We start from the raw sequence: 115343 nt of genomic DNA on the forward strand, positions 1-115343 counted from the left end.
ATGGTCGACCCGACGGTGGACGGCGAGTGGGACGGGCTGCGCCGCGTGCTGGACGCGGCGGGCCTCAACCCGCCGGTCCTGCACGGGGACTACCTCACCGCCGCGTCCCTGGTCGCGGTCGGCGAGGCGGTCGCCCCGTGCCAGCCGACGTCGGGTCCGCGCGACGACATGGCCATCCGTCCGCTGGTGGGTGACCCGCTCGCCGTACAGCTGCTGCTGTTCTCCCGTCCGGGGGCGTGCACCGAGTTGTACGAGCCAGTGTACGAGGCGCTGGAGGCGGCGTACCGGGAGGCTGCGCTGCGTCAGGCGGCGTACCGGCAGTGGCTGATGAGACACAAGAGCCCGCTGCTGCACACGCCCGCGGCCTGAGGCCGGGAACACCTGCCCGCCACCGTCGGGCAGGTCGAGGCGGTCTCGTACGCAGTCGCCGGCGGCAGGCTCCCGCGGTCAGCGGGCCGCAAGGAGGAGGCGTGCCTGTTCCCGCGCGGCATGGAGGGGGGTGGGGAAGACGTTCAGGCCGTGCGCCACGAGTGCCCCCTCGTGCAGCAGCATGAGCGCGCGGCCGAGCGTCTCCGCTCGGGCGCGGTCGGCTTCCGGCTCCGGGTCGGCTTCCGGCCATGGGCCGGCTTCCAGGTCCGGGTCTGCTTCCGGCTCCGGGTCTTCCGGCCTCGGGGCGGGGTCGGCTTCCCCTTCCGGGGCGCCCTCGCGCACCAGGTCGGTGAAGAGCCCGAGCATCCAGGCCTTCTGGCCGGTGATGATCGCGTATGCCGGGTGGTGCGGGTCGCTGATCTCGGCATGGGCGTTGACCATGCTGCAGCCTCTGGTGCTGTGCTCGTCGGCCCAGTCGCGGGATGCGTCGAAGACCGCGAGGACGCGCTCGGCCGCCGACGGTCCCGCCGTATCGAGGCGCTCGGCGAGAAAGGCGCGCCAGCCCTCGTCGCGGGCGGCGAGGTACTCCACGACCAGCTGCTCCTTGGAGCCGAACCGGTCGTAGAGGGTCTTCTTGGTGACCCCCGCCTCGGCGGCGATCAGGTCCACCCCGACAGCGTGGATCCCCCGCTCGTAGAAGAGCCGCGAGGCGGCCTCCAGGGCGCGGCGGGCGCCGGGGGTCATCGCGATCCGGTGCGGAGCTGCTGGACTGCCCATGGCATCGAGTATACCGATCTGTATAGTGGACATCGGTAGACAGATCTATATACCCGGACTCCGGACCAGGACCAGGACCAGGACCAGTTTCTAAGCGGGTGGTGACCGGCCATGAACGTCCTTCTCTCCGCCGCCTTCGTGGTGTGCTGGAGTTCCGGATTCATCGGGGCCAAGCTCGGCGCGGGAAGCGCCGACACCGTCACCATCCTGATGTGGCGGTTCCTGCCGCTGGCCGCTGTCCTGGCCCTCGTCGCCGCCACGCTCGCCAGGGCCTCCTGGCACGGACTGACCGCGCGGGACGTGCTGCGCCAGGCCGTGATCGGCACACTGTCGCAGAGCGGCTATCTGCTCACCGTGTACGCAGCGATCCAGCTCGGTGTCTCCAGCGGCACCACGGCCCTGATCGACGGCACCCAGCCGCTCGTCGCGGGGGCGCTGGCCGGACCGCTGCTGGGGCAGTACGTCTCCGGCCGGCAGTGGCTCGGTCTCGGCCTGGGGGTGTCGGGCGTCGCCGTCGTCACGCTCGCCGACGCCACGGCGACCGAAGGCGTCGCACCCTGGGCCTACCTCATACCGTTCCTCGGCATGCTCTCGTTGGTCGCGGCGACGTTCCTGGAGAGCCGTACACGCACCCGGATCGCGCCGTCGGTCTCCATGACGGTCCACTGCGTCACCAGCGCCGTCGTCTTCACCGTCCTCGCCGCGGCGTACGGGTCCGTGGCGCCGCCCGCCGAGGCCTCGTTCTGGGTGGCGATCGGCTGGCTCGTGGCCCTGGCCACGTTCGGCGGATACGGACTGTACTGGCTGATCCTGCGCCGCTCCGGGGTGACCAAGGTCAACACGCTCATGTTCCTGATGGCGCCGGTGACCGCGATCTGGGGAGCCGCGATGTTCGACGAGCCCTTCGGTGTGCAGACGGTCCTCGGGCTCGCTCTCGGGCTGGCGGCAGTGGTGATCGTCCACCGGGGCGGTGCGCCGGCGGCCGGGAGCGTGCGGTCGAGCGGGCGGGGCGCACGGCCGGCTCCCGCAGACGAGCGAACAGTTCAGGGGAGCCACTGACACCGCTCGCGCTCCGCGCCGTCTTCCGGACCCTGGCCGGGTCGGTTACCCGGCCCCGGGGAGTGTCAGTGGTGGCCTGCATCATGGCCGGATGACCGACCTTGTGCAGCCTCCGCTCCCACCGCGGGTACGCCACGCGCTCCCGGCCGACCTGCCGCGCGTCGCCGAACTGGCCGCGGAGCACGCCGACTACGAGCGGGCCGTACCACCCGCCCGCCTCCTGATGGACGCCGTCACGGCGGAGGCGCTCGCCCTCGGGCTCGACGAGGTGCAGTGGCAGACGCCCTCGTGGAACGAAGGCGCGATCACCTTCTACGACCGCCTGGGGGCGAGTTCGAAGGAGAGGCTGCGCTTCACGCTGCGCCCCGGGACAGGCTCGGCCGGCTGATGGCGTCGAGACACGCTCGATGGTCAGCAGTGGCGCTGGTCGCCCTTTCGGCCGCCGGCTGCGCGCTCGGCTCCACGCCGGGCTCACCGGGGTTCGCCGACGGGGTGAAGGTGCCTGTCGTGAACACCGAGGAGGAGATACCCGAACTCCCCCTGGCCCGGTACGCGTTCAGCGACAGCGACTTCGACCGGTTGAAGCAGGCGCAAGGCCGTCTGCAACAACGGTGCATGGCGGACTTCGGCTTCACCGACTTCCCCCTGGATCCGAAGAACCCGTCGGCCGGGATGGCGGCGATCGTGACGGTGCTGGTGTCATCGGGCCCCTTCGGCGCACTCGATCTCGCCCTGGCTCGCCGCTGGGGCTACGGCTGGGACCCCAGGAACCGGGGCGGCTGGGAACCGAAGGACCGCACGATGACCCAGGAGGAGTACGAGGTCCTGCACGGCCCCGGCCTCGGCGGCGCGAGCACGGTGCGTGGCCGGAAGGTCCCCGAGAACGGCTGCCACGGCGCGGCGAGTGAACAACTGGACAGAGGCGTCAAGGACTCCACACGGATGTGGTCCTACGTCTCCGGCCGCGAAGCGGAGCTGATCAAGACGGAGCCGAAGGACGACCGGATACGCCGGGCGTGGGACACCTGGGCGCGGTGTGTCGAGGACAGGGGCTTCGGACAGTACGACAACCCGGACAAGGCGTTCGGGGACAAGACCTGGGGCCGGGACCAGGGCGGCAACACGACCCGTACGGCCCGCGAAGTGGGCACAGCCGTCGCCGATGTCGAGTGCAAGCGGCAGTACAACACCGTGGGCGTGTGGTGGGCGGTCCGCGCAGAGCGTCAGCGCGCCGACATCGACCGGAACAGGGCCGCGTACGAGGCGATACGCGGTGATCTGGACGTGGTGAGGGGCAACATCGCGCGAGCGCTCGGTGAAGGCTGAGATCCGGCCGGCCGGTCGGGCCAACGGAGCGGCCTGTGGCCGGCGTTCCTGCTGCCTGCCGAGAGCGACCGGTGCCCGGTTCCGCCGACGACGAATAACCTGATTCGGCCATGACATCGTCTGTATCCTTCCGCGCGGAGTCGACCGAACCGAGTGGGCTCCGGAGGGGGAGGGATTGTGGCGACAGGTAGAGAAAGATCCCGGATGATAGCCACCGAGGACGGCCACCGGGTAACGCCCGCCGAGCTGTTCTTCGACCTGGTGTTCGTCTACGCCATCACACAGGTGACCGCTCTGATGGCGGCCGACCCGACGCCACTGCGGCTGGTCGGCGCGGCGGTGGTGCTCGCCCTGCTGTGGTGGTGCTGGTGCTGTTTCGCCTGGCTGGGCAATGTGGTGCGAGCCGACTCCGGTGCGCTGTTCACCGTGCTGGTCGCGGTGATGGCGGTGTTGCTGGCCGTCTCACTGACCGTGCCCGAGGTCTACGCCGACGAGCCCGGCGGCTTGCCCGCGCCGCTCGTGTTCGTACTCTGCTACGGCGCCGTCCGGCTCCTGCACCTGGTCTCGTACTGGATCTCCAGCCCCGGTGACAAGGCGCTGCATGCCTCGGTGCGCCGGACCGCGCTGCTGTCCGTGGCTCCGCCGTTCGTACTGCTTCTCGTGGGCAGCGCCCTCACCGGCGTCACGCAGATACTGGTGTGGTTCGGCGCGGTGCTGATCGACTACTGCGGCGTCTACGTCACCGGATCGTCGGGCTGGCGCGTCACCTCGCCCGGCCACTTCGCCGAGCGGCACAGCCTGATCGTCATCATCGCCCTGGGCGAGTCGATCGTCGCGATCGGTGTGGGGGTGTCCGGTCTTCCCGTCTCCGCGCCGGTGCTCGCCGCGGCCGGCGCGGGCCTGCTGGTCGTCGCCGGACTGTGGCGGCTGTACTTCCGGCAGCTCGGCGAGAGCGCCGAACACCGGCTGGCCACCTTGACCGGCGACGACCGCACCCGGCTGGCGCGTGACGTCTACACGTTCCTGCACCTGCCGCTCGTCGCCGGAGTCGTACTCACCGCACTGGGCATGAAGAAGGCGCTCCACCAGATCGCCGACAGCGGGCACTACGACCTGTCCGAGCCGCTGCACGGGGTGGTGGCGTGGGCGCTCGCCGGGGGTGTGGGCGTGTTCCTGCTGGCGGCGGCGGCCATCCTGCTGCGCACGGACGGGCAGAGGTCCGGCGTCCTCATCACCGGGGGGATCGGCTGCCTGTGCGCGGGCGCCGTGGTGGTCCTGATCCCCGCGCTGCTCGCGCTGGTGCTGCTGGCTGCGGCGGTGACCGGACTGGCGGTCCTGCACGGCCGGAAAGCCGGGGCCGCGGGAGCCGGCCATGGCGAACAGGCGCCCGAGCCGTTCACCGAGGTGTGAGGCCGCGAGAGTGATCTAGGGGGTGTCGGCCCCGCACAGCACACCGCACCCGGTCCCCAGGACCGCCGGGAAACGGCGATTCGCGGGGACCGGGTGCGGATGATGACACGGGGGGCTTGCCGCCCCGGCCGGGTCAAGCCTTCTTGGTCTCCCAGAAGATCTTGTCGATCTGGGCGATGTAGTCCAGCGCCTTCTGGCCCGTCGCCGGGTCCGTCGACGCCTTCGCAGCCGACAGCGCCTTCAGGGTGTCGTTGACCAGCTGGTTCAGCTCCGGGTACTTCTCGAAGTGCGGCGGCTTGAAGTAGTCACTCCACAGCACCGAGACATGGTGCTTGGCGAGCTCCGCGCGCTGCTCCTTGATGACAATGGCGCGGGTCCGGAAGTCCGCGTCGTCGTTGGCCTGGTACTTCTCCTGGACGGCCTTGACCGACTCGGCCTCGATACGGGCCTGGGCCGGGTCGTACACACCGCACGGCAGGTCGCAGTGGGCGCTGACCTTCACCTTGGGGGCAAACAGGCGGGAAAGCATTGAGCTGTCCTTCCTCGTGATCGTCTTCTCAGGTGGGACATTACTCCGTGAGAGACGTGTTTTCGCGGGTGCCCCCTAGGGCTTAGGACAAAAGTCCAGGGTCAGTATGGGACCGGTGGCCGAACGTACCGTGGGACTCGGAGGTGGCTGATGACTGAGCCGGGGCGGGAGCCGAGAGCGCCGTTCGGGGTCGCCGAAGTGACGGGTCCGTCCATGTACCCGACGCTGAAACACGGCGACCAGCTGCTGGTGCACTACGGCGCCGAGGTGAAGGCCGGCGACGTCGCCGTGCTGCGTCATCCGCTGCAGCAGGATCTGCTCATCGTCAAGCGCCTGGCCGAGCGGCGCGGCGAGGGCTGGTGGGTGCTCGGGGACAACCCGGGGGCCGAGGGGGACAGCCGGCTCTTCGGCACGGTCCCCCCGGAGTTGCTGCTGGGGCGGGTACGCGGCAGATACCGGCCGTTCGCCGATGATCAGCGATCGGTCCGCGGGGCCGTGTCCTGGGCGTTCTCGGCCGTACGGCCGGTGCTCTCCGACCGCTCCGTCTCGAGGCGTTTGCGGGCGCGGTAGGCGGCCACATTGGCGCGGGTCGCACAGCGGTCCGAGCAGTAGCGGCGGGAGCGGTTGGTCGAGGTGTCGAGGTAGGCGTTGCGGCACGGCGATGCCTGGCACAGCCCGAGCCGGTCCACGCCGTACTCCGTGAGATGGAACGCCAGACCCATCGCGGCGATCGCGGCGTACCCCGCCGTCGCGTTGGAGGGGTGGTCGGCGAGGTGCATGTGCCACTTGGGGCGGCCGTCCTCGTCACGCAGGTCGTGCCCCGAGATCTGCGGGCTGACCGGGAACTCCAGCAGCAGCGAGTTGAGCAGGTCGACAGCCTGGGTCTCGTCGCCGGAGTCGGCTGCGGTGAAGACCGCGCGAAGGCGGGCCCGTACGGACCGGAAGCGTGTGACGTCCGTGTCGGTGGCGCGGCGCGCGACCTGGGAGGACGCGCCGAAGAGTTCGCGGATGACCTCGACCGAGGTGAGGGAGTCCTTGTTGCGAGCCGGCTCCTCGGTGTTGACCAGACGCACGGCGTAGTCCGAGTAATAGGCCAGTTCCACTTGTAGTCCTTACCGCGGCGGTCTAATGTGCTGTAACAGCTGATGATGCTTCGAGGGTATTACGGACGGGAGGCTTCCGGTGGCGGAGTCGGATACGGATACACGCACGGAGGCGGTCATGGGTGCCGACTGGCGGGCCTGGCAGGAGAGCTGGGACCGGCAGCAGGAGTGGTACATGCCCGACCGCGAGGAGCGGTTCCGGGTGATGCTGGACATGGTCGAGGCCCTGGTGGGACCCGAGCCGAGGGTGCTGGATCTCGCGTGCGGTACGGGAAGTATTACGGACCGGCTCTTCGCGCGGTTCCCGAAGGCCACCAGTACGGGGGTCGATCTGGATCCCGCGCTGCTGACCATCGCCGAGGGTTACTTCGCCGGCGACGAGCGGGTCACCTTCGTCACGGCCGACCTGAAGGACCCCGAGTGGGTACAGAAGCTGCCGTACGACTCGTACGACGCCGTGCTCACCGCCACCGCCCTGCACTGGCTGCACAGCGGTCCGCTGGCCACGCTCTACGGCCAGATCGGCGGCCTGGTCCACGACGGCGGTGTCTTCATGAACGCCGACCACATGATCGACGGGGACACCCCGCGCATCAACGCCGCCGAGCGGGCCCACCGCCATGCGCGGATGGACCGGGCCAAGGCCACAGGCGTGCTCGACTGGGCCGACTGGTGGGCCCTTGCGGCCAAGGACCCCGTCCTCGCCGGGCCGACCGCCCAGCGCTACGAGATCTACGGCGAGCACGCCGACGGTGACACGCCGTCCGTACGGTGGCATGCGGAGACACTGCGCGCGGCCGGGTTCGGAGAGGCGCGGACCGTGTGGGCCTCGCCCTCCGACGCGCTGCTCCTCGCCCTCAGGTAGGCCGAAGACGCAAAGAAGAGGGCGGTACGGACACCGGATCCGTACCGCCCTCTTCCGCAACCGCAGAACTCAGCCGCAGAACTACAGCACCTTGGACAGGAATGCCTTGGTGCGGTCGTGCTGGGGGTTGGTGAGGACGTCGCGGGGGTTGCCCGCTTCGACCACGACGCCGTCGTCCATGAAGACGAGGGCGTCGCCGACCTCGCGGGCGAAGCCCATCTCGTGGGTGACGACGATCATGGTCATGCCGTCCTCGGCGAGGCCGCGCATGACGTCGAGGACGTCACCGACGAGCTCGGGGTCGAGCGCGGAGGTGGGCTCGTCGAAGAGCATCAGCTTGGGTTCCATCGCCAGTGCGCGGGCGATGGCGACACGCTGCTGCTGGCCGCCGGAGAGCTGGGACGGGTAGTTGCGGGCCTTGTCGGCCAGGCCGACGCGGTCCAGCAGTCGCTCGGCTCGCTCGCGGGCCACCGCCTTGGTTTCGCCCTTGACCTGGATCGGGGCTTCCATGACGTTGGCCAGCGCGGTCATGTGGGGGAACAGGTTGAAGCGCTGGAAAACCATGCCGATGTCCCGGCGCTGGGCAGCGACCTCGCTGTCCTTGAGCTCGTAGAGCTTGTCGCCCTTTTGGCGGTAGCCCACCAGGTTGCCGTCGACGGAGAGCCGGCCGGCGTTGATCTGTTCCAGGTGGTTGATGCACCGCAGGAAGGTGGACTTGCCGGAGCCGGACGGGCCGACCAGGCAGAACACCTCGCGCGGGGCGACCTCGAGGTCAATGCCCTTGAGGATGTGCGCTGCGCCGTAGGACTTGTGGACGCCCTCGGCCTTCACCATGGGGTTCATGCAACACCACCCCGGGGGCTGTTGAGGGAGAGCATGTTTGCCTTGACCTTCTGCCACGGTGTCTTGGGCAGCTGCCGCAGAGATCCGCGGGCGTAGTACCGCTCGACGTAGTACTGGCCGACGCTGAAGACGCTGGTCAGGGCCAGGTACCAGACCGAGGCGACCAGCAGCATCTCCATCACCGCGAACGAGGTGGAGCCGATGTTCGTGGCCGCTCGCAGCAGATCGGTGTACTGCACTGCGGAGACCAGGGAGGAGGTCTTGAGCAGGTTGATGAACTCGTTGCCGGTGGGCGGCACGATGACCCGCATCGCCTGGGGGAGCACGACGCGACGCATGGTCTTGCTGTTGGGCATACCCAGGGCGTGGGAGGCCTCGGTCTGGCCCTCGTCGACCGACTGGATGCCGGCCCGGACGATTTCGGCCATGTAGGCGCCCTCGTTCAGGCCCAGGCCCAGCAGGGCGACCATGAACGGCGTCATGACGTCGACCATCTCGTCCTTGTAGAACCCGAGGTTCAGGACGGGGAAGATCAGCGCGAGGTTGAACCACAGCAGCAGCTGGACGTAGACCGGGGTGCCGCGGAAGAACCAGATGTACAGCCAGGACACCGCCCCGGTGACCGGGTTCTTCGACAGTCGCATGACCGCGAGGACGATGCCCAGCACCAGACCGATGAGCATCGAGAGCACGCTGATCAGCAGCGTACGGCCGGCGCCGGCCACGATCCGCTCGTCGAAGATGTAGCTCCCGACCGTGTCCCAGTTGACGTCGCCCTGGGAGAACGAATACACCAGCGTGCCCAGCAGGGCCACCACAACCACACCGGAGACCCAGCGGCCCCAGTGTCGGACGGGAATGGCCTTGATCTGCTCGGGAGGTGTGGCCACCTTGGTGACCGCCGAGTCGGCTGGTGGCTCGTCGGCGGGTGTCTTGTCGAACTTGTCAGTCACAGTGACTGCCCTTCAGTGAAACGCTTGAGGCGAGAACGCCGGAGATCACTTGCCGGCGTTGATGGTCGCCTCGGTCACGGCGCTGTCCTTGACGTCCCACTTTTCCAGGACCTTCTCGTACTCGCCGTTCTTGATGATCGCGTTCAGGGCGTCCTTGAGCGCGTCGCGCAGCTGGGCGTTGTCCTTGTCGACGGCGATGCCGAAGGGGCCGGCGCCGGTCTGGTCACCCACGACCTCGAAGTCGTTGCCACCGCCCGCGGTCTTGGCGATGTGCGCGGCGACCGGGTAGTCGTTGAGGTCGGCGACGGCGCCACCGGACTTCACCCGGGTCTGGGCCTCGGCGTCGGTGTCGAAGGCCTCGATGGTGAGCTTGCCCTTGCCGTCCTTCTCACACTTGGCGGCCTGGGTCTTGAAGGTGTCCTCGTAGGTCGTACCGCGCTGCACGGCGACCTTCTTGCCACACAGGTCGTCGAGCGAGTCGATCTTGTTCGGGTTGCCCTTCTTGACCAGGAGCGAGACGCCGGAGTTGAAGTAGTCGACGAAGTCGACGCCCTTACCGGTCTTCTTGCCCTTGTCGTCCAGACCCTCCTGGCGGGCCTTGGTGTCGCTCATGGCAGACATGACAAGGTCCTGGCGGCCGGTGTTCAGCGACGAGATCAAGCCGTCGAAGGTGCCGCTGGTGAACGTGAACTCCACGCCGAGTTCCTTGCCGAGTGCCGCGGCGATGTCGGGGTCGATACCGACGATCTTGCCGCCCTCCTCGTACTCCATCGGAGCGTACGCGGCGTCCGTACCGACCTTGATCACGCCGGCGTCCTGGTACTTCTTCGGGAGCTTCTTGAAGAGCGGGGCGCTGCTCGACGTGCCTCCGTCGGTCTCCTTGGTGCCCGAGCCGGAGCTCGTCTGGTCACCACAGGCGGTGAGCATCAGCGCGCCGGCGACCGCGATCGCGCCGACTGCGGCGATCCGGGACCTGGCGGCAGTCGTACGACGGGTGGTGCTTGCGGTCATGAGCGGGGTCCTCCGGCGGGTGAGGGAGCTACCAGTGGGTCGTTGTACTCATCTTCGAGTGTCGCGACCTTGTGTGTTTTCGGCATCTTGCCATTCGGACTAGCCCATTCAGGGGGCTCGGCATGTCAAAATCGGGTAACGGGACACCCCCGGACCCCAGAAGGCCGGTACATCAAGGCCGGACCTTTCACTGGAATACCTTCTTCCGGCCGGAAGATCTCCTGCTCGACGTGCGTCGTGGCCAGGTTTCATGCCGCATAGCGGGCTTGTCCGGATATTCGCCCATGAGTCACATCACCAGACTGATACTGACTCGTCGGCGGTGCGGTCGGTCGGGTAAGAAGGACGTTTACACCCCTCATCCGGGGCTCAGGGCGCGTGTGCGGCGCGCCCGCGCGTACGTATTCACCCCTGTCAGGCGGGCCAACCGCTGAGGCAGGGAACGGACGCGGTGCCCGCCCACCCCTCCTCAACCAGGAGTGGCCACCCTCAACTGATGAAGACCAAAGGGGTCAACCAAATGGCAGCGGAGATCGTCAATCCACGCAGCGACAGCGCTACGGACAGTGTTCCCGGAGACTCCGGCGAGCCCTTCGATCCGGCCTTCGCGCTGCATCGCGGCGGCAAGATGGCCATCCAGGCCACTGTGCCGGTGCGTGACAAGGACGACCTGTCCCTCGCGTACACACCCGGTGTCGCCAAGGTGTGCAGCGCGATCGCCGAGCAACCCGATCTCGTCCACGACTACACCTGGAAGTCCCAGGTTGTCGCTGTCGTGACGGACGGGACCGCGGTGCTCGGTCTTGGCGACATCGGGCCGGAGGCATCGCTTCCGGTCATGGAGGGGAAAGCCATCCTCTTCAAGCAGTTCGGCGGCGTGGACGCGGTCCCGATCGCGCTCGCCACGACGGACACCGACGAGATCATCGAGACCGTCGTGCGGCTCGCGCCGTCGTTCGGTGGAGTCAACCTCGAGGACATCTCGGCGCCGCGCTGCTTCGAGATCGAGCGCAGGCTCCAGGAGCGCCTCGACATTCCCGTCTTCCACGACGACCAGCACGGCACGGCCGTGGTGACCCTCGCCGCGCTGCGCAACGCCGCGAAGCTGACCGGTCGCGGTCTCGGTGACCTGCGCGCCGTCATCTCCGGCGCCGGCGCGGCGGGCGTGGCCATCGCGAAGTTCCTGCTGGAGGCGGGCATCGGCGATGTGGCGGTGGCCGACCGCAAGGGCGTCGTCAGCCGGGACCGCGAGGACCTCACGTCCGTCAAGCGGGAGCTAGCCGAGATCACCAACCGGGCGGGGCTGAGCGGCTCGCTGGAGACGGCTCTGGCCGGCGCGGACGTCTTCATCGGCGTCTCCGGCGGCACGGTGGCGGAGACGGCGGTCGCGTCGATGGCGAAGGGTGCGTTCGTCTTCGCCATGGCCAACCCGAACCCCGAGGTCCACCCCGACGTCGCGCACCGGTACGCGGCGGTCGTGGCCACGGGGCGCAGCGACTACCCGAACCAGATCAACAACGTCCTGGCCTTCCCGGGGATCTTCGCGGGCGCGCTGCAGGTCCGGGCGTCGCGGATCACCGAGGGCATGAAGATCGCCGCGGCGAACGCGCTGGCGGACGTGGTGGGCGACGCGCTGGCGGCCGACTACGTGATCCCCTCGCCGTTCGACGAGCGGGTCGCCCCTGCCGTCACGGCGGCGGTCGCGGCGGCAGCCCGCGCGGAGGGCGTCGCCCGCCGCTGACGGGACGCGGTTCCACACGTTCTGTGCGGGCGTGAGGAAGCTGTACGACGACGGGCCGCGTCGCACCCCTTGGCAGGGGTGCGACGCGGCCCGTCCGCGTACGCGGTGGGCGGATGGAACGCTCTGCCGGCCCTCCGGCCCGTTGTGGCGGATGGTCCGAATGGGCCACGGGCCGGTCGGCTTCCGGCGATTCGGCTGATCGGGTGGCGCGGCGGTGCGGGTGGTGCGGGGGTGCGGGTGGCTCGGTGGTTACGGGCCTGCTTCCGAGCCCGCTTCCCGGTCCGGTTCCGAGCCCGCTTCCGAACCCACTTCGTGTCATGCCGTCGTGGGCGAGGGCTTTCTGATCGACCTCGTCACGCTCGCGATGCCGTCCGCGCCGTGGCCCGCCGCGCTCGCGGCTGCCAGGAGGTTTCCCCTGAGCAGAGCCGGGACGACCGCGCCGATGCCCGAGGACGTGTTCGTGCCCACCAGAGCCCCTCGCTGCCGCATGGACCTCCACCGTGCCGCCCGGCGCCTGCGGCCAACGGACGGTCGAAAACCGGTCACTTGCCGGTCCGCGGGCGGCCCGCCGCAAGAGCTCCCGTGCGCTGTTCCGTCCGAAGCCTTCCAAGGTTCACCTCGCACTGCTGTGATGCACCGCGCCACCCCCGTCAGCACAGGAGGCGTTAGTGAACCTGGTCGTCAACGGCGACGCCGAGAGCGGGCCCGGAGGGTCCGCCGAACCGGTCGGCACAGTGACCGGATGGGTCATCGGGCAGGGCGCGCCCGCGCTCATCGCCTACAGCCTGGGCGGTGGGTACCCGACCCCCGCCGATCCCGGGCCCGTCCAGCGCGGCAGCCGCTTCTTCAGCGGCGGGAACACGCCCCGCACCACCCTCGTACAGGACATCGTGCTGCCCGCCGCCGGAGCGACCGGGCGCGCCGCCGTCGACGCCGGCCGGGTGCGGTACGCCGTCGGCGCCTGGCTCGGCGGCTACGCGGCCCAGGAGGACGGCGCGCGTCTGTCCGTGGAGTTCCGCGACACCCGGGGAACGCCCGTCGCGCTGAGCGTGCTCGGCCCGGTGACCGCCGCCGAACGCGGTGCACGCACCGGCCTCGTGGAGCGCACCGCGGCGGCCGCCGTACCGCCCGGGGCCCGCAGCGCGCGCGTCCTGCTGGTCTTCACCCGTACCGGCGGCGGGACGTCGAACGACGGCTACGCGGACGGGATCTCGCTCACCCTGACGGCTACGGGAGGCCGGTCGTGACGCTCAACCGCCGTGATCTGCTCAAGGCGGCCGGTGCCGCGGGCGCGCTCAACCTCGCCTGGCCGCTGAGCGCGGGCCTCTCGCCTGCGCAGGCCCGCGAGGCCGCCGAGGCGCTGGGCGCCGACTACGACCCGGCGCCGTTCACGCTGGGTGTCGCCTCCGGGGACCCGCAGCCGACGAGCGTCGTGCTGTGGACCCGCCTCGCGCCCGAACCCCTCGCTCCCGAGCAGAAGCTGCCCGAGATCGTCGAGGTCGAATGGGTCGTCGCCCAGGACTCCGCCCTGCGGCGGGTCGTGGCCCGCGGCAAGGCCCCGGCCTCCGCCACGCTCGGGCACAGCGTGCACATACCCGTCGGCGGGCTGCGGGCGAACACCCGCTACTGGTACGCCTTCACGGCGCTCGGAAAGACCAGCCGGGTCGGCCGCACCAGGACCGCACCTGCCGGCCCCGTCGCCAAGGTCCGTTTCGCCGCGGCCAACTGCCAGGCCTTCCACGACGGTTACTACGCCGCCCATCGCGGCATCGCCCGCGAGAACGTGGACTTCGTCGTCCACCTCGGCGACTACATCTACGAGCACGGCCCCGTCGGCGGCGACCATGTGCGCGACCATGACACCGCCGAGATCCTCACCCTCGCCGACTACCGGCGCCGGCACGCCCTCTACAAGGGCGACGCCTCCCTGCGCGAGGCTCACGCCGCCCACCCCTGGTTCCTCACCTGGGACGACCACGAGGTCGTCAACGACTACAGCGGTACGGGCGGCGGCGCGCCGTTCCTGCGGCGCCGGGCAGCCGCGTACCAGGCCTGGTACGAGAACATGCCCCACCGCGACAGCGGGAACTCGGCGCTGCCCGACCCCGAGATCCACCGGGTCCGCCGCTGGGGCGACCTGCTGGAACTGACCGTCCTCGATCTGCGTTCGTACCGCTCCGCGCAGAATCTCGCGGACGGCACGATCCTCGGCGCCGATCAGAAGTCCTGGCTCAAGCAGGGCATCACGCGGGCCCCCGATGCCTGGCACGTCTGGGCCAACTCGATCATGCTCAGCCAGCTCCGGGGCAGGCCCGGCGGCCCGTACATGTTCACCGACCAGTGGGACGGCTTCCTTGCCGAGCGCAAGGAAGTGCTGAACCATGTCCGCACCAGCGGCCTCGAGGACCTCGTCGTGATCACCGGCGACTGGCACTCCGCCTTCGTCGACGACATCAGGACCGACTTCGACGACACCTCCTCGCCCGTCGTCGGCACGGAGTTCACCGCACACTCGGTCACCTCGGGGGCGTACTCCGCGGAGTGGAACAAGACCAACGGCCCGGTCATGGGCCGGGCCAACCCGCATCTGAAGTACTTCGAGGGCAACCGCTACGGCTATGACGTCTACGAGGTCACGCCGGAGCGCTTCAGCGCCCATATGCGGGTGATCGCCGACCGGCGCGACCCGGTCTCGCCCGTCACCACCCTCACCACGTTCCATGTGGACCGCGGCACGGCAGGCTCGTACGAGGACCCGGCGACGAAGAACTCCCCGGCCCAGTACAGAAGGGACTGAACGCGAGCGGGACGCGTGTCACAGCCGTACATGGTTCCGCCGCGTCCCGCCCCCGCCCTACCCTCAAGGTCATGTTCGCCGCCTACGCCGCCCGCATCGATCGCGACCAGCCCCTCAACGGCCTCGAACTGGGCGAACGCCCGGCTCCCGAGGCACGCCCCGGCTGGACCACCGTCACTGTCAAGGCCGCCTCCCTCAACCACCATGACCTCTGGTCGCTGCGGGGCGTCGGCCTCGCCGAGGACAAGCTGCCGATGATCCTCGGCTGCGATGCCGCCGGCATCGACGAGGACGGCAACGAGGTGGTGATCCACTCCGTCATCGGCCAGACCGGGCACGGGGTCGGCCCGAACGAGCCCCGCTCCATCCTCACCGAGCGCTACCAGGGCACCTTCGCCGAGCAGGTCACCGTCCCCGCCTGGAATGTGCTGGCCAAGCCGGCCGAGCTCTCCTTCGAGCAGGCCGCCTGCCTGCCGACCGCCTGGCTCACCGCGTACCGGATGCTCTTCACCAACGCCGGGGTGCGGCCCGGCGACTCGGTCCTCGTGCAGGGCGCCGGGGGAGGTGTCGCGACCGCCGCGATTGTCCTCGGGAAGGCGGCAGGCCTGCGCATGTACGCCACCAGCCGCGACGAGGCCAAGCGCAAGCGGGCCCTGGAGCTGGGCGCGGAGGAGGCGTACGAACCGGGGGCGCGGCTGCCCCGGCGCGTGGACGCCGTCATCGAGACGGTCGGCGCCGCGACCTGGTCGCACTCGGTCAAGTCGCTGCGGCCCGGCGGCACCCTGGTGATCTCCGGCGCCACCAGCGGCGACCGTCCCTCGCACGCCGAGCTGACCCGGATCTTCTTCCTGGAGCTCAAGGTCGTCGGCTCGACGATGGGCTCGAAGGACGAACTGGAGGATCTCCTCTCCTTCTGTGCGGCGACGGGCGTACGGCCGGTGATCGACGAGGTGCTGCCGCTGGACCGGGCCAGGGACGGTTTCGAACGGATGGCCGGCGGCGACCTTTTCGGAAAGATCGTGCTGACGGCCTCTTGATGGACCGTCAGGTGTACTGATGGGATCCGCCCCATGCGTACGCGCCGAACGATCCCGATACTGCTCGGCTGCTCTCTCCTTCTGGCGGCAGGGGCCCCGGCTCCTGCCGCCCACGCCGCGCGGGCTGCCCGCGCCGCCCCGGCCGCCTCGGCGTCCCCCGCGGACCCGGGCGGCATCCCCCGCCTGACGGACGACCGCGGCCGGACCCTCACCCTGCGCGGCTGGAACGTCGAGGACAAGGCGAACCGCGGCGAGCAGGCCCTGTCCGCCATCACCGAGAAGCACTTCCGCGACCTGCGCGCCAAGGGCTTCAACTTCGCCAGGCTGCTGGTCTTCTGGGACGACCTCGAACCCCGGCAGGGCCAGTACAGCCAGGCGTATCTGCGCACGATCGAACAGGTCCTGAACTGGGCCGACAAGCATGGCATCCATGTGCTCATCGACGCCCACCAGGATGTCTTCGGCCCGGCCTTCGGGCACCGCGGCATCCCGGAGTGGGCCACCAGGACCGACGGGCTGCCCTTCACCCCGCACCCGGACGACTGGTTCTCCGAGTACTTCGAGCCGGCCGTGCAGCGCGCCTTCACCCACCTCTACGAGGACGAGGACCTGCGGCGCGCCCAGGCACGGATGTGGCGGGTCCTCGCCGACCGCTTCGAGGACCATCCGGCCGTTCTCGGCTACGACCTGATCAACGAGCCGATGGGCGAACTGCGGGAGGGCGAGGACCTGCCCACGGCCGCCCGCCGGATCGAGCGCGACCAGCTCACGCCGATGTACAACCGCCTTGCGGACGCGGTCCGCAGGGCCGACGACGACACCTGGCTCTTCGTCGAGCCCACCCCGATCGTCGGCGAGGGCGTCCCCACGGGCCTCGGGAGGATCAAGGACCCGAAGGTCGTCTACGCCCCGCACTTCTACAACGCGGCGATGGAGGCGGGCGCGGACTACGACCCCTCGGCGGGATGGATCGAGTCGTACGAGGCGGCCGTCACCGCATACCCGAAGGAGCAGCGGATCCCGGTCGTGGTGGGGGAGTGGGGGCCGCTGAACAACTCCCTCCCGAACATGTCCCGCTTCTACCGCGAGGCGCTCTCCTCTCTGAACCGCTACAGCTCCGGGTGGGCGGGCTATGTCTGGTGCTACGGGGGCGGGTACTGCGCGGTCGACGACCGGGGCCGCTTCCGTACGAACAAGGAGCAGACCGCCGCGCCGTACGCCCCGGCCGTGGCGGGACGGGTGGGCACGGATGCGTACGACCCGGCGAACGGGACCTACCGCCTTCAGTACCGGGCGTCCCTGCGGCCGGGCACGACGGATATCTCGCTGCCGCCGGGCCCGGCCGGCTGGCGTATCGCGCTGGATGGCCCGGCCTGGACGAGCACCCGGACGGTGTCGGCCGGCAGGGCGGGCGAGGTGCGGGTGCATGCCTGGCCCGGGGCGCGGATCACGGTCACCGTCACTCCTCGTACACCACGATGAAGTCCCCGCACGGGCCCTCGTGCACGGCGAGGGCGCTGCGCAGCCGTCTCAGATGCGCGGTCGTCAGCTGGAGCGGGGGCTCGTCCGGCTGATGGGTGGTGCCGCGGGGATAGTCCTTGTCCCGGGTGGTCGTCATCTCGATGTGGCAGCCGAGGATATGCGTCACCGGGGTGTTCGCGCAGAAGGCGAGCAGCCGGTCGACGGTGGCGGTGAAGGCGGCGGTGTCCTGCACATACAGCCGTCCGGGGTAGAGGGAGTCGCCGGTCAGCAGCAGGCCGGTGTGCCGGTCGTGGAACACGATCGCGGCCTCCTGGTGTCCGGGCCCCGGCAGCAGATCGAGCACCCGCCCGCCGAGGTCCAGCTCGGCGGGTCCGTCCGGCCAGTCGCCGAACCCGAAGAAGCTCCTCACCTCCTCCGGTGAAGCCCCGACGACCTCGGTGCGCAGCCGGTCCGCGAACTGCCGGTCGCCCGCTATGTGATCGCTGTGGCCGTGGGTGTGCGCCACCACCAGTCCGTACTCCGCACGGGGATGCCTGGCGAGCCACCGCTCCATCAGCATGTCGACGGTGGTGCGCAGCGGGAAGTGCGCGGGGTCGGCCGTGGCTCCGGTGTCCAGCAGCAGCGCTCGTTCGTTCCCGAACAGCAGGAAGAGGAACGGGGCTTCATAGTGCACGGACTTGTTCTGCCGCAGGATCACGGTGTGCTCGGAGTACGCGTGCACCTGGATCTCCGGTGCGGGGTCGTGCTTGGGGGAGGGCCAGCCGGCATGCCACTGGACGTCGAGGCTGCCCGCCACGGGTGCGTTCGTACGGAAATCGATCACAGGACTCACGGTACGCGGGATGGCGTCAACCGGGGTTGACTGTGGACAACTGTCAATGTAGGTTGACAGTCATGACCGAAGCAACCGATCTCGCCGAGCGGGCGGGCGACCGCGACCCCCGGGTCGGGCTGCGGGCCGTCGCCGCGCTGCGGCGGCTCCTGGAGCAGCTCGAAGCCGTGCAGGTGCGCAGTGCCCGTAACCAGGGCTGGTCGTGGCAGGAGATCGCGGCCGAGCTGGGCGTCAGCCGGCAGGCCGTACACAAGAAGTACGGGAGGCAGTGATGTTCGAGCGTTTCACCCAGGATGCGCGGGATGTCGTGACGGGGTGCGTAGAACACTCGGAACGGGCGGGCGCGGACTCCATCACCGAGGAGCACGTCCTGCTGGCGATGCTCGACCAGGAGGGGACACGGGCGGCGTTCGCCTTCGCGGCGCTGGGGATCACCCACCGGCGCGCGTCGGTCGAGAAGGCGCTGGCGGACGCGCGGCGGCGCGGGGGCCTTTCGAAGGCGGACTCGGATGCGCTGGCCGGGCTCGGTATCGATCTGGCGGAGGTCGTCTCGAAGATCGAGGAGACGCATGGGCAGGGTGCGATGCAGGTGGGCAGGAAGTCGAAGCGGTGGTGGTCGGGGCACCGTTCGTTCACCCCGGAGGCGAAGAGTGTCCTCGAGAAGTCGCTCCGCATCGCGCTGGGGCGCGGCGACCGGGAGATCGGCGGCGAGCATGTGCTGCTGGCGCTGACGGCGCGGCCGGGGGTGGTGGCGGACGTGCTGGCGGAGCACGGGGCGACGTACGAGACGGTGGAGAGGGCGATGTTCGGGGGTGGCGCGGCGAAGGCGGGGTGAGGGGTGGGGGTGGGGTGTCGCCGGTGCGGGTGCCCCCGGAGTGCGGGCGGGTTGTCTCCCCCACCCCGCCCCTTCCCGGAACTGGGGGCTGCGCCCCCACACCCCCGCGGCAGCTTCGCGCCGCGGTTCGACGCGGCAGTCCGGTGTCGGGGCTCCGGAGGCGGTTGGTGTCTCCGCCTCTGCGCCGGCCGGTGCCGCTTGTCCGGGCGCGGGTGGCTGGCAGGCGTGCTGGGACGTTCGTACGCCTAGCCAGGCTGGGCTGGGCCAGGCTGGGCGTCCGAGGTTGCAGGGCCGGTCCCGGGCCGGGGCACCGGAGATGGCTGCGCGTCCCCGCCCCTGGGCCCGCCGGTGCCGTTTGTCCGGGCGCGGGCGCGGGTGGCTGGCAGGCGTGCTGGGTCGTCCGTACGCCTAGCCAGGCTGGGCTGGGCCAGGCTGGGCGTCCGAGGCTGCAGGGCCGGTCCCGGGCCGGGGCACCGGAGGCGGTTGGCGTCCCGCCCTTGTGCCGGCCGGCGCCGGCTGTCCGTGCGCCGTGGCCGGAGACTCGGAGACAGCTGCGCGTCCCCGCCCCCGGGCCGCCCCGCGCCACTTGTCCGGGCGGCCCAGGGGGTGGGGAGGCGCAACCGTCCCCTGGAAGCAGACCGCGCCCCCGGTGGCGCGGCGGGCTAGGGCCTTGGCCGGTGGAGGAGTGCTCCGATGTGGGCCGCCGCCGTGGACAGGTGGCGCCGGGTTTCGGACAGTTGTTCCTTCGTGACGCCGTGGTCGCGCGCCGCGTCGCGGATGTCGTCGCGGAAGCGGTCAAGCAGCCTGTCCAGGTCCCGTGCCGGGTCGTCCGAGTCCGTCGTCGTGTCCTTCGCCCACTCCGGGGCGGATTCGGCCTCCGCCGGTTCCGGCTTGACGAAGGGCGGCCACGCCGTACCCCGCGCCAGGCCCCCCAGCTGCGTACTGAGCTCCGACAGCCCTTCCCGTACGCCCTTCGGCCAGTCGCCCCGTGCGAAGTGGTCCTGCACCGTGTCCTGGACCTGCTTGGCGATGCGCTGCAGCTCCTCGCGGGCCGTCTCCTGCGCCTCCTTGGCCTGGCGCTGCGCCTGCTGCGCGTCCTCGCGGGCCCGGCGCGACTCGTCCTTCGCCCGCCGCGCCTGCTCCTTCCACTCCTGCTTGGCCTTGCGCAGCTCCTCCTTCGCCGTGTGCCACGCCTCCTTGTCGCCGAAGGCGGACTCCCAGTCGGACGTGTCGGAGCCGCCGCGGCGCGTTTCCGACGCCGCCGCGCGCATCTCGCTGCGCAGCTTGCCCGCCGCGCCGCGCACGTCGTCGCGGATCTCCGCGGCCAGTTCGGAGACCGACTCGCGGATCTCCAGTTCGAGGTCGGCCAGCTCGCCGCTGCGCCCGGCCAGTTCCTCGCGGCCGGCGGCGGTGATCGAGTAGACCTTGCGGCCACCTTCCGTGGCGTGCGTGACCAGGCCCTCGGCCTCCAGCTTGGCCAGCCGCGGGTACACCGTGCCGGCGCTCGGCGCGTACAGGCCCTGGAAGCGCTCCTCCAGCAGCCGGATCACCTCGTAGCCGTGGCGCGGGGCCTCGTCCAGGAGCTTGAGCAGATAGAGACGCAGACGGCCGTGGGCGAAGACGGGTGGCATGTCAGAGCACCTTTCCGGTGGGGGCGGCGTCGTACGGCGCGTCCTCCGCGGCCGGCCGGCGCAGCAGCGCGATGGAGCCGGAGACCGTCGTCGCCCTGAGCGTGCCGGTGCCCGCGCCCAGTGTGCCGGTGATCTTCTTCGCGCCCCACTGGCCGCTGACCCGCAGGTCCTCGAAGGCATTGGAGACCGCGCCGCTCGCGGTGTTGGCCTCGACCTGGGCGTCCGTCGGGTGCGGCAGCCGGATGGCGACCTCGCCCGAGACGGTGTTCAGCCGGATGTCCGTGGGCTTCCCGGTTCCTTCCTCGTCCGGCACCGTCAGATCGATGACCATGTCACCGCTGACCGAGTCGGCCCGTACGGAGGAGCCCGCGCCCTCGATGACCGTCAGGTCGCCGGAGACCGAGTTGTAGCGCAGGTCGCCGGTGACGGACTGGGCCTCCAGGTTCCCGGAGACGGTATCGGCGCGGACCGTTCCGGAAATCCTGACGAGGGTGGTGTCGCCGCTTATGCCGCGTACTGCCGTGGGTCCCTGGATGCCGGAGACGACCGCCCCCGCGCCGACGACACCGACCTCGACGGCCGCGCCGGCCGGGACGGCGAGGGAGACGACCGCGTTTCGGTGCCAGCCCTTGCGGTCGAGCAACTTGAGGAAGCCCTTCCAGGGGAGGTCGGCGTAGGCCACGGTGAGGGTGGAGCCCTGCTGGGTCACGATCAGCGGGGGGCCCTCGACATGGGAGACCTCCAGTCGGGCGGAACCTTCCTCCGTGCCCACGACGTTGACCGTTCCGTTGACGATGCGCACATTGAGTGCCGTCACCGGATCGTCGAAGGTGAGCTTCTTCGGCTCAGCGACTTCCCACGTCGACTCTGCCATGGTGCTGACCTCCTAGGCCGGCCGTGACGCAATATATCGCGTCTAATGCTGAACACGATATATCGCGGCCTGGTGATGTCAAGCCTGACTGCCGGCCCTCGCGTGGATATCGAGCGTCGCATCGGGGGTATCGAGCGCCATACACGGACAAAGGGGCCTGGCGTGCGCAGGCCTGGCCCCTCCGTCGGGCCTCACCCGGGCCCCACCCCGGGTGAACCCGCCGACCGGCTGTGGTCGGTTGCGTATGCGCGGGGCGTGGCGCCGGTGGCTCCGGTGCAGGGGGCGGCGCGGCGCGACGCGGCGCGAGGCGGTACGTGCCGGGTCCGACGTGGTCCAGGACGGCCCCTCGGTCCCCTGGCTCCGCGGCCGAAGGCCCATCCTGGGCGCAGTCGGCTCGCGACGGGGGTCCCGTTGGCGGTGTGGGGCGCGCGGAGCGGCAGCGGGGCGGAAAGGCCGCGCGTCCGGTGCCGACCGCGCACGGCGGGCGCGGTGGGCCCGGTCCACGGCAGGCTGCGGGGCCGCGGGTCGTAGGGGGAGGTTGCCCCTGAGGCCCCGCCCCGGTCTTCCCGCGAACCGGGCCCGGACCCCCGCTCGGGCCCCGGCTACCCCTGTCTCAACGACTCCGCGATGTCGTACCGGGCCGGGTCGTCGTCGAGGCCGAACGTGAAGCGGTGGGCGAGGCCGTACGCCGGCCCGCCCGGATCACTCGTCCTCGTCCTCGTCGTCCAGGCGCGCCAGCCAGGTGGCCAGACGCTCGACCGGGACCTCGAAGTCCGGGTTGAGGTCGACGAAGGTACGCAGCTGCTCGGCGAGCCACTCGAAAGTGACCTCCTGCTCGCCGCGCCGCTTCTCCAGCTCCTCGATGCCGCGATCGGTGAAGTACAAGACATGCTCCTGGTAGGACGGGATCTACCTCTTCAGATTACGGCGACTTCCGGCTCTCCCCCTCAACGGTGCAGGCCAGTGAGATGGTCGCGTACGCCGCTGCGGCCAACTGCGATGTCACGGGGACGAGTTGGCCGCGTACGCCGAAAGGCCCGGCCCCGCACGAACGCGGGACCGGGCCTTCCGTCTGATCCGTACTGCTCAGGCCTCGAAGACCTCGTTGAGCAGCTGCTGCTGCTCCGCCTGGTGGCGCTTGGCCGAGCCGACAGCCGGGGACGAGCCGTGCGGGCGCGAGATGCGCCGCAGGCGCTCGCCGTGCGGGACGTCCGCACCGACCGCCAGGTCGAGGTGGTCGATCAGGTTGAGCGCGATGAACGGCCACGCACCCTGGTTCGCCGGCTCCTCCTGCGTCCAGAGGTACTTCTCGGCGTTCGGGAACTTGGCGATCTCCGCCTGGAGCTCGGCACCCGGCAGCGGGTAGAGGCGCTCGAGACGGATGATCGCCGTGTCCGTGTTGCCGCGCTTGACCCGCTCGGCCTCCAGGTCGTAGTAGACCTTGCCGGTGCAGAAGACGACCTTGCGGACCGCGTTCGGGTCCACGGTGTCGTCGCCGATCACCGGGCGGAAGCCGCCGTTGATGAACTCCTCCGCCTTCGACGCCGCGGCCTTCAGGCGCAGCATCGACTTCGGGGTGAAGACGATGAGCGGCTTGTGGTGCGGGTTGTGGACCTGCCAGCGCAGCAGGTGGAAGTAGTTCGACGGGAGGGTCGGCATCGCGACCGTCATGTTGTTCTGCGCGCACATCTGCAGGAAGCGCTCAGGACGGGCGGACGAGTGGTCCGGGCCCTGGCCCTCGTAGCCGTGCGGCAGCAGCAGCGTGACGCCGGAGGTCTGGCCCCACTTCTGCTCGGCCGAGGAGATGAACTCGTCGACGACGGTCTGCGCGCCGTTGACGAAGTCACCGAACTGCGCCTCCCACATGACCAGCGCCTCGGAACGGGCGAGGGAGTAGCCGTACTCGAAGCCCATCGCCGCGTACTCGCTCAGCAGCGAGTCGTAGACGTTGTAGCGGGCCTGGTCCTCGGAGAGGTACTGCAGCGGGGTGTAGTCCTCGCCGGTCTCCTGGTCCACCAGCACCGCGTGGCGCTGGCCGAACGTACCGCGGCGGGTGTCCTGGCCGGAGAGACGGACCGGGGTGCCCTCCATCAGCAGCGAGCCGATGGCGAGCGTCTCGCCCATGCCCCAGTCGATCGTGCCGTCCTCCACCGAGGCCGCACGGCGCTGCATCTGCGGCATCAGACGCGGGTGGACCTTGATCCGGTCGGGGATGCTGACCTGGGACTCGGCGATCCGCTTCACGACCTCCTGGGAGACCGCGGTGGTGACGGCCACCGGGAACTCGGCCTGGGCGTCCGGGACATGCGCCGGGGCCGGGTGGCTGGTGGCCTCGCGGACCTCCGCGAAGACCTTCTCCAGCTGGCCCTGGAAGTCCTGGAGCGCCTGCTCCGCCTCTTCCAGCGTGATGTCGCCGCGACCGATCAGCGACTCGGTGTAGAGCTTGCGCACCGAGCGCTTCTTGTCGATCAGGTTGTACATCTGCGGGTTGGTGAACTGCGGGTTGTCGCCCTCGTTGTGACCGCGGCGGCGGTAGCAGATGAGGTCGATCACGACATCCTTGTTGAACGTCTGGCGGAACTCGAAGGCCAGACGGGCCACGCGGACCACGGCCTCCGGGTCGTCGCCGTTCACATGGAAGATCGGCGCCTCGATCATGCGGGCCACATCGGTCGCGTACATCGACGAACGCGACGACTCCGGGGCGGCGGTGAAGCCGACCTGGTTGTTGATGACGATGTGGACCGTGCCGCCGGTGCGGTAGCCGCGCAGCTGGGACATGTTCAGCGTCTCGGCGACGACACCCTGGCCGGCGAAGGCCGCGTCACCGTGCAGGGCGACGGGCAGGACGGTGAAGTCGGTGCCGCCCTTGTTGATGACGTCCTGCTTGGCGCGGGCGACACCCTCCAGGACCGGGTCGACGGCCTCCAGGTGGGAGGGGTTGGCGACCAGCGAGACCTTGATCTGCTCGCCGTCCAGACCGGTGAAGGTGCCCTCGGCGCCGAGGTGGTACTTCACGTCGCCGGAGCCGTGCATCGACTTCGGGTCGAGGTTGCCCTCGAACTCCCGGAAGATCTGCGCGTACGACTTGCCGACGATGTTGGCGAGGACGTTGAGCCGGCCGCGGTGGGCCATGCCGATGACGACCTCGTCCAGGCGCGACTCGGCGGCCGAGTCGATGACCGCGTCGAGCAGCGGGATGACGGACTCGCCGCCCTCCAGCGAGAACCGCTTCTGGCCGACGTACTTGGTCTGCAGGAACGTCTCGAAGGCCTCGGCGGCGTTCAGACGGCGCAGGATGCGCAGCTGCTCCTCGCGCTCGGGCTTGGTGTGCCCGCGCTCGATGCGGTCCTGGATCCACTTGCGCTGCTTCGGGTCCTGGATGTGCATGAACTCGACGCCGGTGGTGCGGCAGTACGAGTCGCGCAGCACGCCGAGGATGTCGCGCAGCTTCATCATCGACTTGCCGGAGAAGCCGCCGACCGCGAACTCGCGCTCCAGGTCCCACAGGGTGAGGCCGTGCTCGATGATGTCCAGGTCGGGGTGCTTGCGCTGCTTGTACTCCAGCGGGTCGGTGTCGGCCATGACATGGCCGCGGACCCGGTAGGAGTGGATCAGCTCGAAGACGCGCGCCGCCTTGGTGACGTCGTCGTCGTGGGAGACGTCGATGTCCTTGAGCCAGCGGACCGGCTCGTAGGGGATGCGCAGCGACTCGAAGATCTCGTCGTAGAAGCCGGTCTCGCCGAGCAGCAGGTTGGAGACGACCCGCAGGAACTCGCCGGAGGCGGCGCCCTGGATGACCCGGTGGTCGTACGTCGAGGTCAGCGTCATGACCTTGGAGATGCCCAGCTTGTTCAGGGTGTCCTGCGAGGTGCCCTGGAACTCGGCCGGGTAGTCCATCGCGCCGACGCCCATGATGAGGCCCTGTCCGGGCATCAGGCGGGGCACCGAGTGAACGGTGCCGATGCCGCCGGGGTTGGTCAGCGAGGCGGTGACGCCGGTGAAGTCGTCCATGCCGAGCTTGCCGTTGCGGGCGCGGCGGACGATGTCCTCGTACGCCTGCCAGAACTCGAAGAAGTTGAGCGTCTCGGCCTTCTTGATGGCCGCGACGACGAGCTGGCGGTCGCCGTTGGGCTTGACCAGGTCGATGGCCAGGCCCAGGTTGACGTGCTCGGGCTTGACCAGCGTCGGCTTGCCGTCCTTCTCGGCGAAGGAGTTGTTCATCGTCGGCATGGCCTTGAGGGCCTGAACCATCGCGTACCCGATGAGGTGGGTGAAGGAGACCTTCCCACCGCGGGCGCGCTTGAGGTGGTTGTTGATGACGATGCGGTTGTCGAAGAGCAGCTTCACCGGGACGGCGCGCACGGACGTGGCCGTGGGCAGCTCCAGCGAGGCGTTCATGTTCTTCGCGACAGCGGCGGACGGGCCGCGCAGCGTCACGTACTCGGGGCCTGCGGGGGCCTCGGCGGCGGGCTCCGCCGCGGCCGCGGCCGGCTTGGCCGGGGCGGCCGGGGCAGCCTTTGCGGGCGCCGGAGCGGCAGCCGCGGGCTTCGCCGCAGCAGCGGGAGCAGCGGGAGCCGCTCCTGCGGTACCGGTGCCTGCACCGGGCGGTGGGGCGGGCGCGGCGGCGGCAGGGGCCGGAGCGGCCGGTGCCGGGGTCGCGGGCTGCGCCGGAGCTGTGGCCGGTGCGGGGGGAGTGGTCACCGCAGCCCCCGCGGCTGCGGCACCCTCGGGCTTGTCCGCCGTACCGGACGCGGACGCCCCCGGCTTGTAGTCGGCGAAGAAGTCCCACCAGGCACGGTCGACCGAATTCGGGTCCTGGAGGTACTGCTGGTAGATCTCGTCGACGAGCCACTCATTGGGACCGAACGCGGCGGCAGGGTTCTTACCCTGCCCGCCTTGGTCTGTTGAGGTGCTCGAGTTACTGGGGGACTGAGACGACACGGCGGCAACCGCCCTCTTCCGCTTCACAAGGTGATGGACAGCGGAAATAAAGGCTACGCCTCCCTGGCCGAGAGGTGCAGGCGGGGCGGGTCATCGTCGCGCAAGTCACACCGGAAGGCGGGTTTCGGGGCTGTGAATGGCGGGAAACAAGCGTGGTTCCGCTTCCCCGCGGGTACGCGACACCGCGGCTGCGGCCCCATGGCCCGCACCCCTGACGACGTCTGGCCGGTTACCGACCGCGTCGTGAACACGTTCTGACTGTCTCCACGCAGAATGTGCTCTTCCGGTTCGAACCCTACGTCAACCGCGCGCCGACGGGATTCCCGGAAGGGTGACCTGGATCCGGCAGCCCCGGGACGATTCGGCCACCCCGATGCGCCCACCGTGCAGATCCACCGCCCAGCGCGCGATCGCCAGCCCCAGCCCCGTACCTCCGTCGCTGCCGGGACCGTGCGGGGAGATGACGCTGCCGCGGTTGAAGCGCTCGAAGACCCGGTAACGCTCCTGCTCGGGGATGCCAGGACCCTCGTCGACCACTTCCAGGTCGAGGGACTCCGGCTGCGGCCCGCGCCGGGCCCGTACCGTCACCCGGCCGTGCGGCGGCGAATGCTTGACCGCGTTGTCGATCAGATTGGCGACCACCTGGTGCAGCCGCTCCGCGTCCGCGTGCGCGGTCAGCTCGGGCGGCGAGACATCCAGGTGCAGATGGACGTCGGTACGGGTGTGGTTGCCGGATCCGGAGGACAGGCTGCGCTGCGCGGCGGCCAGATTGGCCTCCTTCAGCACACCGGAGAGGTAGGGCCACACCTCGAAGCGGCGGGCCTTGAGGGGGAGGACCCCGTTGTCGAGCCGGGACAGATCGAGGAGCGTCTCGACGAGGCGGCCCAGGCGCTCGGTCTGCTTGAGCGCGGTGCGCATCGTCTCCGGGTCGGCGGCGGAGATCCCGTCGACGACGTTCTCCAGAACGGCGCGCAGCGCGGCGATCGGAGTGCGCAGCTCGTGCGAGACATTGGCGACCAGCTCCTTGCGGTGCTGGTCCACGGCCTCCAGGTCGTCGGCCATGCGGTTGATGGTGGAGGCGAGGTCGCCGAGCTCGTCGCGGCGGTCGGCGCCGCGCACCCGGCGGGTGTAGTCGCCGTGCGATATGCCCTTGGCGACGGTGTTCATCTCGTCCAGCGGGGCGGTCAGACCGTGCGCCACGAACTGGGTGATCAGGAGAGTCGCTATCACCGAGAACACCGTGATGAAACGGAGCTCGGTCTCGGTGCGCAGGGCGACCAGCAGCAGGCCGGTGGTGATGAAGACCGAGACGACGACGAGCGTGCCGAGCTTGGTCTTGATCGAGACCGCGATGGATGCGGAGCCCAGCCGGGCCCGCCAGTTCCGCACTCTCTCCCGGGGCGGCCGCCGTCTCATGGAGCCGGCGTCTCCAGTGCGTAGCCGACGCCGTGGACCGTACGGATCCGCTCGGCACCGATCTTGCGGCGCAACGCCTTGATGTGGCTGTCGACGGTACGGGTGCCGGAGGCGTCCGCCCAGTCCCACACCTCCGCGAGCAGCTGCTCGCGGGAGAGGACCGCACGCGGCGTGTTCGCCAGGCAGACCAGCAGGTCGAACTCGGTCGGCGTCAGGTGCACGTCCTCGCTGCGCACCCGGACGCGGCGCTGGGCGTGGTCGATCTCCAGCTCGCCCAGCCGCAGAATCCCGCTGCGCGGCGTCACGGCGGCGAGCGCGGCCCGCTCCACCCGCCGCAGCAGCACATGCACCCGGGCGGCGAGTTCCCGCATCGAGAACGGCTTGGTCATGTAGTCGTCCGCGCCGACGCCCAGGCCGACCAGCATGTCGGTCTCGTCGTCCCGTGCGGTGAGCATCAGTACCGGGACGGGCCGCTGCGCCTGAACGCGACGGCAGACCTCGAGGCCGTCGAATCCCGGGAGCATCACGTCCAGAACCATCAGATCGGGCTGCCAGGCCTCGGCGGCGTCAACGGCGGCCGGGCCGTCGGTGGCCGTCTGGACCAGGAAGCCCTCGGCCCGCAGTCGGGCGGCGATGGCGTCGACGATCGTTGTGTCGTCCTCGACGACCAGCACCCGGCGTTGGGCGCCGGGTGTGGCCGCGACGCCGTTGTGCGTGGTGTGTGTCTGCTCCATCGCCCCGCCCCTGTACGCGTTCTCGCGAGTTGCATGCAGTAGTAGATCCGGTATGTAAGGGAGCAGCGTAAGGGCAGTGAAGGTGTCCCGGCTACGCAGGGCGAACGGCGAGGTGGACCACGTCCGGTACGCCTCGGGCAACCCGGATCTCTTCGGTCTTTACCCCGCTGAATCCGGCATTCCGCAACGCATCCTCAAAGATGGGGGAGGGCTGCGCGGACCATACGGCGAGGATTCCGCCCGGCTCCAACACGCCCTGGCAGGCGGCGAGTCCGGCCGGTGAGTAGAGGTTCTCGTTGTCGTCCGTGACGGTCCAGCCGGGCCCGTTGTCGATGTCCAGACAGAGGGCGTCGTAGCGGTCTGTAGTGGTGCGGAGATGGGCGATCAGGTCCGTGTGCAGGATCACGCTGCGCGGGTCGGCAAGGGCCTGGCCGGAGATCGCGGCGAGGGGACCCGCGCGGTGCCAGTCGATGATCGCCTGCTCGCGTTCGACGACGGCGATGCGTCTCCAGCCGGGGTTGGCGGCGGCGTGGGCGAGGGAGAAGCCGACGCCGAGGCCGCCGATGAGAACGCAGGGGTGCTCGCGGCCCGCGGCGGCCAGGGCGTCGTATGCGGCGTCGACGAGCAGGCGCTCGGACCGGCCGTCGGAGGTGTCCATCAGGAAGCACCCATTGACGATGATCTCGTGGTGCACTCCGCGCTGCCGCAGGACGACCTCTCCGTAGGGCCCCTCACGCCGGTCGAGGGTGACAGGAACTTCTTCGGGAACAGGAACAGAAACCGGCACGGCGATGCCTCCGGGCTGAGGTTTCCCCGTGGAAGGCAGGGAAGGGTCGGACGTGGGCAGACGGCCATCCTTGCGGGACGGGGATGACCGGACAATCGGTTTCGGGACGAGACGGCGCTGTACGCCGCCTGACGTCCCGAATTGTCCGCCTCCTCCCGGCCGCTTGCCTTCCTCCCGGCCGCTCGCCTTCCTCCGGCCGTGGGTCTCCTTCCTCCGGGCGCTGGTCGCCTCCCTCCGGCCGTGGGCCCCCTCCCGGCCGTTCGTCCGAGTGGCGTTCTGCGATGGCCGGGCATCCGGCGCCGGTGCAGCGTGGCCCCATGACACAGACCTCGGCGGAGGCCGGCCTGCGAGGGACCGAGTCCGGGCCCGGCACAGGTCGGTCGACCGGGCGCGACCTCAGATGGCTGGCCGCAGTCGCCGGGGCGTACACCCTCCTCCAGCTGGTGCTCGTCGTGCCTGGTTCGGGGCTCGGATGGGACGAGACGGTGTACGTCAGCCAGGTCAGCCCGGACGCCGAGGCCGCGTTTTTCAGCGCGCCACGGGCCCGGGGCATCACCTTCCTCGTTGCGCCGGTGACCGCGCTGACCTCGTCCGTCGAGGCGCTTCGTGTCTGTCTGGCGCTGCTGTCGGGCGCCGGTCTCTTCCTCGCGCTGCGGGTGTGGCGGCGGCTGCTCCCCGGCCCCGTACTCGCGCTCGCCGGCGCGCTGTTCGCCGGGCTGTGGATCACCGTGCTCTACGGCCCGCAGGCCATGCCCAACCTCTGGGTCGCCCTCGGGTCGCTGGCCACGGTCGGCTGTTTTCTGCGGGCCGCGCGGGACCGGTCCGACCTCGCCGCGCTCGCGGGCCTCGGCGCCGGCGTGGCGTTCGTCGCGCTGATGCGGCCCTCCGACGCCCTCTGGCTCGCACTGCCGCTGGCCGCTGCCGCGCTTCTCGTCAGGGCGTGGCGGCGCCCGGTTCTGCTTCTGGTACTGGGAGCGGGTGCGGCCCTCGGCTGCGCGGAGTGGGTGATCGAGGCGTACGCCGGCTACGACGGGCTCGTGGCGCGGCTGCGGCGCGCGAGTGAGATCCAGGGGCACCTGGACTGGCAGCTCGCCTTCGGCGACCAGATGCGCGCCCTGGACGGGCGCTCGCTCTGCCGCCCCTGCGACATCCCGTGGCGACGGCCGGTCACCGCGGTGTGGTGGTTCGCACTGCCGCTGCTCGCCGTGGCCGGGCTGCTCGTCGGGGTCCGCCTCCGGCGGCTGACCGTCGTTCTGGTGCCGACGCTGGCCGGTCTGTCGCTCGCGGTGCCGTATCTGCTTCTGATCGGCTATGCCGCCCCCCGCTTCCTGCTGCCCACGTACGCCCTGCTGGCACTTCCGGTGGCGCTGTGCCTGACCAGGATCGGGAGGACGGCCCGGGCCCGCCCGCTGGTCGCGACCGGCCTTGCCCTGGTTCTGGGCGCGCATCTGGCGGTCCAGTACGCCGTTCTCGACGGTGCGGTCGCCCGCAGCCGCGCCCACCGGGCGGCGCTCGGCCGGGTGGTCGCCGAGCTGGACCGCCAGGGAGTCCGTCCGCCCTGCGTGGTCAGCGGCGAGGAGGCCGTCCGGATCGCCTTCCTCGCCGGGTGCGCGTCCCGTCAGACGGGCGGCCACGACGGCAGCATCACCCCCGCGGGGATCGCCGCCCTCGCCCGCACCCGGCCCGTTGCCCTCGTGATGACGGGGGACGGCGGGCCTCCGGCGTACGCCCGCCACTGGCGGCTCCGGCCCCTCCCGGACCTGCCGGGCGTGCCCGACTGGCGCGCCTACCTGTCACCGTCCACCCGGCCGGCCCCGCAAGCCGTCACCGAGCCGGCCCCGCCGCCCGTCACCCATGTCCCGGGACAGCACACCTAGGGCTCTTCGCGGCGAGGGCCGCGCCAGGCGTACAGCGCCGAGCCCGCGACGAACGCTGTCGCCGCCGTCGCCCACGCCCCGGCCTGGGGCCCCGGCTGCATCGGCCAGGCCCAGACCGTCGACCAGCCGCCGTGGGTGCGGGGCGCCCCCAGGTAGACGGCGCTCAGGTACCCGAACGTCGGCATCCAGCTCAGCCGCGCGCCGATCAGGGCGGCCGAGGCAGCCGTGATGCCGACCGCGCCCAGCGTGTTGCGCACCATGGCCGGGGCCCCGAACTCCGCCGCGTGCCCGAGTACCGCCAGTGCCAGTGCGGCCGCCGCGAGAGCGGTGAGGGCCAGCAGGTGGGTCAGCCGCCGCGGCCACCAGGGGCGTACGGCCGTACGGTCCAGCTCGTCGGCGTACTGATGGAAGCCGGTCCCGATCACGGCGGAGGCGAACAGCGGGGCGAGCGCCACCACCGGTACGCGCCGCTCGGGATCGATGTACGCGTCCAGTCCGTACGCCGCCCAGACGGCGAGACCGGCGGTCGCGGCGAGTACGGCGAGGGCGAGGGGGATGCCGCGGGACCGGGCGTACAGCATGCGGACGCCAGGGGCGGCGGGGCCGGTCCGGGTCACAGTGCGGGCACCTTGCCCGGGTCGCAGCTGCCGACGGTCGCGAAGTAGCGGGAGAGCCATGCGCGGCGTTCCTCGCCGCCCATGGACTTCAGCCGGGCGAGGGCTCTGCGGTCGGCCGCGACGCCGGCGAGCTCCTTGTCGGCGCCCTGCCCGCGGGCCCACTCCTCGGAGAGCCTGTCCATGTCGTCCCGCAGCGGGCCGGGGCCGAGCCACTCGGTTACGGCGTCGTCGACCCGGTACGCGCGTGGGTCGGTCAGGCGGGCCTCGCAGCGGTCCGCCCTTCCTGTCAGCGCGGCGGCGGCCTCCCAGGCGTACTGCTCCGGATCGGTCAGTTCGCCGCGCACGACGGACTGGCCGAGCGGATCCAGCATCGGCAGCCGTACCTCGTCCGGATGCGATTCCCGGGGCAGGTCGTGGAACCGGACCGGTAGGTTCTCGACGCCCTCGAGGCGGCCGGTGACACCGGAGAGGGCGTCCGAGACCTTCGGCAGCAGCCCTTTGTACAGGGCGTTCACGCAGATGCCGGGTGTGACGGAGGTGTTGCACACCTGCTGGTTCGCGAGCGGGTCGGCGCGCCACATCGCGTCGCCCGTCTGCGCCACGAGTACGCCGGCGACAGTCGCCGCGGCGAGCGGCAGCAGCGCGGTGTACCGGCGGCGGGCGGCGTACGCGAGGACCGCGGCCGCGGCCAGACCGCCCGTCCACGCCGTCGTCGCGAGCGGCTGCCACCACACCGGAAGCGAGATGCCCATGCTGTCCGCGGAGGCCGGGCTCAGATGCCGCGCCCCGGACGTCTGGTACGACGGGATGCCGAGGACGAGATACGCGCACAGGGCGAGGACGGGCGCGGCCAGTCGCCACGCGACCAGCCGTCCGACGACCTGGCCCACCAGCGCCATGGCCGCCAGGAAGGCGGCGTCCGCAGGCAGCGCGGAGAGGACCGGCCGGCCCGCCGACACATACGGCCAGGTGGCCAGCAGCGTGGCAACGGCGGTGACCGCGTACCCCGCGACCACCCACACCGCCAGCGGCAGCGACGCGACCAGGAACTGTGCGAGCGGGCCGCGGGCGGCCGTCGCACGCAGTTCCGCCGTACGGCGTCGGCGCTCCCTGCCGCCCTGCCAGCAGCCCGCGGCGGCGGCCAGTGGGCCCCCGAGCAGTGCGCTCACGATGTGCAGCGAGGACTGGGTCTCTCCCCAGCTCCCTTGCCACTGGTCGGACTTGGCCGCCATGTTCGCCAGAAGCGTGCAGACGACGGCGGCACCGGCCCAGGGCGCGAAACCGCGGAGCAGCTCGGCACGCAGCGGGTGCGCGGTGAGGGCGGCGACGGAGGCGGCGGAGGGGACGGCGGGCGGCGGCGCCGGCCGCTCCCGGGTGGTGGTCGCGTTCATCGGCGGCCTTCGGTGACGCTGACGCCGCGGCCCGGGGCGTCAGCTTTCCCGGCCCCGGCGTGCGTGGCCGCCGTGCGGTGGGCGCGCAGGGCTGCCGTGTAGCCGCGTTCGATCGCGTTGCCGGCGTTCTCCTCCAGGAAGTCCCTGCCCAACGCGGTCAGTTCCGCCGTCGTGCCCCGGTAGGCGACCCGGCCCGACTCGATCAGGGTCACCTCCGAGCAGGCCGCCGCCACGTCCTCCACCAGATGGGTGGAGACGATCACGGTGGAAGCAGCGCCCAGATCCCGCAGCAGTGCTCTGAACTCGACCCGCTGCTCCGGATCGAGACCGGCCGTCGGCTCGTCGAGCAGCAGCAGCTCCGGCTCGTTCACGATCGCCTGCGCGATGCCGACCCGCCGCACCATCCCGCCCGACAGCGTCTTCACCTTCGCGTCGATACGGTCCCCGAGGCCCACCCGCCCGACCGCGCGTTCCACCGCCCCGGGCACGGTGTCCGCCGGCATCTCCTTGAGCCACGCCACGTACGAGACGAACTCCCGCACCGTGAACCCCGGGTAGTACCCGAACTCCTGCGGCAGATAGCCCAGCCGCCGCCGTACCTCCGCGCGCTCCCGGTGCGCCGACACATCACGGCCGAGCAGTTCCACCCGCCCCCCGGTCGGTGCGGCGACCGTCGCCAGGACCCTGATCAGCGAGGTCTTGCCCGCGCCGTTGGGTCCCAGCAGGCCGTGTACGCCGGTGCCGAAAGCCAGGCCGACCGCGTCGAGCGCGACCGTCCTGCGGTGCCGGACCGTCAGCCCGGTGACCTCTACGGTGCTCACATCTTCTCCAGAAGATCGACGGAAGAGCGGCGCACGGCGAGCAGCCCCGCGCAGATCACGGCCGCGGCCGCCCAGCTGCCCTGGACCGCGGCCCCTGAGACATATCGCTCCAGATGGCCCGCCAGGTCCTGCGGCAGTGTGGCCAGGACCGGGGCGACGACGATGCCCAGCCAGCCGGCGGCCAGGCCCGCGGCGGCGGACCGGAGACCGACGTACGAGCCGAGCGCGAGTGCCGCGAGCGTCAGGGCGAGGCCCGGGAGCAGCCAGGCGGCGGCTCCCGGCACCCCGGCCGCGGCGGGCAGCAGCGCGCCGGCGGCGGTCAGCAGCGGGACGCTGACCGCCAGTACGGCCGCGGTCCGCGTCAGCAGCAGCCGCAGCCCGCCGCCCGGGGTGGCCGCGGCGACCTCGTACAGCGGGTCGGCGTGCCGCCCGTACGACAGCGCCACCCCGGCGAGCGGCAGCACCGGCGCCACGGCCAGCAGCAGCGGGCGTGCGCCGCCGAAGCCGGCCCCGAATGCCAGGGCCGGCGCGGCGGCGGCCACGAGGACGACGGCCACCAGCCAGGAGCCGCGCAACGCGGGCCCGGCGGCCCACACCACCCGCGCGAGCCGCCCGCCCCGCGCGGCGCGGAGGCCTGCGGCCCGGGCAGGCTCCGGAGCCGGCCCTGCGCCCGCCGCCCTCACGGGGTGGTGCTCCGCCCCCACGCGGTCGCGGTCTGCTCCCACGGGGTGGTGCTCCGCCCCCACGCGGTTGCCGTCCGCTGCCGCGTGCGTTCCGCCGCGCGAGAGGCCAAGACGCCTCGCCCAGGGACGCGCCGCGCCCTTCCCGTGGGCCGGTGCCGCCCGCGGTGCCGTCGCATGCGACAGCACCGCCGCCCGCACGTCCGCCAGAACGGGACCCGCGGTCCCCGACCGGACGGCCGCCGACACCCGGGTCGCGCAAGTGCCGCACGATTCCACGTGCTTCTCCAGCGACCACGCGTCCGGCTCGGTGGCCGCGCCGGACGCGTACTGTGCCGCCAGCCGCTCACTCACATGCCAGGTGCTCACGCCGTGCCTCCCAACGCATCGGTACCGGGCGCCAGTTGCCTCAGCGCGGCGCGCAGCTCGCGGCGGGCCCGCATCGCCCGGGTCTTGACCGTGCCCTCCGGTATCCCGAGCAGCCGCGCCGTCTCGCGCGTCGTCAGCCCGTCGACGACCGTGGCGCGCAGGACTTCGCGCAGCTCCGGCGAGATGCGGTCGAGCGCGGCGCCCACGTCCCCGTACTCCAGCCCGGCCAGCACCCTCTCCTCCGCGGAGGGCGCCGGCGCGGCAGGCTCGTGGACGACGCGGTCCTCTCTGGCCAGCACCCGCTGCGCGTCGATCAGCCGGCGCGCGGCGATCACCCAGAGCCAGCCGCCCGCCTCCCCGCCGCGGTGCGAGCCGGCGGACCGCCACACGGTGACGAAGGTGTCCTGCAGTACTTCTCGTACGGTCTCCGGGTCCGCGCAGCGACGCGTCAGGCGGGCGTGCAGCCAGCCGGCGTGCCGGTCGTAGAGCGCGGCGAGTGCACCCGCGTCCCCGCGCGCGACATTGCGCAGCAGGGCCGCGTCGTCGTCCCGGTCTCCCCCCGTGGGGCGCATCAGTCTCACGCACTCTCTATCGCTCGCGGGGGCGCAGCCGGTTCACGCCGGCCCGACGTGCCCACGACGCTCGGGCCGACGGGAGGGTTGCCCCGTGTGGCGCAGGTCATAGACGCGGAGGAGCATGATCGCGTTGGGTGGGGTCTGTTCGGGGGCTTGACGGGAGGGGCGTTGTGCACCGGCTCATGACACGCGACCGGGCCACGGGCCCGGAGCCGTTGAATGCTGTGCCCTGCCAGCGGTCGGCATCGGCGCACGCCCTCACGGCGCCCGCACCGGCCGTACGAAGGCCCTCCTGGCGGCGGCTCGGGCAACTCCTGCCCACGCCCACCGGAACGCCGTTCACCTTCTGCTACGCCCTCGTCCTGATCGCCACCTCCCTCTTCGCGCAGTACGGCGACCCCGCCACCGTCTCCTCCCTGCTGCACGGCTCCAGCACCGACGTCGCCCATCTGGCGGACACCCCGCTGCTCGTCCTCGTGGCGAGCGCCCTGTGGGTCGCGGGCGGCCTGTCCTCTCCGTACGCCGTCGCCTTCGTCTTCGTCATCACCGCGCTGGAGCGCCGCATCGGCGGGTGGCGCACCGCCGGAGTCTTCGTGGTCGGCCATGTGACGGCGACCCTGGCCACCGAGATCCCGGTCGGGCTCTCGGTGGCGGCCGGGCAACTGCCCGCCACCTCGCTGCACCGCCTCGACTACGGCATCAGCTTCGGTCTGATGGCGAGCATCGGCGCGCTGGCCGGACTGTTCGGTCCGGCCATGCGGAAGACCCTGCTCGGCGTCGTCTCCCTGATGCTCCTTCAGGAGCTGTTCACCTTCGCGGATCCGCTCACCAACTGGGGTCACCCGCTGGCCCTGCTGGCGGGGATCGCCTGCTGGCCCGTGGTGCGCCCCTGGGCGCGGCGGCGGAAGGCCCTCGCGCTCCGCGACCGGTGAGCCGTCACCGGACGGCTGCGGGCCGCCCTGCCGTCCTCAGGCCGACGGGTCGTAGAACAGGCTGACCAGCGGAGCCCGAGTCCGCCAGCCCAGCGCCTCGTACAGTGCCCGCCCGTCAGGCGTCGCGCCCAGCACGCCGGTGGTGGCGCCCTGTTCGACGGCGGAGTTGTGGAGCGTTCGCATCACCAGGCTGCCCAGCCCCTTGCGCCGGTGCGCGGACGAGGTCTCCACCTGGTCGACGACGGCGGTGGCGCCGGTCGCGGCGATCTGGCCGCGGGCGGCGAACGAGCCGTCGGCGGCGGCCACCAGGACGCGGGTGACGCCGCCCCGGGTCCACGTCCTGAGGCGGTAGCCGTCCGGGACGGTGGACGCGGTGCGGTGGAGTCCGGTCGTCATCAGCCAGCCGGGCTCGTCGACTCTCCACCCGGGGCCGGCCCAGGACAGGACGGACTCCGGGTCCGCGAACACCTTGAGCCAGACCGTCGGGGCCGCGACCGCCCCGGCGATCTTGCGGACCGTCGCCTCGTCGTCGGCGGTCAGGACGTGGCGGGTGGCGTGCGTGACCTGGCCGACGTCGATGGTGAATCCCCAGGGCTCGGCGACCGGGTCGGCGGCGCCGCGCGAGGCGGCCCAGCCGTGGACCCAGGCCCGCACGGTCTCGGCGGTGGACTCGAAGGACATCCGTACTCCTCGGCAGGGTGCAGGGGCGGCAAGAGACATGCTGTAAGAGGTGTTAGCGCTCTATGGTCATTACAGTCGAGTCCGGGGTGCGTCCGCGAGGGGTGATCGCTCACGGCGAACAGCCGGCGGGGAACATCTCTGCGTCCCTGTGCATTGAGTCGGTACAGCTCAACTTGAATGCCTAAGGGGAGATCATGACTTCGACGTCCACACCGCTCACTCTTCCCGTGCTGCCGCTCGACGACGAAGTCGTGCTGCCCGGAATGGTGGTGCCGCTCGACCTGTCCGACGCCGACGTACGCGCCGCGGTGGAGGCCGCCCAGGCTGCCGCCCGTTCCACCGGTGCCAGCAAGCCGCAGGTGCTTCTTGTTCCGCGGATCGACGGCGCGTACGCCGCCACCGGCGTGCTCGGCACCGTCGAGCAGGTGGGCAGGCTCTCCGACGGCGACCCCGGCGCGCTCATCCGCGGCCGCCACCGCGTGAAGATCGGCGCGGGCACCACAGGCCCCGGCGCCGCGCTCTGGGTCGAGGGCGCCGAGATCGGCGAGAGCGTGCCCGACCCCCTGCCCGGCTCGGTCACAGAACTGGTCACGGAGTACAAGGCGCTGGCCACGGACTGGCTGAAGAAGCGCGGCGCCTGGCAGGTCGTGGACCGTGTCCAGCAGATCGACGACGTCTCGCAGCTCGCCGACAACTCCGGCTACTCACCCTTCCTGACCGTCGCCCAGAAGGTGGCACTGCTCGACACCGCCGACCCGGTGGCCCGCCTCAGGATCGCCACCGAGCAGCTGCGCGAGCACCTCGCCGAGCAGGACGTCGCCGAGTCCATCGCCAAGGACGTCCAGGAAGGCGTCGACAAGCAGCAGCGCGAGTTCCTGCTGCGGCGCCAGCTCGAAGCCGTACGCAAGGAGCTGCGCGAGCTCAACGGCGAGGCGGGCGAGGACGAGACCGACGACTACCGGGCGCGCGTCGAGGCCGCCGACCTGCCCGAGAAGGTGCGGGAAGCCGCTCTCAAGGAGGTCGAGAAGCTCGAGCGGTCGAGCGACCAGAGCCCGGAGGGTTCCTGGATCCGCACCTGGCTGGACACCGTTTTGGAACTGCCCTGGAACGAGCACACCGAGGACGCGTACGACATCCAGGGCGCCAAGGCGATCCTGGACGCCGAGCACGCGGGCCTGCAGGACGTGAAGGAACGGATCACCGAGTACCTGGCGGTGCGCAAGCGGCGCGCCGACCGCGGGCTCGGTGTGGTCGGCGGCCGGCGCGGCGGCGCGGTGCTCGCGCTGGTGGGCCCGCCGGGCGTCGGAAAGACCTCGCTCGGCGAGTCCGTGGCCCACGCCATGGGGCGGAAGTTCGTGCGGGTCGCGCTCGGCGGCGTACGGGACGAGGCGGAGATCCGCGGCCACCGGCGTACCTACGTCGGCGCGCTGCCCGGACGGATCGTCCGGGCCGTCAAGGAGGCCGGGTCCATGAACCCGGTGGTCCTGCTCGACGAGATCGACAAGGTCGGCTCCGACTTCCGCGGCGACCCGGCCGCCGCCCTGCTCGAGGTCCTGGACCCGGCGCAGAACCACACCTTCCGCGACCACTACCTGGAGGTCGAACTCGACCTGTCCGACGTGGTGTTCCTCGCCACGGCGAACGTACTCGAAGCCATCCCGGAGGCCCTGCTCGACCGGATGGAGCTCGTCCGCCTCGACGGCTACACCGAGGACGAGAAGGTCGTCATCGCCCGGGACCACCTGCTGCCGCGCCAACTGGAGCGGGCGGGCCTGGAGCCCGGCGAGGTGACCCTGGACGACTCGGCCCTGCGCAAGCTGGCGGGCGAGTACACCCGGGAGGCGGGCGTACGGAACCTGGAGCGTTCGGTGGCCCGGCTGCTGCGCAAGGTGGCCGCCCAGCACGAACTGGGGGAGCGGCAGCTGCCGTTCACGATCGCCGACGAGGATCTGCGCGCGCTCATCGGACGGCCGCACCATGTGCCCGAGTCCGCCCAGGACCCGGCTGAGCGGCGTACGGCGGTGCCCGGAGTGGCCACCGGCCTCGCGGTCACCGGCGCGGGCGGCGACGTCCTGTTCGTCGAGGCGTCGCTGGCCGACCCGGAGACGGGCGCGGCGGGGCTGACCCTGACCGGCCAGCTCGGCGATGTGATGAAGGAGTCCGCGCAGATCGCGCTGAGCTTCCTGCGCTCGCACGGTGCGGAACTGGAGCTGCCGGTGGCCGATCTGAAGGACCGGGGCGCACACATCCACTTCCCCGCGGGCGCGGTGCCCAAGGACGGCCCGAGCGCGGGCATCACGATGACGACGGCGCTCGCGTCGCTGCTCTCCGGGCGCCAGGTGCGTACGGATGTGGCGATGACCGGCGAGGTGTCGCTGACCGGGCGGGTGCTGCCGATCGGCGGTCTGAAGCAGAAGCTCCTTGCCGCGCACCGGGCGGGCATCACGACGGTCGTGATCCCCAAGCGGAACGAGGCGGACCTGGACGGCGTGCCGGCCGAGATCCTCGACACGCTGGAGGTGCACCCGGTGACGGATGTCCGCCAGGTACTGGAGATCGCACTCTCACCGGCGGAGGTCCTGGTGGGGGCGGCGGCCTGACGGCCGGACGGTCCGCGCAGGAGGCCCGGCGGGGTGGGATGCCGCCGGGCCTCCCGGTGTACTGACCCGCAGGTTGTTGACGCGGTTACTCCCCGGCTCGCTCGTACAGCGCGCGGGCGCGGTCGTCGAAGAGGACGGCCGTCGACTCGCTGTCCGTGTCGCCGCCGCTCAGCACGCCGATCAGCCGCCCCTGGTGGTCCGCGTCCCGGTAGTCGGCGAGCCAGGGACTGCCGCTGGTCCCGTCCCAGAAGCCCGCGCACTCCATGCGGAGCGTCTCGGGCAGATCCGGGTCGCGTCGGGTCTCGGTGGTGCAGGCGACGGGGCGGTTGCCGGGATTGTGCTCGGGGTTGGGGTAGCCGACGACGGTGACCAGGCGATCGGGCGGCGACGACCAGTCCGGGGCGGCGCCCCCCACGACCTGCTGCACCTGACGGCCCTTCGCATCCGGCTCCAGGGTCAGGAAGGCGTAGTCCGCCGCGTCCGCGTCCTCGGCGTCGTCCGTCCAGCGGTCGTCGAGGTGGACGGCGCGGACCTTCCAGCGTCCGTACGGATACGTCCCCTCACCCTCACCCGTGAACCCGGGCGCGAACTCCAGTCCGTCCGGCCGGCTCCCGGGGTCGCCGCCCGCCTCCTGGAGGCAGTGCGCGGCGGTGGCGACGACATTGCCCCGGGGACTGGCGACGACGCCGGCGGTGCAGAAATGGCCGCCGTCCTCGTCGACGAGCACACCGACGGAGGTTGCGCCGGCGAACGCCGTGGCGGAGGCCTGCGGCGAGGGTGCGAGGGCCCGTGCGCCGGGCGGCCCGGACGGTCCGGCGGGTCCGGGCGGGACGGCGGAGGAGGAGGGGCCGCCGCAGGCGGTCAGGGCAACGGCCAACAGGGCCACGGAGAGCGGCACCGGCCGCCACCGCGTACCGCTCGGCCTGTTCGTACGGGTGTGCCACTTCATCCGGACATCCTGCCCTCTGCCGGGCCTCAGTCCAGCCAGCCCCGCAGCGTCGCCTGCGCCCCCGCCTGGAAGCGCGTCTCCGCGCCCAGCGTCTCCAGTAATTGGCTGATTCTGCGTCGCGCCGTGTGCACATGGACGCCCAGCCGGCGGGCGATCGCCTCGTCCTTGAGGCCCGCCGCGAGCAGGCCGAGGAGTTCCTTCTGGGGCTTGGGCAGCGCGCCGCGGCCGGCGCCCGAGCCGCCCAGTGGGGTCGCCCGGTCCCACACCGTCTCGAACAGCGGCACCAGCGCGTTGCGCAGCAGCGCGTCGCCTATCACCAGCGCCGTGGCCGTCGGGTCCGCCGCGTCGGTCGGCGGGAGCAGGGTGATCCGGCGGTCCACGGCGATCAGCTTCGTGGGGACGGCAACCGCGGCCCGCGCCCGCAGGCCCCGCTCGACCAGACCGGTCAGCGAGTGGATCCGGCCCGGATAGGCGAGCCCGTCCCGGTCCAGGACGGCCCGCACCTTCACCCCCCGCTCCAGCAGCGCCTCGATGTCCAGGCCGGGGGTGCGGGAGCTGCCGTCCCCGGGCCTGCCCTTCACATACGGCGGGCGGTCCAGGATCGCCACCTCGCGCTCCGCCGACGCCAGCAGATACTCCGCCCGTTCGGCGATCGCCCGCGGTCCGGTCACCACCTCGATACCGTCCTCCGCGGCGCAGGGCGAGCCGGACATCAGCCGCCCCGCGAGCCGGTCCGCGCTCATCCGTAATCGCTCCAACTCCGCCGACCGCAGGTGCAGTTCGGCCTGACGGCGGTGGATGAGCGTACGGATGGCGGCGGCGGGCGCGGCCGGATGCGGCAGCCCGCCCTCATGCGCCGGCAGCGCGAGTCCGTGCTCGACCAGATGACCGAGCGCCCTCTCGAGCCGCTCCCTCGGCAGCCCCAGTAAGCACGCCAACTCCTCGGCCCCGGCGGCCCGTTCCTTGAGCAGTGCCTCGTAAGTGCGTTCCTCGGCCTCCCCCAGGCCGAGGGTCTGCAATGCCCCCTCGCTCATGTCCCGGATTCTCACTCTGTCTTCACGAGACACACAAGTGGGCATGTCCACTTGTCAACGCGCTGGCCACATTGATCGGTTGGCGTCCCGCCGGGTTGCATGGTCATGACCACCCGTACGGCTGACCAGCACGTAGGAGGGGTACGTCTGTGCGCAAGCTCAGGACAGGCACACGGAGATCGGGCACAACCAGGGGGACCGGTCTCGCCGCACTGCTCGGCGCGGCCGGGCTGCTGCTGACCGCGGTACCGGCCCAGGCGGTCACCCCGCCGGCCACCAACGCACCGCCTGCCGACGTCATTCCGGGGGCGAAGACGGCCACCCCGTCGCTCGTCGACGGCATCCGCGAGGCGGCGGACGCCAAGGCGAGCCCGGCGGACGCCGCCCGCGGTCATCTCGACGCCAAGGAGAGCCGCTACAGGATTGCCGATGCACGGCGTGATCTCGCGCCGATGCAGACGGTCAAACGCGGCGCGGAAGAGACCGTACGGCTCCAGCAGAAGCACCGTGGCATCCCGGTGTTCGGCGGCCAGTACGTCGTACGGATGGAGTCCAAGGGCGGCAAGCGCGTCGTCACCGGCACCTCGGGGAAGTACTTCACCGGTCTGAAGACCGGCACCGAGGCGACGGTCAGCGAGGAGACCGCGGTACGGCGCGCGGTCGCGGCCACCGCCGCACGCCTCGGCCACAAGACGCTGTCCAAGGCCGACGCCATCCCCGCCGAGGGGGCCAAGTCCGCGAAGGCGGCCGCGCTCAGCGCCACCGCGGGCGGCCTTGTGGTGATCCCGCGCGGCGAGGGCATCCTCGCCCGTCAGGTGACCGTACGCGGTACGCACCCCACCACCGGCGAACCCGTGCTCCAGCACGTCTACATCGACGCGCGGGCCGGCTATCCGGTGCTGCAGTTCAGCGGCATCAAGACGATCACCGCGAAGAAGGCCGCGGCGTCCGGCACGGCTGCCCCTCAGGCTCCCGAGGCCGCCCGGGCGGCCGAGGCGGACCCTGCCGTCGGCGTCAAGGGCTCCGGCGTCAGGCTCGACGGCAGCACGGTCGGTCTCGATCTCTACCTCGACACCACCCGCGAGCAGTACACGATGATCGACTACTCGCGGATGGGGGAGACCAGCAAGAACACCCTCACCACCTGGGACGCCCGCGGCCGCGACGTCAGCGAGGTGGCCGGCACCTGGCCGGGCGGACTGAAGGAATTCAGCCACCCGGAGAAGGAGTTCGGCAAGGACGCCACCGAGTCGGGTGCCGTCGACGCGCACTGGGCCGCCGGAAAGGTCTACGACTACTACAAGCAGAACCACGGCCGCGACAGCCTCGACGGCCGCGGCGGGACGGTCAACTCACTCGTCGGAGTGACCGAGTTCGGCTCGCCGTACGTCAACGCCTTCTGGGACGGCCAGAAGATGGTGTACGGCAGCGGCAACGACGAGTTCAAGCCGCTCTCCGCCGACCTCGACGTGGTGGCCCACGAGATGACCCACGGCGTCGTCGAGAACACCGCCAACCTCGTCTACGCCGGCCAGTCGGGCGCGCTCAACGAGGCGATCGCCGACTACTTCGGCAACGCCATCGACACCACCGCGTCCGGCGTCTCCATGGACGACCCGGACTCCGGTCTGATCGGCGAGGACCTCTGCCGTACGACAAAGCCCCGCGACTGCGCCTTCCGCAATATGAACGACGGCGCGTCCACCTCGAAGAACTTCCTGGGCGTCGCCTTCGGCACCGACAACGGCGGGGTGCACCTCAACTCCACGGTCTTCTCCGGCGCGCTGTGGGACCTGCGCCAGGACGTGGGCGGCGAGCTCGCCGACAAGATCGTGTACAAGGCGCTGGCCGAGTACATGACGCCGCTCGACGGCTTCACCGACGGCCGCAACGCCGTGCTCGCGGCGGCCAAGGACCTCGGCGCCAGTGCGAAGCAGCTGAACGTGGTCAAGCGCTCCTTCAACGCCCACGGCATCGTGCCGGGCTGGGAGGACGCCCTCGGCGTCGACTCCGACCAGCTGCTGGGCAAGGTCAACACCTCCGGCACCGGAGTGCAGGCCGGCGGCGGCTGGTGGGCGGCCTCGCAGTCCAACGACTCGGGCTCCGAGCCGTACTCCGTCTACGCGGGCCGTGCGGACGGCAAGGGCAGTCCGAAGCTGATCAGCCCCAACGACGGCCGTTACCACGTCTACCCGGCCACCGACGGCAAGACGGTCGTCTGGGCCGCGTACGGCACCACCAGCCTCGACATCCTCTCCCGCCCGCTCGCGGGCGGACCGATCAAGAAGCTGTACACCTCGTCCAGCGACATCGGCGGTCTGCGGGTCGAGAACGGCGTGGTCGTCTTCGAGACGTTCGGCATCTTCGGCGACCGGCACGTCAGCTATCTGCGCCCGGGCGACGTCCGGCCCACCTATGTGGACGGCGGCGACTGGCGGGTGCTCACCGCCCTTCCCTCGGTCAAGAACGGGAAGCTCGCGTACGCCAAGCTGTACCCGAGCGCGGACGCGTACAAGCTGGGTGTCGAGGTCTTCGACCTCAAGACCGGCAAGGCCACGCTCACGCAGCAGCTCGGTGACCCCCAGACCCTCGGGCAGACGGGCATCAACTCCACACACGTCTTCGCGCTGGTGGACGAGAACCTGAACGACGCGGGCCAGATGGCGGTACGCCGCACGGGCCTGGACGGCGCGGGCACGGTGGACATCGGCGCCGAGGCCAAGCCGGGCGCGCTGATCGCCCTGGACCTCACCGTCTCCGAGGACGCGGTCACCGTGAACAGCACGCTGCCCGACACGGCGTTCCGGAACGAGTCGCTGCCGAAGCTGTGGCAGCTGACCACGGACGGCTCGCGACAGGAGCGGGTCTCCTGCAACCGGGGCGAGCAGATCTCCCCGGCAGCGGTCTCCGGCAAGCAGGTTGTCTGGATCGACGGTACGACGGGCTGGACCGACCTGGTCACCCGTGACCGCCCGGCCGGCCTCTGCGGCTAAACAGTGTGGACCCCCGGCGCCTGTTGCGCCGGGGGTTCCGGTTGCCCGGGGACCGGCCCCCGGGACGACACAGCACAATGGATGCCGTGAACGTACAACGCGAGGACCAGGGCCAGGACCGGGACCAGGACCGGGACCGGGGCCAGGACCTGCAGGGCGACTGCGGGAGCTGCTTCGGGCTGTGCTGTGCCGCACTGCCCTTCTCCCGTTCGGCGGACTTCGCGATCGACAAGGATGCCGGAACGCCGTGCTCGAACCTGCGGACGGACTTCCGCTGCGGCATTCACACCCGGCTGAGGGAGAGCGGCTTTTCCGGCTGCACCGTGTACGACTGTTTCGGCGCGGGCCAGAAGGTCTCGCAGGTCACCTTCGGTGGCACGGACTGGCGGCAGGCGCCGGACACGGCACAGCAGATGTTCGCGGTGTTCCCCGTCGTACGGCAGCTCCACGAGCTGCTCCGGTATCTGGCCGAGGCGCTGACGCTGAAGTCCGCCCGCTCGCTCCACGCGGAGCTGCGCCGGGCGCTCGACGAGACCGAGCGCCTCACCCTGAGCACCCCCGACGTCCTCGTGAAGCTGGATGTGTCCGCGCACCGGCAGGAGGTCAGTGCGCTGCTGCTCCGTACGAGCGAACTGGTACGGGCCGAGGCCGGGCGCAAGAAGAAGGACCGCAGGGGAGCCGACCTCATGGGCGCGCGGCTGCGGGGCGCGGACCTGCGGGGTGCCAATCTGCGGGGTGCGTATCTCATCGCCGCCGACCTCACCGGCGCCGATCTGCGGCTGGCCGACCTGATCGGGGCCGACCTCAGGGACGCCGCCCTGGCGGGCGCCGATCTGACCGGGAGCATCTTTCTCACCCAGCCCCAGGTGAACGCGGCGAAGGGCGACGCCGGCACCAGGCTGCCGCCCGGTCTGACCCGCCCCGCGCACTGGGAGTGAGGCGCAGGGCGCGGGGCAAGTGGCGTCGCGGTGATGATCAGCCGTTGGCGAGGGCCACGACGCGGTCGTACGCGCCGTTGAACCTGTCGTGGTCGCCGACGTCCGGGCCCGACGAGGTGTACTGCCACATCGTGTGGATCGCCCAGCCGGCCGGGAGCGTGCCCGGGGAGGTGTTGTAACGGGGGATCCACAGCGGGTTGGTCGAGCCGAAGCCGGCGTAGTCGTCGGTGCACTCGGTCCACCAGCTGGTGGCGGTGTAGATGACCGCGTCGCGCCCGGTGCGCTCCCTGTAGCGGTTCAGGAAGTCGTCGATCCAGCCGACCATCGCGGACGGACTCTTGCCGTAGCAGGCGTCGCCGTACGGGTTCCACTCCATGTCGAGCGCGCCGGGCAGCGTCTTGCCGTCGGGGGACCAGCCGCCGCCGTTGTCCACGAAGTAGTCGGCCTGCGCGGTGCCGGACGCCGTGTCGGGGGTGGCGAAGTGGTAGCTGCCGCGGATCATGCCGATGTCGAACGAGCCGTCGTACTGCTGGGTGAAGTACGGGTTCTTGTAGTAGGTGCCTTCGGTGGCCTTGACGTAGGCCCACTTCACGCCGCTGGTCCACAGGGCCGGCCAGTCGACGTTGCCCTGATGGCTGGAGACGTCGACGCCTTCTGTCTGGACGGCGCGGGTCTCGCGCGGCAGCGGGCCCTGGCCGTCGTGGGCGATGACGCCCATGCCCAGGTGTGCCGAGCCGCGCGGGGGAGTGTCGGCGCTGTCGGCAGCGTTCGCCGCGCCGGGGAGAGTGAGGAGGGACAGGACTGCGAGGAGGGTGCCGGCTGCCGTGAGGCGAGAGGGGCCGGTCGTTCCGGATCTGTGCACGGGCATAGCGTGCCTCCGAAGACCTCATTGGGGGGGATATGACGATATTTCGACATGTCGTGGCGGATCGCATGGCGTGGACATGTCGGTAATGAAGCGACGCACGGAGAACTGTGGTGCCAAAGAGGGGCGGGGTGCCGCCGTTGGTCTACGCCTGCGAAATACTGGCCGAGCCGCGGCAATGGATGCCGCCGAAACAGACTTTCAGGATCCGGAAAGCGCGCGAGGGGTGCTGACGTGCACAAAAGCAGTACGGGGAGTGAAGCGGACCCTGCGGGCGGGAGCGGTGTGGATCTCGAATTCCTGGCGCTGGAAAGGGAGTTGGCCGTCTTTCTGCGCCGCGCCAGAGCGTCCTCGGGAGAGATGGCGCGCGAGGTCCACCCCGAGCTGGAGCCCGCCGCGTACGGCCTGCTCGTACGGCTGGAGGAAGCCGGACAGCAGCGGGCCACCGAGCTCGCCGGCTACTTCGGTGTCGGCAAGGCGACGATGAGCCGCCAGCTGCGCGCCCTGGACGAGCTCGGCCTGGTGGCCCGCGAACCCGATCCGGCCGACGGGCGCGCTTCACTCGTCCGGCTCACCGACGAGGGTCGCGCGCGCTTCCGCCGGGTGCGGGACGCACGCCGCGACCGCTATGTGCGCAAGCTGGCCGGCTGGGACCGCGGCGAGATCGCGGAACTGGCCCGGCTGCTGCACCAGCTGAACAAGCGCGCAGAGAGCTAGCAGAGCAGAGAGCTGGCAGCGAGCTGGTCGGGGGCGGCTGAGGAGGAGCGGGAGGCGGAGGGGGACCGGAGGGGTCAGAGCTCCGCGAAGACCGCCGCGGCGTCGTCGTGCAGCTTCCAGCGGATGACAGGCGTGCGCTCCACCGCCGACTTCTCCAGCGCCCTGACCCGGTCGATCAGCCCCTGCGGCCCCTCCTTGCGGAGCAGGGCGAGGCACTCGGTCCAGCTGCCCTCCGCGAACATGTCGACCCAGCGGGACGCGCCGTCGGTGAGAGCGGCCACGGCACGCACCTGCGAACGGGGCGTGCTGCCCGTCACCGCGCGGACCGCCACCCCCGGATCGGCGGCGGCGGTGAAGAAGCCGCCCTCCGCATTGCGCAGGGCGTCCGCCGAGGCGTGCGTACGCAGTGCCTCGCGGGGCAGCCGGTCGATCCGGTCGTCCAGTACCGCCCGCACCTTCCCGTCCGGCGACTCCAGCAGCAGCGTCGAATCGGAGAGCACCAGATACTCCACCTCCTCCGAAGCCGCGCCCGGCACCTCCCCCGAAGCTGTGCCCGAAGCCGCGCCCCAGCGCACCATGACCACCGTCGCCTGAGGCGTACGCACGTGAGAAAGGTCACAGGTGATCCGGTGGGTGTCCGCGGTGCGTCGGATTGCCTCGGCAAGGATCTCGGCAAGCGCCAGATCGCGTCGCGAAACGGACAGTTCGACCAGCGCGCCGCCCAGCCGGGCGGTGAACCAGGGGACCCCGTGCACACAGCCGTCCTCCCCCTGAGGGGGCGTCACCCCGTCCAGGACAACGACTGTCCCACCCTGGCCGGATGCGGGCAGGGTCACGGACACCCAGTCCTCATTGGGGCGTTCGGGGGAGCCGGGGGTGGTGGCCAGTTCGATACGCATGAGGCCCAGTCTGCATGAGTCCTCATGACTTCTTCACGGGGCCCGCATACGTGTAATTGGACCGTACCGGCAGGTCAGAGCATTTTCCGGAGGTTGGAACGGATGGCTCCGTCAAGCTGCGGGCGCGCATCCTGCCAAAGCCCGGGCGGAAGTTCCAGCCGACCTTCCGTACGGCGGCGAATTGATCGCCGAGAGAAGTTGTTTGCCAACTCCTGAGTGATGTTCACTCGTTCGGGTGGCGGAGCGGCCGATGCGCGCCTCCCTCCCAATAGCGCTGGAATGGTCGGAAGCCATACCAGGGGTGGGGCTCTCGCGTGTGACCGGTCGTCATCTCTGCTTCATGGGTGGACGAGTCAAGCAAGATTGCGAGCACCGGTGCAGAAGAAGCGGCCTCGGAGCAATGGCGGCAGGCCCTCCGGAACCCCGGGCGACTCCCCCGCTCAGGCTCGGGACATTTCGCCCGCCCAGGAGGCGGGGGACCGGCCCACGGGCGGCGGTCGTACCGTACGCGTACGCAACCGTCTGGTCGCCGGTGTCGCCTTCGTCGGCCTTGTCGTCGTCGCGGCCGGCACCCCCGGCATCCTCGCCACCTCCGGCGAACTGAGCGACTCCCAGCAGCTGGTCACCCTCGCCGGGCTCAACCGCCAGGCCGTCACCCTGGCCCACTCCCTCGCCGACGAGCGCGACGAGGTCACCGCGTACATAGCGGCCGGCCGCGACGAGCAGAAGGGCGACAAGGACGACCGGCGCAAGATCTCCGGCAGCCTCAGCGCCCGCGTCGACCGGCAGATCGACGAGATCCGCGGAAGCGTCACCGGCGACCACGCCGAGCTGCGCCACCGCCTCGCCGCCGTCCCCTCCGTCCGCCGTACCGCCCTCACCGGCAAGGGCACGGCGATGGAGACCTACCGGGCGTACACCGACATCATCGGGGATCTGCACACCCTCGCCGACGAGCTCGCCGAGAAGACCCCGCCGCGCGCCGCCGACGCAACCCGCGCGCCCGCCGCCCTCGGTCTCGCCGTCGAGCAGGCCTCCGCCACCCGCGGGCTGCTGCTCGCCGCACTCTCCGTGCCCAGCAAGGAGAGCGTCCCGACGTTCGACCCCATCACCGGCCTGCCCGTGCAGGCCGAGGAGGACGACAACGGCACGGACGCCCGTACGCGCAACGCGCTGAGCGCCGCGGCTCAGCAGTCCCGGGTGCGCGAGATGGCCGCGCTCGCCGACTTCGACCAGGCCGCGGGCAAGGACGCCCGCGACTCGCTGGCCGCCACGGTCTCCGGGCCCGAGGTCAAGACCGCCGAGCGCTCCCTCGCCCGCCTCACCGACCAGCCCGAACTCTCCACTGCCGACCGCAAGTCCGACCCCGAGAAGCTCGAGGCCGCGCTCTCCGCCCGCATCGAGCAGATGCGGGGCGTCGAGTCCTCCCTCGCCTCCGGCCAGGTCCAGCGGTTCGAGCAGCTGCGCGACGACGACGTCACCGCGCTGGAGGTGCGGATCGCGCTGCTCGGCGGCTGTCTGATCGTCGCCATCGGCGTCTCCGCCGCCGTCGCCCGTACGCTCACCCGCCCGCTCGCCGTCCTGCGGATAGGCGCGGCCCGGCTCGCAGCGGCCCCCGAGATGGAGGAGCCGGTCCGCTTCACCGGCCGCAACGACGAGTTCGCCCAGGTCGTACGGTCCCTGAACACCCTGCACGGCAAGCTGCGGGACCTCGGCGTGCGCGCCGAGAGCCTGGAGGGCGAGCGTGACGACCTGGCCGGCGCCCGTGACGCACTGGCCGCCGAACTGTCCGCGGGACGCGCCGAGCTCCAGCAGCGCACCGACGAGCTCACCACCCAGCTGGAGCGGCTGCACCACACCGTCCACCACACCTTCGTCAATCTCTCGCTGCGCACGCTCGGCCTCGTCGAGCGGCAGCTGGGCGTCATCGAGAAGCTGGAGGAGCGCGAACAGGACCCGGAGCGCCTCGCCACCCTGTTCAAGCTCGACCACATGGCCACGGTCATGCGCCGGCACAGCGAGAACCTGCTGGTGCTGGCGGGCGCGGAGCACGGGCACGGGCATGTCGGCCCGGTCCCGCTCGTCGACGTACTGCGTGCCGCCGTCAGCGAGATCGAGCGGTACGAGCGGGTGGTCATCCAGTCCCTGCCGCCGCACACCCAGGTCGCCGGGTTCGCCGCGGACGACCTCAGCCATCTGATCGCCGAACTTCTGGAGAACGCCACCTCCTTCTCGCCGCCGGACGCTCAGGTCGAGCTGTCGGGCTGGCTGCTGGAGAGCGGTGAGGTGATGCTCTCCGTACAGGACACGGGCATCGGGATGACCTCCGGGCGCATCGCCGAGCTCAACGCACTGCTCGAGGACCCGGAGGCGTACGAGACGGAGCCGGGCCGCACGGGCGAGGGACTCGGACTGCGGGTGGCGGCGCTGCTGGCCGCGCGTCATGGCGTACGGATCCAGCTGCGCGAGCAGACGCAGGGCGGGATCACCGTGGTCGTCGTCCTGTCGAGGGCCCTGCTGCCGGAAGGTCCGCCGGCCGCCGAGCCGCCCACCGTGACGGTGGCGGGGGCGGCGCCCGCGCTGAACCTTCCCGGGTCGGTCGCCGAGGCCAACTCCAATGCGCTGCCGCGCAGCTCGCGGAACGTCGATCCGCTGGTGGTGGCCGCCGAGCAGGCGATCCGCGAGTCGGAGACGGACGCACACGAGCGGACGTTGGACGGCGAGCCGGACGCTGCCGGGGTCGACATCGACCAGGACACCTTCACGATGCGGCTGCCCGAGCAGTCGGCGCCGGAGCCCGAGCTCCAGCCGGAGCCGGAAGCCGAGCCCGAGCCGATGCCCGAGCTCGAGCCCGAGCCGGTCGAGGCCGCCGCCGAAGCCGAAGCCGAAGCCGAAGCCGAAGCCGAGGCCGCCGCCGAGGCCGGTGCCGAAGTGCCCGCGGCCAGGACGGCGAACGCCCCGCCCCAGTGGGAGCGCGTCACCGACAAGGGCCTGCCCAAGCGCACCCCCAAGTCCGCCGCGCCCGCCTCGTCCGCGCCCGCCGAGCGCACCGGCAGCGTCGATGCCGAGGCCCTGCGCCGTAAGCTCGGTGGCTTCCACAAGGGTGCGCAGGACGGCCGCCGCGATGTCGAGGCCGAGATCGAGGAACAGACCGGCGACGCAGGAGCCGATTCAGGGACCCACACACGTACAACAACAGAAGAAGCGGGGGACACAGTCGAGGAGGCACGCAGTTGACTGCGACCGGCACGTTCGGCCTGAGCAGCGAAGCCCGCAATCTGCACTGGTTGTTGAGCAATCTCGTGGAGGAGGTGCCAGGAGCCCGCTCGGTCGCTGTCGTGTCGTCGGACGGACTGCTGCTGCTCTCCTCCGACCCCGCACAGAACGCCGCACCGGCAGCGACCGGCCGCCCGGAGGGCCCCAAAGGCTCCAGCGCGGACCTCGCCACCATCGTCTCCGGCATCGGCAGCCTCACCCTCGGCGCCGCCCGGCTGATGGACGGCGGCGGCGTCAGACAGACGATGGTCGCCATGGAGGAGGGCAGCGTCTTCGTCATGTCGATCAGCGACGGCTCGCTGCTCGGAATGCACACCGCTCCCGACTGCGACATGAGCGTCGTCGCGTACCACATGGCGCTCTTCGTCGGCCGCGCCGGACATGTACTCACCCCCGAACTCCGCAGTGAACTGCGCAAATCGATGGAGAGCACCCAGTGACGCCCGCTTACAAACTGCCGGTGCGCGGAGAGGGCCGCCGCCCTGCCCGGGTCCGCCCGTACTCCCTCACCGGTGGCCGCACCCGCTTCGGCCATGTCCTGCTCGTCGAGACGTTCGTGGCCGCACTCGAAGGCCCCGCGGAGCGCCGGGAGCTGCCGAACGGCACACTCGCCTCGCGCGTCATGCCCGAGCTGCGGGCCATCGTCGAGCTGTGCCGCCGTATGCGTACCGTCGCCGAGATCTCGGCGCTGCTGAAGATGCCGCTGGGTGTCGTACGGGTGCTGCTCAGCGACCTGGCCGACCAGGGAAAGATCCGTGTGTACGGGACCGGGCACGGCGCCGGTCAGCCCGACCGCGCGCTGCTCGAAAGGGTGCTGAGTGGACTCCGCCGCCTCTGACACGCTCCTTGCCCGGCCCTCCTCGCAGCCCGAAGAGGAGTTGCAGAGCTGGCAGTTGGATCATACCCGCGCGCCGACGGCCACCAAGATAGTGGTTGCGGGCGGCTTCGGCGTCGGTAAGACGACCTTCGTCGGGGCGGTCTCCGAGATCACGCCGCTGCAGACCGAGGCGATGATGACGCAGGCGAGCGAGGAGACCGACGATCTCTCCGCGACGCCCGACAAGGTCAGCACGACCGTCGCCATGGACTTCGGCCGGATCACCCTCGACGACGACCTGGTGCTGTACGTCTTCGGGACGCCCGGGCAGCAGCGCTTCTGGTTCATGTGGGACGACCTGGTGCGCGGTGCGATAGGCGCGATAGTCCTTGCCGACACCCGTCGGCTGACGGACTGCTTCCCGGCGCTCGACTACTTCGAGGGCTGCGGGCTGCCGTATATCGTCGCCGTCAACCACTTCGAGGGCACGGAGCTGTTCGAGGCCGAAGACGTGCGGGAGGCCTTGACGGTCCCGCCCCACGTGCCCGTTGTGATCATGGACGCCCGTCACCGGATCACGGTGATCGAGTCGCTGCTTGCGCTGGTCGCCCACGCGCTCGAAGCCACCCCCGAAAATTAGTGAAAGAGACTGCTCGATGCGGAAGATACTCATAGTCGGAGCCGGTCAGTCCGGTCTCCAGCTGGCCCTCGGACTCCAGTCGCAGGGCTACGAGGTCACTCTGATGTCCAACCGCACGGCGGACGAGATCCGGTCCGGCCGGGTCATGTCCACGCAGTGCATGTTCCACACCGCGCTCCAGCACGAGCGCGATCTGGGCATCAATTTCTGGGAGTCCCAGGCTCCGCGCATCGAGGGTCTCGGTGTCTCCGTCGCCGCCCCGGACGCCAGCCGCCCCATCGACTGGGTGGGCAAGCTGGACGGCTACGCCCAGTCCGTCGACCAGCGCCTGAAGATGGCCGGCTGGATGGAGACCTTCGCGCAGCGCGGCGGCCAGCTCGTCATCCACGGCGCGGCCGTCTCCGACCTCGACTACTTCTCCCGTACGTACGACCTGGTGATGGTCTCCGCGGGCAAGGGCGAACTGGTCTCCATGTTCGGCCGGGACGCGTCCCGCTCCCCGTACGCCGAGCCGCAGCGCGCGCTGGCCGTCTCCTACGTCCACGGCCTGGGCCCCCGGCCCGAGCACCCGGAGTACGACGCGGTCCGCTGCAACCTGGTCCCGGGCGTCGGTGAGCTCTTCGTGATGCCGACCGTCACCGTCAGCGGCCGCGCGGACATCCTCTTCTGGGAGGGCATCCCCGGCGGCCCGCTCGATGTCTTCCAGGGCGTCAAGGACCCGGCCGAGCACCTCTCCCTCACGCTGGAGCTGATGGAGAAGTTCATGCCGTGGGAGTACGCGCGCGCCACCAAGGTCGAACTGACCGACGCGGGCGCCACCCTGGCCGGCCGGTACGCCCCCACCGTCCGCAACCCGATCGGCCGCCTCCCCGGCGGCGGCCTGGTCCTCGGTGTCGCCGATGTCGTCGTCGCCAACGACCCCATCACGGGCCAGGGGTCCAACTCGGCGTCCAAGTGCGCCGCGTCGTACCTGTCCTCGATCACCGAGCACGGCGACGCCCCCTTCGACGAGGCGTGGATGAACTCCACCTTCGACCGCTACTGGGACACGGCCCAGCACGTCACCAAGTGGACGAACGCCATGCTCGGCGTTCCGCCGGAGCACGTACTCAACCTGATCGGCGCGGCCGGCCAGCTGCAGCCGGTCGCCGACCGGTTCGCGAACGGCTTCAACAACCCGGCCGACTTCGAGAACTTCTTCTTCGACCCCGAGAAGACGAACGCGTACCTCGCGGAGGTCTCGGGCGCCTGACGCAGTGGGGGCGGCCCCGGGCGCGGATCAGCCGGCGCCCGGGGCCGCCTCCGCCGCATACCCCGTGTCCGCGCCCGACGTCGCGCCGGCCGGCAGCTCCGGCGGGGTGTACGAACTCAGGGCGGTACCGCCCGGATCGGGGCGGACCGCGCCGAGCAGCGGGTTCGCGGCGATCGGGGAGACCTTGACGCGGGCGCCCGGGCGAGGGGCCTGCACCACCATGCCCTCGCCCAGGTAGATCGCCACATGGGTGGCCTTCGGGAAGTAGATCACCAGGTCGCCGGGGCGCAGGGAGCGCAGGGGCACCTTGGGGAGCTGCCGCCACTGCTCCTGACTGGTCCGCGGAATGCCTCGCCCCGCCCGGGCCCAGGCCCGGGAGGTCAGTCCCGAGCAGTCGTACGACTCGGGCCCCTCAGCACCCCACACGTACGGCTTGCCGATCTGTTCGACGGCGTACGTCAGCGCCCGGCCACCCTCTTTGGACGGGGTGCGTTCGCCGCCGAGGAGACCGGTGGCCAGGAGCTTCGCCTGAGCCTTGGCGGTGCCGGACTTCTCCAGCGCCGCGAGTTCGACGATCTGCTCGGGCGAGAGCGAGGCGAGCATGTCCGCGATCATCTTCAGCCGCAAGGTGGCCGTGTCGCGGGCATTCTTCTGCTTCTCCGCGAGCACCTGCTCCTTGTCCAGGGCCTTGCGGGACGTGGCCGCCAGCTCCTCCGCCCGCTTCGTCACCACCTCGAGCCGTGCGATCGTCGCGAGCCGGTCACTGGCCGCGCGCTCGATCAGATGGTCCTGGTCCAGGGCGTGCTGCGGTTCCCGGGCAAGCAGGAGATGAAGGTAGGAGGAGAGCTCGGACCGCCCCTGGTACTGCTCCCGCGCCAGTCGCCCGGCGTCTTCGCGGCCGGCGACAAGCGCGTTGCGGGCCCTGGCGAGGTCGCGGGAGAGCCTGCCCGTCAGGGCCTGCTGCTTCTTCAGATCCTCCTCGGTCGCGTTGTAGGCCTCACTGGCCTCCTCGGCCTGCCGGTACAGCTTCTGAAGCCGGATCAGCATCGCGGGGAGGGCGGCTTTTCCGGCGGGCCCGGCAGCCGGGGCGATTGCTTCGGACACGGCTTCGGCGAGGGATCCGGCCGCGGTGCCAGTTTTGGTGCCGGCCGTGGTTCCGGCTGCCGGTTCGGCCGTGGTGTCCGGCGAGGCATCGGGCGTGGGGTCAGCCGTCGGCCGGGCGGTGGCAGGGTGGGCCGGCACCGCAGCAACCACCGTGGCCGCGACCAGCGCCGCCGTACAGACAGAACGGAGCAGCCTGCCTGACACCTCATCACCTCCGGCTGTGGGATGGGCCGTCCACCCCACAGCCGATCATGCGGGCACGCCAGCCGGACGGCCCGACGAGTGGTCGAGTCGGCGCAATCCGGTCACTCATCGAGGCGGACTGTGCCCATCCGCCCGCGCGCCTGCGGGCGTCGCGTCGGCCCGCTCACTCCACCGGAAGCGCATAGAAGGTCCGGTCCCGGCGGACGACGAGGTTCCGGCCGCCGCCCTGCAGCGCCTCGTAGCGCGAGGTGGCCTCCCCGTCCGGCGCGTCCTCTGTGCCCGCTTCCTGGAACTTCCACAGCCGCTTGCCGTCGCGCGCCGAGAACGCGGTGAGCTGTGCCCCGTCGGCCGCGAGTACCGTACGGCCGCTTGTGCTGAGCGCGGTGCCCGGAGTGTCGTCCCAGGCAGGGGCCTCGGTGGAGCGTGTCCACAGCCGGCGGCCGGTCGCCGTGTCGACGGCGGACACCTGCTGATAGCGGTTGGCCACATACAGGGCCGGGCCGCGGAGTGTGGGCGTGCCGTACGCGAAGACGCCGTCCTTGCCGGGCGTCTCGGCCCCGGGCACCCGCCACAGCCTTTTGCCGTCGCCGCTCGTGAACGCGTGCAACTCCCTGCCCGCCGCGGCGAACAGCCTGCCCGACGCGTCGCCCACCACCCCGGCGGTGGGCCCCACGCCGGTGAGCGGCCGCGACGAGAGCAGCTTGCCGCTCGCGCGGTCGAAGGTGTGCAGTACGGAACGGCCCTTGGCCCCCTTCACCTGCGCGGGGGTGAGCGAGCGCGAGTCCTGTCGCAGGACGATGTCGGCGGAGCGCACGGCGACCAGGCCGTACCGCGGGGTGTGCGGGGCCTTTCCGTCGGTGATCCCGGTGCGCCACTGCCACTTCCGCGCGACGGTGTCGTACGCGAAGAGGTACGTCCGGAGCTTCTTGCCCTTCCTGACGTGACCGGTCAGCCAGACGGTGCTGCCCTCCCAGCCGCTGACGCTCTCGAAGGTCAGGGTCTCGCCGGGGCCCGCCAGAGTGGTCTTCGCGATGCGGTGCTCGAGCTTCCCGCTCTGCGCGGAGATCCACAGGAGCTCGTCGCGGGCATCGACGAGACAGAGCTCGTCGTTGACGGGTACGGCCCGGGAGAGGGACCCGGCCTCCCTGCGCTCCCAGAGCCGGCGGCCGGTCCGCAGATCCACGCCGGAGCTTTGCTCTTCGCTGGTCAGGACCAGTACACGGTCCCGCCAGACGGTGGCCCTGAGGGGGCTGGTGTCCGTCCCGGGATGCTCGTACCGCCACAGCGGGTCGGGCGGCAGCCCGGCCATCTTCGACGGCCGGGGCGCCGGAGGCTCGGCCGGCTCGGCTTTCACGTCTGCGTCTTCGCCGGCGGCGGCGTACACCCCGCCCCCTCCGACCGCCAGCCCTGCGGCCCCGGCGACGATCCCGATGAGCAGTGCCCGCCGATCGGGCTTCGGGGTGGGTGGGGATGCGGGTGCCGTGGGTGCGGTGGGCGGCACACCGAAGGGAACGCCCAAGGGCACCGCAGCGGGAGGGGCGGTCATGCCCGGGGTGGGAGGCGGACCGGCGGGCATGGGGACCGCGCCGGCCGGCGCGGTCCCTGCTGCCCCCCGGGCCGGCGGGATCGCGAGCACCGTGGTGCCCCGGTCGGCCCGGGCGCCGTCGCCGGGACCGCTCCGGTCACCACCCGGCGGCCGGGTGCCCGCCGCCTGTGGTCCTGCGCCGCCCGCATGCCGTGCGGCCACCGCATCCACGGGCTCGGGGGTGACGCTGCCGGCGCGCTCCGCCTCCGCCGCCACCCCGGACGTGCCGCTGCCCGCAGACTGCGCTGCCGGTGACGCCACCTCCGTCGGCACCTTGATCGCCTGGGCCTCGATCGCCGCCGCCAGCGACGCCGGGAGCCATCCCTCCCGCGCCAGTGCCGCCGCGCCCTCCAGTGCCAGGTCGGCCGCCACCGTTCCCGCCGACGGGCGGTCCTCCGGACGCTTGGCCAGACAGCGGGACACCAGCGGGCGCAACTCGCCGGGTACACCGTCGAGTTCGGGCTCGCCGTGCGCAATGCGGTCCGCGTCCGCCAGGGGCGTCGTTCCGGTCGCCGCGTACGCCAGCAGCAGGCCCAGGACGAACATGTCCGACGCCGGTCCCGGCTTCGCCCCCGCCGCCTGTTCCGGGGTCAGATAGTCGAGCTTCACGCTCAGTTGCCCGTCCGGACGGGCCTCCGCGACGGCCGCCGCGCCCAGCGCCCCGAAGGCGGTGAGCCGCGGCCCGTCCGCCGCGATCAGCACGGTGTCGGGCGCAAGCCCGTGCAGCACCGCCCCCGTGGCATGCACCCGGGACAAGGTTTCGGCGAGGCCCGCGCCCAGTATCCGTACCGCCCGCTCCGGCAGCGGACCGGCGAGGGCGATCGCCTCACGCAAAGTCAGCGCCGGGACGTACGGGCTCGCCGTCCACAGCTGCTCCCCGTCCGTACGGGCCTCGATCGGCGCCACCCAGCCGCCCGCCAGCTGTTCCGCCCTCCGCGTCTCGCGCTGGAAGCGGCGCCGGAAGGCCACCAGCGCGGCCAGCTCGGGCCGGGCCAGGGAGACGACCATGGCCGTGCCGTCCGGCCCGTGCGCGAGATAGTGGACGCAGACCGCCGACTCCCGGTGGCGCGCCCGCACGGTGAACGGTCCGATCCGGCGTGGATCGTCCTGCTGCAGCGGCTCCATCGCGAGCATCCCCCCTGGCGACACGGTCCGGCGACGCGGTCCGGCGACGCGGTTGCCCGTGATCTTATGGCGCGCCGTTCGGCTTCGACCAGGGCCACTTCACCTGGCGCCGCTCGACACCCTCGGGGGCGTACTCGTATTTCCAGCCGCGCTGGATCCCGAGCCGCTTGCTGTACCCGGCCGGTACGCGCTTGTACGCGTGCACGGTCGGCGGGGTGCCGTCGTCGCTCGGCACGGGGATCTCGTACCACTTCGGGGGATGGCCCGTGTGCCCGACCAGCACCGGCAGCACACGCCCGTCCAGTGGCCCGCCCACGAAGGGGGTGTTCTCGCTTCTCACCGCACCAGTGTCGCGCAGGATCGCCGCCATCGTCCTGCCGGCCGGAGGACGAGGGGCGGGGGCCGGAGGGCGGGGGCCGGAGGACGGGCGGCCCGGGGGCCCGGGGCTATCCCGCGGGAGACGCGGGCAGGAGGTGGGCGCCCTCGCTCACGACGGGGATCACCCGGCCGGCCAGCGTGCCGACCGGACCGGCCGCGGTCTCCAGTGCGAGCAGGTCCTTCACGGCCGCCGCCGTCTCCTCGTCCGTCGCCGCGGTCGCCGCCAGCAGAGCGATGAGATGGTCGACGAGCCAGTCGCGCAGCTCACCGGCGGGCGGCTGCTTCGCCTCGTCCAGCCAGATCAGCGACGCCGCCTCGACGGCCGCGATCCAGGTGCGCACCATCATCCGCAGCCGCGGTCCCGGACGGGTCACCCCGAGATGGACGAGGATCTGCTCGGCCGCGGCCCGCCGCACCTCGTCGACGATCGTGGTCGTACGGGAGGTCTCGGCGACGCTCCCGCCGCGCAGCAGCGCGCTGAACCCGGCGTCGTGCTCGTCGACGAAGACGAGATAGCGGTCGAGCACGCGGGAGAGCCGCTCGGTGGGCGGGCCGGCCGTCGGCTCGGCGAAGCACAGCTCCAGCCGGTCCGCGGCGGACCGGAGCGCCGTCTCGTACAACTGCTGCTTGCCGCCGGGGAAGTAGCGGTACACCAGCGGCCGCGAGACCCCGGCCGCCTCCGCCACGTCGTCGAGGGAGACCTCGTCCGGCGGCCGGTGCGCGAAGAGCTTGAGCGCGGCGTCGAGGAGCTGCCTGCGGCGCTCCTCGACGCTGAGCCGTCGGTAGGCACGGGTCACTGGAGCGGAACTGGTCATGCTCGCAGCGTAACCGCACCGTTCTGGGAACTGTTGGGCGATCGCGCGCCGGGCCCGGGCCGTTGGCGGGCCCGGGCGCCGACTACGCCAGCAGGCCCGAGCTCTTCCACAGCCTGCGGCCGGGCCCCCGCAGCACCCCGATGTCGTCGAGGAAATCGGTGAGCCGCTTCGCCCCGGACTGCATCACCTCACGCCGGTGGCCGCTCGCCTTCACCTGCGCCACCGCCTCGCGCCGGTCAAGGCCGATATTCGTGTACACCTGCGGATTGACGAAGCAGACGGAGAAGACCCGGGCCGCCTCACCGCAGCTGATCCGGGTGAGCTCCTGCTCCCAGCGCGGCGCCGTCACCATCTGGCGGCGCAACTCCTCACGGGCGTAACGCACATGGCGCGCCTCCTCCACCACATGGATGCGGGTGACGCCGCGCACCAGGGTCTGGACCCGCTCGTCCGGGAAGGTCAGCCGCTGCATCCAGTCGAGGATCTCCTCGCCGAGCAGCGTCGCCGCGAACGAACCGGGCGTGGTCGAGACGGTCTTCAGCACGCGCGCCAGATTGTGGTAGAGCCGCGGTACGGGGTAGGCGGGGGCCCCGCCCTTCTCGATCATCCTGGCGAACATCATCGAGTGGCGGCACTCGTCGGCGATCTCCGTGAGCGCGTACCGGACATGGTTGCTGGTCACGGACTTGTCGTAGATATGGCGCACCAGCAGCTGCATCAGGATGATCTCGAACCAGATGCCGAGCGAGGCGAGTGACGCGGCCTCGTGCCGGGCCAGGTCCATCCGCTGTTCCTCGGACATCTTGTGCCAGAGCGGAGTGTCGTAGAGGGAGAGCAGTTCCGGCGGCCAGAACCACTTGCCGTCCTCGACGGGAGACTCCCAGTCGAGCTCCTTGTCGGGGTCGAAGGAGTGCTTGGCCGAGGACTCGAGCAGCCGCTCGGCGACCTGTTCGCGGTCCCGGAGCGGGCCGAGGGCATCGCGGAGCAGCTGTACGTCGCGTTCGGTCACTGTCGTCATGGCTGAGGGCACCTCGCGAGTGGGTGAGCGATGGTCACCCCTTATGAGACTGCTTGTCAGCAAGACCGTCAATCCCTCGTGCACGACTTGTTGACTCCGCGTCTACCAACGTGTGAGCCTGCCAACAGTCCTTACTTGTACGGGATATGAGGCGAAGGAGTCGTCAGTGTCGACGCGCGATCGCTACACGAACGCCCCCGAAAGCTCCCTCTGGCAGGTCCCCGCGACCGGCGCCGCCCGCTTCAGCTGGGAGTACGAAGACGGCCGGGACCGCCTCCTCGCCCTGTACCAGAAAGGCAAGGACAAGCAGTGGGACGGCAACAAGCGGATCGACTGGGACCTCGAGGTCGACCCCTACGATCCGCTCGGCACCCCCGACGAGGTGCTCAACCTCTACGGCACCCGCCACTGGGCGAAGATGACCGAGAAGGACAAGGGTGAGCTGCGCCGGCACTACACCTCCTGGCAGTTCAGCCAGTTCCTCCACGGTGAGCAGGGCGCGATGGTGTGCGCGGCCCGGATCGTGGAGTCCGTCCCCGACCTGGACGCGAAGTTCTACTCCGCGACCCAGACGATGGACGAGGCCCGGCATGCCGAGATCTACGGCCGGTTCCTGCACGAGAAGATCGGGATGCTCTACCCGATCAACGACAACCTCCAGGGGCTGCTCGGCGACACCCTGCGCGACTCCCGCTGGGACATGCCGTATCTGGGCATGCAGGTCCTCATCGAGGGCCTCGCGCTCGCCGCGTTCGGCATGATCCGCGACACCACGGACAAGCCGCTGCCCAAACAGATCCTCGCGTACGTCATGCAGGACGAAGCCCGCCATGTCGCCTTCGGGCGGATGGCACTGCGCGACTACTACAAGCAGCTCAGCGACGCGGAGCTGCGCGAACGCGAGGAGTTCGTCATCGAGGGCTGCTATCTGATGCGCGACCGGCTGCGCGGGGTGGAGGTCCTGGAGAACTTCGGCATCCCCCGCAAGGAGGCCGAGGAGATCTCCGAGCAGTCCGAATTCCTCGCGCTGTTCCGGAAGCTGCTTTTCAGCCGGATCGTGCCCTGTGTCAAGGACATCGGGCTGTGGGGCGAACGCCTCCAGCGGGCCTATCTCGACATGGGCGTCTTCGAGATGGGCGACTCCAGTCTCGATCTCCTCATGTCGCAGGACGAGGAGATCGCCGAGAAGCTCGACCAGGAACGCTTCGAGGCGGAGGAGCAGGCGCGGGTCACGGAGGTCGAGGAGGCGATTGCCGAGGGCGCTCAGCTCTCCGGCTGACCCGTGAACCCGGTGAGCGCCCGTGCCCCGGCAGATCTGCGGCGAGCACCCGGTGGTGCGCGGTGAGCAGCGGGGCGGCGGCGTCCCGGTCGGCGAGCGAGCGCCCGGCGCCGTGCAGGAGGAGGAGCGGCGGACCGTCGCCGCCGTGGTCGTGTACCCGTGCGGGCACGTGGTGGGAGGACATGCCCTTCACCGTAGGGCGCGTACGGAGCCTCAAGATCGTCCGGCAGAACGACGGAACGGAGCTCCCTCCCGAGCCATAATGGATGTACGCCACATGGCCGTGCCCGGCACCATGGTGCCCATGACCACCGCCGTGACGAACCCCCATCGTGCAGCCGCCCGCCGCAGCCTCGAAGGGCTCGCCCTCGGGGACGCGTTCGGCGAGCGCTGGTTCCCCCTCTTCCGCGAGCGGACACAGGCGTACGACGAGATCCGCGCCCGGCGTACCCCCGAAGAGCCCGACTGGCACTGGACCGACGACACCGCCATGGCTCTCGCGATCCAGCGGGTGCTCGACCAGCACGGCGAGATGGACCAGGACCGGCTGGCCGCGTGCTTCGCGCTCACCTTCGACGCGGATCAGGCGCGCGGCTACGGCCACGGGATGCACATGCTGCTGCCGGCGCTCCTGGAGGAACCGGAGAGCTGGCGCACCCTCGCCCCGGAACTCTTCGAGGGCGGCAGCCTCGGCAACGGCGCGTCGATGCGGGTGGCCCCGCTCGGTGCCTGGTTCAGCGGCGACCTCGAACTGGTTGCCCGTCAGGCAGAGTTGTCCGCCCGGGTGACCCACGCCCACCCGCAGGGCGTCGCGGGCGCGGTGGCGGTCGCCACGGCGTCGGCACTCTCGGTGCGCGGCGAACTGACCATCGCGTCGGTCGCGGACCGCACGCCGCCGGGGGCGGTGCGCGAAGGACTGCTACGGGCGGCGGAGCTCGCGTTCACCACCGAGCCCTGGAAGGCGGCGGACATCCTCGGCAACGGTCAGCGGATCCGCGCGGACGACACGGTGCCGTTCGCGGTGTGGACGGCGACGCGCCACCAGGGCGACCTGGAGGCGGCGCTCTGGTCCACGGCGGAGGGCTTCGGCGACGTCGACACGACCTGCGCGATCACGGGCGGCATCGTGGCCGCGGCGACGGGGGTCGGGGGAGTGCCTGCGGCGTGGCTGGAGCGCCGGGAGCCCCTTCCGGGCGGCTGAGGCGGGCAACCCGCCGCGCTGGTCAGCACCGGCAGCGCGGCAGAGTCGCCGGACCGGGCCCCGGCCGACGGGAACACCGGCCCCGCCACCAGGATCTAGCGAGGGGGTACCGGGCTTCAGCCCGGTAGGGAATCGCTTCTCAATCCTGCTCTGACCCGCAGATCACAGCGGACGGTTCTGGTTCTCGATGTACCGGCGGACGATTGCCAGGGGCGCTCCGCCGACTGACCCGGCGAAGTAGGAGCCAGACCAGAGTTTGTTGGCCCGGTAGTAGTGCTGCACGAGGTCGGGGAACTCCTGACGGAGTCGGCGGGAGGAGACGCCCTTGAGGGAGTTGACCAGCTTCGATACGGCGACCTTGGGCGGGAAGCTCACCAGCAGATGTACGTGGTTGGACTCGCCGTTGAACTCGGTCAGCTCGGTCTCGAAGTCCGCGCACACGGCCCGCATGATCTCTTCCATGCGGGTCAGGTGCCGGTCGGTGAAGACGTGGTGCCGGTACTTCGTCACAAAGACCAAGTGGGCGTGCATGAGGAAAATGCAGTGTCTGCCAGTGCGGATGTTCTGATACTCGGCCATAACCCAACTGTAGTACGGTGATTGGCATGCAACTCCGTTACCAGTACCGCGTCTCCCCGACGCCCGCTCAGGCGATCAACGCCCGCCGGGTGTTCGGGTGCAAGCGCGTGGTCTGGAACGATGCACTGTCCCGGATCAAGCCGGTCAAGGCGTCGAACAAGCTGCTCGGCAACCCGCGCCGGCGGACCGCCGAGGGCCCCTACCTGCGGGTCCCGAAGAACCCGGACCTGTCCAAGGAACTGATCACCACCGCGAAGAAGACCCAGGAGCGGGCCTGGCTGTCCGATGCCCCGGTCGGTGTGCTATAGCAGACGCTGAGGGACCTGGACAAGGCGTGGGCCGCGTATGAGGACTCCAAGACCGGCAACCGCAAGGGCCCCAAGGTTGCCCTGCCGCGCTTCAAGTCCAAGAAGGACAATCGGGAGTCCGCCCGATTCACCGCCTCCGACCGGTTCAAGATCCTCGGTGATGGCAAGCTCCGGCTGCCGAAAATCGGAGACGTGCGGGTCAAGTGGACCCGCGATCTACCCTCCGTCCCGTCGAGCGTGACGCTGATCAAGGACCGATCCGGGAGGTACTGGGCCTCCTTCGTGGTCGAGACCGACCCGGCCGCCGACATCCTTCCGCCAGCTGATTGTGACCAGGGCATCGACCTGGGCCTGACCCGGTTCGCGGTCCTCGCGGACGGTTCGCACATCGCCTCACCAAAGTACCTGCGGCGGGCGGAGAAGAAGCTGAAGAAGCGGCAGCGGGAACTGTCGCGGAAAAAGAAGGGGTCGAACAACCGGGACAAGGCCCGAATCAAGGTCGCCCGCGCTCACGCCCAGGTGGCGGATGCGCGCCGGAACTTCCACCACCAGTGGTCTCACAGGCTGACGAGCGAAAACCAAGCTGTCTTCGCGGAGACCCTGAACGTGCGTGGAATGGCGCGTGGCCGCCTGGCCAAAAGCGTGCACGACGCGGGCTGGTCCCAGTTCCTGATGTTCTGCGAGTACAAGGCGATCCGGCACGGACGGAAGTTCGTCAAGGTCGCCCGCGACTTCCCCAGCTCCCAGATATGTTCCGCCTGCGGATTCCGCGACGGCCCCAAGCCCCTGCACATCCGGGAATGGACCTGCGGCAACTGCGGAACCCGGCACGACCGGGACTGGAACGCCGGACGGAACGTCAAGTATGAAGGCCGCCGCATCCTCGCAGCGGCACAACCACCCACCCCTGGACTGGGGGCCTCACGCCGGTAACGGCGCGAGTAAACGCCTGCGGAGCGCATGTAAGACCAGGCAGCAGCCCGGCAGCGCGCACAAGCCCCACTCCGGTGGGGAGGAAGCAGGAACCCACCCGAAGCGGGTGGTCTCCCAAACGGGTGACCACCCGCAGGCGGAGAATCCACGCCCTCCAGGGCGATCGGAGGAGGTCAATCACTCCGCCCCCGGCGGCGGGAACGACGTCCGCAGGGTGAACGCCTGCGGCGTCGGCCCGTGTTCGCGTACGTGCAGCAGACGCTCCTCCGCATCCCGCACCGTCGGGCGGTAGCCCGCCTCCACCCACCACAGCGTGGCCATGACCTCCTGCACCCGCTCGAACCAGTCGTAGCGCCGCCCCAGCAGTTCGCGGTGCTGCCCCTGGTACATGAAGGCCGTCAGCGCGTTGCTGTCCCGCCACACCGGCATGTTCACGATCAGCCACTCGTCCCCGAAGACCACCATGTCCGTGGCGTTGCCGCCCTCGCTCTGCAACCGCCACACAAAACCGTCCGCCGCGTCGGCGGTCGCGTTCACCGGGTCGAGGGCCTCGACGAAATCCTTCAACTCCGGGGAATCCAGCGGGAATTTGAGGCGGGCTATGTTCACCTGGGCGAGTTCGTGGGTGGTGGGTTCGAAGGTCATGGGCGCACGATAGCCGCGTGCCGTTCCGCCGCCGCGGCCATTTCGAGGAGCGAGACGTCCGCGCCCCGCGTCGCCACCAGTTGCAGCCCGACCGGACAGCCGTCGCTGGTGAAGCCCGCAGGAATGCTCGCCGCCGGATGTCCGCTGAGGTTGAACGCCCAGGTCAGTGCGGTGGAGTAGAGCTCGCCCGGGCCGTCGTGGCCATGCGGGCGGTTCGGTGTGGCCGGGGTGAGCAGCAGCTGCGTATCCGCGAACAACGCATCGAGGCGGCGGTCGTTCTCCCCGCGCACCGCCGCCCCCGCCCACGGCTCCCCGCCGCGCACCGACTCCCATGCCTCCCACGGGTCGAGCAGCGTGAACGGCCGCTCGTCCAGGCGTACGACGCCGGCCGACACCAGCCGCTCCACCGCGGCCCGTGTGACCGCCTCCACCTCCGGGTCCGTTCCGGCGAACCCCAGGTCGGCCGACCAGCGGGCCTCTACGGGAAACGGCACCCGCACCTCTTCGTACTGGTCCAGCACACACCGCAGATACGCCCGCGCCTGTGCCGCCGTGGGCGTCAGCACCCCCGCCGACGCCAGCCCGGTCCGGTCGGGCGACGGCAGCAGCCCGTTGGTCGTCTTCAGCCCGAACACCCCGCACCACGCGGCCGGGATCCGTACCGACCCCGCCCCGTCGCTGCCCGTGGCAAGGCTCACCATTCCCGCCGCGACCGCCACCGCCGAGCCGGCCGACGAGCCCCCGGGCGTACGGTCCGCCCGCCACGGGTTGACCGTACGGCCGTGCGCGCCCAGACCCCAGGTCTGCCAGTACGTCCCCGGTCCCGGCACCGCCGTCGAGCCGACCGGTACCGCACCCGCCTCGATCAGTCTCCGGGCCGCGTACGAGCGGATGCCGGTCGGCCCCTTCACCGCGATCGGCAGCCCGGCCAGCGGCAGTCCGGGATCCACCTCGCACGCCGACGCCTGCTCGTCCCACACCTCGATGAAGGCGCTCAGTCCCGGATCGAGCCGCCCGATGACGTCCAGTGCCGCATCCACCTGTGCCATGCACTCATTCTCGCAGCGCCGCGTCCATGACCGCCCGTGCGATGGGGGCGGCGCTCCCGCCGCCGCTGATGTCGTCGCGCTTCACGGAGGTGTCCTCGACGACCACGGCGACCGCGACGTTGGGCCGGATCGAGTTGTCCGCCTGTGCCCAGGAGATGAACCAGGCGTACGGCGTACCGGTGTTGTCCAGGCCGTGCTGCGCCGTACCGGTCTTGCCGCCGACCGTCGCCCCCGCGATCGCGGCATTGTGGCCCGACCCCTTCTCGACGACAGTGACCATCAGCTGCCTCAGCTTCTGGGCCGTTGCCCGGGACATCGCCTCACGGTACGGCTTGGGGCCGTACCGCGAGACGGTGCCGCCGTCCGAGGTGGTCACCCGGTCCACCAGATAGGGGGTTTTCAGATCCCCTCCATTGGCGACCGCCGCCGAGACCATCGCCATCTGCAGCGGCGTCGCCCTGGTGTCGAACTGCCCGATCGAGGAGAGCGCCAGCTGGTCCTTGCTCATGGTGGTGTCGAAGTGCGACGGGGCCACACCGGAGGGGATCCGCAGCCTGCTGTCGTTGAAGCCGAACCTGCCGACCGCGTCCAGCATTCCGGCCTGCCCGATCTTCACGCCGAGGTTCGCCATCACGGTGTTGCACGACCACTGGATGGCGTAGGCGAGCGAGGCGTCGCGGCAGCCGGCCGCCTCGTTGGGGAGTGTGGTCGTGGTGCCGGGCAGGACGTACGGATCGGGTGTGCGGGTGGGCGCATCGACGTCGGCGACGACCCCCCGGTCCAGCGCGGCGGCGGCCGTCACGATCTTGAAGGTGGAGCCGGGCGGATAGGTCTGCCGGATGGCCCGGTTGAGCATCGGCTGGCTGGTCGAGCCGTTGAGCCTCGCCCAGGCGTCGGCGACCCGTTTTCCGGTGCCGGAGAGCAGCCCGGGGTCGTACGAAGGGCTGCTGACCAGCGCCAGGATCCTCCCCGTCGAGGGCTCGAGCGCGGCGACCGCGCCCCGCTTGCCGCCGAGACCGGCGAAGGCCGCCCGCTGCATCGAGGGCTTGATGGTGGTGACGACATTGCCGCCCGGCTGCCGGGTGCGGCTGAAGTCGCTCCGGTAGGGGACCGGGGAGAGCAGGGAATCCGTACCGGAGAGGATGCCGTCCGCGACGTTCTCGATGAGGCTGGTGCCGTACGTCAGCGAGGCGTAGCCGGTCACCGGCGCGTACAACGCGCCGTGGCGGTAGGTGCGTTCGTACCGGAGCTGCTCGGCGGTGTCCCTGGAGCCGGTGACCGGCTTGTCGCCGGCCAGGATGTTGCCGCGCGGCTGGTCGTAACGGGCAATGGCGATACGGCGGTTGGCCGGGTCCTTGTCGAGCGAGGGGGACTGGAAGATCTGCACGCGGGCCGCGTTGACCAGCAGCGCGACAAGGAGCAGCAGACAGAAGGCGGCGGCGTGCCGGATGCAGCGGGTCACCGCTCGGCCTCCAGGGCCGGGACGATGACCCCGGTCTCGGCCGTGTCGGGGTGCGGGGCGCGGGCCGAGTCGCTGACCCTGATGAGCAGCGCCACGATGACCCAGTTGGTGACGACGGACGATCCCCCCTGCGCGAGGAAGGGCATCGCCATGCCGGTGAGGGGGATCAGGCCCATCACACCGCCCGCGATGACGAAGACCTGGAGGGCGAGGATCGAGGCGAGGCCGACGGCGAGCAGCCGCCCGAAGCGGTCGCGCAGGGCGAGTCCGGCGCGGTATCCGCGGGCCACCATCAGTGCGTACAGCAGGAAGATCGCGGTCAGTCCGGCCAGGCCGAGCTCCTCGCCCGCGGTCGCGAGGATGAAGTCGGACTTGGCGGCGAAGCCGATGAGGATGGAGTGGCCGAGCCCCAGGCCCGCGCCGAGCATCCCGCCGGCGGCGAAGGCGAAGAGCGACTGGGCGACCTGGCCGGGTCCCTGGCCGGCGTCGATGGTGGCGAAGGGGTTGAGCCAGTCCTCGACACGGCTGTGGACATGCGGTTCGAGGGCGCCGACGGCGACCGCCCCCGCCGCGGCCAGCACCAGGCCGACGGCAATCCAGCCGGTCCGGCCCGTCGCCACGTACAGCATGATCACGAAGAGGCCGAAGAAGAGCAGCGAGGTGCCGAGGTCCCGCTCGAGCACCAGAACGCCGACGCTGAGCAGCCAGATCGCGACGATCGGGCCGAGGACCCGGCCGGTGGGGAGCTGGAGTTTCCAGATCCTGCGGCCGGTGTAGGCCAGCGCGTTGCGGTTGGCGGCGAGGTACGCGGCGAAGAAGACGGCGAGCAGGATCTTGGCGAACTCGCCGGGCTGGAAGGAGAGTCCGCCGACCCGGATCCAGATCTTGGCGCCGTTCACGGCGGGGAAGAAGATCGGCACGAGCATCAGGACGAGGGCCGCGGCGACCGAGAGATACGCGTACCGCTGCAGGACCCGGTGGTCGCGCAGGAGGACGACGACCACGATGAACAGGGCGACGCCGAGGGCGGACCAGACGAGCTGGGTGGGTGCGGCCGCGTCGCTCGGGGTCTCCAGGTCGAGCCGGTAGATCAGTACCAGGCCGACGCCGTTGAGGAGGATCGCGATGGGCAGGAGAAGCGGGTCGGCGTAGGGGGCGCGGAAGCGGACGGCGAGATGGGCGAGGAGGGCAAGGACGCCGAGGCTCGCTCCGTAGCCCGCGGCGTCCGGCGGCACGGCGTTGTGCCGGGCGAGGCCCACGTTGACATAGCCGTAGACGGAGATGAGGACGGCGCAGACGAGGAGCGAGAGCTCGACGCCTCGCCGCTTGGGGAGGCGTAGCTCGGGCGGGGGAGCGTCCGCCGTCGTTCCGGTCATGGCACGCAACGTAGCAAGACGCGGGGCTTATGTCCCTTTATGTCTCAGTGTTCACTGTTGCGACACTTCGTCAGTCGGGCAACCGTCACCCATAGTTGTTCGCGCAGTGCCGTTGCCGGGCCCGGCGGACCGGTCCGGCACCAACCGCCCGGCACTCGGCCCGGGGCTCGGCCTGCGCCGTGCCCCCGGTCCGCCCTGCCCCCGGTCCGCCCCTGCCGCCGTCCGCGCCCGCCGGTCGGCGTCAGTGCTGGTACGGGTGCTGTCCGGGCTGCTGCTGCGACTGCGGCTGCCCGTACGCCTGGCCGCCCTGCCCGCCCTGCGCGCCCTGCATCTGCAGCTGCTCCGCCTGCTCCTTGGTGATCGTCTGCTCCACGCCGCAGAACGTGCACTGCGTCCCGTACTTCGTCGAGAACGGGAACAGCGGCACGAAGAACAGCGTGAACTTGGTGACGCGCTTCCTGAGTGTGTGCGCGGACGGGTTCCCGCAGTGTCCGCATACCAGTGTCAGTATCGCCAGCTGGTAGAGGTAGCCCTTGGTGCCAAAGATGATCATGCTTTTGGTCCCTCCCGGGTCAGTGCCTGCCGGCACAGGGCCAGCAGCTTCTCGTCCGTAAAGATGTCATGACTGCCGTACCCGCCGTCGATCGCGTTGTGGCGGCGTACGGATGCGAGTTCGCCGCGCAGAAGCAGCTGCGCCGCGTCGGTCTTCAGCCCCGCCAGACACTCGGCGGTCTGGACCCGGGTGTACGGCATCTCTTCCCAGGCCGCATGCAGCACCGGCCATGCCCTCTCGGGGTCGCCCGTCACCCGCAACAGCGCGATCGCCGCGTCCACCCGGGTCCACGGCTCGGCCGCCCGGAGCAGCTCACGCAGCGCGGGTGCGGCGTCAGCACCCGCCGCACCCAGCGAGCCGAGCGCCGTCGCCGCCGTCCGCCGGGCCCCCGAGTCCGATGCCCCCAGGGCGGTACGCAGCACGGGCAGGACGGCCCCGGCGTCCCCCTCGATCGCCCACAGCGCTCCCGCGGTCCTCGCCGCGAGCGACGCCGACGAGCCGGAACCGGAGCCCGAGCCGAACCCTGTTCCCGGGTCGAAGTACACGCCCGCGCCGAAGCCGGCGTCCGAGCCGCAGTCGCGCAGCAGCATCCGCAGATCCGGGATCGCCTCGCGCGCCGCGGGCCCGAAGGCGGTCAGCGCCCGCAGCACCGACTCGATCACCCACTCCCTGCGGTACTCGGGCGCGCCCCGCAGCACGCGCAGCACCTCGGGCACCGCCTCGGCGGCCCGCAGCGCGGCCAGTCCGTACAGCAGCGGTCCCGCCCGGTCGTAGAGCCGGTCGTCCAGCTCCGTCTCTCCCAGGCGCCGGCGGAGCGCGGGGGCGAGCGGCGCGGCGGCCGCACCGAGATGGCCCAGCGCATACCCCAGGTCGTGCGGCGCCTCGTCCCGCTCAAGCGCCCGCGCGAGCACCGGCACCGCCCGCCGGTCACCCGCCCGTGCCAGGGCCGATATCGCGCTGCCGAGCGAGGGGGGCCCGCTCGCCCACTCCCGCACCCAGGCCCCGGGGTCGGCGGCCACCCGGTCCGCCAGTGCGTCCGCAGCGGGCGCGGCAAGGCCGAACAGCTCCTCCAGCGTGGCCGCGGCCGCATCGGCCAGCCGTGGCTCCGGATCGGCGAGCTGCTCCCCGATCAGGCCGACCAGCTCCTCGTACGCACCTCGCCAGGTGCCCAGCAGCCCGCTGCTCATCCGTACGGCATCGATCCGCTGCCCCCAGTCGGGGCTGCACAGCTGGTCGGCCAGCAGCGCGATCCGGTCGTCGACGCGGTCGCCGAGACCGGAGTGGAGCGTACGCAGCAGATCCGCCGTCCAGGGCGCGCCCCGGCCGGCTGTGTCCGCCTCGTGCAGCTCACGCAGCCGCCCGACGAGAGTCGGCGTCGACGGGCGCTCGGCGGGCGGCGGCGGTGCCACCGGCCCGGCGCGCAGCTCGCGCAGGAGGCCGGTCACCCCCGGTACGACATCGGCGGGCAGCGCGTCCGGGGCGCAGCGGGCGAGCTGGGCGAGAGCGGCCAGCCGCAGCCCGGCGCTGTACGGCACCCGGGTCAGCCCGGACAGCCACTCGACCACCTCGGGCGCGAGGCTCCGGTGCCGCAGCGCTATCCGGCCCGCGGCCTCCACCCACGTGAAGCGCACCTCCGCGTCCGGCTCGGACCGCGGCCCGGTGCCCAGCCGCTCCCGCAGCAGACCGAGCACCAACGCGGGATCGTCGTGCAGCGTCGCGAGTGCGAGCGGGACCGCGAGCCGCACCCCGCGGTCCTCGGCGCCGACCAGACCGAGGAAGACGTCCGCCCCGGCGGTCACGGCCGAGGCGGCCATCGCGTAGTTCGCGGCATACACGAACTCCTCGTCCTCCGGGTCCAGTTCGTCGTCGCCGTCCAGATCGATGCCGCCGATGCTGGTCAGCAGCTCGACGATGCCACCCCGGTCCTGGAGCGCCGGATTGGCCACGAGCTCGAGGAGGAAGGGGATGCAGGCCAGCGTGGAGTCGTACACATCGCCCTGGTGATGCACCGCCCCGTACATCCCGTCGAGTGCCGTCTCACGCTCTGCGGGGTCCGCGGAGGCGAGCCCTCGCAGCATTTCCGGCACATCGTCGGCCGGGCCGTAGGCATGCCTCAGTGACGCCCAGTCGACCTCGTCGATCCCCCCGAACACGCTTGCCCCCTCCCGAGAAGCTTGTGCTTGGGGAGAGTGTGCACCACTGCTCGGACATCGCGGGGTTATTGCAGCGAAGGCCCGGGGGCTGGTCCCATGGTCGGGGGGTGGTGGCATGACCGGACTGCGCGTCACACCAGCACGCGGGCAGGGCCGGGACCGGCTGTACGTCAGCCTCCCGGTCGGCCGTCATGTCGCCTGGTACGACAGGGACAGCGGCCGGGTCAGCCTGGTCCACGACCGTTATCGCGCCGACGTGCTCGCCGTGCTGGGGCCGTATCTCACCGGCGAGGTCACCGTGGGGCCGCCGGCCGTTCCCACCTCCGCCGACCTCGTCCGGCTCTCCCTCCACCCCGACGACGACCTGGCGCCCAACCGCCCCGGCGAGGCGCTGCACGCCGAGCTCGACCACGTCCGGGCGTCCCCGCGCCTCCTCCGCCAGGACCCACGACGCGCCGAACTCGCCGCCCAGCAGCTGCTGGGCGACGCGCTGGACCGGCTGGAGGGCGCGGGCTGGCGGATCCTGCACGCGGTGCCGCTGCCGGGCGCCGACCTCATCGACCATCTGGCGATCGGCCCGGGCGGAGTGCTGGCGGTCCACACCCTCCAGGCCCGCCGGATGCGTGTGCGGGTCGCCGACCCCGTGGTCCGGGTCGGCCGCGGCCGGCCGGAGCCGCAGCTGCGTCTGACCCGCCGCCGGGCCGAGCGCGCCACCCTCGCGCTGGCGACCGCGGTACGCCCGGTGCTCGCCGTGGTCGCACCGGCGCGCCTGGACGTCGTTCCGGCGCCGCCCGACGTACGGATCCTGCGGGACGACGAGGTGGCCGCGCTGGCCGGGCTCGGCGGCGTACTGAAGCCCGCCGACATCGACGCGCTGTACGCGACGGCCCGCGACCGGCGCACCTGGCTGCGGGCGTGACTTCTGTCTGACTCAGCGGAGGTTGTCGCCCCAGCCGCCCTGGAGCATGGTCTGGAACGCCCACTTCCCGTCCTGCCTGATCAGGATGTCGGCGTACCGCAGCTGCTGGGTCTGTCCGTCCATGGTCATGGTCGAGTCCGTGAAGACCACGGCCATGGCGGGGGAGAGGAAGACGGGCGTACGCGTGGACTCGAAGGTGATGTCGTCGCTGCCGTCGCCCATCACATGGCCCATCGTCTCGATGAACTGCGCCCGGTCCCACTGGGCCGATGCGCCGTTGCCCGCCGGGTCGTCGCTGACCAGATTGAGCGGGAAGACGGCCATGTCCGCCATGCGCTCGACCTCGCGCTTGGCGCTGTGCGCGTCGTAGGCGGCGAACCACTCCTGGATGCTCGCCAGCTCTTCGGCGGTGGGGGTGTATCCGGTGTCGGGCAGAAACGTCATGCTGTCTCCTCGGCCTCATCAAATTTGACTACTCGGGAACTCTGGAGAAGGTAACCCCGGATCGCTATCTAGTCAAACTTGATTAATCACCTGTCCGGTCGAGATCTCCGGGGAGCCTCAGCCGCAGCACGGTGGTGACGGTGTGCCGTGTCGTGCCCTGCCCCACCTCGGCCACCAGTCCCGGCTCCACGGCCTGGTACGGGACATCGCCCACACCGACCGCCACCGCCGTACCGGTCCTGCCGGTCGTCCGTCCCGCGACCACGCCGGCAACCTGGGCCCGCAGTGCGGGCGCCAGCGGGCTCGACACCACCGGGGTGTCGTCGTCCGGCAGTACCAGGACCAGCGCGGCCGGCCGCTTCTGCGTCCCGGTGAAGCCGACGACGGCCGCATCGCGGGCATGGGTGTGCCGCAGCTTCAGCCACGCGCGCGTGCCGCCCCGGTAGGTCTGGTCGAGACGCTTGATCACCAGCCCCTCGACGCCGATCGTGGGCAGGGTCGCGTACCAGGTCTCCGCCTCCCCGGCGTCCAGGGTCATCGGCACGGGCTGCAGCGGCGGGCCGAGCGGGCCGAGCAGCGCGACCAGCCGCCCGCGCCGCTTCTCGTACGCCGACAGCCGCAGATCCTCGCCGTCCTCGGCGAGCAGATCGAAGGCGGCGTACGACGCGGGCAGCCGGCGTGCGAGGGCGGGGGCCCGCCCGGGCGTGGCGGCCGCGCGCTTCTGTACGGCGGCGAAATCCGTACGCCCCTCCGTCCAGACCACCACCTCGCCGTCGAGCACCGTGCCGTCCGGCAACTGCCGTGCCGCGTCCGCGAGATCAGGGAAGGCGGAGGTGATGATCCGCCCCGAACGGGCCTGGAGCAAGACCTCGCCGCCCACCCGGAAGATCACCATCCGGTGACCGTCGAACTTCGGCTCGTAGGCCAGCCCCGCCCCGCGCGGCAGGACGCTCACCGACTCGGCGAGCGCGACCTTGACGGGAGGCCGCGGCGGCGCGCTCGACGGTCTCATGGCAGCGGCCTGGCGCGGTTGAGATTGACGAGCGGTCCGAGCAGATCCCCGTACCGCTCAAGGCGTGGCGCGATGTCGCCGATCCGGAAGACGAGATTCTCGCCGCTGCCGCTGCCGCTGTCGGCGCCCGCCTCGACCTCGTCCCAGGTCACGGGCGTCGAGACGGTCGGTTCGGTGCGGGCGCGCAGGGTGTAGGGGGTCGCGGTCGTCTTCTTGGCGGAGTTCTGACTGTGGTCGACGAAGACCTTCCCCGGCCGCAGGGAGCGGGTCATCCGGTGCAGGATCAGCCCGGGCAGCGCCGCCTCCCCTTCGACAGCCAGGCTCTTCGCGTACGCCGACACCTTCTCGGACGGCGTGGGCTCCAGCGGCACCAGGACATGCAACCCCTTGGATCCCGAGGTCTTGGCGTACGCGTGCAGCCCGTCCGCGGCCAGCCGCTCGCGCAGCCACAACGCAACCGCACAGCACTGCGTGACCGTCGCGGGCGCGCCCGGATCGAGATCGAAGACCATGCGGTCGGCGACGGCCGGAGTGTCCGCCTGCCACTGCGGCGTATGGAACTCCACCACCAGGTTCGCCGCCCAGATCAGCGACGCCAGATCCTGTACGACCACCTGCCGCGCGTGCTTGTCGTCGGAGCGCGGCACCTCGCTGGTCCGCACCCAGGAGGGGGTCCCGGGCGGCGGGTTCTTGGTGAAGAACAGCTGCCCGTCGGGGCCGTCCGGGTATCTGAGGAAGGACACCGGACGGTTGTGGAGATGAGCGAGGATCGCCCCTGCCGTGGTGGCGTAGTAGTGCAGGATCTCGCCCTTGGTGGTCCCGGTGGCGGGGTGGAGGACCTTCTCCAGGTTGGTGAGCGCCAGGCGCCGCCCCTCCACCTCCGTGATCGGCGTCATACGATGAGAATCCCACGAATCCCGAAAAATCGGATGAAAGGGATCAAAGGTGCGATCCATTTGGAACGGCGCGATCTCCTTCGGTCTGGTCAGCATCCCGATCAAGCTGGTCAACGCCACCGAGAACCACTCCATCTCCTTCCGTCAGATCCATGCCTCCGACGGCGGCCGGATCCGCTACCGCAAGGTCTGCGAGCTGGAGGAGAAGGAAGTGCCGACGGCCGAGATCGGCAAGGGGTACGAGGACGCGGACGGATCGATCATCCCGATCACCGACGAGGATCTCGCCACGCTCCCGCTCCCCACGGCGAAGACGATCGAGATCGTCGCCTTTGTGCCGGCGTCGTCGATCGACCCCCTCCAGATGGACGCGGCGTACTACCTGTCGGCCAACGGCGTACCGGCCGCCAAGCCGTACACCCTGTTGCGCGAAGCCCTCAAGCGCAGCCAGAAGGTCGCCGTCGCCAAATTCGCCCTGCGCGGGCGGGAGCGTCTCGGCATGCTGCGCGTCGTCGACGATGTGATCGCCATGCACGGACTGCTCTGGCCCGACGAGATCCGGCCCACGCAGGAGGTCGCCCCGGAGACCGAGGTGAGTATCCGGGAGGCCGAACTGGACCTGGCCGACGCCCTGATGGACACCCTTGGCGAGGTCGACATCGAATCGCTGCACGACGACTACCGGGCGGCCGTGGAGACGATGATCGCGGCAAAGGTGGAAGGCGGCGAGGTGGCCCCCGAGGCCACCCCGGCAGAGCGCGGTGGCGGCAAGGTCATCGACCTCATGGCCGCGCTGGAGAACAGCGTGCGCGCGGCGAAGGAGGCACGCGGCGAGGAGGGCGGGGACGTCGCGGAGGTCACCTCGATCAAGGCACCGCGCAAGCGGACGGCGGCGGCCTCGCCCAAGCCGAGCGGCAGCGGCGCCGGCGCGAAGAAGTCCACGGCGAAGAAGGCCGCGGCCGCCAAGAAGCCGACCGCCACCAAGTCCACGGCGAAGACGGCCAGGACGGCGGCCACGAAGACGGCGACGAAGGCCACCGCCAAGTCCACGGCCGGGACCGCTGCCAAGTCGACGTCCAAGCAGGCGTCCAAGCAGGCGTCCAAGCAGGCGTCCAAGTCCACCGCGAAGAAGGCCGCCCCGAAGAAGCGCGCCTCGGCCTGACCGGCCCCTCGCCCACGCGCGGGCTCGTCAGGCGCGGCGCAGCAGGGTGTCCATGACGTACGCCAGATAGTCGCTGCGCTGCGCCCCGACGGGCAGGGTCTGCGGTACGGCGTGGCTCAGCTGGGTGTGCCCGAGATAGCTGGTGTACGCGAGCAGCCCGCGCTGCCGCGCCTCGTCCGGCGGGAACCCGTACTCCTCGAAGAGGTGCGCCACATAGCCGACGCGACGCTCCGTCACCCGCTTGAGTACGGCGGCGACTTGGGGATGGTCGGCGGTGGCGAGCAGGGAGACCTCGAGCGGATCCTCGGCGGCGGATGCGGTCACCTCGGCGAAGAGTGAGCGAAGCCGCTTCTCGGGGTCCGGCTCCGCCTCCATGGCGGTGATGATCTCCTCTGTGGAGATCTCCTCCCACCGGGCCAGCGCGGCCTCGATCAGCGCGTCCCGGTTGGTGAAGTGCCAGTAGAAGCTGCCCTTGGTGGCCCCGAGCCGGGCGGCGAGCGGCTCCACCGCGACGGCGGCGAGCCCGCGCTCCCCGATGGCGGCGAGCGCGGCGTCGGCCCAGTCGCGCGCCGTGAGTCTTCTGCGTCCCTGTCCCGCCCGTCCTGCCTGAACCATGTCCGTACGGTACCGTACGGTTGAACATACGCCACCGTATGGAGGTGCGGGCATGCGCATGCTGCGGAACGTCCACGAGCGCGTCGTCGAGGCCCCGGCGGAGGTGGTGGGCGACCTGCTCGGCCGCCTCTCGTCCCCGGACGACCCACTGAGCCCGAGCCCGGCCTGGCCCCCGATCCTCTTCGACGGCCCCCTCGCGGTCGGCGCGGACGGCGGGCATGGCTTCGTCCGCTACTCGGTGGGGGCGTACGACCCCGGCCGCAGTATCCGCTTCGACTTCACCCCGCCGGACAACGGCCACCACGCCCTCGAAATAGAGCCGTTGGCCGCCGACCGCTGCCGGGTCCGGCATGTTCTGGAACAGCAGCAGGGGTGGAAGGCTGCCCTGACCTGGTCCCTGGCGATCAGCCCGATGCACGACACGTATGTCGAGGAACTCCTCGACAACATCACCCGGGCCGCGACCCCGAGCGCTGCACTGCGATCCGCCCGCCCATCGAGGCGGTCGCGCCTGCTGCACCGCCTGATCTGGGAGCGCCCGACCGCGGTGGAGGTGTCTCCTGATGCCGCACTGGCCCATCAGGCCTTCCCCCACCCGGACTTCTCGGACGCCTGGCAACTCCCCCTGGCCCCGGGAATGCCCCGCGACCCCCATGCCTGGAGCGGGGTCCTCCCCTTCCCGGTCCGGGCGACCGCGCCCCATGAACTCCTGCTGGGTGAGGACGCGAGCCACCTGGACTTCCGCGCCTCGGTCCTGATCGTCGACGACAAGGTCACACTCACCACGGTGGTGAAGACCCACAACCGGCGCGGCCGGCTCTACTTCGCGGTGGTCCGCCGCTTCCACCCCTTCATGTCCCGCACGATGCTCCGCCGCACCCACCGCCGCCTGGCATTCGCGGCGCCGTCGGCGGCGGAGCGCGTGATGTCCCTCGAGCAGGAGGAGTCCACCTGACGGCGGCGATCAGCCTCTGTCCTGGCGTGACGGCCGGCCCCTGCCTGGCGTGACGGCCGGCCTGCGTCGGTCGCGGTGTCAGCCTGCGTCGGCCGTGACGGGGGCCTTACGGGGGCGGGCCATCTTCCTGGCGACCACAGCACGCGGCAGGTGCCGCGCGGCGAGGGCAAACGCCTTGTACCGCCAACCGGTGATGCTCACCGGCCGGTTGTGGTGCAGGTCCTTCAGCGCCTGGCTCACCACCGCGTCGGCCTCCAGCCACGCCGAGGAGGGCAGGGAGCTCACATCCATCCCCGCCCGGTCCTGGAACTCCGTACGTGTGAAGCCGGGGCAGACGGCGAGGACGCGGACCCCGTACGGCGCCAGGTCGACGCGCAGGGACTCACTGAACGCCGTGATCCATGCCTTGGCGGCGCCGTACGTCCCGGTGGGCAGCAGGCCGGCCACGGACGAGAGGTTCAGGATGGCCCCCCTCCCGCGCGCCCGCATCCCGGGCACGGCGGCGTGGCTGAGTCGCAGCGGTACGCGGACCAGCAGGTCCAGCATCCGCTCCTCGTCCTCCACCGGGCTGTACGGGAAGGGGGCCGCCAGTCCGAAGCCGGCGTTGTTCACCAGAACGTCGACGGGCCGGTCCCGGGCGGCCAGCCGGTCCTCCACCGTCCGGCATTCCGCCGGCTCGAGAAGGTCCGCGGCAAGGACGTCCACGGAGATCCCGAAGTCCGTCCGGAGCGTCTTGGCGGCGCTTTCGAGGCGCTCCTTGTCGCGGGCGACCAGGACGAGGTCGCAGCCTTTGGCCGCGAAGCGGCGGGCGAACGCAGCACCGATGCCCGCGCTGGCGCCAGTGATCAGAACCGTGGTCAAGAGAACATCGCTTTCAGAGTGAGGGCCTGAAGGCCCGAGTGGAGGCTGAACCGTAGGCGTGTGCCACGTCGACGAGAAACTTCTTTTCGTCCTCGAGGTCGCTGCTCTCGAGAGTGGAGGTACTGAAGGAGCTCTGCTGCTGCGGCCTGCCGCTGATCTTCGCCCTGCGGGCCTCCTTGATCACACAGGCCAGCACGGCTGCGTCGCTGTCCGACGGCGGAACGCCATCGGCGGCCACGTGACTGCGAGCGAGATCCGGGACCTTGGGCTCGATGTACTCGTTGAGGATCAGGATGGCGTCGCGGGTCTCGATGACCTTGCGGTACACGAGCAGCCTGCGGGGGACCGGCGGCCACAGCAACTCGACGATTCTCGCCCGCGGTTTGGTCAGGGCCACATGAGGCACGGCCTGCACGAGGTCGCTCCACAGCGGCCACAGGTGCCATGCGGCCGCGCTGTCCGTCACCGTACGACGCAGTATGAAGAGCGTCGGTACCAGGAGGGCCGCCGCTCGGAACAGGGCGTGGAGATTCATGAGGAGCGGCAGGTAGGGAAGAGCCCAGGTGCTGTCGAGGGTGACCCGGACCAGATATGCCAGCCAGAAGAGCCCGGCCAGCGCCGTACCGATTCCGAAGAGGCGCAGGCCGGCAGCGAGACTGCGGCTCTCCGCGTGCCTGCTGTAGCGCCAGCAGACAAAGACACAGACGGTGTTCGCCAACAGGTGGGCAGCGATCAGCGTCAGCCAGTAGCCGAGCGTGGGAGAGGGATCTCCCACGGGCGGGACGCCGTGCTCCTGATGCGGACTCGCCATGATGTCGAGCGTCACCAGGACACCCATCAGGATGCCGACGGTGACGCATGAACCGGTCTTCAGCCGTCGTCCGCCGGTGGAGGCAGCGACGAAGAAGAGCACCGCGCCGGCCGACAGGACGCCGGTCATGTTCCTCGTCAGAGCGACGAAGTGGGCTGATTCCGAGCCCCTCATGGCGAGATCGACGACGTCGGGGAGATTGAGCGTCATGGCGGCAGCCGCCGTCGCAACCGCAAGCCACAGTCCGCGCTGGCGCTGCGAACGAACGGCCGCGGGAGAACGCATCAGTACGGCGAGCCATAAGCACACCACACTCGGGTATGCGAGGGAATTTCCGAACTCCGCTATGTCAGACGACATCCGACGCCCTTACGCCGAGGGCCGATTCAAGCTTCTCCAGTACCCCTTGCGGCTTTTCCTCCTGCGGCTGATCCGCTCTCATCCGTATCAGACTGGCGAGCATTTCGGCCTCTCGCTCCTGGCGCGTGGTGTAGTTGGTGCGCCCGAAGAGACGCCGCACGCGCCCCGGATCCAGATCGGGCAGCAGCGCCTGGACGTCGTCGCCCTTCCGCTGATCCAGTGTGTTGTGGCCGAACAGCATGTGCCCGATCTCGTGCAGCACGATGTGCTCCCGGTGCACCGGGGAGGTCTGTGCCTCGTAGAAGACGTGGTCGGCGGTGGTGGTTCCGATCCACAGCCCGCAGACCCCGGATTCAGCCGCTTCTCGCGGCAGCGGGCGAAGGTGCAGGGGCCTTCCCCGTTGTTCTGACACCCGCTCACACAGAACATCCAGGGAGAACGGGCGGGGTAGTTCAATGTTGTTCAGTATGAGCTCGCAACGCCGACGCAATTTTAGATACTGGTTCGGCATGTGCTCCCCTTTTTGCCCATTCTGCGCGCAGCGATGATAGGTGTGTGTGCAAGGCGGCATGACATCCTCACCCTTCAGAGCGGCTGTGTGAAAAACGCGCGCCCTGGTGGCACTCGACGGGTGGAATCCGAGGATCGCGCGCAGGGGTTCTCGCCGGGTGGCGGGTACGGGGACGATGATCACGGCGATGGATTATTGAATGAAGCAATGAAGTACTGAGTTGAGTATGCGGCGACGTGTCTGTACTGGAGGCCCGACGGTCCGCCGAGACGGACGGGCGCCGGCCCTCATGCGTACAGAAGATCCGCACGAGTTGGCAAGGGCGGGCCCGAGAAGGCTGGGTGATCAAGCCATCACCTGCTGTCGGGGTTGAGCTGACGGCCGGTCACCCGCCGGCCCGGCGCCGTCTCACTCGCCACTCACTCGCGATCGGCGCGCAGCAACGACAAAGGGCCGGACCCGGTGGAAGTGGGTCCGGCTCGTGTCTGTGGCGCTGTCGCGGGTCGGAGAGTCGTTCATGCCGGCTGCTGCGAAGTGCCCCCGGCGCGTACGAGCAGGATTCTCGAGCGGGTCACGTGCCGGCGGTCACCGGTGAATCGCCCCTGTCGCCCACCGAGTTCTTCGCCGCGGACCTCGGGATCGGACGGTCGTCGCGCAGCGCGTCCCACACCCGGTGGGAGGCCTTGTCGAGAGGCACGACCCGTCCCGGGTCCTGAGGGTCGTAGGTGACCGGCAGGGTGACCATGTTCATATGGCCGGGGGTGATGCCCTTGAGGTCCTTGGCCAGGCGCAGCAGTTTGCTCGCGGATGCGAGGTCGGAGTCGGCGCTGACCGTACGGGTCGCCGTGTCCGCGAGGTCGTACAACTTGGTCGGGTCGCTCGCCAGGCCGATGGAGTCGAAGCGGTGGATCAGCGCCTTGATGAACGCCTGCTGGAGCTGGATGCGGCCGAGGTCGCTCCCGTCACTCACGGCGTGCCGGGTCCGTACGAGCTCCAGCGCCTGCTCGCCCTTGAGCGTGTGCCTGCCGGCGGTCAGGGACAGGTGGCTGCTGTCGTCCTTGATGGCCTTGCTGGTGGTGATGTCCACGCCGCCGAGCTCGTCGATGAGCTTCGTGAAGCCGTTGAAGTCGACTTCGAGGTAGTGGTCCATGCGGACGCCCGACATCTTCTCGACCGTCTTCACGGTGCAGGCCGGTCCGCCCACCTGGTAGGACTCGTTGAACATCGCCTGGTGCTCGGCCGGCGCGGTACCGCCCTGAGGCTTCGCGCAGTGGGGCCGTTCGACGATCGTGTCCCGCGGGACGCTGACGACACTGGCCTTCTGGTGGGACTTGTCGACGTGCAGAACCATCGCCGTGTCGGACCGGGCGCCGCTGACGCCGGTGCCGTACTGGCCGTGCGTTCCCGCCCGCGAGTCGGACCCGAGCAGGAGGATGTCCATCGAGCCGTCGTGCTGCTCGCCGGGGCGGTCGTGGCCGAGCGCCGTGTTGATGTCGGTGCCCTGGATGTTGCCGTCGAGCTGCGACCAGAGGTAGGCCAGCCCGCCTCCGCCGACTGATACGACTCCGAGGGCGACCCAGGCGGCGATCCGCAGGGACCTCAGCCGTGCCCTGCGCCGGGAGCGGTATACCTTGCCGGGCCCGTAGTCGGCCGGCGTGGGGGCGCCGGCCGGGGGTGCCAGGTGGTCGTCTCCGCTCGCGTGTGGCATGCGCTGTCAGTCCTTCGTTCGCCGTGGCTCAGTAGCCGGTGGCTCGGTAGGCGGTCGCTCAGTGGCCGGTCGCTCAGCAGGCGGTCGCTCAGTAGGCGGAGTCGACGTTGTCGATGGAGCCGTACTTGTCGGCGGCGTAGTTGGCGGCCGCGGTGATGTTGGCGACCGGGTGGGTCAGGTCGTTCGGGGTGCCCGTGACGTGGTAGGCGTCGAAGGTCGGCTGGATGACCTGGAGCAGGCCCTTGGACGGCGTGCCGTTCTGCGCGTTGATGTCCCAGCCGTTCTCGGCGTTCGGGTTGCCGCCGGACTCACGCATGATGTTGCGGTGCAGGCCCTCGTAGCTGCCGGGGATGCCCTTGGCCTTCATGATGGCCAGCGACTCCTTGATCCAGCCGTCGAGGGTGTTCGGGTAGGCCTTCTTCGCCTTCTTGGCCGCCGGGGCGTCGGCCGCCGCGACCTTGGCCGTGGAGGCGCTCACCGAAGCCGGTTCGGCGGCGTGGGCGGCCGAGGGCACCATCGTGAGGGCCGCTGCGGCGGCACCGGCGGTGGCTATGCCGGCGACGGAGAACTTGCGGAGCCGGGCGATGCGGTTGCTGATCTGGGTGTGCGCGGTCATGCGGATGTACCTCTCCATAGGGGACGTGTCGGGGAGGCCGACCGTGGTCGGTACGGCTGGAGCGGAGCGGGGGCTCCGCAACGTGGGCCGGTGCGGTCGAATCGGGCGGTATCCACCCGGTCCGGCACTCGGCTCCCCGGAACGACAGCCATGGTTAACGGCGCCCGGCGGAGGACGCAACGATGTGACGTACTACCGAACTACGCAGGTATGTCCGTAATGGGCTCGAGTGGAGGATGCCTGCGCCGGAGTACGGAAAAAGCCCCTACTACCGCGCTTAGGAAGTGACGTGGCTCCTATGGGCGGGCTCACACGCAGCGGCCGGTTTGGGGCGTTTCGGCAGGCATTGAATGACTCGCGGTCGCGACCTTGTCACCCTTGGTGCGCAAAGAAGGGGTGCAGGGGCGCTGGGCGGCCCAGGCAAGGGGATGTGACCCCCGGCGAGGGCATCCGGAGCGTGCGGTGGGGGCGTGCTTTTCGCTCGGTCCGGGGTGGCCGGGGTGGCCGGGGCGGGCCGGGACGGTCGTGCGAACGTTCGCCGGGTACCGGCTGCGGCTCGCCCCGCCGCGGACATCTCCCGTTCCCCGGAGGCGAGTTCGCCCTGGCGCGACTTCCCGTACGGGATCAGCCTCGGCCGTCAGGTCTGGTTCCTGCGCGCGTGGAGGGGCTGGAGAGCCTTCCTCGTGAAGACCGTGATGCTCTTGAGCGGGGGCACCAGCGTCAGGGTTGTGAGTGCGTCGTCCTGCCTGGTGACGGTGAATGCGTGAGCCGTGTGCTCGTCCGCCGGCCAGATGATCCTCATGTCGCCGTCCTCCGTCTCACGGCAGTCGCCGTAGGTGAGCTCAAGACGGTTCGGCTCGGGAGCCGACCAGGTGAACTCGGTGTTGGACGCGTAGGCGCCCTCGCGGCCGTACTCGACCCATCCTCTGCCGCCCCCGACGAACAGCAGTTTCCAGAAGAGGCCGTCGCGTGCCGCGTGCCAGAAGCCTTCCAGTTCATCCATCCGCCGATGGTGACAGGCCGGTGCGGGTCGCCGCCCCGGGGGCCGCGGGGGCGAGGCCGTGCCGGTGGGCGGAGGCCAGGTACGACACGTCGCCGCACACACGCGAGAACCCCGTTCTCGGCGAAGCCGTGGAGGGCGGGTCCTTGGCACCCCGTACCTCCCGTCGGCTGTGGGGTCTGTATGCAGGAGCGGCCGGTCCTGCCCCCGAGGCAGGTCCGGCCGCTTCTGTGTGTGGGGGTGTCTGGGTTACTTGGCTGGTTCGGGTTCTGGTGTGTCGTGGGGTTCTTGGGTGGGGGTGGGGTCGGTGGGGGGTGTGCGTACGGAGTCGAGGAGCAGTTGTGCGACGTCGACGACTTGGAGGGTTTCTTTGGCCTGGCCGTCGTTCTTCTTGCCGTTGACGGAGTCGGTGAGCATGACGAGGCAGAAGGGGCAGGCGGTGGAGACGATGTCGGGGTTGAGGGAGAGGGCTTCGTCGACGCGTTCGGTGTTGATGCGTTTGCCGATGCGCTCTTCCATCCACATGCGGGCGCCGCCGGCGCCGCAGCAGAAGCCGCGTTCTTTGTGGCGGTGCATTTCCTGCTGGCGCAGGCCGGGGACGGCGGACATGATCTCGCGCGGGGGTGTGTAGATCTTGTTGTGGCGGCCCAGGTAGCAGGGGTCGTGGTAGGTGATCAGGCCGTCGACGGGTGTGACGGGGATGAGCCGGCCCTCGTCGATGAGGTGCTGGAGCAGCTGGGTGTGGTGGATGACTTCGAACTCGCCGCCCAGCTGGGGGTATTCGTTGGCGATGGTGTTGAAGCAGTGGGGGCAGGTCGCGACGATCTTCTTCGACGACTTGGGCTTCTTGGTCGTCTCGTCGTCGTCTTCGCCGTAGGCCATGTTGAGCATGGCCACGTTTTCCTGGCCGAGCTGCTGGAAGAGGGGTTCGTTGCCCAGGCGGCGGGCGGAGTCACCGGTGCACTTCTCGTCGCCGCCCATGATGGCGAACTTGACGCCCGCGATGTGGAGCAGTTCGGCGAAGGCCTTGGTGGTCTTCTTGGCCCGGTCTTCCAGGGCGCCGGCGCAGCCGACCCAGTACAGGTAGTCGATCTCGGTGAGGTCTTCGATGTCCTTGCCGACGATGGGGACCTCGAAGTCGACTTCCTTGGTCCATTCCACGCGCTGCTTCTTGGCCAGGCCCCAGGGGTTGCCCTTTTTCTCCAGGTTTTTGAGCATCGTGCCGGCCTCGGAGGGGAACGCGGACTCGATCATCACCTGGTAGCGGCGCATGTCGACGATGTGGTCGATGTGTTCGATGTCGACGGGGCACTGTTCCACGCAGGCGCCGCAGGTGGTGCAGGACCACAGCACGTCGGGGTCGATGACGCCGTTTTCCTCGGCGGTGCCGATCAGCGGGCGCTCGGCCTCTGCCAGGGCGGCGGCGGGGACGCCGGCCAGCTGTTCGGGGGAGGCTTTTTCGTCGCCTTCGATGGTTTTGCCGCCGCCGGCGAGGAGGTAGGGGGCTTTGGCGTGGGCGTGGTCGCGGAGCGACATGATGAGGAGTTTGGGGGAGAGGGGCTTGCCGGTGTTCCAGGCGGGGCACTGGGACTGGCAGCGGCCGCACTCGGTGCAGGTGGAGAAGTCGAGGATGCCCTTCCAGGAGAACTGCTCGACCTGGGAGACGCCGAAGACGTCGTCCTCGCCCGGGTCCTCGAAGTCGATCTCCTTGCCGCCGGACGTCATCGGCAGCAGCGCGCCGAGGGCCGTGGAACCGTCCGCGTTCCGCTTGAACCAGATGTTCGGGAAGCCGAGGAAACGGTGCCAGGCCACACCCATGTTGGTGTTGAGGCCGATGGTGATCGCCCAGGTCATGGTCACGCCGAGCTTGACCATGGCGAAGAAGTAGACGAGGTTCTCCAGCACCGGGAGGCTCAGGTCCTTGAAGGTCAGGACCAGCGGATACGAGGCGAAGTACCCCGGCTCGTAGCCCTCGACGTGGTGGATCGCGCCCTCGAGCCCGCGCAGCGCCATGATGCAGACGCCGATAGTGAGGATGACGTACTCGACGAAGTACGCCTGCCAGGCCTTGGAGCCGGCGAAGCGTGACTTGCGGCCGGCCCGCGAAGGCAGGTTCAGCAGCCGGATCGCCATCAGGATGACGATGCCGACGGTCGTCCCGAGCGCGATGAACTCGGTGTACATCTCGTACGGCAGCCAGCCGCCGACCACCGGGAGTACCCAGTCGGCCTTGAACAGCTGGCCGTACGCGGTGACGATCGTCAGTCCGAGCGTCAGGAAGCCGACGGCGACGAACCAGTGCGCGACGCCGACGATGCCCCAGCGGTTCATCCTCGTATGGCCGACGAACTCCTTGGCCAGGGTGAGGCTGCGTGCCACGCGGTCATTGGCGCGGCTCCCCGCGGGCACGGGCTGGCCGAGTCTGACGAAGTGGTAGATCTGCGCGACGGCTCGGGCGATGAGAGCAACGCCGACCACGGTCAGGGTCAGCGACACGATGATCGCGGCGAGTTGCATGAGGGCTCCTCGGGCCTGCGAGAGCGGGTGTTCTTCCAGAAATACTAAGCGGTAGCTTTGCTATTTTCGCTGACATTACCCAGGATCACAGGCTCCATGGCGCCGCACGGCGGTGATCTGCGTCGCTGACGCTTCGGTACTTTCCGGGAGCAGTACGGCCCGATCGACGGCGATCCGGTCGATGGCCGGCAGGGTTTCGTCCAGGATCGTGAACACCTCCCGCGCTGCTGCCCGGGCGGCGGCGCCGATGTCCGGGGCAAGCGCTGCAAGCACCTCGATCGCTCCGGCCGCGTACCGGTACGCCGTGGCGACCTCGCTACATGGACTGGCCGACGGGGAGCCGGAGCCGCTGGATGGGGCGGCAACTGCGTCGGCCTGACCGACTCATTCGTCGAGCCGTTCAACGAGGAGCATCGCCACATCGTCCGCCAGGAAGCCCTGGGTGTGTCGGATCAACCCCTGGTGCAGTTGTTCCAGGAACTCCTGCGGGGTGTGGGCGAGCGCTTCCATGGCCTCGGGCAGGGCGAAGAAGTCGTCGTCACGATTACGGGCTTCGACCACGCCGTCGGTGTACAGCAGCAGACGGTCGCCGGGTGCGAACGGATAGCTCTCCGCCTTGCCGGCAGGACCGGTGATGAAGTCTTCCAAGCCGATGGGCGGCAAGGGGAACGCGGGCATCAGGGTCTGGACCTTGCCCTGGCGCAGTACCAGCGGAGGGTGATGGCCACGGTTGACCACCTCGACCACGGGTCCGTCCGGCACCTGGGCCACGACCGCGGTGACGAAGCCCTCCAACAGAGCTTCCTGATCGACCGCACCCGACACCGGGTACTCCCGTTTCAGCGCGGCCGCGCAGTGGTTTATTACCTCCGCCAGTTCATCCTCATAGTGAGCGGCCTCCCGGAACGCGCCCAGCACAGCGGCGGCCGCGCGCACAGCGGGCAGCCCCTTGCCCCGAACGTCCCCCACGATCAGCCGGACCCCGTAGCGGGTCTCCACAGCCTCGTACAGATCGCCGCCGATCTGTGCCCCCGACTCGGCCGCGAGGTACATGCTGGCCGCCCGCACCGGACCCAGCCGGGCGGGTACAGGCCGCAGGATGACTTCCTGTGCTGCCACGGCGATCCGGCGGACCTGGTTGAGCTCGTTCCGACTGCGGGTACGCGCGGCGCTACTCGTGGTGATGCTGGCCACCGACACCACGAGAAGAGCCAGAAGGTTGCTGTAGACCTGCTGGCTGCCCCACGCCTGGTTGTAGGTGGCGGTGGTGATGCTGACGGCCAGAGCCAAAGCCGCTGCCGAGATGGTGCCCTTGGGGCCCATGGTGACCGCGGCCAGCGCCGGAGTCGCGATGAGGAGGGGGCCGGTATACAGAAAGTGTGCAGGTGAGAGCTCGATGCCCACCACGAGCAGGGCGATCGCGAAGGGCACACACTGCGCGAGCGTGAAGAGAACGGCCCGGCTGTGACCGCCCGCTCCCGGTCGAGGAGACGAGCGGAAGATCGTCCGCATGGGTACAAGCCTGCCTTGTCGAAGCCCGCTGTTCCACTTGTCGCTCTTTCCGGCCTCCCGGGCCTGGTGAGCCTTGAAGACGGACCCAAGCGGCTCATCCGCTGATGATCAGCGCGTCAGGCGATGGAGGGCCCTCTCGTGAAGTCACTCAAATGCTGCACGGACCGCCATTCAGGCGGGCGTCTGTTGCCGCTCGCTGCGGTCGCGCGGGACCTTCGCGATCGGTCACCAGTTCCGATCGGCGCTTAGCGCTACGCCTCCCGTCGTTGTCACTTCGGGGAGTGTCGGGCTGCATCGCCGATCGGGTTCAGCAAGGACGTCAATACGTCAATGTGCGTATGGTGCTTTGTTAGGTTGTCTATTCGTGAGCAGATGTTCACCTATCCGGGCTAATTGTGAGACTTCAGTGATGATCGGCTGGATCTTCTGAAAGACTCCCGACCTCGCGAATTTGGGGAGGAGCCGTGCCGGCTTGGGGGATCACGCTCGTGCTGATGGGCATCGTTTCCGGCATGCAGTTGATCATGAAGGTTATTTCGCGCGAGCCGCCACCTGGGAAGAAGGTCAATCTAACTCTGGAAGACGCGGTCCTGTGGATTGACTGGGTCGTTACAGCGGGCGTGGCGTTGGCGCTAACCCTCCTTTCGGCCACAGCCCGAGGTGAAGCGAGCGTAGATGTACTGGTCGGGCTGCTTTTTGTCTGCGTTGTGGGCATGCTTGTGGTGCCGGTACTCGTTCGGGTCCTCTGCTACGACGGGACGGGAGGGATCAAAGGATGGTCATACGTCGTTCTAGCCGACCTGGCGGGGATGATGGTGCTGCTGGTCTCTGTGACGACAGGGGTGAATATCTATGGAGCGTAAGGTCCGACCGACTGGGGCAGCGGTGCCTCCTGAACAGCGCCGCACAGAGCTGAAGTTCAATGTCTCCCTGGCCTCTGTCGTGGTGCTCGCGTTCGCGGGTGTGGCAGCCGTCGGCATCCTCAGCGGTGGCGCCACTGGAGAGCTGATTGCTGCGTTGGTGGCTGCTGCGGGAACTCTCACGGTCGCCATCGTCGCCAAGAGGAATGGTTAGGTGCCCAGTTGATGCCGCAGGCGCGATTCGATACCCATCTGGCGCAATCCCTGAGAGGTTCGCTCAGTAGCCGAAGAAGTAATGCGGCGGGTCTCCGACCTGCGGTCACGTAAGCCCTCAACGCTGCGATCTGCGGAGCTGTCGGTGGTTGTCAACGTTGTTGCTCGCTGAGCGCCTTTCACGGCCCCGAGGCGGTACCAGGAGGCCGCGCCGCGGTGTGATACATCCGCTTCAGGAGTTCGATCAGCTGTGGCTGACAAGCACTTGGCCGCGCGCGACCCGGCCGCTTGCGATCGCCCAACGCCGTTCCGGTCTGCTGTCGTTGATGTCAGAGGGTGATGTCAGGTTGGATGGCCTCATGGAACGTGTTGAGGCTGGGCTGCTCACGGACGGTGGGAACAACGCTGTGGTGCGCCTGCCCGGTCGGCGGTTCCCCGGTGTGCTGATCCAGGGTGACTCTCTCTCCATCCTTCGCAGCGACGTTGCTGAGGTGGTGGAAGCCTGTGACCGGGGCCCGCGAAACGGCCGGACTTCTCCTCGTCGACCTCGACGCTCTGCTGACGCGCTACTCCGCTGCGCTGGACGCACGCGAGATCCCTCGACCGTACTGACGTTGCCGGGATGCTGAGCTTGGGAATCATCGCGCTTCTGGGCCTCTGTTTCGGCCTGACCAGCGGCGACAGGGGCCCAAGGCGAGCCTAGGGGCTCTCCCGGGCATCCGCTGTTGACCGCGAGCTCGTGCATGGTTGACGCCGGCGCGTCAAAGACCGTGGCTTGCCCTCAGGGTTCATATTCGGGAATCGCCGGACAGGGTCGCGGCGTGCTGGTCTGGGGGGAGTCCGGCGACTGCTTGGATCACGTCGGTCAGGTGCTCGCGGCGGCCGTCGTGGCGGGCAAGGGCCCGCTAGTTCTTGAGCTGGGCGATGCCGTGCTCGACGCGGATGTGACGGGAGGAGTGGGCTTTGCGCTGGCGTTCATGCATCTCCTCGTACCAGCCCAGGGCATTCACTTGAACTTGCGGTGCGGTGGTGTCACCACGCGCCCGCCTGTCTGGTCGCCAGGGCCCTGGTATCCGGCGTCGGCGAGGATCCCGACCGCAGGGCCTGGTCAGTAGCCTGACCAGGCCCAACTGGCGGGCGTGGGCGATATCCGCGCAGCTTGCCGACACTGCCGGGCTGCAGAACAGCAGCTGCCCGGCAGCGTCCGTGACGACCATGGACTTGACGGTGTTCTGCTTGTTCTTCCCGGAGATGAACTCTGCCGGTCCTTGCGCCCGGAGGGCGCAAGGACCGGAGCTCGGTCCCGTCCATGATTCCGGTCTGCCCGCTCGCACCGAGGTGGTCAATGACCTCGCCGAGGGTACGCAGCCGGACGTCGGATGACGGTGGCCAGCAGCTGGTCGACGAATACCAGCTTGTGTTTCGCCCCGGCGCCCACGGACCGGTGATGGGGGCGTGACACGAGACCAGATTGGTGCTGCTCGTGCCACAACGGGCTGGTCTCCCCGATGGGTTCAGCAACCATGCCGGGCGACAATCCCGATATCCGCTGGCTGCGGGTGGTCGCTGCACGTAGTCGGTTCCCCACCACACCGACCATGATCAACAGTCACGGTCCCGACGGGCCAGTGCCAACAATGCACGCGCTCGCTAGAGGCGTCTGGGAAAGCAGAGGCTAGAGGCGCGGGAGTGGCGACGATGAACTCTTCGTTTATGGCTGCTGGAGTTGTCTGATTAGCTACTGCTCGGAGCGTTCCAGTGGAGCCGGTTGTTGTCCGGCATGGCGGGGCGCCCAAAGGCCTGGCCTAGCCACATCCCGTAGGTCTTCTCTGGCTCAGGGGCACTGCGCGGCACCTCGGAGATTTACTGAGCTGCGTACGGCCCGGCAGAGAGCACAACGGCTGAAAATGTCTCGCAGCAGGCGTTGACACCTGACTCGTTGTCAGCGGCACCTGCTCCAATTCTTGTTGCGCGGCCGGGGGGCCGAAGGCAGAAGACTGAGGGGGATGCGGTGCCCTGGATCAATTCGTACGTGAAGAAGGACGGCACGCAAGTCCGTGGACATAGCCGCTGGGCTCCGGGAGCGCGGCATCAGATGGCAGGCCTGGCTATCGCGAGCATTGTGGTCTGGGGCTCAGGAAGTGGGCAGATCAAAATCGACACGAGCGACGGGCGCACCGGTCCGACTCCACGTGTCGCGACGCCGGTCGTTCCTGGAGGTCAGCCGTGAGCCGCCGCCGGCCGGCGCGGCGGTCCCGGAGGCGTTCATCCAGAAGAGCCAAAGGGCCCGACCCGCTGGTGCTCGGCATCGCAGCAGTCGCAGGTCTCGGACTCGTCATCGCCCTGGTGCGGTGGCTGCTGGAGAACTGGTGGCTGCTCGTCGCGCTCGCGGTTCTCGCGGCCTGTACCGGTGGCTTCTGGCTCAAACAGCAGGCGGACCGTTCCCGCTGGGAACGGATTCGCTCGCAGGGCCTGCGATACCAGCTGCCCCAACTCGACAGGCTCCACCACAGGGAGTTCGAGTACGCGATACGGGACCTCATGCGCCGAGACGGCTGCACTGATGCGGTGCAGGTCGGCGGCGCTGGTGACAACGGCGCTGACGTGACAGCCAGCGATCCGTTCGGACGGCGGTGGGTGATCCAGTGCAAGCACCGTAAGAACGGCGCCTCAGGCTCGCCTGTCGGTACCCCGGACCTGCACGTTCTCAACGGCACCGGACGCCAGCTGCACGGCGGAGACGTGGTGGTCCTGGTGACGAACGGACGCTTCACCTCGGGATGCCCGCCGCTGGCCACGTCTCAGCGGCTGCATCTGGTGGACCGCCGGACACTGGGGGAGTGGGCAGCAGGCTCGCGGCCGCTATGGGAACTCCTGCAGAAGCTCCCACCACCCCGGAAGCAGTCTCCGCTGTCATGAGGACGTCGGGGCCATGCCTTCCATCTCCATCGCACAGTGCAGCCTGAACAGCTGACGACTCACACGCCACTCACACGCAACCAGCGATAGAGAACGACAAAGAGCCGGACCCAGTGGGACTGGGTCCGGCTCTTGACGTCTGGCACTTCCGCAGGTCAGCGGGTGGATCACGCTGGTCCGGCTTCTGTGCCCCCGGCAGGATTCGAACCTGCGCACACGGCTCCGGAGGCCGTTGCTCTATCCCCTGAGCTACGGGGGCGTTCCGCCGCACTGCTGCGGCGACGGATAGAACCCTACCAGCTCCCAAAGGGTCGTCGTGAACAGGTATTTCCGGGTCCCGCAGCAGCTCACGTCGCCCGCCCGGGGTGGAAGTGGGCAAAACCCGGACGCGGCGCCGCCCCCCGACCTACTCTCGAGTTGTGTCTGGCGCGTCCGGCCGGGTGCTCGTTGTCGACGACAACAGGGTCATTCGGCAGTTGATCAGGGTCAATCTCGAGCTGGAGGGCTTCGAGGTCGTGACCGCGGCCGATGGTGCCGAGTGTCTGGATGTCGTGCATCGCGTCTGTCCCGATGTGGTCACTCTCGATGTGGTCATGCCCCGCCTCGACGGGCTGCGCACCGCCGCCCGGCTGCGGGACGATCCGCGGACCAGCCATCTGCCGATCGCCATCATCAGTGCGTGTACGCAGTACGAGGTGGAGAGCGGCCTCGTCGCCGGGGTCGATGCCTTTCTCGCCAAGCCCTTCGAGCCGGCCGAGCTGGTCCGTCTCGTGCGGCAATTGACGCATCGGGAGGGTCCGCCGTCCGTCGACGGCAGGCATGGCGCCGGGCGGGCGGAAAGCGCACGGGGCTGACCGCATCGCGAAACCGGTTCGCGAAGGGCCCCCCTCCCTCCCATACGCTTGTCCCGTGACTCCTGCTGAGCTCTCCCGCACCGTCCGGCACGCCGTGTGCCGTGCGGTGGAGGAAGGTGCGCTGCGGGTGTCCGTGCCCGAGAGTGTCAGCGTCGAGCGGCCGCGGCCCGGGGGGCGCGGGGACTACGCCACCAATGTTGCTCTGCGCCTGGCGGGGCCGGCCGGGCAGCAGCCCCGTGCGGTCGCCGAAGTGCTGCGGAGCCGGATCGCCGAGGTGCCCGGGATTGCCGGGATCGAGATCACCGGGCCGGGCTTTCTCAACATCACCCTGGGCGAGGGTGCGCAGCAGGCTCTCGTACGGGATGTGCTGGAGCGCGGCAGTGCGTACGGGCACGGGGACGCCCTCCGCGGGGCCTCGATCGCCTTCGGCGCCGTCGACGAGCTGCGCGCAGGGGTCTGGACGCACACCGTCGCCCTGCTGCTCCGCAGCCAGGGGGCGCAGGCCGACGTCGTACCGGGCGCGGTGGACACCCTGCATGTCGTGCCCGCGCCGGCCGGAGACCTCTTCGAGCGGCTCGGGGCCGATGCCGCCCGCTGGGGGCTGCTGGCCGCCGCCTCCCACGACCGGCCACGGACCGGGGACGAGCTCCTGGCTCAGCACGAGAGCAACCCGCTGTTCAGGGTCCGGTACGCCTGTTCCCGCAGCCGCGCTCTCACCCGCGGCGCCGCGCAGCTCGGCTTCGGCAGCGATCCGCTGCAGGACGTCGATGCGCCGGCGCTTGTCACCGCCGTCGGTGACTACCCCGTCGCGCTGGGCGCGGCCGCCCGCCACCGTGCCCCCGACCGTCTGGCCCGGCATCTCGAAACCACCGCCGACGCCCTCCTCGCCTTCCAGTCCTCCGTGCTGCCCATCGGTGACGAGAAACCCCTGGCCGCCCACCGTTCCCGGCTCGCGCTCGCCGAAGCCGCCGGGACGGTGCTCGCAGGCGGCCTGTCCCTGCTCGGCATCAGCTCGCCCGAATACTTGTGACAGAGAGACAAGAGACATGAGCCGTTCCGCACACCCCGCCGGGCCCCGCCACGCCGATGTTTTTCACGAGGGGCACTACAGCGCCCCGCCGACCGACCTCAACGTCCTCGACGAGAAGGTCTGGGCCCGGACGGTCGCCCGCAACGAGGACGGTGTCGCGACCGTCGGCGGGATGGAAGTGACCCGGCTGGCCGAGGAGTTCGGCACCCCCGCCTATTTCCTCGACGAGGCCGACTTCCGCGCCCGCTGCCGCGCCTGGGCCGACGCCTTCGGCAAGGATGCCGACGTGTTCTATGCCGGTAAGGCGTTTCTCTCCCGCGCGATCGTTCGCTGGCTCACGGAGGAGGGGCTCAACCTCGACGTCTGCTCCGGGGGCGAGCTCACCACCGCCCTCGACGCCGGAATGCCCGCCGAGCGCATCGCTTTCCACGGGAACAACAAGTCCGTCGCGGAGATCGAGCGAGCCGTCGAAGCAGGCGTCGGGCGCATCGTCCTCGACTCCTTCCAGGAGATCGTCCGCGTGGCCCACATCGCCCAGAGCCGGGGGAAGCGGCAGCGCGTTCAGATCCGCGTGACGGTAGGGGTGGAGGCGCATACGCACGAATTCATCGCCACGGCTCATGAAGACCAAAAGTTCGGGATCGCTCTCGCCGGGGGGCAGGCCGCCGAAGCCGTACGCCGTGCCCTCAAGCTCGACGGCCTCGAGCTCATCGGGATCCACTCCCACATCGGCTCGCAGATCTTCGACATGGCCGGCTTCGAGGTGTCCGCGCGCCGCGTCGTCCAGCTGCTCGCCGAAGTCCGGGACGAGCACGGGGTCGAGCTGCCCGAGATCGACCTCGGCGGCGGCCTCGGTATCGCCTACACCTCCGAGGACGACCCCCGCGAGCCGCACCACATCGCCAAGGCCCTCAGTGAGATCGTCACCCGTGAGTGTGAGGCCGCGAAGCTGCGGACGCCGCGGATCTCCGTCGAGCCCGGCCGCGCCATCGTCGGGCCCACCGCCTTCACCCTCTACGAGGTCGGCACCGTCAAGCCCCTCGAAGGGCTGCGTACCTACGTCAGCGTCGACGGTGGCATGTCGGACAACATCCGTACCGCCCTGTACGACGCCGAGTACAGCGTCGCGCTCGTCTCCAGGACGTCCGACGCCGAGCCGATGCTCGCCCGCGTCGTCGGAAAGCACTGTGAGAGTGGCGACATTGTGGTCAAGGACGCATTTCTTCCGGCGGACCTCGCGCCGGGCGATCTGATCGCCGTACCCGCCACCGGCGCGTACTGCCGTTCCATGGCGAGCAACTACAACCACGCACTCCGCCCGCCAGTTGTGGCGGTCAAGGACGGCGAGGCGCGGGTAATCGTCCGGCGCGAGACGGAGGAAGATCTCCTGCGTCTCGACGTCGGCTGATGAAATAGATGTCTCGAAATCTGGACGGAGGATAGAAACTTCCGTCCAGTGAGTGAGACTGGTTGGCACCCTGGCTTGTAATGGGCCGTATCCAATGAAAGGCGTAGGTCGGATGATGCGTACGCGTCCGCTGAAGGTGGCGCTGCTGGGCTGTGGTGTGGTCGGCTCAGAGGTGGCGCGCATCATGACGACGCACGCCGACGACCTCGCCGCGCGCATCGGCGCCCCGGTGGAGCTCGTCGGGGTTGCCGTCCGACGGCCCTCCAAGGTGCGTGAGGGCATCGACCCCGCGCTGATCACCACCGACGCCACGGCGCTGGTCGAACGCGGCGACATCGACGTCGTCGTCGAGGTCATCGGCGGCATCGAGCCCGCCCGCGGCCTCATCACCGCCGCGTTCGAGCACGGCGCGTCCGTCGTCTCCGCCAACAAGGCGCTGCTCGCCGAGGACGGTGCGACCCTCTACGCCGCCGCCGAGAAGCACGGCAGGGACCTGTACTTCGAGGCGGCAGTCGCGGGCGCCATCCCGCTGATCAGGCCGTTGCGCGAGTCCCTGGCGGGCGACAAGGTCAACCGTGTGCTCGGCATCGTCAACGGCACGACCAACTTCATCCTCGACAAGATGGACAGCTCGGGCGCCGGCTACTCCGAGGCGCTCGACGAAGCCACCGCCCTCGGATACGCCGAGGCCGACCCGACCGCCGACGTGGAGGGCTTCGACGCCGCCGCCAAGGCCGCCATCCTCGCCGGGATCGCCTTCCACACCCGCGTACGCCTCGACGACGTCCACCGCGAGGGCCTGACCGAGGTCACCGCCGCCGACATCGCCTCCGCCAAACGGATGGGCTGCACCGTCAAGCTCCTCGCCATCTGTGAGCGCGCCGCCGACGGCAAGTCCGTCACCGCGCGCGTGCATCCCGCGATGATTCCGCTCAGCCACCCGCTCGCCTCCGTGCGCGAGGCGTACAACGCCGTCTTCGTCGAGGCCGAGGCGGCCGGGCAGCTGATGTTCTACGGTCCGGGTGCGGGCGGTTCGCCGACCGCGTCCGCGGTTCTCGGCGACCTCGTCGCCGTGTGCCGCAACAAGCTCGCCGAGGCCACCGGACCCGGCGAGTCCGCGTACACGCAGCTGCCCGTGAGCCCCATGGGCGACGTGGTGACGCGGTACCACATCAGCCTCGACGTGGCCGACAAGCCGGGCGTGCTCGCCCAGGTGGCGACGGTCTTCGCCGAGCACGGCGTATCGATCGATACGGTCCGTCAGCAGGGCAAGGACGGTGAGGCTTCCCTCGTCGTCGTCACCCACCGCGCGCCCGACGCCGCCCTTTCGGGGACCGTCGAGGCGCTGCGCAAGCTCGACACCGTGCGCGGTGTCGCCAGCATCATGCGTGTTGAAGGGGAGTAAAGGACCCATGACCAGCAAGGGCACCCACCAGTGGCGCGGCATCATCGAGGAGTACCGGGACCGGCTTCCGGTCACGGACACCACGCCGGTCGTCACGCTCCGTGAGGGTGGTACGCCACTCGTTCCGGCGCAGGTCCTCTCCGAGCGCACGGGCTGCGAGGTGCACCTCAAGGTCGAGGGCGCCAACCCCACCGGGTCCTTCAAGGACCGCGGAATGACCATGGCCATCACCCGGGCCAAGGAGGAGGGCGCGCAGGCCGTCATCTGCGCCTCCACCGGCAACACCTCCGCCTCGGCGGCCGCCTATGCGGTACGCGCCGGAATGCTCTGCGCCGTCCTGGTGCCCCAGGGCAAGATCGCGCTCGGCAAGATGGGCCAGGCGCTGGTGTACGGCTCGCAGATCCTGCAGGTCGACGGGAACTTCGACGACTGCCTGAACCTGGCTCGCGCGCTGTCCGAGAACTACCCGGTGGCGCTGGTCAATTCGGTCAATCCGTACCGCATCGAGGGCCAGAAGACCGCCGCGTTCGAAATCGTCGACGCGCTCGGCGACGCCCCCGACATCCATGTGCTGCCCGTCGGCAACGCCGGCAACATCACGGCGTACTGGAAGGGCTACAAGGAGTACGCCGCGGACAGCATGTCCACGCGCACTCCCCGGATGTGGGGTTTCCAGGCCTCCGGCTCCGCGCCCATCGTCCGTGGCGAGGTCGTCAAGGACCCGTCGACCATCGCCACCGCGATCCGGATCGGCAACCCGGCCTCCTGGAGCCTCGCGCTGGCGGCCCGTGATGAGTCGGGTGGCTTCATCGACGAGGTGACGGACCGTGAGATCCTGCGCGCCTACCGGCTGTTGGCCGCGCAGGAGGGTGTCTTCGTCGAGCCCGCATCGGCCGCGTCCGTCGCCGGTCTGCTCAAGGCCGCCGAGCAGGGCAAGGTCGACCCGGGCCAGCGGATTGTCTGCACCGTCACGGGTAACGGTCTGAAGGACCCGGACTGGGCGGTCGCCGGAGCGCCCCAGCCCGTCACCGTCCCGGTCGACGCGGCCGCGGCCGCCGAGCGCCTCGGACTCGCGTAGCCGGAAATCGCCGTCCGGGTTCCCCCTGGGAAAGCTTCGCAACCCGGACAACGCTGTACGTAGGGGCACAGGAGGCTCGCGACACGCATCGTGCGCCTCCTGTGCGCCCTATGTCGCGACAGAACCTTCCTTCGATAAGCTGTACTGAACCCGCCCCGCCGCATATGCCGCGGTGTAGTTGCCGATACGGCCCACGGGTGTTCGTACCCCTCGAACAAATTTCGCACATCTCGTAAATCTCGCAGTTCAGAACCAAGGAGAGTCATCGAGCGATGGCCGGTCCAGCGTTCCGCGCCGCCGCTGTCCGGGTGCGCGTCCCAGCCACCAGCGCCAACCTCGGCCCGGGCTTCGACGCCTTCGGGCTGTCCCTGGGGCTGTACGACGACGTGGTCGTCCGGGTCGCGGATTCCGGTCTGCATGTCGACATCGCGGGTGAGGGCGCCACGACGCTTCCCCGCGATGAGAGCCATCTGCTCGTACGTTCCCTGCGTACGGCCTTCGACCTGCTCGGCGGGCAGCCGCGCGGCCTCGAGGTCATCTGCGCCAACCGGATCCCGCACGGGCGAGGACTGGGCTCCTCGTCGGCGGCCATCTGCGCGGGCATCGTCGCCGCCCGAGCGGTGACCATAGGCGGCGACGCCAAGCTCGACGACGAGGCCCTGCTGGAGCTCGCGACCGAGATCGAGGGGCACCCCGACAATGTCGCCGCCTGTCTGCTCGGCGGCTTCACACTTGCGTGGACCGACGGGGGAGCGGCACGCGCCATCAGGATGGATCCCGCAGATTCCATCGTTCCGGTGGTTTTCGTGCCCAGTAAGCCGGTACTCACCGAGACGGCCCGCGGACTTCTTCCGCGCACCGTCCCCCATGTGGACGCCGCTGCCAACGCGGGTCGTGCGGGCCTGCTCGTCGAGGCTCTGACCAGGCGTCCCGAGCTTCTGCTGCCCGCCACGGAGGACCGTCTGCACCAGGAATACCGCGCCCCGGCGATGCCGGCGAGCGTGGAACTTGTGAACCGACTGCGGGCGGACGGCGTCCCTGCAGTCATCTCCGGTGCGGGCCCCACGGTGCTCGCGCTGGCCGAGGACAGTGCGGCCGACAAGGTCGCACGGCTGGCGGGCGAGGGATGGGCGGCCAACCGGCTCACCTTCGACGCCGCGGGCGCGAGTGTTCTGCCGCTCGCCCCGCAGTGACACGAGATTGCCGGTGATGGAGAGGGGGAATGTTTGTTGGAGCCGGTAGTGTTAACCTCAAGTCTGCAACCGACGTCTTTGTGGCGCGGTGCTTCGTGTCCCCATTCGGGACCACCATTCTTCCGGGAGCCTCCCCAACTGCCTGAGCAGCCTGCCTGAGCAGTTTCGAGCACGCTCCGGAACCGGCACGACACCCCTCGCTTTTCCAGGAGTGGGCCGAGCAGGGGGACCTCGGGCCGGACTTTGCACATAAATCTCTTCCGCCGTTAATTGCCGGCGGGACCACCGCCCCGGCACGGTCCGCAAGCCAGGACCGCAGCCGGACAGCACAACCGGTCGCCGAGCCAGAAGGCCGACGTCCGCTCCAGGGAAGGACCCTTCGTGAGCGACACCACCGATCTGATGGGCGTGACTGCCGACAACAGCGTCGACACCTCCGCGCCCGCCGCAGGTGCTGCCTCTGGCACCACCTCACGGCGCCGCCGCTCCGGCACCGGCCTCGAGGGCATGGTCCTGGCCGAGCTGCAGCAGGTCGCGTCCGGCCTCGGCATCAGGGGCACTGCGCGGATGCGCAAGAGCCAGCTGATCGAGGTCATCAAGGAGGCGCAGGCCGGCGGCGGGTCGTCCGCGCCGAAGAGCGCCGAGGCCGGATCCGGCGATGCCGAGACCAAGCCGAAGCGGCGTGCCACCTCCAAGGCGCGCACGGGCGACGAGGCCGCAGAGAAGCCCGCCAAGGTCGCCAAGGCCGAGAAGGCCGTGGCCCAGCAGCAGATCGACATCCCCGGTCAGCCGGCCAGCGAGGACCAGCCGGCCGGAGAGCGCCGCCGTCGTCGGGCCACCGCGCAGGCGGGCAGCCCGGACACCAAGACCGAGGTCAAGACCGAGTCGGCCGTCGACGTCAAGACGGAGGCGCAGCCGGAGGCCTCGGCCGAGGCTGCCACCGCCGTGTCCGCCCAGGAGGGCGCCGACGGCCGTCGCGACCGCCAGGAGCGCGGCCAGCGCGGTGAGCGGGGCGAGCGTGGTGAGCGCGGCGGCGATCGCGGCGACCGCCGTGACCGTCAGCGCGACCGCCGTGGCAAGGGTGACGATCAGCAGCAGGGCGGCCAGCGCCAGCAGCGTCAGGGCGGCCAGCAGCAGGGCCCCCAGAGCAGCGGCCCGCAGGACGACGACGACTTCGAGGGCGGCCGCCGTGGGCGCCGTGGCCGTTACCGCGACCGTCGTGGCCGTCGTGGCCGCGAGGACTTCGCGACCAACGAGCCGCAGGTCGCCGACGACGACGTCCTGATCCCCGTCGCGGGCATCCTGGACATCCTCGACAACTACGCGTTCATCCGGACCTCCGGCTACCTGCCGGGACCGAACGACGTGTACGTGTCACTGGCCCAGGTCCGCAAGAACGGCCTGCGCAAGGGTGACCACGTCACCGGCGCCGTACGTCAGCCGAAGGAGGGCGAGCGCCGCGAGAAGTTCAACGCGCTGGTCCGCCTCGACTCGGCGAACGGCATGGCGGCCGAATCCGGCCGCGGGCGCCCGGAGTTCCAGAAGCTGACCCCGTTGTACCCGCAGGACCGGCTGCGCCTCGAGACCGACCCGGGTGTGCTGACGACCCGGATCATCGACCTCGTCGCGCCGATCGGCAAGGGCCAGCGAGGCCTGATCGTGGCCCCGCCGAAGACCGGCAAGACCATGATCCTGCAGGCGATCGCCAACGCGATCACCGTCAACAGCCCCGAGTGCCACCTGATGGTCGTCCTCGTCGACGAGCGGCCCGAAGAGGTCACCGACATGCAGCGGTCGGTGAAGGGCGAGGTCATCTCCTCGACCTTCGACCGTCCGGCCGAGGACCACACCACCGTCGCCGAGCTGGCCATCGAGCGCGCCAAGCGTCTCGTCGAGCTGGGTCACGACGTGGTCGTCCTGCTGGACTCCATCACCCGCCTGGGCCGTGCGTACAACCTGGCGGCCCCGGCCTCCGGTCGCATCCTGTCCGGTGGTGTCGACTCGACCGCGCTCTACCCGCCGAAGCGCTTCTTCGGTGCGGCGCGCAACATCGAGGACGGCGGCTCGCTGACCATCCTGGCCACCGCGCTGGTCGAGACCGGCTCGCGCATGGACGAGGTGATCTTCGAGGAGTTCAAGGGCACCGGAAACATGGAGCTCAAGCTCGACCGCAAGCTCTCCGACAAGCGCATCTTCCCGGCGGTGGACGTGGACGCGTCCAGCACCCGTAAGGAAGAGATCCTGCTCGGCAGCGACGAGCTCGCCGTCGTCTGGAAGCTGCGCCGGGTGCTGCACGCGCTCGACCAGCAGCAGGCGATCGAGCTGCTGCTGGACAAGATGAAGCAGACGAAGTCGAACGCCGAGTTCCTGCTGCAGATCCAGAAGACGACCCCGTCCGCCGGAAACGGCAACGACTGAGAAGTCCTCAAGGCCCGCCGGGAGACCTTCACCACAGCCGTCAGGCGTGGGAGGTGTTCCGCGCTCTTTGCCCCCGCCCGCCGAACTGGCTGATGGGGACGGAGAGTCGGGCCGGCCGAGCAGTCCACTGTGCCCACCGCGCATCGCGCGGTGGGCACAGTGCTTTCTTAAGGAGTTCTCAGGACCCTGTGCAACCCTTCTTGCTTCTTCAACGTCTGACTCAACGTCGGACAACTGACGACAAACCGCCCTGATCACCACGGCGGGGGGTAGCGGGAAGCAGCGAGAGCCGAGGGGACCATGGCAGACCAGAGCGGTAGCGACAGTCGAATACGCAGCCGGGGCCGCGGCACGCGCCGTAAGAAGCCCACCAAGGGCCGCCGGGCGATGACCATGGCCGGTTGGTCAGTGGCAGGTCTCGTGCTCGTCGGCGGATCGGGCCTCGGCTACGTCTACTTCAAGCTCAACGGCAATATCGAGGGCGTCGACATCAACTCCGCGCTCGGCACCGAACGCCCCGAGAACATCGACAACGGCTCCATGGACATTCTGGTCCTGGGCTCGGACTCCCGCTCCGGCGCGAACGGCGAGTACGGCGAGGACGAGGGCGGCGCCCGCTCCGACACCGCGATGATCGTGCACGTCTACGAGGGCCACAAGAAGGCCAGCGTCGTCTCCGTCCCGCGCGACACCCTCATCGACCGCCCCCGGTGCACGAACAGCAAGGGCACGGACGGAGCGGGCTCGGACTCCAAGGGCACGTCCGTCACCGGCACGCAGCGCGCGATGTTCAACACGGCGTACGAGACCGGCGGGCCGGCCTGCGCGGTGAAGACGGTCGAGAAGATGTCCGGCATCCGCATGGACCACTACATCGAGGTCGACTTCACCGGTTTCAAGAAGCTCATCGACGAGCTGGGCGGTGTGGAGATCACCACCACCACCCCGATCAACGACGACAAGAGCCATCTGGACCTCAAGCCGGGCACGCACACTCTCGGCGGGGAGCAGTCGCTCGGTCTCGTACGGACCCGCAAGAGCGTCGGCGACGGCAGTGACCTGGGCCGAATACAGCTGCAGCAGGCCTTCATCAAGGCCTTCATCAACCAGGTGAAGGACGTCGGCGTCTTCACCGGTCCGAAGCTCCTCGACCTCGCAGACACCGCCACCAAGGCCATCACGCCCGACTCCGAGCTCGACTCGGTCAATGAGCTGATGGGCTTCGCCAAGGGCCTGAGCGGTCTCGGTGCCGAGGACGTGCACATGATCACGCTGCCGGTCCGGTACGACCCCGCCGACCCGAACCGCGTGGTCCCCCTCGAATCGGCCTCCCAGCAGGTGTGGACGGCGCTCAAGCAGGACAAGCCCATCCCCGCCTCCGCGGTCAAGGACTCCGCGGGCGACAAGGGCACTGCCGGTGGAGTGGTGAAGAGCCATTAGTACCCGGAAAAGGCCGCGGGAATACTTCCGGACCCACCCCGGTTTTGGGAGATACGGCCAGTCCTGGCAGACTGGTACGTCGGCCCCGGTTCACGTACGAGCAATCCGCGTGTACGACCCGGAGCCCTCCCGAAACTAGGAGACACCCTTGAAGCGCGACATCCACCCCCAGTACGTCGAGACCCAGGTCAGCTGCACCTGCGGCGCGTCGTTCACCACCCGTAGCACCATCGACTCCGGCTCCGTCCGCGCCGAGGTCTGCTCCGAGTGCCACCCGTTCTACACGGGCAAGCAGAAGATCCTCGACACCGGTGGCCGCGTGGCCCGCTTCGAGGCCCGCTTCGGCAAGGCTGCCAAGAAGTAGCGAGCCATTGCGCCGGCCCTCGGCCGCCCCTGCCCGGGGTGGCCGTGGCCGGCGCTTTGTCCGTTCTGAGCAGCCCCTTTCGCGTACCAGACCCAGGAGCCCCCGATGTTCGAGGCGGTCGAGGAACTGATCGGCGAACACGCCGATCTCGAGAAGAAGCTCGCCGACCCGTCGGTCCACGCGGACCAGGCGAACGCGCGCACGCTCAACAAGCGCTACGCCGAGCTCACCCCGATCATCGGCACGTACCGCTCCTGGAAGCAGACCGGGGACGACATCCAGACCGCGCGTGAATTCGCCGCCGAGGACCCGGACTTCGCCGCCGAGGTCAAGGTGCTGGAGAAGCAGCGCGAGGAGCTCACCGAGAAGCTGCGGCTGCTGCTGGTGCCGCGCGACCCCAGCGACGACAAGGACGTCATCCTCGAGGTCAAGGCGGGCGCGGGCGGCGACGAGTCCGCCCTGTTCGCCGGCGATCTGCTGCGGATGTATCTGCGCTACGCCGAGCGCGTCGGCTGGAAGACCGAGATCATCGACGCCACCGAGTCCGAGCTGGGCGGCTACAAGGATGTCCAGGTCGCGGTGAAGACCAAGGGCGGCAACGGCGCGACCGAGCCCGGCCAGGGCGTCTGGGCGCGGCTGAAGTACGAGGGCGGGGTGCACCGCGTCCAGCGCGTGCCCGCCACCGAGTCCCAGGGCCGTATCCACACCTCCGCGGCCGGTGTGCTGGTCACACCCGAGGCGGAGGAGATCGACGTCGAGATCCACGCCAACGACCTGCGGATCGACGTCTACCGCTCGTCGGGCCCCGGCGGCCAGTCCGTCAACACCACCGACTCCGCGGTGCGCATCACGCACCTGCCGACCGGAATCGTCGCCTCCTGCCAGAACGAGAAGAGCCAGCTCCAGAACAAGGAGCAGGCGATGCGTATCCTGCGCTCCAGGCTGCTGGCCGCCGCGCAGGAGGAGGCCGAGAGCAAGGCCGCGGACGCGCGCCGCAGCCAGGTCCGCACCGTGGACCGCTCCGAGAAGATCCGTACGTACAACTACCCGGAAAACCGGATCTCGGACCACCGCGTCGGCTTCAAGGCGTACAACTTGGACCAGGTGCTCGACGGCGATCTGGACGCGATGATCCAGGCCTGCGTCGACGCCGACTCCGCCGCCAAGCTCGCCGCCGCCCAGTAGCCGCCCTGTAAGCCCCGCACACCGTCCCAGCCCCGGAGGACCAGCGTGAACCTGCTGCTTGCCGAGGTGGCCCAGGCCACCCAGCGGCTGGCCGACGCCGGCGTGCCCTCACCGCGCTTCGACGCGGAGGAGCTCGCCGCGTTCGTGCACGGCGTGAAGCGGGGAGAGCTGCACAACGTCAAGGACGCGGACTTCGACGCCCGCTACTGGGAGGCGGTTGCGCGCCGCGAGGCCCGCGAGCCGCTCCAGCACATCACCGGCCGGGCCTTCTTCCGCTTTCTGGAGCTTCAGGTCGGCCCCGGCGTCTTCGTACCGCGTCCGGAGACCGAGTCGGTCGTCGGCTGGGCCATAGACGCCGTACGGGCCATGGATGTCGTCGAGCCGCTCATCGTCGATCTGTGTACGGGCTCCGGGGCGATCGCGCTTGCCATGGCGCAGGAGGTGCCGCGCTCGCGTGTGCACGGCGTGGAGCTCTCCGAGGACGCGCTGAAGTGGACCCGCAAGAACGCCGAGGGCTCGCGCGTCTCCATCCACCAGGGCGATGCGCTGAGCGCCCTGCCGGAGCTCGACGGCCAGGTCGATCTGGTCATCTCCAATCCGCCGTACATCCCGCTCACCGAGTGGGAGTACGTCGCCCCCGAGGCCCGTGACCACGACCCGAACATGGCGCTCTTCTCCGGTGAGGACGGGCTCGAGACCATCCGTGGCATCGAGCGCACCGCCCACCGGCTGCTGCGGCCGGGCGGTCTCGTCGTCGTCGAGCACGCCGACACCCAGGGCGGCCAGGTGCCGTGGATCTTCAACGAGGAGGCCGGCTGGGCGGACGCGGCCGACCACCCGGACCTCAACAAGCGGCCGCGTTTCGCGACCGCACGCAAGGCCATGCCGTGACCGGCACCCCTGACCCGTACACGCTTGAGGAGGGCCGTTAGATGGCACGGCGATACGACTGCAACGACGCGACCGACCGTACGACCGGTCTGCGCGAAGCCGCATCGGCCGTCCGCCGCGGCGAGCTGGTCGTGCTGCCCACCGACACCGTCTACGGGATCGGTGCGGACGCCTTCGGCTCCGAGGCCGTCGCCGATCTGCTGGAGGCCAAGGGCCGCGGCCGCAATATGCCCACCCCTGTCCTGATCGGGTCCCCGAACACCCTGCACGGCCTGGTCACCGACTTCTCCGAGCAGGCCTGGGAGCTGGTCGACGCGTTCTGGCCCGGCGCGCTGACGCTGGTCGCCAAGCACCAGCCCTCGCTCCAGTGGGACCTGGGCGACACCCGTGGCACCGTCGCGATCCGGATGCCGCTGCACCCGGTCGCGATCGAACTGCTCACCGAGGTCGGCCCGATGGCGGTCTCCAGCGCCAACCTCACCGGACACCCGGCTCCCGAGGACTGCGATGCCGCGCAGGAGATGCTCGGCGACTCGGTCTCGGTCTATCTGGACGGCGGCCCGACCCCGGGCATCGTCCCGTCCTCGATCGTCGACGTCACGGGCAAGTTCCCGGTGCTGCTGCGCGAGGGAGCGCTCTCGCCGGACGAGCTGCGCAAAGTCGTACCCGACCTCGAGGTGGCCAATTGACCGCCCCTGAGGGGCGTGGCATAGCGGAATCCTGGGGGTCCTCCCGGACGGAGCCCGGGGGAACCACCGCGACCTTCCGCATCCTCCACGTCAGCACCGGCAATGTCTGCCGCTCGCCCATCACCGAGCGGCTGACCCGTCATGCCCTGAGCGACCGCCTCGGCGACCGGCTCGTGGGCGGCCTGATCGTGGAGAGCGCGGGCACCTGGGGCCACGAGGGCGCCCCGATGGAGGCCAACGCCGAGACCGTTCTTGCCGACTTCGGCGCGGACGCGACCGGCTTCGTGGGCCGTGAGCTGCTCGACGAGCATGTGATCCGCGCCGACCTCGTCCTCACCGCAACCCGCGACCACCGGGCCCAGGTCATCTCAATGGGCCACTCGGCGGGTCTGCGCACCTTCACGCTCAAGGAGTTCACCCGGCTGGTGCGCGCCATAGACCCGGCGACCCTGCCGGACCCGCGTGACGAGGGCGTCGTGGAGCGCGCCCGCGCGCTGGTACGCGCGGCGGCGGCGCTGCGCGGCTGGCTGCTGGCGCCGAGCCCGGACGCGGACGAGGTGTATGACCCGTATGGCGCGCCGATCACGTTCTTCCGCTCGATCGGGGACGAGATCAACCAGGCGCTGGATCCTGTGGTGACGGCGCTGACCGGCGTCCCTGCGAAGCGCTGAGCCCGCGGCGGGCCCGTTCCCCTCCCCGGCCCTTCCCCTGACTGGGGGTAAGCCCCCAGAGCCCCGTACTGCCTTCGGCCGTGTCCTCGATCGCCGGACGGGCTGAGTTTCCCGCCCGACAGGCGGCAGACTCGGCCCCGCCGACGAGGGGGGCGCGGGATCCGGCGCAGAGCCCCCGCCGTGCGTCGGGCCGCGCAGCGAAACAGCGGGAAGGGACGGGGAGGGGACGGAAACCTTCCGGACACCGGGCACGCAAAGGGACCCCGGCCTACATTGGAATGGCCGCAACCCTGCGAGGCCTGGAGCCACAGATGTCGGTCACTGCTGCACCGGACGCCGCCCGCATCACCCACCAGGGCGCCGACTTCGACGCCCTGCGCCGGCAGGACCCCGAGATCGCCGAGGTGCTCCTGGGGGAGCTGGGGCGCCAGTGCGACGGTCTGCAGCTCATCGCCGCGGAGAACTTCGCCTCGCCTGCCGTCCTCGCCGCCCTGGGCTCCCCGCTCGCCAACAAGTACGCCGAGGGCTATCCCGGCGCCCGTCACCACGGTGGCTGCGAGTTCGCCGACGCCGCCGAGCGGATCGCTGTCGAGCGTGCCACCGCCCTCTTCAGCGCCGAGCACGCCAACGTGCAGCCCCACTCCGGCTCCTCCGCCGTGCTCGCTGCGTACGCGGCGCTGCTGAAGCCCGGCGACACCGTGCTCGCCATGGGGCTGCCGTACGGCGGGCACCTCACCCACGGCTCGCCCGCGAACTTCTCCGGCCGCTGGTTCGACTTCGTCGGATACGGCGTCGACGCCGAGAGCGGTCTGATCGACTACGACCAGGTGCGGACCCTGGCACGTCGGCGCCGGCCCAAGGCCATGGTCTGTGGCTCGATCTCGTATCCCCGCCATCCCGACTACGAAGCCTTCCGCGAGATCGCGGACGAGGTGGGTGCGTATCTGATCGTCGATGCCGCGCACCCCATGGGCCTGATCGCGGGGGGCGCTGCCCCCAGCCCCGTCCCGTACGCCGATGTGGTGTGCGCCACCACCCACAAGGTGCTGCGCGGTCCGCGCGGCGGGATGATCCTGTGCAGGTCCGAGCTGGCCGAGCGTATCGACCGGGCGGTCTTTCCCTTCACCCAGGGCGGCGCCCAGATGAACTCGATCGCCGCCAAGGCGGTCGCCTTCGGCGAGGCGGCGACCCCCGCGTTCACGGTCTATGCCCATCAGGTGGTCGCCAATGCCCGGGTGCTTGCCGACGCGCTCGCCGAGGACGGCCTGGCGGTGCTGACGGGCGGCACGGACACCCATCTGATCAGCGCGGATCCGGCTCCGCTGGGCGTCGACGGCAAGGTGGCCCGCGGCCGGCTCGCAGCGGCGGGCATGGTCCTGGACACCTGCCCGCTGCCGTACGGGGACGGACGCGGCATCCGGCTGGGTACCGCTGCCGTCACCACCCAGGGCATGGGTGCGTCCGAGATGGCACGGATCGCCAGGTTGTTCACGACCGGGATGCGTGAGGAGGGTGAGGAAGCGAGGAAGGTCCGTACGGAAGTACGTGAACTGGCCGGTAGATTTCCGCTTTATCAGGGGTAGCCGCGCGTCGTGCAACCATCGCCGGTGCCCGTATGTCCTCAAGCATGTGGCTACCAGAGCTAGGGTGTGGGGCTGAGATGGCCAGCGATTCCTGTGGGGCAGCCCGTGCGTGATTACTTGCTGACGCTCTGTGTCACGGCCGCGGTGACCTACCTGCTCACCGGACCGGTGCGCAAGTTCGCCATTGCGACCGGCGCGATGCCCGAGATCCGCGCCCGCGACGTGCACAGAGAGCCGACACCGCGACTCGGCGGCATCGCCATGTTCTTCGGGCTGTGTGCCGGTCTGCTGGTCGCCGATCATCTGCAGAACCTCAACAGCGTCTTCGAACTGTCCAACGAACCGCGCGCGCTGCTCTCCGGCGCGGCCCTGATCTGGATCATCGGTGTCCTGGACGACAAGTTCGAGATCGATGCGCTGATCAAACTGGGCGGCCAGATGATCGCCGCGGGTGTGATGGTGATGCAGGGTCTGACGATTCTGTGGATCCCGGTTCCCGGTGTCGGCACCGTCTCGCTGACTTCCTGGCAGGGCACCCTGCTGACCGTTGCCCTCGTCGTGATCACCATCAACGCGGTCAACTTCGTGGACGGTCTGGACGGCCTCGCCGCCGGCATGGTCTGCATCGCCGCCGCGGCCTTCTTCCTGTACGCCTACCGGATCTGGTTCAGCTACGGCATCGAGGCCGCCGCCCCCGCGACCCTGTTCACCGCGATCCTGATGGGCATGTGTGTGGGCTTCCTGCCGCACAACATGCATCCCGCCCGGATCTTCATGGGCGACTCGGGCTCGATGCTGATCGGCCTGGTGCTCGCGGCGGCCGCGATCTCGGTCACCGGCCAGGTGGACCCGGATGCCCTGAAGATCTTCGAGGGCGGTACGCGTGAGGCCACGCACGCGGCCCTGCCGGTCTTCATCCCGCTGCTGCTGCCGCTGACGATCATCGCCATCCCGGTCGCCGACCTGGTGCTGGCGATCGTGCGCCGTACCTGGAACGGACAGTCGCCGTTCGCCGCGGACCGTGGCCATCTTCACCACCGGCTGCTGGAGATCGGACATTCGCACAGCCGCGCGGTCCTGATCATGTACTTCTGGTCGGCGCTGATCGCCTTCGGCGTCGTCGCGTACTCGGTGCACTCGGCGTCGATGTGGATCGTGCTGCTGATCGTGGCGCTGAGTGCGGTCGGCCTGGTGCTCCTGCTGCTGCCGCGCTTCACCCCACGCACCCCGCGCTGGGCGGAGGCCTTCGTTCCGCCGCGCTACCGGCGCCGCGAGACACAGCCGCAGACGGGCCCCTCGCTCTCGCACGAGCCGGGCGAGAGGGAAGAGACCGGCGAGGCCGGTGAGACGGACGAGGCGGAGCTGCCCCAGGAAGAGCGTCCCGAGCGCACGCCGGTTCCCGCGGGCGTCAACGGCGCGACCGCGATCGGCCCCCGTTCGCGCCTCCCTGACCGGCGGAAGGCCGGAACGCGCGGCTGACGTGTCACGGCATACATGCCCAATACCAGACAAAGCGCCGCTGTGCCCTGCACACACGCGCACACTCACTCTCATGTGTGACAGTTGGCACACCGTCTGGGTAAAGACCTCATCAAATAGTTTGTGATACCGTTCACGAGACCCGGAGACAGAGCCGAAGGACCGTAGTGCGACGGTCCGTTGGCCCCGAGGACCCAACTCGGACCGGGCCTACGCTCGTCCATGACGACACCACTGCCCCCACCAGGAAATGCGGAGCTGCCGCCATGCCCTCCAACGACGTCCGGACTCTCCTTCAAGCCGCCGTACCCACCGCTGCCGTCGGCGTTGTCGCCGCGGTGATCGGAGGGGTCGTCGCCGGTGGCAAGGGGGCACTCGGGGCGGTCGTGGGCACTCTGGTGGTCATCCTCTTCATGGGGATCGGCATGGTCGTGCTCCAGCGGACGGCCAAATCACTTCCGCACTTGTTCCAGGCCATGGGGCTGCTGCTCTATACGTCGCAGCTGCTGCTGCTCTTCGTCTTCATGGCGGTGTTCAAGAACACCACCCTGTTCAACCCCAAGGCGTTCGCATTCACGCTGCTCGCGACGACTCTCGTCTGGGTCGCCGCACAGGCCCGCGCCTATATGAAGGCCAAAATCCTCTACGTCGATCCCGACTCCGCCACCGGCGAAAAGCCCGAGAAGGCAGGGTCGCCGACGTGAGGGGTAGGGCCGGGATAAATGCGCGATCGGGACCCTGCTATCGTCCGTTGCCAACTGCGGCACTGCGGGCGCGGGCATCCGAGCTGACGCCTGTCCCAGCGCGAGGCTCGACGCCGAACCGCCGCCCCCTTATCCGTAAGACCAGTCCAGTGCCGACCCGCGGCTGCGTGCCGCGCCGACACAACGAGGTTGCCGTACCTATGCGCCACGCTGAAGGAGCCCGCGGTGAGTGCTGACCAGACGCTTGCCTTCGACCCCGATTGCCACATCTTCTCCGGATGCGGCTTTCCGGCGCCGGGCCTCCACACCTTCCTTTACGAGCCCATCGCCACCTGGGGCGGCTTCGAGTTCACCAAGCCGATGCTGCTGGCGCTGCTGAGCTCGCTCGTGGTCGTCGTGTTCTTCTGGGCGGCATTCAACAAACCCAAGTTGGTCCCGGGCAAGGTCCAGATGATCGGCGAGGCCGGGTACGACTTCGTGCGCCGCGGCATTGTCTACGAGATCATCGGCAAGAAGGACGGCGAGAAGTACGTCCCGCTGATGGTGTCGCTGTTCTTCTTCGTATGGATCATGAACATCTGGTCCATCATCCCGGTCGCCCAGTTCCCGGTCACGTCGCTGATCGCCTTCCCGGCCGGTCTGGCAGCGATCGTGTACGTCCTGTGGGTCTCCCTGACCTTCAAGAAGCACGGATTCGTCGGCGGCTGGAAGAACATCACCGGCTACGACAAGTCGCTCGGGTGGGTCCTGCCGCTCATCGTGGTGATCGAGTTCTTCTCGAACATGCTGATCCGGCCCTTCACGCACGCGGTCCGACTGTTCGCGAACATGTTCGCCGGCCACCTGCTGATCGTGATGTTCACGTTGGCCTCCTGGTACCTGATGAACGGCATCGGCATCGCCTACGGCAGTGTCTCGTTCGTCATGGTCCTCGTGATGACCGGATTCGAGCTGTTCATCCAGGCCGTCCAGGCGTACGTCTTCGTGCTCCTGGCCTCCAGCTACATCCAGGGCGCGCTCGCCGAGCACCACTGAGCCAGCCCACTCCCCAGAACCAACAGACGTCGGTGGCCAACCCCCACCGGTCCGTGAAAGAGAAGGAAGTATCGGCATGTCCGCTGCTCTCGAAATGGTCAACTTCGCCGCCGGCGCCAAGGAGAACGTGGTCGGCAACGTCGCCTCGATCGGCTACGGCCTCGCGGCCATCGGCCCCGGCGTCGGCGTCGGCATCATCTTCGGTAACGGCACCCAGGCCCTTGCCCGCCAGCCCGAAGCTGCCGGCCTGATCCGCACCAACCAGATCATGGGTTTCGCGTTCTGTGAGGCGCTTGCCCTCATCGGCATCGTCATGGGCTTCGTCTACCAGTAAGCCGGAACGACAGCCCAAAACCATTCACGGAAGGCACTGATGTGAACGCTCTGCTTCTTGCGCAGGCGGAGGAGCCTCAGAATCCTCTGATTCCGCATCTCGACGAGCTCTTCATCGGCCTGATCGCCTTCGTCATCGTCTTCGGCTTCCTCGCCAAGAAGCTCCTCCCGAACATCAACAAGGTTCTGGAAGAGCGCCGCGAGGCCATCGAAGGCGGCATCGAGAAGGCCGATGCGGCCAAGACCGAGGCCGAGAGCGTGCTCGAGCAGTACAAGGCTCAGCTCGCCGAGGCCCGCCACGAGGCCGCCCGGATGCGCCAGGAGGCGACCGAGCAGGGCACCGCGATCATCCAGGAGATGAAGGCGGAAGGCCAGCGGCAGCGTGAGGAGATCATCGCTGCCGGTCACACCCAGATCGAGGCCGACCGCAAGGCCGCGGCTGCGGCGCTGCGTCAGGACGTGGGCAAGCTCGCCACCGACCTGGCCGGCAAGCTCGTTGGCGAGTCCCTCGAGGACCACGCCCGGCAGAGCCGCACCATCGACCGCTTCCTCGACGAGCTCGAGGAGAAGGCCGAGGCCGCGCGATGAACGGAGCGAGCCGCGAGGCACTGGCCGCCGCACGCGAGTCGCTCGACGCGCTGACCGACAACACCTCGGTCGACGCGGCGAAGCTCGCCGAGGAGCTGGCCGCCGTCACGGCGCTGCTCCACCGCGAGGTGTCGCTGCGTCGGGTCCTGACCGACCCGGCGCAGGCCGGCGAGGCCAAGGCCGAGCTGGCGGCGCGTCTGCTGGGCGGACAGGTGGGCGGCGAGACCGTCGACCTGGTCTCCGGCATGGTGCGTTCTCGCTGGTCCCAGTCGCGCGACCTGGTCGATGGGATCGAGGAGCTGGCGGCTGCCGCCGACCTCACCGCGTCCCAGCGGGCGGGTGCGCTCGACGACGTCGAGGACGAGCTGTTCCGGTTCGGCCGGATCGTGGCGTCCAACACCGAGCTGCGGGCGGCGCTGACCGACAAGTCGGCCACTGCCTCCGCCAAGGGCGAGCTGCTGCGCAGCCTGCTGGGTGGACGGGCCAATCCGGTCACCGAGCGGCTGGTCGTGCGTCTTGTTACCGCGCCTCGTGGACGTAGCCTGGAGCAGGGACTCGAATCCCTGTCCAAGCTCGCTGCGGCGCGCAGGGACCGGATGGTGGCGGTCGTCGTCTCGGCGGTGCCGCTCACCGATCAGCAGAAGCAGCGCCTCGGCGCTGGGCTGGCACGGATCTACGGCCGTCAGATGCATCTGAACCTGGACGTGGACCCCGAGGTCCTCGGCGGGATCTCGGTGCGCGTCGGCGACGAGGTCATCAACGGCACCATCGCGGACCGTCTCGAAGAGGCGAGCCGCCGCATGGCCGGCTGACCAGCCACCAACTGAACAAGCAGTACGCAGTACGAGCGGCCCGGTTGGGCCGTGCAGAGATTGCAGAAGATTCCTGGGGGTCGGCCCCCAGACCCCTTAAGAAACTTCGGGCCCAACAAGGAGAGCAGGGAACCCAGATGGCGGAGCTCACGATCCGGCCGGAGGAGATCCGGGACGCGCTGGAGAACTTTGTCCAGTCGTACCAGCCGGACGCGGCCTCGCGCGAGGAGGTCGGTACGGTCAGCGTTGCCGGCGACGGCATCGCAAAGGTCGAGGGCCTTCCCTCGGCCATGGCGAACGAGCTGCTGAAGTTCGAGGACGGCACCCTCGGTCTCGCCCTCAACCTCGAGGAGCGCGAGATCGGTGCGATCGTCCTCGGTGAGTTCAGCGGTATCGAAGAGGGACAGCCGGTGCAGCGCACCGGTGAGGTTCTCTCCGTCGGCGTCGGCGAGGGTTACCTCGGCCGCGTTGTCGACCCGCTCGGCAACCCGATCGACGGCCTCGGCGAGATCGCGACCGACAGTCGCCGCGCCCTCGAGCTGCAGGCCCCGGGCGTCATGGTCCGTAAGTCGGTGCACGAGCCGATGCAGACCGGCTACAAGGCTGTCGACGCCATGGTGCCGATCGGCCGCGGCCAGCGTCAGCTGATCATTGGTGACCGTCAGACCGGCAAGACCGCTCTGGCCGTCGACACGATCATCAACCAGCGCGACAACTGGCGCTCGGGCGACGTGAACAAGCAGGTGCGCTGCATCTACGTCGCCATTGGCCAGAAGGGCTCCACCATCGCCGGCGTGCGCGGCGCGCTGGAGGAGGCGGGCGCCCTCGAGTACACGACGATCGTCGCCGCCCCGGCGTCCGACCCGGCCGGCTTCAAGTACCTCGCCCCGTACACCGGCTCGGCCATCGGTCAGCACTGGATGTACCAGGGCAAGCACGTCCTGATCGTCTTCGACGACCTGTCGAAGCAGGCCGACGCCTACCGCGCCGTGTCGCTGCTGCTGCGCCGTCCGCCGGGCCGTGAGGCCTACCCGGGTGACGTCTTCTACCTGCACTCGCGTCTGCTGGAGCGCTGCGCCAAGCTCTCCGACGACATGGGCGCCGGTTCGATGACGGGCCTCCCGATCGTCGAGACCAAGGCGAACGACGTGTCGGCGTTCATTCCGACCAACGTCATCTCCATCACCGACGGCCAGTGCTTCCTGGAGTCCGACCTGTTCAACGCCGGTCAGCGTCCGGCCCTGAACGTCGGTATCTCGGTCTCCCGTGTCGGTGGCTCCGCCCAGCACAAGGCCATGAAGCAGGTCTCCGGCCGGCTTCGCGTGGACCTCGCCCAGTTCCGTGAGCTCGAGGCGTTCGCCGCCTTCGGTTCCGACCTGGACGCGGCCTCCAAGGCCTCGCTCCAGCGAGGTCAGCGCATGGTCGAGCTGCTGAAGCAGCCGCAGTACAGCCCGTACCCGGTCGAGGAGCAGGTTGTCTCCGTCTGGGCCGGCACCACCGGCAAGATGGACGACGTACCGGTCGAGGACATCCGCCGCTTCGAGAGCGAGCTGCTCGAGCACCTGCGCCGCGAGCGCAAGGAGCTGCTGACCAGCATCGCCGAGGGCGGCAAGATGTCCGACGACACGCTGCAGTCCGTCGCGGACGCGATCACCGCCTTCAAGCAGCAGTTCGAGACCTCGGACGGCAAGCTTCTGGGCGAGGACGCTCCGGCCGCCGTCAACGTCTCCAAGTGACGACGGAAGGGACCTGACTCATGGGAGCTCAGCTCCGGGTCTACAAGCGTCGCATCAAATCCGTCACCGCGACCAAGAAGATCACCAAGGCGATGGAGATGATCGCCGCCTCGCGCATCGTCAAGGCGCAGCGCAAGGTGACGGCCTCCACGCCGTACGCGACCGAGCTGACCCGCGCGGTCACGGCGGTGGCGACCGGTTCGAACACCAAGCACCCCCTGACCACCGAGGTCGAGACGCCGACCCGTGCCGCGATCCTGCTCATCACGAGCGACCGCGGTCTGGCCGGCGGCTACTCCTCCAACGCCATCAAGGCGGCGGAGCGGCTCACCGAGCGGCTCCGTGGTGAGGGCAAGGAGGTCGACGCCTACATCGTCGGCCGCAAGGGTGTCGCCTACTACGGCTTCCGCGAGCGCAAGGTCGCGGAGTCGTGGACCGGCTTCACCGACAACCCGACGTACGCGGACGCGAAGAACATCGCGGGTCCGCTGATCGCGGCCGTCCAGAAGGA

At 70.0% G+C, this 115343-nt stretch carries 107 protein-coding genes, 1 tRNA gene and 1 pseudogene (2 of these 109 cut by a window edge); 57 read left to right on the forward strand and 52 right to left on the reverse strand.

Going from position 1 to position 115343, the window contains the following annotated elements:
• Positions 1–369: the 3' portion of a LysR family transcriptional regulator gene (locus OG883_RS05180; protein ID WP_266535551.1), read on the forward strand. 594 nt of this gene lie to the left of the window's left edge; 369 of the gene's 963 nt are visible here — the last part of the coding sequence; its start codon lies off the left edge, out of view; it ends in the stop codon at positions 367–369.
• Positions 370–447: 78 nt separating this feature from the next.
• Here OG883_RS05180 and OG883_RS05185 read toward each other — a convergent pair whose 3' ends face one another.
• A complete protein-coding gene (locus OG883_RS05185) occupies positions 448–1146 on the reverse strand; it encodes a TetR family transcriptional regulator (RefSeq protein WP_266535554.1) in 699 nt (232 codons plus the stop codon).
• Positions 1147–1257: 111 nt separating this feature from the next.
• Between OG883_RS05185 and OG883_RS05190 the strand changes: the two genes are divergently transcribed.
• The 4 genes from OG883_RS05190 (at position 1258) to OG883_RS05205 (ending at position 4941) form a co-directional block, all read left to right on the forward strand.
• On the forward strand, positions 1258–2205 hold the full coding sequence (locus OG883_RS05190) for a DMT family transporter (RefSeq protein WP_266535556.1): 948 nt from the start codon (positions 1258–1260) through the stop codon (positions 2203–2205).
• A gap of 91 nt (positions 2206–2296) precedes the next feature.
• Positions 2297–2593: an N-acetyltransferase gene (locus OG883_RS05195; RefSeq protein WP_266535558.1), complete on the forward strand. Its 297-nt coding sequence runs from the start codon at positions 2297–2299 to the stop codon at positions 2591–2593.
• Positions 2594–2712: 119 nt separating this feature from the next.
• Complete coding sequence (locus OG883_RS05200) at positions 2713–3531, forward strand: hypothetical protein (RefSeq protein WP_266535561.1); 819 nt, start codon at positions 2713–2715, stop codon at positions 3529–3531.
• Positions 3532–3735: 204 nt separating this feature from the next.
• Complete coding sequence (locus tag OG883_RS05205; RefSeq protein WP_266535563.1) at positions 3736–4941, forward strand: low temperature requirement protein A; 1206 nt, start codon at positions 3736–3738, stop codon at positions 4939–4941.
• A gap of 133 nt (positions 4942–5074) precedes the next feature.
• Here OG883_RS05205 and sodN read toward each other — a convergent pair whose 3' ends face one another.
• A complete protein-coding gene (sodN, locus tag OG883_RS05210; protein ID WP_266535566.1) occupies positions 5075–5470 on the reverse strand; it encodes a superoxide dismutase, Ni in 396 nt (131 codons plus the stop codon).
• Between the two features lie 150 nt (positions 5471–5620).
• On the opposite strand from sodN, the gene sodX reads away from it, so the two are divergent.
• Entirely contained in the window at positions 5621–6040 is a 420-nt protein-coding gene (sodX, locus tag OG883_RS05215) for a nickel-type superoxide dismutase maturation protease (protein ID WP_266535568.1), read from the forward strand.
• On the opposite strand, the gene OG883_RS05220 is transcribed toward sodX, so the two are convergent.
• Entirely contained in the window at positions 5944–6573 is a 630-nt protein-coding gene (locus tag OG883_RS05220) for a CGNR zinc finger domain-containing protein (RefSeq protein ID WP_266535571.1), read from the reverse strand. The genes sodX and OG883_RS05220 overlap by 97 nt on opposite strands.
• A 118-nt stretch (positions 6574–6691) precedes the next feature.
• Here OG883_RS05220 and OG883_RS05225 point away from each other — a divergent pair, with 118 nt between their 5' ends.
• The gene (locus OG883_RS05225; RefSeq protein ID WP_266535573.1) at positions 6692–7438 is read left to right on the forward strand and encodes a trans-aconitate 2-methyltransferase; all 747 of its coding nucleotides are present in this window, start codon (positions 6692–6694) and stop codon (positions 7436–7438) included.
• 81 nt (positions 7439–7519) lie between these two features.
• On the opposite strand, the gene OG883_RS05230 is transcribed toward OG883_RS05225, so the two are convergent.
• Genes OG883_RS05230 through OG883_RS05240 form a run of 3 tightly spaced genes read right to left on the reverse strand, consistent with a single transcriptional unit; the run spans position 7520 to position 10245 of the window.
• Positions 7520–8281 carry an amino acid ABC transporter ATP-binding protein gene (locus OG883_RS05230; RefSeq protein ID WP_323180880.1) on the reverse strand — a complete coding sequence of 254 codons (762 nt, stop codon included), beginning with the start codon at positions 8279–8281 and terminating at the stop codon, positions 7520–7522.
• Positions 8278–9234: an amino acid ABC transporter permease gene (locus tag OG883_RS05235; protein WP_266535576.1), complete on the reverse strand. Its 957-nt coding sequence runs from the start codon at positions 9232–9234 to the stop codon at positions 8278–8280. The genes OG883_RS05230 and OG883_RS05235 overlap by 4 nt, the downstream gene beginning before the upstream one ends.
• A gap of 45 nt (positions 9235–9279) precedes the next feature.
• Entirely contained in the window at positions 9280–10245 is a 966-nt protein-coding gene (locus OG883_RS05240; protein WP_266535579.1) for an ABC transporter substrate-binding protein, read from the reverse strand.
• 520 nt (positions 10246–10765) lie between these two features.
• Between OG883_RS05240 and OG883_RS05245 the strand changes: the two genes are divergently transcribed.
• A complete protein-coding gene (locus OG883_RS05245) occupies positions 10766–11986 on the forward strand; it encodes an NADP-dependent malic enzyme (RefSeq protein WP_266541249.1) in 1221 nt (406 codons plus the stop codon).
• 315 nt (positions 11987–12301) lie between these two features.
• Here the strand turns inward: OG883_RS05245 and OG883_RS05250 are convergent, their stop codons facing one another.
• Positions 12302–12454, reverse strand: coding sequence for a hypothetical protein (locus OG883_RS05250; RefSeq protein WP_266535582.1), 153 nt, complete (start codon positions 12452–12454; stop codon positions 12302–12304).
• Positions 12455–12654: 200 nt separating this feature from the next.
• Here OG883_RS05250 and OG883_RS05255 point away from each other — a divergent pair, with 200 nt between their 5' ends.
• From OG883_RS05255 to OG883_RS05270, 4 genes are all read left to right on the forward strand, one after another.
• Complete coding sequence (locus OG883_RS05255; RefSeq protein WP_266535584.1) at positions 12655–13233, forward strand: phosphoesterase; 579 nt, start codon at positions 12655–12657, stop codon at positions 13231–13233.
• Entirely contained in the window at positions 13230–14783 is a 1554-nt protein-coding gene (locus tag OG883_RS05260) for an alkaline phosphatase (RefSeq protein ID WP_266535586.1), read from the forward strand. Before OG883_RS05255 ends, OG883_RS05260 begins: the two co-directional genes overlap by 4 nt.
• Positions 14784–14854: 71 nt before the next feature.
• Positions 14855–15820, forward strand: coding sequence for a zinc-binding dehydrogenase (locus OG883_RS05265; protein ID WP_266535589.1), 966 nt, complete (start codon positions 14855–14857; stop codon positions 15818–15820).
• 33 nt (positions 15821–15853) lie between these two features.
• Positions 15854–17302, forward strand: a complete 1449-nt coding sequence (locus OG883_RS05270) for a cellulase family glycosylhydrolase (protein ID WP_266535591.1) — start codon at positions 15854–15856, stop codon at positions 17300–17302.
• Here OG883_RS05270 and OG883_RS05275 read toward each other — a convergent pair.
• Complete coding sequence (locus tag OG883_RS05275) at positions 17280–18125, reverse strand: MBL fold metallo-hydrolase (RefSeq protein WP_266535594.1); 846 nt, start codon at positions 18123–18125, stop codon at positions 17280–17282. The two genes, OG883_RS05270 and OG883_RS05275, sit on opposite strands and share 23 nt — an antisense overlap.
• A gap of 71 nt (positions 18126–18196) precedes the next feature.
• Between OG883_RS05275 and OG883_RS05280 the strand changes: the two genes are divergently transcribed.
• Complete coding sequence (locus tag OG883_RS05280; RefSeq protein WP_018571396.1) at positions 18197–18406, forward strand: HTH domain-containing protein; 210 nt, start codon at positions 18197–18199, stop codon at positions 18404–18406.
• Entirely contained in the window at positions 18406–18969 is a 564-nt protein-coding gene (locus OG883_RS05285) for a Clp protease N-terminal domain-containing protein (RefSeq protein ID WP_266535596.1), read from the forward strand. Before OG883_RS05280 ends, OG883_RS05285 begins: the two co-directional genes overlap by 1 nt.
• A gap of 662 nt (positions 18970–19631) precedes the next feature.
• Here the strand turns inward: OG883_RS05285 and OG883_RS05290 are convergent.
• The 7 genes from OG883_RS05290 to OG883_RS05320 all read right to left on the reverse strand — a co-directional run bounded on the left by OG883_RS05290 (position 19632) and on the right by OG883_RS05320 (position 29361).
• Positions 19632–20600, reverse strand: coding sequence for a helix-turn-helix transcriptional regulator (locus tag OG883_RS05290; RefSeq protein ID WP_266535599.1), 969 nt, complete (start codon positions 20598–20600; stop codon positions 19632–19634).
• A gap of 1 nt (position 20601) precedes the next feature.
• Positions 20602–21474: a hypothetical protein gene (locus OG883_RS05295; RefSeq protein ID WP_266535602.1), complete on the reverse strand. Its 873-nt coding sequence runs from the start codon at positions 21472–21474 to the stop codon at positions 20602–20604.
• 702 nt (positions 21475–22176) lie between these two features.
• On the reverse strand, positions 22177–22359 hold the full coding sequence (locus OG883_RS05300; RefSeq protein WP_114529128.1) for a DUF6104 family protein: 183 nt from the start codon (positions 22357–22359) through the stop codon (positions 22177–22179).
• A gap of 201 nt (positions 22360–22560) precedes the next feature.
• The gene (locus OG883_RS05305; protein WP_266535608.1) at positions 22561–26418 is read right to left on the reverse strand and encodes a multifunctional oxoglutarate decarboxylase/oxoglutarate dehydrogenase thiamine pyrophosphate-binding subunit/dihydrolipoyllysine-residue succinyltransferase subunit; all 3858 of its coding nucleotides are present in this window, start codon (positions 26416–26418) and stop codon (positions 22561–22563) included.
• A 300-nt stretch (positions 26419–26718) separates the two neighbouring features.
• Entirely contained in the window at positions 26719–27834 is a 1116-nt protein-coding gene (locus tag OG883_RS05310; RefSeq protein WP_266535611.1) for an ATP-binding protein, read from the reverse strand.
• Positions 27831–28568 (reverse strand): response regulator transcription factor, encoded by a 738-nt coding sequence (locus OG883_RS05315; protein ID WP_266535613.1) that lies wholly within the window; start codon positions 28566–28568, stop codon positions 27831–27833. The genes OG883_RS05310 and OG883_RS05315 overlap by 4 nt, the downstream gene beginning before the upstream one ends.
• Before the next feature lie 91 nt (positions 28569–28659).
• Positions 28660–29361: a spermidine synthase gene (locus OG883_RS05320; protein ID WP_266541251.1), complete on the reverse strand. Its 702-nt coding sequence runs from the start codon at positions 29359–29361 to the stop codon at positions 28660–28662.
• A 311-nt stretch (positions 29362–29672) separates the two neighbouring features.
• Here OG883_RS05320 and OG883_RS05325 point away from each other — a divergent pair, with 311 nt between their 5' ends.
• Positions 29673–31232: a hypothetical protein gene (locus OG883_RS05325; RefSeq protein WP_266535616.1), complete on the forward strand. Its 1560-nt coding sequence runs from the start codon at positions 29673–29675 to the stop codon at positions 31230–31232.
• Here the strand turns inward: OG883_RS05325 and OG883_RS05330 are convergent.
• Genes OG883_RS05330 through OG883_RS05350 form a run of 5 tightly spaced genes read right to left on the reverse strand, consistent with a single transcriptional unit; the run spans position 31229 to position 35691 of the window.
• Complete coding sequence (locus OG883_RS05330; RefSeq protein ID WP_266541253.1) at positions 31229–31813, reverse strand: hypothetical protein; 585 nt, start codon at positions 31811–31813, stop codon at positions 31229–31231. The two genes, OG883_RS05325 and OG883_RS05330, sit on opposite strands and share 4 nt — an antisense overlap.
• Positions 31814–31845: 32 nt before the next feature.
• Positions 31846–33240, reverse strand: coding sequence for a hypothetical protein (locus OG883_RS05335; protein WP_266535618.1), 1395 nt, complete (start codon positions 33238–33240; stop codon positions 31846–31848).
• Positions 33237–34061, reverse strand: coding sequence for an ABC transporter ATP-binding protein (locus tag OG883_RS05340; protein WP_266535621.1), 825 nt, complete (start codon positions 34059–34061; stop codon positions 33237–33239). Before OG883_RS05340 ends, OG883_RS05335 begins: the two co-directional genes overlap by 4 nt.
• Positions 34058–35110 carry a zf-HC2 domain-containing protein gene (locus OG883_RS05345; RefSeq protein WP_266535624.1) on the reverse strand — a complete coding sequence of 351 codons (1053 nt, stop codon included), beginning with the start codon at positions 35108–35110 and terminating at the stop codon, positions 34058–34060. Before OG883_RS05345 ends, OG883_RS05340 begins: the two co-directional genes overlap by 4 nt.
• The gene (locus tag OG883_RS05350; protein WP_266535627.1) at positions 35107–35691 is read right to left on the reverse strand and encodes an RNA polymerase sigma factor; all 585 of its coding nucleotides are present in this window, start codon (positions 35689–35691) and stop codon (positions 35107–35109) included. Before OG883_RS05350 ends, OG883_RS05345 begins: the two co-directional genes overlap by 4 nt.
• 176 nt (positions 35692–35867) lie before the next feature.
• On the opposite strand from OG883_RS05350, the gene OG883_RS05355 reads away from it, so the two are divergent.
• Positions 35868–36617, forward strand: a complete 750-nt coding sequence (locus OG883_RS05355; RefSeq protein WP_266535629.1) for a rhomboid-like protein — start codon at positions 35868–35870, stop codon at positions 36615–36617.
• 36 nt (positions 36618–36653) lie between these two features.
• On the opposite strand, the gene OG883_RS05360 is transcribed toward OG883_RS05355, so the two are convergent.
• Positions 36654–37298, reverse strand: coding sequence for a GNAT family N-acetyltransferase (locus OG883_RS05360; RefSeq protein WP_266535632.1), 645 nt, complete (start codon positions 37296–37298; stop codon positions 36654–36656).
• A gap of 194 nt (positions 37299–37492) precedes the next feature.
• On the opposite strand from OG883_RS05360, the gene lon reads away from it, so the two are divergent.
• Positions 37493–39898 (forward strand): endopeptidase La, encoded by a 2406-nt coding sequence (gene lon / locus OG883_RS05365; RefSeq protein WP_266535635.1) that lies wholly within the window; start codon positions 37493–37495, stop codon positions 39896–39898.
• An 85-nt stretch (positions 39899–39983) separates the two neighbouring features.
• Here the strand turns inward: lon and OG883_RS05370 are convergent, their stop codons facing one another.
• Positions 39984–40847, reverse strand: a complete 864-nt coding sequence (locus tag OG883_RS05370; protein WP_266535638.1) for a serine protease — start codon at positions 40845–40847, stop codon at positions 39984–39986.
• 26 nt (positions 40848–40873) lie between these two features.
• A complete protein-coding gene (locus OG883_RS05375; protein WP_266535640.1) occupies positions 40874–41881 on the reverse strand; it encodes a helix-turn-helix domain-containing protein in 1008 nt (335 codons plus the stop codon).
• Positions 41882–42030: 149 nt separating this feature from the next.
• Here OG883_RS05375 and OG883_RS05380 point away from each other — a divergent pair, with 149 nt between their 5' ends.
• Together OG883_RS05380 and OG883_RS05385 are read left to right on the forward strand one after the other, a co-directional pair.
• Entirely contained in the window at positions 42031–44874 is a 2844-nt protein-coding gene (locus OG883_RS05380; RefSeq protein WP_266535643.1) for a M4 family metallopeptidase, read from the forward strand.
• A gap of 86 nt (positions 44875–44960) precedes the next feature.
• Positions 44961–45812 (forward strand): pentapeptide repeat-containing protein, encoded by an 852-nt coding sequence (locus OG883_RS05385; RefSeq protein WP_266535645.1) that lies wholly within the window; start codon positions 44961–44963, stop codon positions 45810–45812.
• Positions 45813–45849: 37 nt separating this feature from the next.
• Here OG883_RS05385 and OG883_RS05390 read toward each other — a convergent pair whose 3' ends face one another.
• On the reverse strand, positions 45850–46680 hold the full coding sequence (locus OG883_RS05390) for a lysozyme (protein ID WP_266535646.1): 831 nt from the start codon (positions 46678–46680) through the stop codon (positions 45850–45852).
• 231 nt (positions 46681–46911) lie between these two features.
• Here OG883_RS05390 and OG883_RS05395 point away from each other — a divergent pair, with 231 nt between their 5' ends.
• Positions 46912–47394 carry a MarR family winged helix-turn-helix transcriptional regulator gene (locus OG883_RS05395; RefSeq protein WP_266535648.1) on the forward strand — a complete coding sequence of 161 codons (483 nt, stop codon included), beginning with the start codon at positions 46912–46914 and terminating at the stop codon, positions 47392–47394.
• Between the two features lie 74 nt (positions 47395–47468).
• Here the strand turns inward: OG883_RS05395 and OG883_RS05400 are convergent, their stop codons facing one another.
• Positions 47469–48293: a hypothetical protein gene (locus OG883_RS05400; protein ID WP_266535651.1), complete on the reverse strand. Its 825-nt coding sequence runs from the start codon at positions 48291–48293 to the stop codon at positions 47469–47471.
• A gap of 375 nt (positions 48294–48668) precedes the next feature.
• On the opposite strand from OG883_RS05400, the gene OG883_RS05405 reads away from it, so the two are divergent.
• The 5 genes from OG883_RS05405 to OG883_RS05425 are packed head-to-tail and all read left to right on the forward strand — an operon-like array spanning position 48669 to position 54278.
• Complete coding sequence (locus OG883_RS05405; RefSeq protein ID WP_266535654.1) at positions 48669–51530, forward strand: nitrate- and nitrite sensing domain-containing protein; 2862 nt, start codon at positions 48669–48671, stop codon at positions 51528–51530.
• Positions 51527–52009 (forward strand): roadblock/LC7 domain-containing protein, encoded by a 483-nt coding sequence (locus OG883_RS05410; protein ID WP_266535657.1) that lies wholly within the window; start codon positions 51527–51529, stop codon positions 52007–52009. Before OG883_RS05405 ends, OG883_RS05410 begins: the two co-directional genes overlap by 4 nt.
• On the forward strand, positions 52006–52407 hold the full coding sequence (locus OG883_RS05415) for a DUF742 domain-containing protein (RefSeq protein WP_266535659.1): 402 nt from the start codon (positions 52006–52008) through the stop codon (positions 52405–52407). The genes OG883_RS05410 and OG883_RS05415 overlap by 4 nt, the downstream gene beginning before the upstream one ends.
• The gene (locus tag OG883_RS05420) at positions 52388–53026 is read left to right on the forward strand and encodes an ATP/GTP-binding protein (protein WP_266535661.1); all 639 of its coding nucleotides are present in this window, start codon (positions 52388–52390) and stop codon (positions 53024–53026) included. The genes OG883_RS05415 and OG883_RS05420 overlap by 20 nt, the downstream gene beginning before the upstream one ends.
• Before the next feature lie 16 nt (positions 53027–53042).
• Positions 53043–54278, forward strand: coding sequence for a styrene monooxygenase/indole monooxygenase family protein (locus OG883_RS05425; RefSeq protein WP_266535664.1), 1236 nt, complete (start codon positions 53043–53045; stop codon positions 54276–54278).
• Between the two features lie 27 nt (positions 54279–54305).
• Here the strand turns inward: OG883_RS05425 and OG883_RS05430 are convergent, their stop codons facing one another.
• The 5 genes from OG883_RS05430 to OG883_RS05450 all read right to left on the reverse strand — a co-directional run bounded on the left by OG883_RS05430 (position 54306) and on the right by OG883_RS05450 (position 60507).
• On the reverse strand, positions 54306–55586 hold the full coding sequence (locus OG883_RS05430; RefSeq protein ID WP_266535667.1) for a C40 family peptidase: 1281 nt from the start codon (positions 55584–55586) through the stop codon (positions 54306–54308).
• Between the two features lie 163 nt (positions 55587–55749).
• The gene (locus OG883_RS05435; RefSeq protein ID WP_323180881.1) at positions 55750–58305 is read right to left on the reverse strand and encodes a PQQ-binding-like beta-propeller repeat protein; all 2556 of its coding nucleotides are present in this window, start codon (positions 58303–58305) and stop codon (positions 55750–55752) included.
• Between the two features lie 55 nt (positions 58306–58360).
• Positions 58361–58636 (reverse strand): hypothetical protein, encoded by a 276-nt coding sequence (locus tag OG883_RS05440; RefSeq protein ID WP_266535670.1) that lies wholly within the window; start codon positions 58634–58636, stop codon positions 58361–58363.
• Between the two features lie 106 nt (positions 58637–58742).
• Positions 58743–59489, reverse strand: a complete 747-nt coding sequence (locus tag OG883_RS05445; protein WP_266535672.1) for a TetR/AcrR family transcriptional regulator — start codon at positions 59487–59489, stop codon at positions 58743–58745.
• A gap of 82 nt (positions 59490–59571) precedes the next feature.
• Entirely contained in the window at positions 59572–60507 is a 936-nt protein-coding gene (locus OG883_RS05450) for a diiron oxygenase (RefSeq protein WP_266535674.1), read from the reverse strand.
• 166 nt (positions 60508–60673) lie between these two features.
• Here OG883_RS05450 and OG883_RS05455 point away from each other — a divergent pair, with 166 nt between their 5' ends.
• Positions 60674–61786: a ferritin-like domain-containing protein gene (locus tag OG883_RS05455; RefSeq protein WP_266535676.1), complete on the forward strand. Its 1113-nt coding sequence runs from the start codon at positions 60674–60676 to the stop codon at positions 61784–61786.
• Positions 61787–61796: 10 nt separating this feature from the next.
• On the opposite strand, the pseudogene OG883_RS05460 reads toward OG883_RS05455, so the two are convergent.
• Positions 61797–61970 (reverse strand): annotated as a pseudogene (locus tag OG883_RS05460) (alpha/beta fold hydrolase); the annotation flags it as partial.
• A gap of 120 nt (positions 61971–62090) precedes the next feature.
• On the opposite strand from OG883_RS05460, the gene OG883_RS05465 reads away from it, so the two are divergent.
• Positions 62091–62987, forward strand: coding sequence for an ADP-ribosylglycohydrolase family protein (locus OG883_RS05465; protein ID WP_266535678.1), 897 nt, complete (start codon positions 62091–62093; stop codon positions 62985–62987).
• A gap of 162 nt (positions 62988–63149) precedes the next feature.
• On the opposite strand, the gene tnpA is transcribed toward OG883_RS05465, so the two are convergent.
• Positions 63150–63566, reverse strand: coding sequence for an IS200/IS605 family transposase (gene tnpA, locus OG883_RS05470; protein ID WP_266535681.1), 417 nt, complete (start codon positions 63564–63566; stop codon positions 63150–63152).
• 26 nt (positions 63567–63592) lie between these two features.
• Between tnpA and OG883_RS05475 the strand changes: the two genes are divergently transcribed.
• On the forward strand, positions 63593–63874 hold the full coding sequence (locus OG883_RS05475) for a helix-turn-helix domain-containing protein (RefSeq protein ID WP_266535683.1): 282 nt from the start codon (positions 63593–63595) through the stop codon (positions 63872–63874).
• A 15-nt stretch (positions 63875–63889) separates the two neighbouring features.
• The gene (locus OG883_RS05480) at positions 63890–64807 is read left to right on the forward strand and encodes an RNA-guided endonuclease TnpB family protein (RefSeq protein WP_266541257.1); all 918 of its coding nucleotides are present in this window, start codon (positions 63890–63892) and stop codon (positions 64805–64807) included.
• 177 nt (positions 64808–64984) lie between these two features.
• On the opposite strand, the gene OG883_RS05485 is transcribed toward OG883_RS05480, so the two are convergent.
• From OG883_RS05485 to OG883_RS05510, 6 genes are all read right to left on the reverse strand, one after another.
• Positions 64985–65452, reverse strand: a complete 468-nt coding sequence (locus tag OG883_RS05485; protein ID WP_266535685.1) for a DUF3291 domain-containing protein — start codon at positions 65450–65452, stop codon at positions 64985–64987.
• Positions 65449–66501, reverse strand: a complete 1053-nt coding sequence (locus OG883_RS05490; RefSeq protein ID WP_266535688.1) for an amidase — start codon at positions 66499–66501, stop codon at positions 65449–65451. The genes OG883_RS05485 and OG883_RS05490 overlap by 4 nt, the downstream gene beginning before the upstream one ends.
• Before the next feature lie 4 nt (positions 66502–66505).
• Positions 66506–67963 carry a penicillin-binding protein 2 gene (locus OG883_RS05495; RefSeq protein ID WP_266535691.1) on the reverse strand — a complete coding sequence of 486 codons (1458 nt, stop codon included), beginning with the start codon at positions 67961–67963 and terminating at the stop codon, positions 66506–66508.
• Complete coding sequence (locus tag OG883_RS05500) at positions 67960–69339, reverse strand: FtsW/RodA/SpoVE family cell cycle protein (protein WP_266535694.1); 1380 nt, start codon at positions 69337–69339, stop codon at positions 67960–67962. Before OG883_RS05500 ends, OG883_RS05495 begins: the two co-directional genes overlap by 4 nt.
• Positions 69340–69580: 241 nt before the next feature.
• A complete protein-coding gene (locus OG883_RS05505) occupies positions 69581–69892 on the reverse strand; it encodes a zinc-ribbon domain-containing protein (RefSeq protein WP_266535697.1) in 312 nt (103 codons plus the stop codon).
• Entirely contained in the window at positions 69889–72045 is a 2157-nt protein-coding gene (locus OG883_RS05510) for a HEAT repeat domain-containing protein (protein ID WP_266535700.1), read from the reverse strand. The genes OG883_RS05505 and OG883_RS05510 overlap by 4 nt, the downstream gene beginning before the upstream one ends.
• 115 nt (positions 72046–72160) lie before the next feature.
• On the opposite strand from OG883_RS05510, the gene OG883_RS05515 reads away from it, so the two are divergent.
• Complete coding sequence (locus tag OG883_RS05515) at positions 72161–72964, forward strand: NERD domain-containing protein (protein WP_266535702.1); 804 nt, start codon at positions 72161–72163, stop codon at positions 72962–72964.
• A 12-nt stretch (positions 72965–72976) separates the two neighbouring features.
• On the opposite strand, the gene OG883_RS05520 is transcribed toward OG883_RS05515, so the two are convergent.
• The 3 genes from OG883_RS05520 to ligD form a co-directional block, all read right to left on the reverse strand.
• Positions 72977–73408 (reverse strand): DUF4440 domain-containing protein, encoded by a 432-nt coding sequence (locus OG883_RS05520; RefSeq protein WP_266535705.1) that lies wholly within the window; start codon positions 73406–73408, stop codon positions 72977–72979.
• 82 nt (positions 73409–73490) lie between these two features.
• Positions 73491–74420, reverse strand: a complete 930-nt coding sequence (locus OG883_RS05525; protein ID WP_266535708.1) for an ATP-dependent DNA ligase — start codon at positions 74418–74420, stop codon at positions 73491–73493.
• Positions 74417–75316 (reverse strand): non-homologous end-joining DNA ligase, encoded by a 900-nt coding sequence (gene ligD, locus OG883_RS05530; protein ID WP_266535710.1) that lies wholly within the window; start codon positions 75314–75316, stop codon positions 74417–74419. Before ligD ends, OG883_RS05525 begins: the two co-directional genes overlap by 4 nt.
• Positions 75317–75365: 49 nt before the next feature.
• On the opposite strand from ligD, the gene OG883_RS05535 reads away from it, so the two are divergent.
• Entirely contained in the window at positions 75366–76478 is a 1113-nt protein-coding gene (locus tag OG883_RS05535) for a Ku protein (RefSeq protein WP_266535713.1), read from the forward strand.
• Positions 76479–76505: 27 nt separating this feature from the next.
• Here the strand turns inward: OG883_RS05535 and OG883_RS05540 are convergent, their stop codons facing one another.
• The gene (locus tag OG883_RS05540; RefSeq protein WP_266535715.1) at positions 76506–77093 is read right to left on the reverse strand and encodes a TetR/AcrR family transcriptional regulator; all 588 of its coding nucleotides are present in this window, start codon (positions 77091–77093) and stop codon (positions 76506–76508) included.
• A gap of 52 nt (positions 77094–77145) precedes the next feature.
• On the opposite strand from OG883_RS05540, the gene OG883_RS05545 reads away from it, so the two are divergent.
• Positions 77146–78048, forward strand: a complete 903-nt coding sequence (locus OG883_RS05545; protein ID WP_266535718.1) for a DUF2867 domain-containing protein — start codon at positions 77146–77148, stop codon at positions 78046–78048.
• Positions 78049–78126: 78 nt separating this feature from the next.
• Here the strand turns inward: OG883_RS05545 and OG883_RS05550 are convergent, their stop codons facing one another.
• From OG883_RS05550 to OG883_RS05590, 9 genes are all read right to left on the reverse strand, one after another.
• A complete protein-coding gene (locus OG883_RS05550; RefSeq protein WP_266535721.1) occupies positions 78127–78909 on the reverse strand; it encodes an SDR family oxidoreductase in 783 nt (260 codons plus the stop codon).
• 13 nt (positions 78910–78922) lie between these two features.
• Positions 78923–80080 carry an MAB_1171c family putative transporter gene (locus OG883_RS05555; RefSeq protein WP_266535724.1) on the reverse strand — a complete coding sequence of 386 codons (1158 nt, stop codon included), beginning with the start codon at positions 80078–80080 and terminating at the stop codon, positions 78923–78925.
• The gene (locus OG883_RS05560; protein WP_266535727.1) at positions 80070–80591 is read right to left on the reverse strand and encodes a hypothetical protein; all 522 of its coding nucleotides are present in this window, start codon (positions 80589–80591) and stop codon (positions 80070–80072) included. Before OG883_RS05560 ends, OG883_RS05555 begins: the two co-directional genes overlap by 11 nt.
• Before the next feature lie 571 nt (positions 80592–81162).
• Positions 81163–82299: an LCP family protein gene (locus OG883_RS05565; protein ID WP_266535730.1), complete on the reverse strand. Its 1137-nt coding sequence runs from the start codon at positions 82297–82299 to the stop codon at positions 81163–81165.
• A gap of 88 nt (positions 82300–82387) precedes the next feature.
• Positions 82388–82915: a transglycosylase SLT domain-containing protein gene (locus tag OG883_RS05570; protein WP_266535732.1), complete on the reverse strand. Its 528-nt coding sequence runs from the start codon at positions 82913–82915 to the stop codon at positions 82388–82390.
• Between the two features lie 637 nt (positions 82916–83552).
• Positions 83553–83918: a hypothetical protein gene (locus tag OG883_RS05575; protein ID WP_266535735.1), complete on the reverse strand. Its 366-nt coding sequence runs from the start codon at positions 83916–83918 to the stop codon at positions 83553–83555.
• Between the two features lie 246 nt (positions 83919–84164).
• Positions 84165–86432: a (Fe-S)-binding protein gene (locus OG883_RS05580; RefSeq protein WP_266535737.1), complete on the reverse strand. Its 2268-nt coding sequence runs from the start codon at positions 86430–86432 to the stop codon at positions 84165–84167.
• A gap of 75 nt (positions 86433–86507) precedes the next feature.
• Complete coding sequence (locus tag OG883_RS05585; protein ID WP_266535740.1) at positions 86508–86705, reverse strand: hypothetical protein; 198 nt, start codon at positions 86703–86705, stop codon at positions 86508–86510.
• Between the two features lie 111 nt (positions 86706–86816).
• A complete protein-coding gene (locus tag OG883_RS05590; protein ID WP_266535742.1) occupies positions 86817–87944 on the reverse strand; it encodes a PP2C family protein-serine/threonine phosphatase in 1128 nt (375 codons plus the stop codon).
• Positions 87945–88438: 494 nt separating this feature from the next.
• On the opposite strand from OG883_RS05590, the gene OG883_RS05595 reads away from it, so the two are divergent.
• From OG883_RS05595 to OG883_RS05605, 3 genes are all read left to right on the forward strand, one after another.
• On the forward strand, positions 88439–88807 hold the full coding sequence (locus OG883_RS05595) for a hypothetical protein (protein ID WP_266535743.1): 369 nt from the start codon (positions 88439–88441) through the stop codon (positions 88805–88807).
• A gap of 22 nt (positions 88808–88829) precedes the next feature.
• On the forward strand, positions 88830–89018 hold the full coding sequence (locus OG883_RS05600; RefSeq protein WP_266535746.1) for a hypothetical protein: 189 nt from the start codon (positions 88830–88832) through the stop codon (positions 89016–89018).
• Positions 89019–91312: 2294 nt separating this feature from the next.
• Positions 91313–91936, forward strand: a complete 624-nt coding sequence (locus tag OG883_RS05605) for a restriction endonuclease (RefSeq protein WP_266541259.1) — start codon at positions 91313–91315, stop codon at positions 91934–91936.
• Positions 91937–92123: 187 nt separating this feature from the next.
• Here OG883_RS05605 and OG883_RS05610 read toward each other — a convergent pair.
• Positions 92124–92195: transfer RNA gene (locus OG883_RS05610), tRNA-Arg, on the reverse strand.
• A 112-nt stretch (positions 92196–92307) separates the two neighbouring features.
• On the opposite strand from OG883_RS05610, the gene OG883_RS05615 reads away from it, so the two are divergent.
• From OG883_RS05615 to OG883_RS05720, 22 genes are all read left to right on the forward strand, one after another.
• Positions 92308–92790 (forward strand): response regulator, encoded by a 483-nt coding sequence (locus tag OG883_RS05615; protein WP_266535749.1) that lies wholly within the window; start codon positions 92308–92310, stop codon positions 92788–92790.
• 55 nt (positions 92791–92845) lie between these two features.
• Complete coding sequence (gene nrtL, locus OG883_RS05620; RefSeq protein WP_266535752.1) at positions 92846–93820, forward strand: ArgS-related anticodon-binding protein NrtL; 975 nt, start codon at positions 92846–92848, stop codon at positions 93818–93820.
• Between the two features lie 16 nt (positions 93821–93836).
• Positions 93837–95228 carry a diaminopimelate decarboxylase gene (gene lysA, locus OG883_RS05625; protein ID WP_266535755.1) on the forward strand — a complete coding sequence of 464 codons (1392 nt, stop codon included), beginning with the start codon at positions 93837–93839 and terminating at the stop codon, positions 95226–95228.
• 115 nt (positions 95229–95343) lie between these two features.
• Positions 95344–96633 carry a homoserine dehydrogenase gene (locus tag OG883_RS05630; RefSeq protein WP_266541261.1) on the forward strand — a complete coding sequence of 430 codons (1290 nt, stop codon included), beginning with the start codon at positions 95344–95346 and terminating at the stop codon, positions 96631–96633.
• A 7-nt stretch (positions 96634–96640) separates the two neighbouring features.
• Positions 96641–97711, forward strand: coding sequence for a threonine synthase (gene thrC / locus OG883_RS05635; protein WP_266535758.1), 1071 nt, complete (start codon positions 96641–96643; stop codon positions 97709–97711).
• A 272-nt stretch (positions 97712–97983) separates the two neighbouring features.
• On the forward strand, positions 97984–98904 hold the full coding sequence (gene thrB, locus OG883_RS05640; protein ID WP_266535761.1) for a homoserine kinase: 921 nt from the start codon (positions 97984–97986) through the stop codon (positions 98902–98904).
• A gap of 381 nt (positions 98905–99285) precedes the next feature.
• Positions 99286–101322, forward strand: coding sequence for a transcription termination factor Rho (gene rho / locus OG883_RS05645; RefSeq protein ID WP_266535764.1), 2037 nt, complete (start codon positions 99286–99288; stop codon positions 101320–101322).
• 300 nt (positions 101323–101622) lie between these two features.
• The gene (locus tag OG883_RS05650; RefSeq protein WP_266535767.1) at positions 101623–102762 is read left to right on the forward strand and encodes an LCP family protein; all 1140 of its coding nucleotides are present in this window, start codon (positions 101623–101625) and stop codon (positions 102760–102762) included.
• Positions 102763–102910: 148 nt separating this feature from the next.
• The gene (rpmE, locus tag OG883_RS05655) at positions 102911–103126 is read left to right on the forward strand and encodes a 50S ribosomal protein L31 (protein WP_266535770.1); all 216 of its coding nucleotides are present in this window, start codon (positions 102911–102913) and stop codon (positions 103124–103126) included.
• 105 nt (positions 103127–103231) lie between these two features.
• Entirely contained in the window at positions 103232–104311 is a 1080-nt protein-coding gene (prfA, locus tag OG883_RS05660) for a peptide chain release factor 1 (RefSeq protein WP_266535776.1), read from the forward strand.
• 45 nt (positions 104312–104356) lie between these two features.
• The gene (gene prmC / locus OG883_RS05665; protein WP_266535779.1) at positions 104357–105202 is read left to right on the forward strand and encodes a peptide chain release factor N(5)-glutamine methyltransferase; all 846 of its coding nucleotides are present in this window, start codon (positions 104357–104359) and stop codon (positions 105200–105202) included.
• A gap of 41 nt (positions 105203–105243) precedes the next feature.
• Positions 105244–105891, forward strand: a complete 648-nt coding sequence (locus OG883_RS05670; RefSeq protein ID WP_266535781.1) for an L-threonylcarbamoyladenylate synthase — start codon at positions 105244–105246, stop codon at positions 105889–105891.
• 20 nt (positions 105892–105911) lie between these two features.
• Positions 105912–106562 (forward strand): protein-tyrosine-phosphatase, encoded by a 651-nt coding sequence (locus tag OG883_RS05675; RefSeq protein ID WP_266541264.1) that lies wholly within the window; start codon positions 105912–105914, stop codon positions 106560–106562.
• A gap of 311 nt (positions 106563–106873) precedes the next feature.
• Positions 106874–108145 (forward strand): serine hydroxymethyltransferase, encoded by a 1272-nt coding sequence (gene glyA, locus OG883_RS05680; RefSeq protein ID WP_266535791.1) that lies wholly within the window; start codon positions 106874–106876, stop codon positions 108143–108145.
• A 105-nt stretch (positions 108146–108250) separates the two neighbouring features.
• A complete protein-coding gene (locus tag OG883_RS05685) occupies positions 108251–109624 on the forward strand; it encodes an MraY family glycosyltransferase (RefSeq protein WP_266535793.1) in 1374 nt (457 codons plus the stop codon).
• A 266-nt stretch (positions 109625–109890) separates the two neighbouring features.
• Complete coding sequence (locus tag OG883_RS05690; RefSeq protein WP_266535796.1) at positions 109891–110328, forward strand: hypothetical protein; 438 nt, start codon at positions 109891–109893, stop codon at positions 110326–110328.
• A 225-nt stretch (positions 110329–110553) separates the two neighbouring features.
• Positions 110554–111363: a F0F1 ATP synthase subunit A gene (gene atpB / locus OG883_RS05695; RefSeq protein WP_266535799.1), complete on the forward strand. Its 810-nt coding sequence runs from the start codon at positions 110554–110556 to the stop codon at positions 111361–111363.
• A gap of 76 nt (positions 111364–111439) precedes the next feature.
• Positions 111440–111697 (forward strand): ATP synthase F0 subunit C, encoded by a 258-nt coding sequence (atpE, locus tag OG883_RS05700; protein WP_266535802.1) that lies wholly within the window; start codon positions 111440–111442, stop codon positions 111695–111697.
• A gap of 41 nt (positions 111698–111738) precedes the next feature.
• Entirely contained in the window at positions 111739–112284 is a 546-nt protein-coding gene (locus OG883_RS05705) for a F0F1 ATP synthase subunit B (protein ID WP_266535805.1), read from the forward strand.
• Entirely contained in the window at positions 112281–113096 is an 816-nt protein-coding gene (locus tag OG883_RS05710; protein ID WP_266535814.1) for a F0F1 ATP synthase subunit delta, read from the forward strand. The genes OG883_RS05705 and OG883_RS05710 overlap by 4 nt, the downstream gene beginning before the upstream one ends.
• Positions 113097–113233: 137 nt before the next feature.
• Complete coding sequence (gene atpA, locus OG883_RS05715) at positions 113234–114832, forward strand: F0F1 ATP synthase subunit alpha (protein ID WP_266535816.1); 1599 nt, start codon at positions 113234–113236, stop codon at positions 114830–114832.
• Between the two features lie 20 nt (positions 114833–114852).
• Positions 114853–115343, forward strand: partial view of a F0F1 ATP synthase subunit gamma gene (locus OG883_RS05720; RefSeq protein ID WP_266535819.1) — the 5' portion only. Its footprint extends 427 nt past the window's final position; 491 of the gene's 918 nt are visible here — the first part of the coding sequence; its start codon is at positions 114853–114855; the stop codon falls past the right edge of the window.

The sequence above is a fragment of the Streptomyces sp. NBC_01142 genome, assembly GCF_026341125.1.
Classification (GTDB): Bacteria; Actinomycetota; Actinomycetes; order Streptomycetales; family Streptomycetaceae; genus Streptomyces.

Bases quoted from the DNA above. Each gene is read 5' to 3' on its own strand.
- OG883_RS05580 (WP_266535737.1), bottom strand. From the start codon at position 86,432: ATGCAACTCGCCGCGATCATCGTGTCGCTGACCCTGACCGTGGTCGGC.
- OG883_RS05595 (WP_266535743.1), top strand. From the start codon at position 88,439: ATGGGCATCGTTTCCGGCATGCAGTTGATCATGAAGGTTATTTCGCGC.
- OG883_RS05505 (WP_266535697.1), bottom strand. From the start codon at position 69,892: ATGATCATCTTTGGCACCAAGGGCTACCTCTACCAGCTGGCGATACTG.
- OG883_RS05270 (WP_266535591.1), top strand. From the start codon at position 15,854: ATGCGTACGCGCCGAACGATCCCGATACTGCTCGGCTGCTCTCTCCTT.
- OG883_RS05560 (WP_266535727.1), bottom strand. From the start codon at position 80,591: ATGCCGAACCAGTATCTAAAATTGCGTCGGCGTTGCGAGCTCATACTG.
- OG883_RS05230 (WP_323180880.1), bottom strand. From the start codon at position 8,281: ATGAACCCCATGGTGAAGGCCGAGGGCGTCCACAAGTCCTACGGCGCA.
- OG883_RS05290 (WP_266535599.1), bottom strand. From the start codon at position 20,600: ATGCCACCCGTCTTCGCCCACGGCCGTCTGCGTCTCTATCTGCTCAAG.
- OG883_RS05390 (WP_266535646.1), bottom strand. From the start codon at position 46,680: ATGCCCGTGCACAGATCCGGAACGACCGGCCCCTCTCGCCTCACGGCA.
- OG883_RS05205 (WP_266535563.1), top strand. From the start codon at position 3,736: ATGATAGCCACCGAGGACGGCCACCGGGTAACGCCCGCCGAGCTGTTC.
- OG883_RS05360 (WP_266535632.1), bottom strand. From the start codon at position 37,298: ATGTCCTTCGAGTCCACCGCCGAGACCGTGCGGGCCTGGGTCCACGGC.
- OG883_RS05240 (WP_266535579.1), bottom strand. From the start codon at position 10,245: ATGACCGCAAGCACCACCCGTCGTACGACTGCCGCCAGGTCCCGGATC.
- prfA (WP_266535776.1), top strand. From the start codon at position 103,232: ATGTTCGAGGCGGTCGAGGAACTGATCGGCGAACACGCCGATCTCGAG.
- OG883_RS05710 (WP_266535814.1), top strand. From the start codon at position 112,281: ATGAACGGAGCGAGCCGCGAGGCACTGGCCGCCGCACGCGAGTCGCTC.
- OG883_RS05325 (WP_266535616.1), top strand. From the start codon at position 29,673: ATGACACAGACCTCGGCGGAGGCCGGCCTGCGAGGGACCGAGTCCGGG.
- OG883_RS05590 (WP_266535742.1), bottom strand. From the start codon at position 87,944: ATGCGGACGATCTTCCGCTCGTCTCCTCGACCGGGAGCGGGCGGTCAC.
- lon (WP_266535635.1), top strand. From the start codon at position 37,493: ATGACTTCGACGTCCACACCGCTCACTCTTCCCGTGCTGCCGCTCGAC.
- OG883_RS05355 (WP_266535629.1), top strand. From the start codon at position 35,868: ATGACACGCGACCGGGCCACGGGCCCGGAGCCGTTGAATGCTGTGCCC.
- OG883_RS05280 (WP_018571396.1), top strand. From the start codon at position 18,197: ATGACCGAAGCAACCGATCTCGCCGAGCGGGCGGGCGACCGCGACCCC.
- OG883_RS05545 (WP_266535718.1), top strand. From the start codon at position 77,146: ATGCGCATGCTGCGGAACGTCCACGAGCGCGTCGTCGAGGCCCCGGCG.
- OG883_RS05690 (WP_266535796.1), top strand. From the start codon at position 109,891: ATGCCCTCCAACGACGTCCGGACTCTCCTTCAAGCCGCCGTACCCACC.
- thrC (WP_266535758.1), top strand. From the start codon at position 96,641: ATGACCAGCAAGGGCACCCACCAGTGGCGCGGCATCATCGAGGAGTAC.
- OG883_RS05490 (WP_266535688.1), bottom strand. From the start codon at position 66,501: ATGGCACAGGTGGATGCGGCACTGGACGTCATCGGGCGGCTCGATCCG.
- OG883_RS05485 (WP_266535685.1), bottom strand. From the start codon at position 65,452: ATGACCTTCGAACCCACCACCCACGAACTCGCCCAGGTGAACATAGCC.
- OG883_RS05330 (WP_266541253.1), bottom strand. From the start codon at position 31,813: ATGCTGTACGCCCGGTCCCGCGGCATCCCCCTCGCCCTCGCCGTACTC.
- OG883_RS05295 (WP_266535602.1), bottom strand. From the start codon at position 21,474: ATGGCAGAGTCGACGTGGGAAGTCGCTGAGCCGAAGAAGCTCACCTTC.
- glyA (WP_266535791.1), top strand. From the start codon at position 106,874: ATGTCGGTCACTGCTGCACCGGACGCCGCCCGCATCACCCACCAGGGC.
- OG883_RS05370 (WP_266535638.1), bottom strand. From the start codon at position 40,847: ATGAAGTGGCACACCCGTACGAACAGGCCGAGCGGTACGCGGTGGCGG.
- OG883_RS05375 (WP_266535640.1), bottom strand. From the start codon at position 41,881: ATGAGCGAGGGGGCATTGCAGACCCTCGGCCTGGGGGAGGCCGAGGAA.
- OG883_RS05335 (WP_266535618.1), bottom strand. From the start codon at position 33,240: ATGAACGCGACCACCACCCGGGAGCGGCCGGCGCCGCCGCCCGCCGTC.
- OG883_RS05435 (WP_323180881.1), bottom strand. From the start codon at position 58,305: ATGCTCGCGATGGAGCCGCTGCAGCAGGACGATCCACGCCGGATCGGA.
- OG883_RS05475 (WP_266535683.1), top strand. From the start codon at position 63,593: ATGCAACTCCGTTACCAGTACCGCGTCTCCCCGACGCCCGCTCAGGCG.
- OG883_RS05425 (WP_266535664.1), top strand. From the start codon at position 53,043: ATGCGGAAGATACTCATAGTCGGAGCCGGTCAGTCCGGTCTCCAGCTG.
- OG883_RS05540 (WP_266535715.1), bottom strand. From the start codon at position 77,093: ATGGTTCAGGCAGGACGGGCGGGACAGGGACGCAGAAGACTCACGGCG.
- OG883_RS05190 (WP_266535556.1), top strand. From the start codon at position 1,258: ATGAACGTCCTTCTCTCCGCCGCCTTCGTGGTGTGCTGGAGTTCCGGA.
- OG883_RS05310 (WP_266535611.1), bottom strand. From the start codon at position 27,834: ATGAGACGGCGGCCGCCCCGGGAGAGAGTGCGGAACTGGCGGGCCCGG.
- atpA (WP_266535816.1), top strand. From the start codon at position 113,234: ATGGCGGAGCTCACGATCCGGCCGGAGGAGATCCGGGACGCGCTGGAG.
- OG883_RS05225 (WP_266535573.1), top strand. From the start codon at position 6,692: ATGGGTGCCGACTGGCGGGCCTGGCAGGAGAGCTGGGACCGGCAGCAG.
- OG883_RS05315 (WP_266535613.1), bottom strand. From the start codon at position 28,568: ATGGAGCAGACACACACCACGCACAACGGCGTCGCGGCCACACCCGGC.
- OG883_RS05450 (WP_266535674.1), bottom strand. From the start codon at position 60,507: ATGACGACAGTGACCGAACGCGACGTACAGCTGCTCCGCGATGCCCTC.
- OG883_RS05500 (WP_266535694.1), bottom strand. From the start codon at position 69,339: ATGACCGGAACGACGGCGGACGCTCCCCCGCCCGAGCTACGCCTCCCC.
- OG883_RS05445 (WP_266535672.1), bottom strand. From the start codon at position 59,489: ATGACCAGTTCCGCTCCAGTGACCCGTGCCTACCGACGGCTCAGCGTC.
- OG883_RS05555 (WP_266535724.1), bottom strand. From the start codon at position 80,080: ATGTCGTCTGACATAGCGGAGTTCGGAAATTCCCTCGCATACCCGAGT.
- atpE (WP_266535802.1), top strand. From the start codon at position 111,440: ATGTCCGCTGCTCTCGAAATGGTCAACTTCGCCGCCGGCGCCAAGGAG.
- OG883_RS05630 (WP_266541261.1), top strand. From the start codon at position 95,344: ATGCGTACGCGTCCGCTGAAGGTGGCGCTGCTGGGCTGTGGTGTGGTC.
- OG883_RS05515 (WP_266535702.1), top strand. From the start codon at position 72,161: ATGACCGGACTGCGCGTCACACCAGCACGCGGGCAGGGCCGGGACCGG.
- sodX (WP_266535568.1), top strand. From the start codon at position 5,621: ATGACTGAGCCGGGGCGGGAGCCGAGAGCGCCGTTCGGGGTCGCCGAA.
- OG883_RS05465 (WP_266535678.1), top strand. From the start codon at position 62,091: ATGACCACCGCCGTGACGAACCCCCATCGTGCAGCCGCCCGCCGCAGC.
- OG883_RS05575 (WP_266535735.1), bottom strand. From the start codon at position 83,918: ATGGATGAACTGGAAGGCTTCTGGCACGCGGCACGCGACGGCCTCTTC.
- OG883_RS05565 (WP_266535730.1), bottom strand. From the start codon at position 82,299: ATGCCACACGCGAGCGGAGACGACCACCTGGCACCCCCGGCCGGCGCC.
- OG883_RS05185 (WP_266535554.1), bottom strand. From the start codon at position 1,146: ATGGGCAGTCCAGCAGCTCCGCACCGGATCGCGATGACCCCCGGCGCC.
- lysA (WP_266535755.1), top strand. From the start codon at position 93,837: ATGAGCCGTTCCGCACACCCCGCCGGGCCCCGCCACGCCGATGTTTTT.
- sodN (WP_266535566.1), bottom strand. From the start codon at position 5,470: ATGCTTTCCCGCCTGTTTGCCCCCAAGGTGAAGGTCAGCGCCCACTGC.
- OG883_RS05285 (WP_266535596.1), top strand. From the start codon at position 18,406: ATGTTCGAGCGTTTCACCCAGGATGCGCGGGATGTCGTGACGGGGTGC.
- OG883_RS05520 (WP_266535705.1), bottom strand. From the start codon at position 73,408: ATGACGTTTCTGCCCGACACCGGATACACCCCCACCGCCGAAGAGCTG.
- OG883_RS05265 (WP_266535589.1), top strand. From the start codon at position 14,855: ATGTTCGCCGCCTACGCCGCCCGCATCGATCGCGACCAGCCCCTCAAC.
- thrB (WP_266535761.1), top strand. From the start codon at position 97,984: ATGGCCGGTCCAGCGTTCCGCGCCGCCGCTGTCCGGGTGCGCGTCCCA.
- ligD (WP_266535710.1), bottom strand. From the start codon at position 75,316: ATGACGCCGATCACGGAGGTGGAGGGGCGGCGCCTGGCGCTCACCAAC.
- OG883_RS05195 (WP_266535558.1), top strand. From the start codon at position 2,297: ATGACCGACCTTGTGCAGCCTCCGCTCCCACCGCGGGTACGCCACGCG.
- OG883_RS05525 (WP_266535708.1), bottom strand. From the start codon at position 74,420: ATGAGACCGTCGAGCGCGCCGCCGCGGCCTCCCGTCAAGGTCGCGCTC.
- OG883_RS05650 (WP_266535767.1), top strand. From the start codon at position 101,623: ATGGCAGACCAGAGCGGTAGCGACAGTCGAATACGCAGCCGGGGCCGC.
- OG883_RS05670 (WP_266535781.1), top strand. From the start codon at position 105,244: ATGGCACGGCGATACGACTGCAACGACGCGACCGACCGTACGACCGGT.
- OG883_RS05245 (WP_266541249.1), top strand. From the start codon at position 10,766: ATGGCAGCGGAGATCGTCAATCCACGCAGCGACAGCGCTACGGACAGT.
- OG883_RS05570 (WP_266535732.1), bottom strand. From the start codon at position 82,915: ATGACCGCGCACACCCAGATCAGCAACCGCATCGCCCGGCTCCGCAAG.
- tnpA (WP_266535681.1), bottom strand. From the start codon at position 63,566: ATGGCCGAGTATCAGAACATCCGCACTGGCAGACACTGCATTTTCCTC.
- OG883_RS05400 (WP_266535651.1), bottom strand. From the start codon at position 48,293: ATGCGTATCGAACTGGCCACCACCCCCGGCTCCCCCGAACGCCCCAAT.